The sequence below is a fragment of the Prauserella flavalba genome, from assembly GCF_003202235.1.
Taxonomy (GTDB): Bacteria; Actinomycetota; Actinomycetes; order Mycobacteriales; family Pseudonocardiaceae; genus Prauserella_A; species Prauserella_A flavalba.
Map to the genome: position 1 here is coordinate 1 of NZ_MASU01000021.1, position 84527 is coordinate 84527.

Sequence of the window (84527 nt, forward strand, 5' to 3'; positions counted from 1 at the left end):
TAGTACTGCAACGGCAGTTGGCGGTGTTGTGGTAGATCATCCCGGTGGTGGTCGATGTGGTGATGGATCAGCTGGACCGGGTGCACGAGCGGATCGCGGGCCGGTTCGGACGGTCTGAACCGCGGAATCGGGCTAGGGAGTACGTATCGGGCCTGGTCGCAGGGTTGGAGCGGAAGAACGGCTGGACGCTGGCCGAGCAGGCCGGGGAGGTGTCCCCGGATGGGATGCAGCGGCTGCTGCGCTGGGCGGACTGGGACATCGACGGGGTCCGGGACGACGTTCGCGACTATGTCATCGAGCACCTCGGCGAGCCCGGTGGCGTGCTGATCGTGGACGACACCGGGTTCCTGAAGAAGGGCACGCGCTCGGCCGGGGTGCAGCGGCAGTACTCGGGAACAGCCGGTCGGATCGAGAACTGCCAGATCGGCACGTTTCTTGCCTATGCCTCGTCTCGTGGGCATGCGCTGATCGACCGGGAGCTGTATCTGCCCGAGCCGTGGATCGCCGACCAGGACCGGTGCCGGCGGGCAGCGATCCCGGAGGGCACCGAGTTCGAGACCAAGCCGCGTCAAGCCATGGCGATGCTGGCGCGGGCGTTCGCCGCGAAGGTGCCGTTCGCGTGGATCACTGCTGATGAGGCGTATGGGCAGGTCAAGTACCTGCGGTTGTGGCTGGAAGCCCACGATGCCGCGCACGTGCTGGCCACCAAGGTCAACGACACCCTGGTCACCACCGGCGGTGGCGAGGCCCGAGCCGATGAGCTGATCGCGGAGTTGCCCGCTCGGGCGTGGCGGCGGTTGTCGGTCGGGGCCGGGGCACACGGGCCACGAGAGTATGACTGGGCGCGGGTGCCGATCCGGATCGGCTGGCAGGCCGGGCGCGGGCACTGGCTGCTCGCCCGCCGCTCGCTCTCGGACCCGACCGAGATCGCCTACTACGTCTGCTACGGACCCCGCCGCTCCACCCTGCTGGATCTGGCCTGGATCGCCGGAGCTCGCTGGCGGATCGAGGAGTGCTTCCAGCAAGCCAAGAACGAAGCTGGACTCGATCAATATCAGGTCCGGTCCTGGCGAGCGTGGTATGCCCACATCACCCTGTCGATGCTCGCCCACGCCTGGCTCGCCGTCTCCCGATCCCTCGCCACAAAAGGGGAGCTGACGTCGCTGAGCCGGGCATGATCGGGTTCACGCTACCGGAGATCCGGCGCCTGCTCACCAAGTTGGTCTTGCGTGTCACCGACACCGCTCACCACGTCTGGGCCTGGTCCCGCTGGCGCCGCCGACGACAACACCAAGCCCGGCTCAGCCACTACAAACGCCGCGGCCACCCACTCACCTAACTGCCGTTGCAGTACTAGTCGATCGGGTCGCGGGCGATCGGGCAGGTCATGCAGTGCCCGCCTTCCCTACCCCGGCCGAGCTCGGCGCCGACGATCGTGATCACTTCGATCCCGGCCTTGCGCAAGGCTGCGTTGGTGAGGGTGTTGCGGTAGGACACGATCGTCACCGACGCGAAGACGGCGAGCACGCTCCCGAAGCCGAGGATCGTCGCACGGCCCACGTCCTCACGGCGGCGGGCGTGCCGGGAGTAAACGCTCGCCCCCTCGACCCCCAGGAACACGAAAACGGTCACCAGCATCGTGCCGCGCACCTGTTCGAACAACGTTCCCACGTAGTCCGCACCTCGGAAGCTCTCCGCGAACACCTGTGGGTCCAAGACGAACAGCGCCAGCAGCACGAAAACGATGATGGGGATGACCTTGTCGACCGTGACGACGCGGTTGATCGCCGTCGCCTCTTTGATGCCGCGCCGCACCAGCAGGAAGAACAGCCACAGCCCCACCGACGAGCACGCAACCGCCAACAGCGTGTCCCCCGCCCCCAGAGCCGGAATCCACTGGCCGAGCGTCGACATGATCAGCACCCAGTAGGTGACATTGCCGACGCAGGCACTCGCCCAGTATCCGGCCGCGGAGAAAAACCCGGTGCACTCCCCGAAACCGGCCTTCGCGTAGGCATAGAAACCGGCATCGAGGTTCGGTTTGCGAATCGCCAGGCGCTGGAATACCAAGGCGAGCATCAACATGCCCGCACCGGCGACCACCCAGGCGATGAGTGCGCCCAGGACTCCGGTCTCCTGCGCGAATCGTCTCGGCAGGGAGAACACAGCCGCGCCCACCAACAGCCTCCACGCCGAAGGGAGCCGTAGCCCAATCATCGGACTCACCGGCAAGCATCGCCAACAACCAGACAGCTAAACAATGCGCGGAGGGGGCCATGCCAATCGGAACCATTAGTCGGATCAGGTGAACCGGAAAGGCCGGAAAGGATTGCCGGACACCGCTTCGTGATCCGGAATTTGTACAGACATATGCAGCGCCGACCGGGAATTGCCAAGGACCAAGCCTGGTAAACGGTTTCGCGCACCCGCGGGACCGTGAGACAGTAGGTTGGTGACGCTCCACACCGATATTCCGACACGTGACCAGCTCGAGCGGCTGATCGCGGCGCGGGATCAGGCCAGCGTCTCGGTGTACCTTCCGACGAGCTCGCTCACCCAGCAAGCGCAGGCGGGCCGGATCGAGCTGAAGAACCTGGCCGCCGAGGCCGCACGGCAGCTCGAGGAGGCGGGGACGGACCGCGGTGCCGCCGCCGATGTCCGCGAGGCCCTCGACGATCTCGTCGAGGACGACGACTTCTGGGCCGAGCAGGCGCGCAGTCTGGCGGTGTTCGCTTCACCCGGCAGCATAAAGATGTACCGGTTGCCGAACCGATTGACGAGCTCCGTGGAGGTCAGCGACCGCTTCTTCGTGAAACCGCTGCTGCGAGCCGTCACCTTTCCACAGGCCGCGTTCGTCCTCGCGCTCGCGGCAGGATCGGTGCGCCTGGTCGAGGTCACGCGCGATGGACCGCCCTTCACCATCGACGTTCCAGGCCTGCCCACGGATGCGGCGAGCGCCGTGGGCAAAGCGTCCATCACTGACCGGTCCCCGATCCGTCGCCTCCAGGGCTCGGAAGGCCACAAGGTCAGGCTGCGCCAGTACGCGCGCAAGGTCGACCAGGCTTTGCGTGGCGTGCTCACCGGCCTCGAGCTACCGCTGATCCTCGCCGCCGCCGAACCCCTGAACGCGATCTACCGCTCGCTGAACAGCTACCCACATCTGGCCGACGCGGGGATCACCGGCAGCCCGGAGGGGAGCACCGATGCCGAGCTCGCGGCCGCGGCGCGGACGGTCCTCGACGAGATTTACGCGCAGGAACTCGCGCAGGTTCGCGACCACTTCGAGCTGCGCTTCAAGCACGGCCGGGCGGCCACGGACCTCGCGACCGTCGCGCGCGCCGCGACCTACGGCATCGTCGACACACTGGTCGCCGACATCGACGTGAAGATGCCCGGATACCTCCACGAAGAGTCCGGCGCCGTGACACTCGCCGAGGAGGATGACGCCTCCAACTACGGCGTCGTCGACGAGATCGCCAGGCGCGTGCTGCTGGCCGGCGGCCGCGTGCTGGCCGTACGCGCCGATGACGTGCCCGAGGGAGGGCCGGTCGCGGCAGTGTTCCGGTATGCGTTCTGAGCCGGCTCAGCGGGTCGCGGAGCGCCTCTGGGGACCGCGCTGATGCGGGTGGTCTGAGTGTCGAGCGCGGTGCTGATCGTCGTCGGTCTCGTGGGCCTTCTGGGCGGCGCCGAGCTGGTGGTCCGGGGCGGTACCGGTTTGGCGTTGCGACTGGGAGTCACGCCGATCGTCGTCGGCGTCACCGTCGTCTCGCTCGGCACGAGCATGCCGGAACTGGCCATCGGCGTCGACGCCGCGCGGCAGGGCAACGCCGGTCTGGCGGTCGGCAACATCGTGGGCACGAACCTCGTGAATCTGCTGCTGATTCTCGGCCTGAGCGCGTTGATCAGTCCGATCGCGTTCGAGAAGCGGACGTTGCGGCTCGATCTTCCGCTGATGACAGCGGCCTCGTTGTTGCTACTGGTCATCGCGCTCGACGGCACGCTGGGCATGCTGGACGGCGTGGTCCTGGTGCTCTTCGGAATCGGCTACACCCTGGCCATCCTCCGTACCAGTCGTCAGCCGGCCGGCAGCGGGCAAGCGGAGGACGCCGCAGCGTCCGTCCCGGAGGATGCCGGTCCCGGGAAAGCGCCACTGTGGCGGAACGTGGTGAACCTGGTCGTGGGAATCGCGGTCATCGTGGTCGGCGCCTCGCTGCTCGTGGACGGCGCGGTGGACGCCGCCAGGGCTCTCGGAGTGAGCGACGCGGTCATCGGGTTGACGATCATCGCCATCGGTACGTCTGCTCCCGAGCTGGTGACCACGGTCCTCTCGACGCTCAGGGGGAATCGGGACATCGCCCTGGGCAACCTGCTCGGATCGAGCGTCTACAACATCGCGATCATTCTCGGGATCACGATCCTGGCGGCGCCGGATGTCGTCCCCGTACCCGACGAGGTGCTCGAAGGCGACCTCCTGCTGATGGCCGCGGCGGCGCTGGCCTGTGTGCCGGTGTTCGTGTCGGGCAGCCGTATCAACCGCATCGAGGGAGGCGTCTTCGTCGCCACGTACGGCGGCTACCTGGCGTGGTTGCTCGCGACCCAGGGCTGATCGCGGCCTCGATCGGCCCGCCGAGCTGACTTGTCCAGCCGGGGTCAGGGTCGGGTCGTTGACGGCCGTGTCGGCGACCCGTTTCCAAGGACGTTCGGTTCGACCTGGGAGGAAACAGCCGGGATCGTCTCGTCCCTAATGCAGTCGAAGATCACCTCCCGCGTGTGGGCGCAGGTGCTGACGAACTGCCGTCGTTACGCCGATCGGCTCGGGGCGGCAGGCGCACGAGTCCGCTCCGGACCCGACGGGGACGAACCACATCCCGGCGCTCGCGCGCACGGCCGAGGCCGGCGAGGGGCCGCTGGGCGCGGGCTGGTCAGCGAACGGTCGTCGGGTTTCAGCTGAGCCGTGGACTCGGCCAGCTGCAGGTAGTAGGCCCAGCGGCCCTCGACGCCCGCGAGCTGGCTACGCAGCGTGTCGATCTCCTGCTCAGTCGCGAACCGCGCCTTCGGTCGGGTTCTGGCGCTGTCGAGCGCGACCTCGGCGAGTTGCTCAAGCATGGCGGCACCGACCCTCGTACGGCGTCGCCGAGGTCACCGGGCCATCGACGTCCTCTCCCCTGATGGCCTGAGTCAGCGCCCTGACCAGGCAGGTACGCGCCCCTCCGTTCACGACTCCGGAGCGCAGCGTCGGGAGCTCGGTCGTGCAGGTCCAGGCAATGCCGGACGCGTCATCCACCGCTCCGACCGGCACAGATGCCATGAGGTGACCCCCTGTACAGCGGCCAGGAGGCTTGGGCTACTCTATTCCCCAGCAAGTCCGAGTGGCGGAATGGCAGACGCGCTAGCTTGAGGTGCTAGTGCCCTTAACGGGCGTGGGGGTTCAAGTCCCCCCTCGGACACAGTTTCGTGGCATCCGTGCTACATCTGACGTACTGGTGCTTCAACACACTCCAACACCCTGAACTGGCACCATGTCGGTCCAGGCGCCACCCCCAAGGGGTAGTGGGCATGACCGGCGGTGTCATCGACCCGGTCGCTTTCCCTGCCAGCCGGGTCCAGGACGGACGGGCCGCGACGGCCGCCAACCAGCCACTGCCGCTGCCTGTGGTGCCCACCGGGCGTGCCGGGACGGCGGTGTACGGGCTGGCGGCCGTGGACGGGTCGCCGACCGTGCGGTGTTCGACGCGCTGCGCTGGGTGGCCGGGACGCCCTTGGGCATCAGCTTCACGCACGGCGTTCTCGTCGTCAGCTCCGATCCCCGTGGCGGGTTCGGCATGACCCGCCAGGGGCATCTCCGGCTGCCCGCGCCGATACGGCAGCATTGCGGCCTCGGCGCCGGCGACCCGGGTACTCCTGGCCGCCTACCGCGATCGCGGCATCCTGCTGGTACACCCACCGACGGTGCTCGACAAGTTGTTTGCCGAAATCCACGCCTCACCGCTGGCCGGTGATCTGGCATGACCGCCGAGCATCACGGGGCGCCGGTGGATCGGGCGGCCGATCTTGAGGCCGCCAGGCTCTTGCTGGCTCGGATGGGCGTCAGCGGGTCTGTCAGAGAAAATCTGACACTCGCAAGCAGAGGCCGTCTGAAGGGGATGGTTCCCGGTGAGGTGGCCGTCAGCGGTCGATGATCTGGGAGATGAGGATGTCTCTGGTGTGAGTGAGGTGGCTCTCGACCGCGGCGGAGGCACGGGTTTCGTCGCGCTGGAGAACGGCATCGTGGATCTCCCGATGTGCTGCGAGGACCTCGGTGAGGGGACGCGTTCTGGTGGTGGAGAGCCGCCGGACGTGTGCCTGGCCCCGCGCGCGGCTGACGGCCTCAGCGACCTGTGCGTTACCCGCGGCGCGGAGTATCGCGTCGTGGAACGTCGTGTCGTGTTGCTGGAATGCCATCTCGTCGCCCGCGACGCACGCCGCCTCCATGGCGGTGAACGCCTCCCGCATCCGGTCGAGTTGCTCGCTGTTGTCCGACGACGCGGCAAACGCCGCGGACGGGACCTCGAGTAACAGGCGCAGCCCGAAGAGGTCGCGGACATCGGTGACGGACGGCTCGAGGATGCGGACGCCCTTGCTTCGTTCGAAGGAGACGACGCCCTCGGAGGCGAATCGGAGGAGGGCCTCGCGTACCGGTGTGCGGGACACGCCGAGCTGGCGAGATATCTCGACGACCGAGTGGAGGGTGCCGGCCTCGAGTTCGCCTCGGAGCATGGCCTCTCTCAGCTCGGCGTAGACGCGCTCGGTGAGTGAGACGTCATCGGCGATCGATCTCAAGTGCAGCCCTTCGCGAACCGGTAGCGGACGGGGAGAAGCCTAACCGCAGTCGTTGTCACAGGAAGTCCAGGTCCGCGCCTTGGCTGGCCGGCAGGACGGTCTGCGCGTACAGCCGTCGCCACCCCCGGGCCGGTGGCTCGGCCCTGGAGTACCTGGTGAGCCGCTCCTCGAGAGTGGCCTGGTCGATCAGCAGGTCGACCCGGCGCGCGGGGACGTCGAGGCGAATGAGATCGCCGTTCTCGACGGCGGCCAGCGGGCCACCGACCGCGGCCTCGGGGTCGCAGTGGAGGACCACGGTTCCGTAGGAAGTCCCGCTCATCCGCGCGTCCGAGATCCGGACCATGTCGCGTACGCCCTGCCTGGCGAGCTTCGCCGGGATCGGCAGGGCGCCACTCTCTGGGAAGCCCGCGGCGACGGGACCCGAATAACGCAGCACCAGAACGTGTTCCTCGGTGATCTCGTTGTCGGGATCGTCGAGGACGGCCGCGATGTCCTGGCTCGCATCGACCACGAAAGCGGGGCCGGTGTGCCGCAGCAGGTGCGGGCTCGCGGCCGAGGTCTTGATGATGGCCCCGTTGGGGGCGAGCGATCCCGTGAGGACGGCCAACGCCCCGGGCCGGCTCAGGGGCCGTTCGAGTGTCGTGATCGCCGTCTGCCACTCCTGGTGCTCGGGCACGTCCGCGAGCAACTCGCCGAGAGCCGTTCCAGTCGCTCCGGTGGTTGTGAGGTCCAGATGAGGGGCCAGCTGCTTGAGCACGGCCGGGATCCCTCCGGAACGGTGCAGATCTTCCATGTAGAGCCGACCGGAGGGTTTGAGGTCGACGATGAGTGGAACGTGGGCCGCGACCGTGTCGAACTCGTCGAGGGCGAGGTCGACTCCGGCACGGCGGGCGACCGCGAGGAGGTGCACGAGGGCGTTGGTGGAACCTCCCAGCGCCGCGAGGACCTTGATCGCGTTCTCGAACGCAGGACGCGTCAGTATCTCGCGCGGTAGCCCGCGGCCTTCGCGGGCCATCTCCACGATCCGTCTCCCGGTGAGCGCGCCGTGCCGAAGCCGCGCACCGCTGCTGGCCGGCGGTGTCGCGCCGCCCGGCAACATCATGCCCAGCACTTCGGTGAGTGACGCCATCGTGGACGCCGTACCCATGACGGCACAGGTGCCCGCTGTCGTCACCAGCTCGCCCCGTGCTTCGGTGATCTCCGTCTCGTCGAGCACTCCGCCACGGTGGTCGCCCCACAGGCGACGGCAGTCGGTGCAGGCGCCCAGACGCTGGCCGCGCCAACTGCCGGTCAGCATCGGACCCACCACCTCGAGCAGCACCGGCTTGTCGGCCGAGGCGGCCGCCATGAGCTGCGCGGGCACGGTCTTGTCGCATCCGCCGAGCAGAACGGCGCCGTCCATGGGCAGGGCCTGGATCATCTCCTCGGTGTCCATCGCCATGAGGTTGCGGTACAGCATGCTCGTCGGCGACGTCAGGATCTCCCCGAGCGAGATCGTGGGGAACTCCATGGGGAGGCCGCCGGCTTCGAGGACGCCGCGCCGCACCGCCTCGAGCAGACCCGGCATGTCGCGGTGACAGGTGTTGTAGTCGGACCTGGTGACGGCGATCCCGATGATGGGCCGGTCGAGGTCGACGTCGTCGTAACCGGCGGAGGCGAGGAACGCGCGGCGCAGGTACCGGCTGAAGCCCTCGTCGCCGTAGCTGGTGCGCGACCGGTCGATCGCCGATCCGGCAGAACTCGGGCTCATCAGCGGTTCTCCTTTGGCGCGGCGGGCAGCGTGGGGTCGGTGATCGCGGAATAGGAACCCGGCCGGCGTGCGCCGAAGATGCTCACCTCGTACTCCCCTGGGGTGAACACGAGATTCTTGGTGCGGGCTCGTTCGAGCTGGACCTCGGCGATGAACGTGCCCACCTCGTCACCCGCGTCGAGAACGATGTCGGCGTCGGGGCCGACGATCTGGCTCCGGCCCAGAAAGCGCAGGCCCGCTTCCTCGTCCGGCCGGTCCGCGATCGCGAGGAAGACCCTGTTCTCCCAGGCCCGCACACGCGTGGCGAGCTCGGCCAACAGCGTCGCGGACGCCGGCCACGCTGTCGGCATGACGATGATGTCCGCGCCTGCGAGTGCGAGCTCGCGGGCAGACTCCGGGAATCGCAGATCGAAGCAGATCATCATGCCGACCCGGCCGAATGGCGTGTCGAACACCCGGGGGGCGCCGTCGCTGCCCGGTGCGACGAATCGATCCGCTCCCATGAACGGAATGTGCTGCTTGCGGTAGTGGTGACGTGCTCCGTTGGGGGCGAACGCCAGGGCCGTGTTGTAGACCTGCCCGTCAGCCCCGCGCTCCAGGAGACCGAGCACGGCGTGGACCCCGGTCTCGCTCACGGCGTGACGGAGGGGGCGCAGCGCCGGGTCGTCGAGAGGCAGGGCGGCCCGCCGCACGGCGTCCTCGTCGTCGAACACGTAACCGTGCAGGTAGCACTCGGGGAAGATGAGCAGGTCGACCCCCTGCTCCCCCGCGCTGACGATCTCGGCGAGCGCCGAGTCGATGTTGGCGGCGACATCGCCGAGTACGCTGCCGCGCTGTACCAGCCCAACGCGCGAGGTCCCCGGCGAGGTCGGTCCGGGAGCAGGCATACCGGTCAGGGTTGAGGAGAACACGTCGATGATCCTGACATGCTGCATGCAGCATGTCAAAGCTTGACGTGCTGCATGCAGCATGTCAGAGTCCGCTCGCTCGTTGAACCTCGCGCGACGGCGCGCGACCGGGTCCGCAGCCCAACGGGCCGGAGAGAAGGGTGTGACAGAGTTGACCACCACAGAACGAACCGACGAGCAGCGTCGCGAGCTCTCGAAAAGAATCTTCCGCAGAATCGTGCCGCTGCTGTGCGTGGTGTATGTGATCAGCTTCCTGGACCGGACGAACATCGGCTTCGCGAAGGACCGCCTCGAAGTCGATCTCGGGATCTCCGCCGCGGCATACGGACTGGGCGCCGGTCTGTTCTTCCTGACCTACGCCTTGTTCGAGGTACCGAGCAACCTGCTGATGCGCAAGGTCGGCGCCAAATGGTGGATCGCCCGAATCATGATCACGTGGGGCCTGCTCTCCAGCGCTACCGCGTTCGTGCAGGGCGAGATCTCGTTCTACGTCCTCCGGTTGCTGCTCGGCGCGGCAGAGGCCGGGCTTTTTCCCGGCGTGATCTTGTACTTCACGTACTGGTTCACCCGTGCCGAACGAGCCAAGGCCAACGGGTACTTCCTGCTCGGCGCCTCGATCGCCAACATCGTCGGCTCCCCGCTCGCCGGCGTGCTGCTGAGCCTCGACGGGCTCGGCGGCCTGCACGGCTGGCAATGGCTGTTCATCGTCGAAGGCATTCCCGCGGTCGTGCTCGCCTTCGTCGTACTCCGGGCATTGCCGAACTCCCCGCACAGCGCATCGTGGGTCACCGAGGAGGAAGCGCGCGATCTCCAGGCTCGGCTGGACGCCGAGGCCGACGTCGCACAAGACCGGAAGGGTCATAACCCCGTCATGCGGATCCTGCGGGACGGGCAGATCCTCCTCGCGATCGCGGTCTACTTCTGCCACCAGGTGGCGATCTACGCCGTGGCCTACTTCCTGCCCAGCATCATCGGCAGTGCCCAGTCACTGAGTCCGATTCAGACGGGTTTGCTCAGCATGCTTCCCTGGCTCGCCTCCGGCATCGGGGCACTGTTGCTGCCACGGCTGGCCACGACCGCGTCCCGTGCTCGGCTGCTCATCGCGTCGGCCTTGATCGTCATGGCGGCGGGTTTCGTCCTCGGACTCGTCACCGGCCCGGTGTTCGGTCTCATCGGCATGTGCATCTCCGGATTCGCCTTCTGGTGCGTCAACTCCACGATCTTCACCTTCCCCGCCTCCCGGCTCACCGGTGCGGCCCTCGCGGGCGGTCTCGCGTTCGTCAACTCCTGTGGCATTCTCGGCGGCTTCGTGGGTCCCTACCTCATGGGACTCATCGAGAACGCCACCGGCAACCCCTCCTCAGGCCTCTGGGCCGTCGCCGCGCTGCTCCTGATCGGGGCCGGGCTGACCATGCTGCTCCGGCAAGGACACGAACGTCCCAAGGCCGAAACTTTGGGCCACAAAACCAATCCAGCGTTGGACTACAACCAGTCCGGCGGGTGAACTGCGTGGCTCAGCCATCCGACATGCTGCCGCATGGCTGACCCTCGCACCCACATCTCGCAGGAGACTTCGACTTTTCGCCTTGCCCCGCGGTCACCGCACCAGACCAACGTTCGGGAGGCCAGAGGATGATGTCGTTCGCGCAGTTGCGCTGTTTCGTCGCCGTCGCCGAGGAGTTGCATTTCGGCCGCGCCGCCCAGCGGCTGCAGATGACACAACCTCCGTTGAGCCGTCAGATCGGGCTGCTCGAGCAGGAACTGGGAGTTTCGTTGGTTGACCGGTCCCGCCGATCGATCCGGCTGACCAGGGCAGGAGCCGCGTTCCTGGACGAAGCCCGGCAGTTGCTCCGCGGTGCCGAGCGCGCCGCGGAGACCGCCCGGTTGATGTCCACCGGCCAGATCGGCCGGCTGGCAATCGGGTTCACCGCAGCCAGCGCCTACCGGAACCTGGGTCGTGTCCTACGGCAGTTTCAGCGACGACTGCCAGAGATCGAGATCTCGCTGACGGAGATGGTCAGCGGTGCCCAGCTGGACGCTGTCTCGAACGGGACCCTGGACTTCGCCATGATCCGCCCGCCGGTCCGGCGCGATGACATTGAGTCACGGATCCTCCACAGTGAAGCACTGGTCGCCGCCGTGCCCTGCGGTGACGCTCTCGCTCAGGCCAGCGAATCGCTGACACCCGCCGACCTCGACGGCCGGGATCTGATCATGTACCGGCCACCCGAGGCGAGGTACTTCCACGACCTACTCACCCGGATTTTTCATGATGCCGAGGTTTTTCCTCGTTTTCCCCACTACCTCGCACAGATCCACTCCATGCTGGCCCTCGTCAACGCCGACCTCGGGGTTGCGCTCGTGCCGGAAGCCGCCGCGCAGCTGCGGTATCCCGGTGTCGAGTTCCGCGCGATCCGCCTCCCCGATTGGGGGCGAGTCGAGCTGGCGATCGCTTGGCGACGAGACAACGAGAACCCCGCTCTCACTGCGGCGTTGAGCGCGCTGGTCCCTGATTGAAAATAGCCGGTACGCCATGGCGACTCGCTATTCCGTAATTTACAAGCGATACCTGAAATTTCAGGAAATCGTACGTTTGAGCCACTGAAAACCTCGGTTCCGCTCACCCGGACCGTCCGGAAACCACACGTCGGATGCGTCCGATCCATTCTTTGTATCGGTACATCCGAAAGTTGTGTTGGACTTGTTTTGGTCGCTTCCCTAACGTCGACTCGACACGTCCACAAATCCCCCGCCCTCACGGCACAAGGAGTTCAGCGCCGATGCCCGTGTTCACCCCGACCGAACTGGCCGAGCGACTCGGCTCTGGGTTGCTGTCGTTCCCGGTCACCCATTTCACGCAGGATCTCGCCTTCGACGAGCCTGCTTATCGGGACAACATCGTACGACTCGGCAAGTACGACGTCGCAGGCCTGTTCGCCGCAGGCGGGACGGGCGAGTTCTTCTCGCTGACGCCGGCCGAGATCGGCGCTGTCGTCCGGGCGGCTGTAGAGAGCGCCACTCCGGAAACCCCCATCGTGGCCCCGGCGGGCTACGGCACGGCGCAGGCGGTTTCCCTGGCCCGCGACGCCGAGGCCAATGGCGCGGACGGGCTGCTACTGTTCCCGCCCTACCTCACGGAGTCCTCTCAGGAAGGTCTGGCCGAGCACGTCCGCGCGGTTTGCGGTGCCACCTCGCTCGGTGTCGTCATTTACAGTCGGGCCAATGCTGTCTTCGAGCCGGAGACCGTGGCCGCTCTCGCAGCCGACTGTCCGAACTTGATCGGCGTCAAGGACGGCGTGGGGAACGTGGAGACGCTGACCCGCATCCACGCACTCCTCGGAGACCGGTTGGTCTACATTGGCGGGCTGCCGACGGCTGAGACGTTCGCGCTGCCGTACCTGGAGCTGGGCGTCACCACGTACAGTTCAGCCATCTTCAACTTTCTGCCCGAGTTCGCGCTCGACTTCTACGCCGCGGCACGGCGCGGCGACAAAGCCCGGGTCCGTCGATTGCTCGCTGAGGTCGTGCTGCCCTACACAGCGATCCGTGACCGCCGCGCCGGTTACGCGGTGAGCATCGTCAAGGCAGGCATGGACGTCACCGGATTCCCGGCAGGACTTGTCCGGTCGCCGTTGACCGACCTGGACACCGACGAGCGCGCGCGGCTAGCCGCGATTGTCACGCGGGCCGAGGCCGCGCTCGGGGACACCTCCACTTTGAACACGCCTTAGGCAGCCTGCTCCCGGCTGTAACCCTTCCATCGTTGTGAGGACCAATGACACCGCAATCACGGCTATCGGCAGTGCCGCGCGAGTACTCCGTTGCACCAGCCCGCCCAGCAGGGTGCTCCCTGGCTGCCGACGACCAGCGTCGCCGGCAGCCGATGCCCTTCCACCGGCGGCGGCGCCCGCAAGCGCAGGGTCGTGATGGAGGGCTGCCGCGGTGACCACCTCTGAAATCAGTTCGGACGACGTGCGCCGGTCGGCGCCCGAGGCCATGCTCGTCGGTCAGAAGCCCCGAAGGCGGCGCCTTGGCCGCGAATCGGTTGCGGCTGGGGCGAAGGCGGTCGCCGGCCTCATCGGGATCTTCGCTCTGTGGCAGGTTCTCGTCGTAGTTCTGGATCCACCGGAGTTCCTTCTCGTCGGGCCGATTTCTGCGTTCGCCGAGTTGCTCGAGCGGCCGGGGTACTTCGCGAGCAACACCTTCATCACGTTGCAGGAAGCGCTCGCCGGCTTCGCGCTCGGGACCGCACTGGGAGTCTTGTGCGGCGCGGCGTTGCATTACTCGACGACTGTGCGAAGTTTTCTCTACCCCGCGCTCATCGCGATCGACACAATCCCGAAGGTGGCGCTCGCGCCGCTGTTCATCGTGTGGTTCGGGTTCGGCTTCGAATCGAAGGCCTTCGTGGCCATGGCCATCGCGTTCTTCCCGCTGGTGATCAACACCTACGACGGCCTGAGGTCCGTGCCTCACGAGCTCCAGGAGCTCGCCCGCATCAACAAGGCATCGCGGTGGAAGAAGATGACGAAGATCGAGTTCATCTATGCGATCCCGGCGATCTTCTCCGGAGCGAAGATCTCGATCTCGCTGGCTGTGGGCGGCGCCGTAGTCGGCGAGTTCATCGCCGGCTCACAGGGGCTCGGTTACGTGATCCTGCTCGCCAACAGCCAGGTGGACCTGCCGTCGATGTTCGCGGCCTTCATCGTCCTCGCGGTCATCGCGCTGGCGTTGTTCTTCATCGTCGATCGCGCGGGACGCAAGCTCTTCCCGTGGAAGAACCACTCGAGGTGACCGCGCGGGATGGAGGCACGGATGCGGGACTCACGCCGTTGGATCGCTGTGGCAACGGGCGTGGCGCTGCTCATGGCCCTCGCCGCCTGCGGAAGCAAGAGTGGGAGGGACTCGATGACCCTCATGCTCGACGTCGGATATCTCCCGAAGCACGCACTGTTCGTCTCGGCCGTCGAGCGGGGCTTCTTCGAGGCGGAAGGCATCGACCTCACGGTGATGCCGGGTTCGGGATCGACCAACACGGTCACCTCCGTCGATGCCGGCAAGGTGGACGCCGGGTGGGCGGATTTCGGGGCGACGATCATCAGCCAGGGCCAGGGTGCCGACGTCAAACAGGTCAACCTGCTGCAGGCCAGGTCCGCCTACGCGGTGGTGGCCCTCGCCGACACCGGCATCTCCAGCTGGAAGGACCTGCGGGGTAAGACAGTCGCGACCGAAGGAGCCGGCGCGATGACCGCGATGTGGCCGTTCGCGATGAGCAAACTGGGGTTCAAGGAGGGCGACGTCAACGTCGTTCACGCCTCGAGCGGATCGAAGATCCCCGGGCTGCTGGCCGGACAGTGGGACGCGAACCTTGCTCTGTACGTGTCCGACCAACCGGCCATCGACGCGCTCGACCGGCAAGCCGTGGTCCTGAAGTGGTCCGAGCTGGGCATCGATCTCTATGGCAACGGGATCGTCGTCTCCAACGAGAAACTCAGGGCCGATCCCGCCCAGGTGAAGAGGTTCAACCGCGCGATGCAGAAGGGTTACCTCTGGGCGTGCGGGCATCCCGCCGAGGCCGCACACGACTTCCAGAAGGAAGTCTCGGGCTTCAAGGACAGGACCATCATCCTCGCGATCAACGAGCAGTGCTCCCTCACCTGGGGCGAGGGCGCCTCGGCGAGCAAGTTCGGGGTCATGGACGACGCCGGTGCCCAGGAGATGCTCGACGTCGCCCACCAGTTCCTCGGCCTGAGCCCCGACAGCGACCTCACCACAGCCAGCGTGTACAGCAACGACTACCTCGAACCGTTGCAGCGCGACGAGACCATCCAAACACCGTGACAGCCGCGACGGAGAGTCACATGAACAACGAGTACGCCATCTCGGTCAACAACGTGGGCAAGACCTACCGGTCCAAGGACGGCCACGACAACACGGTGCTCAAGAATCTGGACTTCCATGTGAAGCCCGGTGAGTTCGTCTCGATCGTCGGGCAGTCCGGAAGCGGGAAGACGACGCTGCTCAAGACGATCTCCGGCCTGCAGGAGCTCACGGAGGGCGAGATCCGGGTCAAGGGCAGGCTGATCAGCGAGGGGCTCGAAGACATCGCGATGGTGTTCCAAGCTCCGGTGCTCCTACCGTGGCGAAACAACATCGACAACGTGCTCCTGCCCCTCGAGTTCCGCGGGACACGGACCGACGAGTCACGCCGCTACGCCCAGGAACTCCTGGAGATGGTCGGACTGGGCGGCAAGGCCACGCGCTATTCCTACGAGCTCAGCGGCGGAATGCAGCAGCGAGTCGCCATCTGTCGCGCGCTGGTCTCCCACCCCGAACTGCTGCTCATGGACGAACCTTTCGGCGCGCTCGACGCGATGACCCGCGACTCGATGAACTTCGAGATCCAACGGATCTGGCAGAGCACGGGCTGCAGCGTCCTCTTCGTCACGCACAGCATTCCCGAGGCAGTCTGGCTCGGTGACCGGGTGGTCGTTGTGGGCGACCGCCCCGGCCGGATCGTCGCCGACATCTCGATCGACTTTCCGCGGCCCCGGAACAAGGAGCACAGGTTCTCCGCGGCCTTCTCCGACTACGTGACGGAGATCGAATCCCATATCGGTGTCACGGCCGGGATCAGCTGACCGACGCCGCCTCGCACCAGTCGAATATCGACAGCGACACAAGAGGAGTACGAATGCTGAGCCTCACCGCGGATGCCTCACAGGTCGAGCAGATCTACGGACTCGACGCGCGCAAGAGCCTGCTGTTCTCCGCGATCCGTCTCGACTCCTACCCGCTGGTCGCGCCGCTGATCGCGCGGACTGACGCGGGCCGGTATCTGCTCGTGCGCCAGCAGGAGCAAGGTAACGCCCTGTCGGCCGGAGTCCCGAAAGCGCAGATCAAGTTCTACGCCCCATGGGTCACGATCGACCCTCGCATCGTCGCCGATACCTCCGCCTCGGCGTCCCTGGCGACCCTGGTAGAGGATCTCGCCGACGGCGCGCCGGTCCGTCTTGCGGCCGACGTCGTCTACAGCCACTACCGCACTCTGGCCGGTTCCGTAGACCTCGTCGTTGACGGCCAGGACCCAACCCCGGTCACCGCCTACGAGATCGACGTCGAGACGGTCCTCACGCGATTCGCCGGGTGGCGGCAGGAAGGTGTCCGCACCGCACGGCGGCTGATCGAGGACGTTGAGCACCTCTCGGGCCTGTCGGAAGAGTTCTCCGCTGACCAGGACAGCCGGTTCGAGGCCCTCCGAGCTCTCATCGACGACCGCTCGCTCGACGCCCTGCTCATCACCGCACCACCAAACTTCACCGAGGTGACCGGGTTCGCCCAGCCGAACGGCGCGGCCGCCCTGTGGCTGCCCGACATGAACAGGCTCATCGTGCTCGCACCCGAGGGCACATCCGGCGTTCACGGGTCGCCCATCGACCAGTTCCCATCCGTCGGCGCGGCTGTCCGGACGCTGGCCCGTGGAGCACGGACCGGCGTCGAGGACGAGTGGATCACCGTTGGTCTGGCCCGCGAGCTCGAGGACGAGCACGCGGAGCTCGTCCCTGTCTCCACGGACCTCGCCCATTGGCGGGATGTCCGCGACCACGAGGACCTCGCGTTCCAGGTCATCGCCGCACGCGCGAGCGTATTCGCGATCGAGGAGGCCCTGGCCTGGGCGGAAGAGGGCCTCGACGCCGGCCGCTCGTTCTCCGAACTCGACATCAACGCCGTGTACCTCGACAAGCTCACCGAGTTCCGCACCGCCGACGAGATCCCGTTCGACATCGAGCCGTACTTCACAAACCTGCACTCGTCCAACCGGATGCTCTTCCCAGGCCCACCAGTGGACTTCCCCATCAACGCCGACACGACCTGCATCCAGCTCGACGCCGGTGTTCGCGTGGTCATCGACGGGGTCACCGTCGCCACCTCGGACATGGCCCGAACGCTCCCCCGCACCGCGGCGGCGAAGGAGGCGTACAACTTCTTCTTCGAGGTGGTCCGGCAGGGGATCATCGGCCAGCTCAGGCCCGGCGTGGTGTGTGAGGACGTGCACGAGGGAACCCTGCGTTACCTCGCGCCTCACCTCGATCGGATGGTCGAGATCGGAATGCTCGGAACGGACGTCGATTTCAACACCGAGTACCGCAAACGGAACGTCGGGCACCTCATGGGGAAGCAGGAATCGTTCGCGAACGAGCTCAGGCCCGGCTACAAGCACGTCCTCGAGGTCGGTTCCTACGGTGCTGCCGAGATCCCGTGGCGCTACGAGAACGCCGCGATCGGCACCGAAGACCTCTGGTACGTCGGACGAGACCGAACCTACATCGTGAGCAAGCGATGACGCCCGCCTCCATGACCACCGCGTTGGAGCGTCTCGAGTCACTGCGCCTCGAACTACCCGTACTAGGAGCACCTCGCTACGCGTATGAGGCCAGCGTGCGCTGGGGCAACCTGCTGTTCGTATCCGGCCAGATCTCGAGGACCGCGGCAGGTGAGGTCCTAACGGGTCGGCTGGGAGACAACATCGACACGACCGCCGGGGCGTCGGCGGCCCGGGTTTCCGCGCTCAACCTGCTGGCACGCCTCCACGACGCGGTCGGCCTCGACAAGATCGAACGGATTCTCAAAATCACCACGTGGGTCACGAGTACGCACGACTTCGTCGATCAGCCGACCGTGGCGGACGGCGCGTCACGGCTGCTGCCCGACGTTCTCGGCGACGCGGGTCGGCACGCCCGAACCGCTCTACCCGCACACGTGCTCCCTGCGGGTGCGCTCGTGGAGATCGAAGCCACGGTCGCCGTACGCGACTAGCATCGCGTGCGCGATGCGAGCTCGCTCGCCCTCGTGCTCAGAACGGCCCTCCGCCCTGCACACGCCAGGCGATCGCGGCATCGCACTGCCGCCCGCGCCATCCTCCGAGCCATGCTGTGGCGTGTGGGCGGCCCGGTCTCCGGAACTGCTCGAGAAGTCAGCGAAACCCGCCCTTGACGACAATCAGCCTCCGACCTAACTTGAGATCTCAGATGACTTGAGATCTCAAGGAGCGATATGCCGGCGTGGAGCTGCGACACCCTGGTGGCCTTGCCTTCCACCGAAGGCGAGCCGGTGCTGCTGGGCAAGAACAGCGACCGTCCGGTTTTCGACGCCCAGCCGCTCCGTTTCTTTCCTCGCCGCAGCGCCAGCGGGGCCGGCCGGCTGCCCTTGGCCTACGTCGAGCTGCCGGAGGCGGCGGAGTCGTTCGCCCACCTCGGCGGGTCGCCGTACTGGTGCTGGGGCCACGAGATCGGCCTGTCCGAGCGGGGCGTCGCGATCGGCAACGAGGCACTGTTCACCCGGGACGTGGCCGCGAACATCGCAGCCACGAACCGCGGCGAGGTCCTCCCCCGGGGGATTCTCGGCATGGAACTGGTGCGACTGGGGCTGGAACGCGGGCGGAGCGCCGAGGACGCCGTGGAGGTCATGGCGGAACTGGTGCAGCGGTATGGCCAGTGGGGCTCGGGTGTGCCCGGCAGAGCCCCTGTGGAGGGCGCCTACGACAACTCCTACCTGGTGGCCGATTCACGGGAAGCGTGGGTGCTGGAGACCTCGGGCCGCCGGTGGGCGGCCAAGCGGATCGACCGGGGCACGTACGCGATCTCCAACCAGCCGACCATCCGTCGTTCCTGGGACGCCGGCAGTCCCGACCTGCTGGCACACGCCGTCCGGTCCGGATGGTGGCCGGAGCAGCGGGGCGAGCTCGACTTCGCCAGGGCCTACACCGACCCGGCCGTGCCGTTGCAGGCGTCGCATCTGCGCCTGAGCCGCTCGCGGCAGCTGCTGGCCGAGGCCACGGACCTCGGCGGCGTGGACGTGCCTGGCATCAAGCGGATCCTGCGCGACCACTACGAGGACACGTTCCTCAACGGTCCGTACTTCACCGCGGCACTGCCGGATTTCCTGTCGCTGTGCATGCACTCACATCCCGCGGGCTTCACCTGGGGCAACACCGCGAGCTCGAGCGTGTGCGTGCTGCCGCGCGAGGGCGAGGGCCTGCCGCACCTGTGGTGGACGCCGCTGACCCCGTGCACGGGCGTGTACTTGCCGGTCTTCGTCGCAGCGGGAACGGTGCCCGAGGATTTCACGAGAGCGGGCGCCACCGCGGCACGGGCCAGGCCGGAGGACGCCGCGCCCGACAGCTTCAGCAGTGACTCCTACTGGTGGCGGTTCCATCAGCTGTTGGAGGCGGTCAAGGGCGACGCACTGGGCTGGGACTTCGACGACCGCCGTCCGATCGTGCGCGCCGCATTCGATCCGCTGGAAGCCCGTTGGGCGGCCCGGCTGCCCGAGGTCGAGAAGCAGGCGCTCGAACTCATCGGGCAGGGCGCGGGCACCCGGGCGGCCGCGGAGCTCGCACGATTCACCGACGACTGCGCACGCGAGGCGACGGCCGTGCTCACGGAACTGCTCGACGGATTCGGCATACCCACAGGGGAAGGACGAGCATGACGGAACGGCAGGAAGCGCCGCAAATCGCACACGTGCGCAGCAACGGACAGGTCACCCTGCCCGTGCACGTCCGGCGCGCCGCCGAGCTGCGGGAGGGCGATGTCGTCGAGGTGGTGCTGCAACCCGACGGGGCCATCCTGCTCCGACCGGTCGACGTGCTCGACCGGGTGCATGCCGACGCGCTGTACCAGGCCGGACCACCGGACCTGCCCTCGCTGGCGGACGTCAGCCCCGAGCAGCGGGCGAGCGAACTGGTCCGGCGGCGGCAGCTTCCGCCCCGCACGGGTCGTCGTCTCGAGGAGTTGCTGCGGCGCTACCTGCGTGGCGCGCTGAGCCACAAGGCACTGGTCACCGAGGCGTTGGTGCTGGGCCTGCCCGCGGCGTCGATCGCCAACCTGCTCGCCGAACCCGGAACGCCGGATCAGGGCCGGATCACGGCCGGTCCCCCGCGCTCACGTGCGTTGCCAGGCACCGCGACGGCGAGCGGAGACGCCCGCGTCGTACGGATCGCCCAGGCGTTCCACTCTCTGCTCTACCTCCCGCTCTACGTCGCGCACGACGCCGGCTTCTTCGCCGAGGAGGGGCTCACCGTCGAGATCAGCACCGCCGGTGGCGGCGCCGAAGCCTGGTCGACCGTGGAGAGCGGACATGCCGACTACGCCGTGCACGACCCGGTGTTCGTGATGCGGGCCGTGGAACAGGGAGTCGAGGACGCGGTGGTAGTCGGCTCGGTGTGCAACGGCCAAGCGATCGTCGCGCTCGCGAAGGATCCGCGGATCGAGGCCACCGACGACCCGCACACGTTCATCACCGAGACCGTCGCCGGGCGCACCATTTCCACGCAGCCACAACCGGACTCGCAGTGGGCGCTGTTGCGTTTCCTCAAGTTCCTCTGCGAGAGCGGTGGTGCCGCGGACTACCGCAACCTCCAGGTCCCCATCGGCACGGAACCGAGAGCGGTCTTCGACGGCACGGCCGATCTCTGCCTCGCCTTCTCACCACAGGCAGAGTCGGCGATCTCGGAGGGATTGCACGAAGTCTTCGACTTCTCGCGCTTCTTCGGCCCGTACCTGCTGTCCGCGCTCAGCAGTCTCCGCTCGACGGTGCACGAGGACCCCGCCGTCCACCACGCCGTGCTCCGGGCACTCGAACGTGCTTGTCAGTACGCGCACGCGTTCCCCGAGCAGGCCCTCGACATCGCCCGGCACGAGTTTCCCGACGTCGATCCGGGCGTCGTGAAGGCAGCCACATACCGCTGCCTGCGCCACAACTTCCTGCCCGAACACGTCGCCGTCGACGCCGAGGCATGGAAGGAGAACGGGGTCATCAACCGCTTCGTCGGGACGATCCAGCAGTACCGAGAGATGGCCGAGCTCGTCGACAACGAAGCCGGCCTGCACGCCTACCGCACGCTGGGCAACCTGCGTCTCACCTGGGACACGCCGAGGCCGATCACCAGGGTCGTGAACCCGGCAGGACGTCCGGACAAGCCGCCCACTATCCGCTGAACCTCCGCCAACCGCAGAACGGATGGTCTGACACATGTCGCTGCGCGAGAAGTTCCGAGGGCCGACCACCTCCATCGACGAACAGATCGAGAGCTACGCGATCGACCGCGTACCGGCCTCGAAGAGATGGCCCATCCCCGCGATCAGCCTCGTGCTGCTGGGCAACGCCACCGCGATGTTCTTCTTCTCCTTCGGCGCGCAGCAGACCTTCCTGGTCGGCTGGCCGTGGCTGCTCGCGCCGATCGGTTACTTCTTCCTCGGGGCCATCGGCATCGGCATGCTCACGATGCGCATGGCCAGCAGGGAAGGTCTTTCGCAGAACCTGCTGAGCAGGGGACTCGGCTTCGGTAGCCGAGGCGCGGCCGTCACCTCCTTCATCTACGCGATCAACTACATCTACTACTTCCTGTTCGAGGGCACCATCGTCTCCCACGCGATCTCCTACCAGTTCGGTATCGAGGTCGGCTCGGCAGGCGGCATCGCCATCTTCGCCCTGGTCGGCCTCGCCACCCTGGCCCTCGTCTGGCGTGGCATGCACGCCATGTCGTTCCTGCAGGCCTGGGGCTTTCCCTTGTTCCTGATCCTGCTCGCCTACGCACTGTGGCGACTGGGCACCGCGCACGAGCCGGTCGGCCCCTCGGGGTGGCACGCGACCGGTGAGGTCGGTTGGGCCGCGATGTGGAGCGCGTTCAGCTTCGCCAACGGCCAGATGATCTTTCAGGGGTTGATGGCCACCGACTACGGCCGCTTCGCCGCCCAGCGGATCCGCTACCGGGGCACGGCCGCGATCATGCTCGGCGAGCTGATCCCCATGTTCGCGGTGATCTTCCTGGGCGTGTTCCTCGGCGCGAGCCTGCTCACCGAGCTCGGCCCGGGCGGACAGTCCCAGGCACAGGATCCGGGATTCATGTTCGTGCACACCATGGGCTTCGCCGGGGTGCTCTTCGTACTCGTCACCCAGATCCGGATCAACGTCATGAACCTCTACTCCGGATCCGTCGCGCTGGCCAGTGGGTTCGACGTCGCCGCACACTTCCGGCCTGGGCGTCCGTGGTGGATGTTCCTCGTCTGGTTCGTCGGCGTCATCTTCTACGCTGTCAACGTCATCGACAGCCTGGGCACGTTCCTCGCGATCACCGGCGTGCTCACCAACACCTGGGTGCTGATCATCCTCGCCGACTACTTCATCTGCCGCCGCCTGCTGGGACTGGCAAGGCGCGAACAGATCGAGTTCCGCGAGCACGAGGTCAGGGCATGGAACCCGTGCGGACTGACCTCTCTCGGCGTCGCGGTGCTGGTGGGCGCGCTCGGTATCGTCGGGATCTACCCGATCTACTACGCCTCGTTCGCCGCGATGCTGCTCGGGCCGGTACTCCACGTCGCCATTACCGTCGCCACCCGCGGTCGGTTCTACCGAGTACCCACCAAAAAGGACAGCAGCCAGGAGGCCGCCGACACCCCCGTTATCGAACGATGACCTCAACGCGTCAGCGCCTCACCGCGGAGGCTCGGGCGATCTCCGCGATCTGCCGCTGGCCGCTCGAACCACACGTTGGCCATCGTCCGCAGCCGACGGCATCTGGACGAAGGACCTCGCGCGCGCCCACCGGCTAGCCGGGAGGCTGGAGGCCGGGACGGTGTGGGTCAACACCTACCGCGCAATGTCGCCCATGTCGCCCCGCTCCGGCTAGTACACCCGCTTCAAGAGCGTCCGGATCAACACCGGCGAAGAACCGGCGGGCGACCCCTTCGTCCTGCGCTCCTGACCACCTGCAGTTCCGCCGCGGCCATGGCCACCCTCGGCATGGTCGACCCGGCAACTGGCCAGACTGGCCTGCTCCCCGAGTTGTGTGCATCCGGACGCGGCATTGCGGGGATACCCGCGGCCCGCGCCACCGGGTGGCGGGGTGACTGCGACCCGGTGCCAGGTGGACCAGCCTAGGAGGAGACCACCTTGAACCGCGCGACGCCGTCGCGAAGTACCGTCGTGTCACCGACCTGGGCAGTGAACGCCGTCGTGTGCTCGGCAGGACCCGCTGAGAGGTCGAGTGTGTCGCCGGGCAGGACGGGGGCGGTGAATCGAGCTTCGAGCTCGACGAGATCGCATGGATGGGCCTGCGCTGCCTCCGCAACCGATTTCGCCGCGATGCCCAGAGTGCAGAGGCCGTGCAGGATCGGCCGGGGGAAGCCGTTGGCAGCGGAAACCTCGGGGTCGATGTGAATCGGGTGGCGGTCGCCAGTCAGCCGGTACAACGCGGCCAGGTTCACGGGGGTGGGATACTGCGCCTCCCAGGCTGGCTGGAAGGTCCGGCCGCGTGAGCCGGGGCCGCGCCGGCCGCCCCACCCGCCGAGTCCGGGAAGGAAGATCGAGTAGGTCGCCGTCCAGTCCGCACATTCCGCGACGACGTCGACGAGCGCGCCCTTACCCTTGTCCCACACTGCGGTGACCGCTCCGGACACCCGGACGGTGCCGGACGGCCGCAACGGGCCGCGAACCTCCAGCCGTTGTGCGGCGTGGAGCGACCGCGCCGGGTCGTACGCGCCGAGCGCACCGGTCGCTTCCACGGTCCACAACCCGAGCGTGAGGGCGAAGGCCGGCAGAACCCTCAGATCTCGCTCGTACACGAGATCGAGTTCGTCCTCGCGGGCGCCGACCGCCAGCGCGTACAGAATCGCGTCGCGTTCGGTGTAGGAGAGCTCCCGCTCGCCGAGACTCGTCCCCGCGAGATCCTGCACCCTGATGGTCGTGCTGCTCATCGAAACGCTCCCCTTCTGCTGATCGCCTGGCGACGTTCGTCCGAATCCAGCAACTCCAACCGCACGCGCTCCCAGCGCCCGGTGTCCCAGACCGCGTCGTCGAGTTCGGCCAGTAGTGCCTTGGTCTGTCGGAACGCCGGGCCGGGCACCGGCAACTTCTCCGCGACGGCATGGGCGCGCGCGACCGCCTGCCCGCTGGCCACCACTTCCGACGCCAGGCCGTCATCGGCGTCGAGCCGCTGGCCGAGTAGCACCAGGCGGGTCACGATGTCGCGGGGCAGTGTGCGATGCAGCCGGGCAATGGTCTCCGGCCGGTAGAGCAGTCCCAGGTCCACCGCGGGCACCCGGAACCACGCGCCCGCCCCCGCGATGCGGAGATCACAGGCCAGTGCGAGCTCCACGGCGGCGCCGAGGCACGGGCCCTCGATGGCGGCCACCACCGGCACGGGCACGGCGCGCACCGCCTCGATCGTCGCCGCCAGCTCCTCGTCGAACGCGAGGTCGGCGCGCGTCCCGGTCAGCTCACGGAGGTCAGCGCCCGCGCTGAACACGTCGCCGTCGCCGCTGAGCACGACTGCGGTCGTCTCGCCGGGCAATGTGGCGAGGTCCGCACGCAAGAGAGCGAGCACCCGGCGGGACATGGCATTCCGCCGTTCCGGCGCGTCGATGCGTACGTCGTGGACGCTCACCGGACCGCCGCCGACTGTGAGTCCCAGCGCCGCAGCACCGGGTCGCGGTCGAACTCGACGGCGGACTCCAGCTCCTCGGCCACGTCGAGCAGTAGACCTTCGCGGTCGTGGCCGCCGACGAGCTGGGCGGCCACCGGCAGTCCTTCCACGGTTCCACACGGAATCGTGACCGCGGGGGTGCCCGCGACATTGAAGGGCACTGCGAAGGGGAACGCGCCCCACAGTGCGCCGACCGGCTCGCCGGCGATCTCGCGCGGCCGTTGCCGCAAGGGGAACGGCGGGACGGCGGTCGCGGGGGTCAGCACGAGATCCACCTCGTCGAACAATGCCGCGACCCGGGCCCGGTACTCCGGCAGAGCCCGCCGAGCGGAGGTGACCGTCGCGGGGTCGAGTTCGGCCGCCGCTCGCAGGGTCGCGCGCTGGTATTCGGTGATGCGTTCGGACTCGGCGAGCAGGTGGCCGCGTTCCGCGCGCTCGTCGGCCAGCACGAGGGGCCCGAAGACGTCCTGCCACCCGGCGACGGGCAGGTCGCGCTCCTCGACGAGATGCCCTTGTGCCTCCAGGACCTGCGCGACCCGCGCCACCGCCGCGGCCACGCCAGGGTCGACGGGGCGGTGCTCGGGATTGGCGCACCAGGCGATGCGCAGCGGCCGCGGAACCATGCCGCGCGGATACCGCCGGCCCGCCAGCACTTCGAGGATGACCCGCGCGTCGTCCACCCGCCAGGCGAGCGGCCCCGGGCTGACGAAGTCCGTCATGGCGCGGAAACCGCCTTCATCCCGGCATCGGCCGAGCGTCGGCTTGACGCCCACGAGCCCGCAGAACGCAGCGGGGATGCGAATCGACCCACCACCGTCGGACCCCACGGCAGCAACGGCGAGACCGGCCGCGACCGAGGCCGCCGCACCCCCGCTGGAACCGCCGGGCGTCCGGGCCGGATCCCACGGGTTCGCGGTGTCGTCACCGAGCAGGTTGTCGGTCGTCGCCGACTGCCCGAACTCGGCGGTGTTCGTCTTCCCGGTGAACACCGAGCCCGCGGCGCGCAGCCGCCTCACCACCCCCGAATCGCCGGGCGCGATCTGTCCACGATGGACGAGTGAGCCCAGGGTGGTCTCGACGCCCTTGACGTGGAACGCGTCCTTGACCGACAGGGGAACACCGAGCAACGGCGCGCTCTCTCCGCGCCGGTACGCCGCCGTCGCCTCGGCCGCCTGCTCCCGAGCCTGCTCGGTCACCACGGTGACGTAGGCGTGCAGCGTGCCGTCGAACTCCTCGATGCGGGCCAGCACGTCTTCCAGCAGTTCCACCGGACTCAGCGTGCCCGCCCGGAACTCGGCGGTGAGCTGCCGGATCGGCCGGTACACCGGTTCAGGCATGGGGCGCCACTCCCCCGCTGATCCCGTAGACCTCGCCGGTGATGTAGCCGGCGTGCGGACCGACGAGGAACGCCACCAGCGCGGCCACGTCGTCCGGCACGCCGACCCGGCCGACAAGCGATCGTTGCTGGGCGTAGCCGTCGAAGAACTCGTCCGGGTAGATGCGGCGCAGGAAGTCGTTGTAGATCAGGCCAGGCGCCACCGCGTTCACCCGGATTCCGTGCGGGCCGTTCTCGGCAGCGGCGACTCTCGTGAGCGCGAGTACGCCGGCCTTCGCGGCGGCGTAGGCGGCGCCGTGATCGGTGCTGGTCTCCCAGGCCGCGATCGAGCTGATGTTCACGATCGAGCCACGGCCACGCTCGATCATGTGCGGCAACGCGAACCGCATCGCGTGGAACGTCCCGGTGAGGTCGACATCGAGACAACGCCGCCAGGTCTCGACCGACATCTTCGCGACGGGTTCGATCTTGCTCCAGCCGGCGTTGTTCACCAGCACGTCGATGCGGCCACGGTGCTCCACGACCTCCTCCATCACCTCCTCGACAGCGGCCGGGTAGGTGACGTCCAACGGCAGCGACAGGAACGGACGGCCGTGTTCCTCGGCCAGCCGCGCCGCGAGTTCCTTGCTCCGCCGTTCGTGTGCGTCAGTGATCACGACGTCGAAGCCGTCGGCGGCGAGCCTGTGGGCAACGGCCGACCCGATCCCGGCCCCGGCCGCCGCGGTGACCACGGCAACGTCCCCCGTCATGCGGTCACCGCCGGAATGATCCGCTGCGCCAGTTGTTCCATCCGGCGGCGCCGCCCTCCGGAGAGCAGGGCGAAGGTGATCCGATCGAGGTCCAGCGAGGCCAGTTCGCGCAACCGCTCCACACAGTGCTGTTCGTCTCCCACCAGGGCGACCGATCGCACGAACTCGTCGCTCACGAGGTCCTTGTGGCCGGCGTGCAGAGAAAGGTGGTCGACGAGGTGATAGTTGTCGTTGGCGGCGGTGAACTCGGGCCGGAACCGTTCCCAGGCCGGTGGCATGTTCTTCCAGACGGCGAAGGTCGCTGCCTGGCTCGTCGCCCACGCGCGCACGTCGGCCAGGGCCTTCTCCTCATCCTCGTCGACGCTCATGGTCACGATCAGATCGATCAGCAGCTCGCTGCGATCGCGCCCCGCCTTCTCCAGACCCTCATAGATGTAGTCCAGCTGCCACCGGCAGAACTCGGGGTCAGCGGCGCCCATGAGGATCGCGCCGTCGCAGCGTTCTCCGGCCAGGCGCAGCATGCCGGGCTGCGACACCGCGAGGTAGATGGGAATCTGCCGACGAGCCGTCGCGAGCCGCACCTCGGTGCCGTACAACTCCTGTTCCTCCCCGCTGAACAGGGCTCGGAACTCGCCTATTCCGGCGCGGAGATCACCCAGTTTGGACGGTTCTCGGCCGACCGCGTGCACCGCCGACCAGCCGGCGCCAAGGCCGAGCATCGCGTGCCCGCCGGACAGCTCGTCGAGCGCCGCCGTGGCGCTCGCCGTCACGGTCGGATGGCGGGTCACCAGGTTGGTGACCGCGGCACCGATGTGCAGCCGCTCGGTCCCGAGCGCGGCCAGGTACATCGCGGCATAGACATCCTTCATGCCGAGATGGAAGTCGATGAACCACATCGCGTCGAATCCGTGTGACTCGGCTTCCTTGGCCAGGTCGGTGATTCCGCTCAGCGGTTCGCGTGGGCTCACTCCCATGGACAGGCCCCAGCGGTTCATGGTCATCGCGTGCTCTCCAGGGCTTGGCGGAGGGTCTTGGTGACGGCCTCCGGTTGGTCGACGTTCATCAGGTGTCCGGCGTCCGGGATCTCCGCGTACTCGGCGTGCGGCAGCGAGCCGAGGATGATGTCCGCCGCCTTGCGCGGGCAGAACATGTCGTGCTCGGCGCCGATCACGGTGACAGCGCAACGAATTCCGGCCAGCGCGGGAGTCAGCGGCCGCTCGTACAGCTGTGCCATGGCGCGGGCGGCGTTCACGTAGCCCAGGCCGGAACCGATGGCCTCGAGCCGCCACTTCGTCAGCTGTCCGACATCCGTTCGCGCGTTGCGGAGGGCCGCGGTGGTGTCGGAGTGCATCGCCTCCGCGACGCGGTCCCCCTGCCGGACGCGCTCGATCCGTTCCTGGTAAAAGCCGACCGCCGCGCGGCCGACGACCGTGGAGGTGCCCAGCACCACCGCTGCACGCACAAGGTCCGGTCGCCGGGCGGCCGCGCCGAGCACCACGGTGCCACCCAGCGAGAAGCCGATGCAGATCGCCGGGCCGCTCACCGCCTCGAGAAAGCCGATCAAGTCGTCCCGCAGCTGCTCCGGGGAGCCGTCGGCCGCTCCCAGCGAGGTGCCGCCGTGGCCGCGGAGGTCGTAGGCGTAGGTGCGGTAGTCGGTGAGCGCGTCCTGCTGCGTGCGCCAGCTCGTGTGGTCCTCGGCGAGGCCATGCACGAACACGACCGCCGGGCCCGCACCCTCCGCACGGAAGGCGACGTCGATATCGCCCACCCGCTGTGTCATCGGCACTCCTTCGCCAATCGGTTACGCAGTTCCACCTTGCGGATCTTGCCTGCGGCGGTCTGCGGCATCTCGTCCACGAACCACAGCCGTTCCGGCCAATGCCGCCGCGGCACGTTCCGCTCGGCCAGCCACCGACACAGCCCGTCGAGATCGGGCCTCGCCTCATCGGGTTGCACGACCGCGCAGATGCGCTCGCCGAGCCGCTCGTCCGGCACCCCGATCACGGCGACGCGGCGCACGGCCGGATGCGCGGACAGCGCGTTTTCCAGCGGCAGCGGAGAGATGTTGATGCCGCCGCGAATGATGAGGTCCTTCAGCCGGCCCGTGATGCGGACATAGCCGTCCGGATCGAGCACCGCGAGATCGCCGGTGCGGAAGAATCCTTCGGGCGTCAGCGAATCCCGGTAGAGCTCGGGCTGGCCGAGGTAGTCGACGAAGACACCCGGGCCCCGCATGACCAGCTCGCCCTCTCCCCCGGGCGGACCGAGCGTGCGCAGGTCGAGGCCGGGCAACCCGGTGCCCGCGGTCTCGCGCACCCGCCGCAGAGGATCGCCGGGAACGCATGTGGTGACTCCGCCTTCGGTCATGCCCCACAACACGCTGACGAACGTGCCGGGCGCCTCCCGCGCGGCCTGGTCCACGAGCGCGGGCGGCACCGGCGCCCCACCACACAGGAAGGTGCGCAAACCACCGAGCTTCTCCATGCCCGGCTGATCGAGGAGATCCTTGAGAAACGGGGTGGCCGCCGCGGTGAAACCACATCGGTGCTCGCGGATCAGCGACACCGCGAGAGCGGGTTCCCAGCGTTCCTGCAACACCAGCTCCGCGCCAGTGAACAACGACAGGCGGCCACCGTGCCACGCCCCGACGCTGTGTCCCAACGGGGAAGCCATGAAGATCGGCCGCTGCGTGTCGATGCCGAACCGCTGCACGAACCCGGCATTGACCGCGCCGAGGGTCGACTCGGTATGTGCCACCGCCTTCGGCATGCCCGTGGTGCTCGACGTGAACATGAGGTGCGCGAAAGTGGTCGGCGCGCGCTCCCCACTGTCAGCGCGATACCAGGTACGTTCGCCGTCGTCGACCAGCCCCACCGTGACCGGCCGCCCGCTCGCCCTCGCCGCGGCGACGGCGGCCTCGCCCGCGGTTCCGGCACCGTGACGAGCGGCGACGAGCGCTCGCGCGCCGATGAGGTCGCAGATGTAGGTGACGGTCTCGGCCGGCGTGATCGTCGGGAGCGTCGCCGGGACGGCCCCGAGCCGGAGGCAACCGAGGAACACGACCTGCCAGCCGACGCGGTTCGGCAGGCACTGCAGCACCACGTCTCCCGCGGCGACGCCGTGACCGGCCAGCTCGGCGGCGACCCGGCCGGCCTCCTCCCACAAGGCCTGACGAGTGAGGGCCAACCCACGATCATCCCGAACGGCCGGTGCATCCGGCGCGGCAGAGACGAGCCGACGGAACCGGTCTACCAGGGGTTCAATCATGATCGGCGCTCCTCGCTCCGCGGGGCCAGTGCACCTCATGGTGAGCAGGGCCGACAGCCAAGTCAAGAGAGTGACATCGCTTTTTTTCGATATGTGCGTCGCTTTCAGTCCGAAGGAGCAGTAACATGAAGCAACGACGGGCAAGAGCCGAGGGAGGCGTTCGTGGCTGCAGTTCCGACCACGCCGAAAGGCAAGCAGACACGACAAGACATCCTTGGCGCGGCGCGTCGGGTGTTCGCGCGCGACGGCTACGTCGCGGCCACGATGAGCAGCGTCGCCACCGAAGCCGGACTGTCACTCGGCGGCCTGTACCGGTACTTCTCCAATAAGGAAGACGTGTTCGAGTCGCTCATCGGAGACATCCACGAGGAGCTGTACCGGGCCAGCGGCGCAGAGCACGACTTCGCCGAGAATCCGTACGATGCGCTGCTCGACGCCAACCGCGGGTACCTCGACCACTACTACAGCAACCGGGACGTCATGCGCGCGCTCATCGAAGCGGCCAATGTGGACGCACGCTTTCGCGATTTCTGGTTCAAGATGCGGGACCGGCACATCGACCGGTTCGTGGAGGCTCTGCGCGAGCAGCACGGGATCGAGAAGATCGACGGCCTGCCCGCCCGGCTCGCCGCCGAGGCCGCCGCATGCATGGTGGAGCAGTCCGCCTACGTCTGGTACGCCCACGAGGAGCTGCGCACGGAGACGGTCCCGGTCGAGGACGCCGCGCGACTGGTGACGCACGCCTGGCACAACATGTTCTTTCGCGGCTGACCACGGTTCCGACCGTGACCCAGAGTGGCGGCCGCTCACCCTAGAAACAAAAGCGACACCACCTTTGCGAAAAAGCGATGTCACCCTCTTGACATCGGTGACACAAGACACAATCATTGAGTCGCACGCGGCGTGACCTGCCGCTTTCACCGCGCAGAGCGTTCGCCCGGCCGCGCATGCCTGAGCGAACCCCATATCGGCGGACCTCGCCGGTCCTCCCGGCGCCGCCACTCATCAGTCACGAGGTGCCTCATGGCTACGCAGGATGACGCCCTGACCACTACGCGGAACCCCTCCCCCACGCGCTCCGGTGACCGTTCCCGGAAGGCCTTGATCGGCGCCTGGCTCGGGTTCTTCGTCGACCTGTTCGACATCTACCTGCCGATCATCGCGCTCGCCCCAGCGATCGCCTACTTCATCTCCCCAGGGCTCGGCACGGCCGGAGTCGGCATCGTGAGCGGCTGCATCTTCGCGGCCACACTGGTCGGCCGGCCGATCGGCGCGGCCATCTTCGGCCGGATCGCCGACACCGTGGGCCGCCGACGGGCCACGATCGTGGCGATGACCGGCGCCGGCGTGGTCACGCTCGCCATCGCGGTACTGCCCGGCTACCACCAGCTCGGCATCCTCAGCGTCGTGCTCTTCATTCTGCTGCGGCTGCTGGCCGGCGTCTTCCTCGGCGGCGAGTACACCGGAGCGAACCCGCTGGCGATGGAAGCCGCACCGCGCGAGAAACGTGGCCTGTACAGCGGAATCATCAACACCGGGTTCCCGCTCGCCTACGCCGCCGTCTCGATCATCACCCTGGTGCTGTTGCTGATCATGCCCTCACAGGGCGTGGACAGTGCGTACGCGCAGTGGGGCTGGCGGATCCCGTTCGTGATCGGCGCCGTGCTGTCCTTCGTACTGGTGCTGTACTACCGGAAAACGGTTGAAGAGTCGGCCGTGTTCACCAAGGCGACCCGCACGGGCTCCCCGCTCAAACAGCTGTTCACCGGAACCAACGCCGTGAGTTTCTTCCAGGTTTTCGTGCTCATGACCGGCTTCTGGCTCTCACTCCAGCCGATCGCCGCCTCGCTGCCCCTGCTGCTCGGCAAGAACGGCCTCGGCATGTCCAGCCGGTCGGTCACACTCGTGCTGGTGGTGGCCTACCTCCTACTGGCGGTGGTGGACATCGCCGCAGCTGTGCTGAGCCAGCGGATCGGCCGACGGCGATTCCTCGTCCTGGCGAGCGCCGCGATGGCCACGGTCGCGACCGTCGTGTATCTCGCATTGGTGCGATACGGCGCCACCAACTCGGTCCTCGCCGTCATCGCGACGATAGCCCTCGTACTCCTCGTCGTGAGCCCGTGGGCAGTCCTGCCCGCCTACATCAACGAGCGATTCCCCACCTCCGTGCGAGCCTCCGGCTACGGACTCGCCTACAGCCTCGCGGTGGTCCTGCCGTCGTTCTACGCCTTCTACCAAGCGGGCCTCGGCACGATCATGCCGTTCAACTACACCGGAGCGGTCCTGTTGTTCCTCGGCGCCGTACTGGTTCTCGCTGCGGCACTCTGGGGCCCCGAAACCAGGGACGTCGACCTCCACACCGGACAATGAGCCGTCGGCGGGAAATCTGCCGTTGCGGCCTGACCGGGAGGTCGGTCATCAAGAGTCCACTGAGGTCGCCAGCGAAGGTGGAAGCCATCGACGACATCGGTTCCGCCTTCGCCGGCGCGGCGACCTTCCGTCTCGTTAGGACTGACAAGTCCCAGCGATCGCGAGGAACTGCGCGCGGTGATCGCGCAGCAGAGGATGTCGCCATGAGCGGAGAACGAGCGGAGAGCACCCACGCGGCGGCGCCGCTGGCACCCCGCTTATTCTCCTCCGATGCCGGTCGTCCTTGCGCAGGACCGGTTGACTGCCGTTTCTGCAGTGTGGCCTGCAGCAGGATCGCGTTGTCGCCTGGCGGACGGCCGTTGGGGGAGTCGTGCGGGAGTGCCCAGGCGCGCGTGCCGAGTTCGTCGCGGTGGTGAGTGCCGGGAAGACGTGGCGGCCGATCACGACATCGTCGAAGCCGGTTACCGAAACGTCACCCGGGACGGAAAGGTCCGTTGACGCAGCTTGGAGATGGCGCCGATGCCGGCGCACCGCCTCGCGCTGGCGGCACCATTGGGCGCTACCGGAACCATCGACGTTCGGCAGGCCTCGCTGACCACGGCCGGATACGAACCCGATGTCCTGCTGGAGTGCTCCGGCATGCCCAAAGCACTGACACTGCGGCTGGCGCACGTGCAGAACTTCGAGATCGAACTCACCGGCACGTTCCGATACGCCAACACCTGGCCGACGGCCATCGCGCTCTCCGCTTCCGGCGCGGTCGACCTCGACCGACTGGTCACCCACCGGTTCGGCCTCGCCGACGTCGAACAAGCGCTCACCGTTTCCACCCGTGACAAGACGGCGGTCAAGGCCGTGGTGTATCCGCAGGAGCAGAGGCCAACCTGGTGGCGACGAGTTGAAGCTGGTCACATGGTGATGGAGAAATGGCCCTCGTCGTCCGGAGGACCCGTGGGCACCGCCTCGACGTTCTCGCGGCTTCTCACGACGGTGCGCGCTGGAATCGAAGAACATCGGAACGTCCACTACGGCAGCGATGCCACGCATCGACACGTCGGTCCACCCCAGCACCGGATGCGAACGCACGGTACCGCTCCGCGGATCGACCCATCCCCCGGCGCACACGCCCGCGGCGAGCAGGTCGGCGCCGATCCCGTCACACGCGGCGAGCAGAAGGTCCGACGCCTCTTTGACCACCTCGTCCGGATCGCGCCGAGACACGTTGAGCATGTCCGCGGCTTCCTGCGTGGTCAGCACGGCGTTGCGCGGCACGATGTTGATGGCCTGGCCCTGTGCCATCGCGGCCACCACCTGCTGCAACACCTCGTACACCTCATGCGGCAGAGGCACACGGGTACCGTCCGGGCCCACCAGCTCCGCAGTGTCCTGCTCGTGCGGCTCCGACCGGTCGTGCCGACGGCCAGGCTGCTCCACATGGAGTGCCTGCAGAAGTGGCTCGAGCTCGGCGGGCCCGGCCGGGAACACCGTGTGCTGCTCAATCGCGGCAGTCATCAGACCCCTCCCTGATCGCTGTGCCACCTTTAACGACCTCCAATGACCGGTCTAAACGAAAAAAACGAAACCCTCTAGTGTGGCCTGCCCCGGATCACCCTTGCGCCAAGACGGCAACCCTTCAACCGACCGCCTATCATTCGAATAGGTGTTCGAATTGTGTCAGCTTCCCCCTGGCATGGGCACGTCTCGGCGTTCTGCGGGAAGGGAGCGAGTGACGTGGCGTTCACCAGCGGTCACGGGTCCAGCTGGACCGCGCTGGAGGGCAGGCTGTCGGGCCGGGTGCTGACCTCGGCTGATGGGCATGACAGTCCGACGTCGCGGCAGTCCCGGGACGGCTACGTGCCCCCAGATGATCTCCTTGGCCCGCGCCGGGGCCCGGACGATCCCTCCGACGTCGCGCGGGTGCCGTATGCGGAGCTGCACGTGCATTCGAACGTCTCCTTCCTGGACGGTGCCAGCCACCCGGAGGAGCTGGTGGAGGAGGCCGCCCGGCTGGGTTTGGATGCGTTGGCGATCACCGATCACGACGGTCTTTACGGTGCGGTGCGGGCCGCGAACGCGGGGCGGGAGCTGGGGGTGCGGATCGTCTACGGCGCCGAGCTCAACCTCGACCGCCCCGGTGAGCGTTCCGGGCCGACCGACCCCGGCGGCGAGCACCTGCTCGTGCTCGCCCGCGGCGCCGAGGGGTATGCGCGGTTGTGCCGGGTGATCTCCTCGGCGCACCTGCGCGGCGGGGAGAAGGGCCGCCCGGTCTACGACCTGGACGAGGTGGTGGGCGAGCTCGCCGGGCACGTCCTGGTACTGACCGGCTGCCGCCACGGCGCCGTGCGCCGCGCGCTCGGCGAACAGGCCGAGCACCCCGAGCCCGCCCGCACCGCACTGGAGCGGCTGGTAGCCCAGTTCGGCGCCGAGCACGTCGCGGTCGAGCTCACCACCCACGCCGGGCCGCTGGACTCCACCCGCAACGATGTCCTGCACGGATTGGCTGGCGAACTGCGCCTGCCGGTCGTGGCGACCACCGCGGCGCACTACCACCATCCCCGCCGGGTGTATCTGGCGCAGGCGATGTCGGCGGTGCGGGCCCGGCGGTCGCTGGCCGAGATGGAGGGCTACCAGCACGCCGCCGGCGTGGCCCACCTCAAATCCGGCACCGAGATGCGGTACTGGTTCGACCGATGGCCCGGCACCGTGCAGAACGCCGCCCTGCTCGGCGTCGAGCTCGCCCTGGACCTCGACCTGATCGCCCCGGACCTGCTGCCCTTCCCCGTACCCGACGGGCACACGGAGGCCAGCTGGTTGCGCGAGCTCACGCTGCGGGGCGCGGCCGAGCGCTACGGCCCACCAGAATCCGCACGGCAGGCGTACCGGCAGCTGGAGCACGAGCTGGCGGTGATCGAGCAGCTCGGGTTCCCGGGCTATTTCCTGATCGTGTGGGAGATCGCCGACTTCTGCCGCCGCCACAGCATCCTCGTGCAGGGCCGAGGGTCGGCCGCGAACTCCGCGGTCTGTTACGCGCTCGGGATCACCAACTGCGACCCCGTCCAGTGGGGGCTGCTGTTCGAGCGATTCCTGTCGCCGGAGCGGGACGGCTACCCCGACATCGACCTGGACATCGAGTCCGACACCCGCGAACAGGTCATCCAGCACGTCTACCAGCGCTACGGGCGCCGCCACGCCGCCCAGGTGGCCAACGTGATCACCTACCGGGCCCGCTCCGCGGTGCGTGACGCCGCCCGCGCCCTGGGCTACTCGATCGGGCAGATCGACGCCTGGTCCAAGACCGTCGACCCCTGGTCCACCGTGGCCGGCGCGGCCGCCGAACCCGACCCGGAGCACGACATCCCCCGGGACGTGCTCGGTCTTGCCGCGGCTTTCGAGGGCGCGCCCCGCCACCTCGGGATCCACTCTGGCGGGATGGTGATCTGCGACCGCCCGGTCAGCGAGGTGTGCCCGGTCGAGCACGCCCGGATGGAGAACCGGACCGTGCTGCAGTGGGACAAGGACGACTGCGCCGACGCCGGCCTGGTCAAGATCGACCTCCTCGGCCTGGGCATGCTCTCGGCCATCCACTACGCGATCGAGGGCATCGCGGTCGACATCGCGAAACTGCCCCTCGACGATCCCCGGGTCTACGACATGCTCTGCGAGGCCGACAGTGTCGGGGTGTTCCAGGTCGAGTCGCGGGCGCAGATGGCCACCCTGCCCCGCCTGAAGCCGCGGGACATGTGGGATCTGGCGGTGGAGGTGGCGTTGATCCGGCCCGGCCCTATCCAGGGCGGCGCCGTGCACCCCTACCTGCGCCGCCGCGACGGTGAACCCTGGCAGCACCTGCACCCCGCGATGGCCGGCGCCCTGGACCGCACCTACGGGGTGATCCTGTTCCAGGAACAGGTCATGCAGCTCGCGATCGACGTCGCCGGATTCACCGCGGCCGAGGCCGACTCCCTGCGCCGGGCGATGGGCTCCAAACGGAGCCACCGCAAAATGGAGCGCCTCCGGCAGCGCTTCCTCGAGGGCGCGGCCGCCAACGGCCTGGTCGGCGCGGACGCCGAGCGGCTGTTCGCGCAGATGGCCGCCTTCTCCGACTACGGCTTCCCCATGTCCCACGCGCTGTCGTTCGCGCACCTGGTGTTCGTGTCCGCCTGGCTGAAGCGCTACCACCCGGCCGCGTTCTGCGCCGCACTACTACGGGCGCAGCCGATGGGCTTCTACTCCCCGCAGTCCCTGGTCGCCGACGCCCGCCGCCACGGCGTCCGCGTCCACGGCGTCGACCTCAACGCCAGCCTGGTCCACGCCACCCTCGAACCCGACCCCGACTCCACCGGCGGGCACGCCGTCCGGCTCGGCCTCGGCTCGGTACGCACCCTCGGCGACGAGCCCGCCGCACTAATCGTCGACGACCGCCACCGCGGCGGCCCCTACGGCAGCGTCGCCGACCTCGGCCACCGCGTGAACCTGACCCGCCCGCAGATGGAAGCCCTCGCCACCGCCGGCGCCTACCGCGGCCTCGAAACCTCGCGTACCGCGGCGCTGTGGTCGGCAGGCGAAGCCGCCCGTCACCGACCGGGCATGCTCCCCGGCACCAGCACCACCACCGTCCCACCACAATCGCTACCCGGAATGAACGCCTGGGAGCTGATGGCCGCCGACATCTGGGCCACCGGCATCACCCCCAACCGGCACCCCGTCGAGATGCTGCGCGCCCAACTCGACCAGCTCGGCGCCCTGCCCACCGGGACGCTGCGGCAGGTGCCGTCCGGGACACGAATTCAGGTCGGCGGCGCCGTCACCCACCGGCAATCCCCGCACACCGCCGGCGGGGTCACCTTCCTCAACCTCGAAGACGAAACCGGCATGGTCAACGTCGTCGTCTCCCAAGGCTTGCGCCGCAAATACCGGCACGCCGTGCGCGCCGCTCCCGCGCTACTCGTGCGCGGCGTCCTCGAAACCGGCAACGGCGCCATCAACCTCGTCGCCGACCAACTCACCCCGCTCGACATGCGCCAACTCGCCACACCCTCACGCGACTTCCACTGACAGCGAACTAGTTGCTAGTTCGCGCAACCCATTCGTGAGCTGCGTTCCATCGCTTTGGCCAGCACCGGGTAGAGCCGGGCGAAGACGGGGTGGCGGATCGGCCGGCCGCTCATGGTGGTCACCATCGCACCGGGAGTTCGACCAGTCCACCGGTCAGCACGTCGTGGCGCATACGCAACTCCTCAACATCGACGGCCAAGCGCAGTCCCGGGAACCGGGTGGCCAGCTGAGTGAAGACCGCGTGGAGTTCCAGGCGGGCCAGCGGGGCGCCGATGCAGTACCGCGCACCGCGCCCGAAGCTCAGGTGCGCCCCGGCCGCGCGGGTGATGTCGACGCGATCAGGGTCCGGGAACACCGCGGGATCGTGGTTCGCCGCTCCGTTGTCGAGCAGGACGAGGTCACCAGCGCGGACGGTGTGGCCGTCGATGTCGAGGTCGGTGCGGGCGTAGCGCGGGATGCCGCCACCGCCTTTGCCCGGTGCTCGCAGCATTTCCTCGACGGCGTTGGTCACCAGTCCTGGGTCGGCCACCAGTTTCCGCCACTGCTCTGGGTTGGCGAGCAGGTGCAGGGCGCCGAGGCCGATCTGGACCACGGTGGTCTCGTGCCCGGCGAACAGCAGCGCCATGGACAGCATGGCGGCCTCGTCGTCGGAGACGCCGTCGGTCGCGCACAGCCGGGAGATCACGTCGTCGCCGGGCTCGTTGCGTTTGCGGGCGACCAGTTCCCGGCCGTAGCCGAACAACTCGCCGAGGCCGCGCTCGGAGCGGGCGCGGTCGTGGATGTTGGCGGCATCGGCGGTCCAGGCGCGGAACTGGTCACGGTCTTCGTAGGGCACGCCGAGCAGTTCGCAGATCACCAGGATGGGCAGCGGGACCGCCAGTGCGGCGTGCAGGTCCGCCGGTGGTCCCTGCTCGGCCAGCCCGTCGAGCAGCCGGGTGGTCAGCTCCTCCACTCTGGGCCGCAAGCCGCGCAGGTGCTTGGGCGAGAAGTGTGGCTGCAGCAGGGCGCGCATCCGGGCGTGGTCGGCGTGCTCGGTGTCGAAGTTGCCCTGGGGTCCGCCGAACAGCGCCGACTTCCCGGTCCGGGCCGCGGTGTCCGGGGCGCGGTGGGCGCGGCCGAGGCGGTCGTCGTCGAGCAGGGCCCGGACCTGGGCGTGGCCGGTGACCAGCCAGGCCTCGTCCCCCACCGCGGTGCGCACCCGGTGGATCGCGCCCTGCGCACACAGTTCGCGCAGCCGCGGTGCACTGGCCAGGGGTCCCGTCTGCTCGAACGGTAACTCGGCGAGAACGTCCATCGCACACCTCCATGATGTTCATATGTATTGTACAAGGTAACTTAAACAAGCTGCGCGTCTAAGCTGCTGTGAACAAGAGGAGGGAAAGATGGCCACCGACTCCCCGGCCGTGAAGCGCCTCCCGCGGGCGCAGCGGCGCGAACAGCTCCTCGACGCCGCCACCCGTGCCTTCGCCCGCAGCGGCTACGCCGCGACCGGCCTGGACGACGTCGCCGCGGAAGCGGGCGTGACCCACGTGATCCTCTACCGGCACTTCGCGTCGAAAGCCGAGCTGTACTTGGCAGTTCTCGACCGTGCTTGCGCCCGGCTCAGCCAGGACGTCGGCCCCAGCACCGGCGAGTTCGACGACAACGCCATCCCCGCACTGCTGCGCGCCGCCGCAGCCGACCCGGAGGCCTTCCGGCTGCTGTTCCGCCACGCCGCCCGCGAACCGGAGTTCCGCGACGTGGTCGACAGCGTCCGCTCGGCGTCGGCGGAGATCGCCCACCGCCACCTCCGCGAGGCGATCCCCGCCGGCCCGTGGCAGCAGTGGGCCACCCAGCTGGTCCCGGCGCTGACCCTTGAAGCCGCCATCGCCTGGCTCGACGCAGGCCAGCCCGACGACCCCGTCCACGCGGCCCAGCGCATCAGCCAGGCCATCGAGGGTGTGATCCAGGCGGCCAGCGGCTGACTTCCGTTGCGTCAGCGTTCCTGCGCGATCAGCGGCAGCGCGGGCACCCCGACCTTCGGGCCCAGGACGTCGGGGCCCTCACGATGCTCGGCGCGGGCAGCCAGGACTTTCTGCTCGACCTCATCGCAGGTCCTGGTGGGCATCGTGTGCGGCCGCGACGAGCGCGTGACCAGACCGGCTTCGCCCTCGACCGCATAACGGTCGATCCAGGTCTTCACACACTGACGAGAAACGCCCATCGCGGCGGCGATGTGGGCCTGTGGCCAGCCTGCTTCGTGGCGTTGAACGATCAGTCGACGACCATGCACGGCCAGCCGGGCACTACCGTGGGACACGAGAACCTCCGGGTCGGAGTGGGCCTTAGACAAGCCACATCCCATCCGGAGGTTCTCGCCCGTTCAACCAGGCTCGCCGCTACCAACGTCCTGGCCGGGTACAGCTAGATGCCTATTCTCGCCGCATCATCGGCTGATCCCTGGGCGAGCAGCAGACAACGGGACTCGTCACCGACGCACTCGGCATGGCAATGCTCCGCAGAAACCCCAAGCCCGAATCAACGATTCTGCATTCCGATCACGGCACGCAATTTACATCGTGGGCTTTCGGGAAACGGTTGCGCGACGCCGGGTTGCTCGGCTCGATGGGTACGGTCGGTGACCGCTATGACAATTCAATGAATGGAGTCGTTCTGGGGAACTATGCAACTCGAACTACTCGACACACGATCATGGGAAACACGGGGCCAGCTTGCCAATGCGATCTTCGAGTGGGTAGAATGCTGGTATAATCCCCGGCAGCGCCATTCCAGTATTGGAATGCTCAGCCCCATCGACTATGAGACACATTTATGCCCGCCCCCGCAGGGCACCTGACCCCACACCCAACGTGCCCGCCAAACGGGGGCATCGACAGCCCGGGGCGCTGCGCGGTGAGGGTCGGGTCGTGGTCGAGAACGGCCATCAGGACTTGTCGTTCGTCGAGTTTGGGGTCGGCCAAGGCCCAGGTGACCGGCAGCCCTGCCGGGGTGCAGACCAGGTGCAGGCGCGGCCCCAGAAGAACCGGGAGTGCGACGGGCAGTAGCTGTAGCCCGCCCAGCCGGCGAGGTTCGAGCGTTTGGCGCCTCCGCCGGGAGCGGGCGCATTCGATCGGGGTGGAGTCGACGGCCCTTACGGATCTGCTGCTAGCACTGGCAACCGGACGGTTTTCGACGTGGCAGCGCACCTGGCCTCCCCATCCTGTGTCAGCGGACCGAGGGATTGTCAGCGGCGTCCCACTCTGCCCGCACACTGGCCGTGTCCTGCCCCGGAACCGGCGGATTGCTCGGCGTGCCCGGCCTGCTGCGGGAGAATCGCGGCGCGGGCATGGCCTGGCGACCGTTGCCCGGATCGGACACCGTGCTCCGGGCGACGAGTTGTGGGTGTGCCGCAGCCTCATCGAGGTCCAGGACCGGCGAGACGCAGGCGTCTGTGTCGGCGAAGGCCTCGGCCCACTCGTCCCGGGTCCGCGCCAGAAACGCCTCCGCGAGCACTGTGCGCAAGCGCGGCCAGCCGGAGCGGTCGAGCTGGTCCGGCAGTGCCGAAGAGTCCAGGCCGAGGACCATGAGCAACTGTGCGTAGAAGGCGGGCTCGACCGCACCGACCGCCACGTAGCGACCGTCCCTGCACTCGTAGGTGTCGTAGAACGGTGCGCCCGTGTCGACGACGTTCGTGCCCCTCTCCAGAGACCATAACCCCGCCTCGTGAAGACCCCAGACCATCTGCATCAGCAGACTGCTGCCGTCGACGATCGCGGCATCCACGACCTGCCCCTTCCCGGATCGCCCGCGTTCCAGCAGGGCCGCCAGGACTCCGAGAGCGAGGAACATCGAGCCGCCGCCGAGGTCACCGACCAGGTTGAGTGGTGGCACCGGTGGGCCCCCGGCCCGGCCGATCGCGTGCAGAACGCCCGAAACGGCGAGGTAGTTGATGTCGTGGCCCGCCCGCTCGGCCAGCGGCCCGTCCTGCCCCCAGCCGGTCACGCTCGCGTAGATCAGGCGCGGATTCAGAGCCAGGCAGTCCTCGGGGCCGAACCCGAGCCGGGCCATGACACCGGGACGGAATCCCTCGATGAGCACGTCGGCACGCCGGACGAGAGCATCCACCAGCTCACGCCCTTCGGCTGACTTGAGGTCCGCGGTGACCGACCGCCGACCGCGTAGCACGAAATCCTGCTCCGGAGGCAAGAGCACTGTCGCGTCACCACCCGGGCGCTCCACGCGGACAACATCGGCGCCGAGATCGGCGAGGAGCATCGCCGCATGCGGGCCCGGCCCCATGCCCGCAAGCTCGACGACTCGCACGCCACACAGAGGTCCACCCATCGTCACGCCCCACGCACGGCCGCGTCGCGCGCATAACGCACACCTTCGCGCACCTCGACCGGGACGACCGGGATCGCGCCCTCGACGACCTGCGCTCGAAGCACGTGTTTCCGGATCTTGCCCGACGGTGTCAGCGGGAACTGATCCACCGCCGCCCACAACACGGGAACCTTGGCGTAGGCCAAGCGATCGGCGCAGTACTCATAGAGCTCCTCCACCGGCAGCCGTCCCCCGTCCCTCACCCTGACCACGGCGGCAACGATCTCCCCCAACTTCTCGTCGGGGACGCCGATGACCGCGACATCGGCCACCGCAGGATGAGTGAACACGAGCTCCTCGATCTCCCGCGCGTAGAGGTTCTCCCCACCTCTGATGATCATGTCCTTGAGCCGGCCGGTGATCCGGACGAAACCACGTTCGTCCATTGTGGCCAGATCACCAGTACGCAGCCAACCGTCTTCGGTGACTGTTGCCCGCGTGGCCTCCGGATTGCGGTAGTAGCCGTTCATGACCGAGTAGGCACGGATCCAGATCTCACCGGGATTGCCGCATGGCAGGAACTCGTGCGTGTGTGGATCGACGATGGCGAGCTCGACATTCGCCTGCGGCTGACCGATCGTCTCCGACTGGTCCTGAGGGGAATCCGTGAGGTGGGTCTGCAGGACGATGGGCCCCTCCGTCATGCCGTACACGATCGAGAACCCGCAGTCGAAGGCGTTCTTGACCCGCTCGACGAGTTCCACCGGCACGGTGGCGGCACCGGAGATGACCGCACGGAGGGTTCCGAGGTCACGGTTGCCGAAGTCGGGATCCTCCAGCATCGCGATCAGCATGGTGGGAACGGCGAGAGTAAGGGTGCACTGCTCTTCTTCAATGGTCTGGAGGACCTGTGCGGGATCGAAGCGGTTCAGGATCACGACCGTGCCGCGGTGCGACAGCGGTCCGATCGTCGCGGTGATACAACCCGCGATGTGGGAGAGCGGCAGCATGTTGGCCCACACACCGCCATCCGCGAACCCCGCCCGGCGGGCGCAGTAGAACGACGTGTTGACGACCGCGAGGTGATGGAGCTCCGCGCCTTTCGGGAACCCGGTGGTTCCAGATGTGTACTGGATCTGCACGGTCGACGTCGGATCGAGCCGTGGCAAAGCCACCGCCGGCGGCTCCTTCCCGAGCAGATCGGGCCCCAGAAGATCGAGCACCTCACGAAGCTCGGGCAGGTTCGGTCGTAGCTCCGCGATGACTTCGGCCCTGGAGAAGCCCCGGCCGGTGTCGTCGTGGACGATCCCCGCCGCGTTCGACTGCCCCAGGATGTAGGCGAGCTCCGAGGTCCGATACGCCGGGTCAACGGCCACGAGCACCACCCCGGCCAGAGCCGCTCCCAACTGGGTGATGATCCACTCCGGCGAGTTGCTTCCCCACACGGCGACACGCTCACCGGTGTCGAAGCGCTCGAGGAGGTTGCCTGCTACCCGTTCGGCGGCCGTGAGCAGCTCGGCGTACGTCCACCGGCGCCGGGTCTCGAGGGGCGCGCTCCCGTCGACAAGGGCAACGCGATCGGGCACCTCGGCGGCGACCCGACGCAGCAGCTCTCCCACCGTGGTGGTCAACAGAGGCTCTTCGTCACTGGTCCAGTGGGAGAGCCGCGAGCTCCCCGACGATGTCGCTGGCAACATTGCCGACTCCATTCCTGATGTCGTTCTCGGCCCCTGCGAAAGCCACACCTCTCAACCAGGCATGGCGGGCGCGAGGACCGCTGAGGCACGTCCCTTCAGCACGACCGTCTCGCCTTTGGCCGCGACGACGGTGAGCCTGGCGACCTCACGGCCGTCGTCGCCGGACGCCACGTCGGCGATCTCCCCTGTCAACGTGATCGTGTCGCCGACCAGTACGGGCGCCACGAAGCGGACCTCGAAGTCGGCGAGCCGCTCGACACCGCACCAGTCGGCGATCCACGCGGCGACGATGCCCGCCGTCATCTGCCCCATCGCGATGGGGGCGTCGAAGCCCGCGCGCCTGGCCAGCTCCGTGTCGTAGTGGAGGGGGTTGAAGTCCCCGCACGCCCCGGCGAACCGTAGAACGTCGGCCTGTGTGAGGGGTCCCAGGATCCGCTCGGGCAACTTCTGTCCCGTTTCCACGACGAACGATCCGCTCACGTGCTCGGCCTCTCGATCACGACATCTTCCTCCGTCGCGACGATCTGCCCGGTCGCGTCGACGAAGTCGGTCTCCAACGTCAGCACCCGCAAATCGCCGCCCGACCCCGGCTTCCGCTCGTCCTTCACCACGCGTCGTGTTCCGACGATCATGTCGCCGACGACCATCGGGCGCCGGTAGGTCCAGCGGACGGAGCCCACCACCACGCGCCCGATGTCGAGTCCGAGCTGAGCGACCCACTCACGCTGGTCGCGATAGTGGAGGCTCACGACGACGTACGTCGGGGTTGCGACGACGTCGGCGTGCCCCCTGGCCACGGCGACCTCCCGATCGGTGTAGACGGGATCCTCGGCGAAGGTCGCCCGCGCGAACTCCCGCACCTTGCCCCGCTCCACCTCGAACGACACGACATCGACAACGCGTTCCAGAACGACTCCTTGAATTTGGTCTGACCATGATTTTGGACACAGCTGTCCCAGGTCAGACGAGCTGAATCCGCTGACCAGCGCCCCTGCGCCCGAGCCTGGCTCAGTCGGCAGGGACGTCGATCTCGACCCGGTCCTCGACGAGCTTGACGGCCGAGGCGTACGCGTGCACGTGCTTGCTCATGCGACGAGCGGCGGCAGCCTCGTCCTGGTCCCTGATCGCCTGGGTGACCGCCTCGTGCGCGCGGGCCGTCGCCTTGCGGACGTTCTCGTCGACGAAGCTGCGGTTCTCGGTCGACAGGTAGATCGCCTTCGACAGCGCCGACATCAGGCCGACGAGTAGCTCGTTGTGGCTGGCCTCGGCAACCCCGACGTGCCAGTCGACGTTGGCCTGCAAGAAGTCCGCCAGCGAGCCGGCCGACCGCGCCATGGCGGCGTTCGCCGCGTCGATGCGCTCGAGATCGGCATCCGTGCGCCGCCTCGCCGCCAACTGCGCGAGCATGGGCTCGATCGTCTCGCGTGTCTCGAGCAGCGTTTCCATGCGAATCCGACGGCCCTTGATGAACATGCTGACCGTGCTGGCGACCGACTCCTCACCCGGCAGGCGGACGAACGCACCGCCGGCCCGTCCGGTCTTGAGCCTGACGAATCCCTGTGCCTCGAGGATGCGCAGCGCCTCGCGCACCGTCGTGCGGCTCATCTGCGCCTGCGTGACCAGGTCCCGCTCCGGTGGCAGGGCCGTGTCCTCGGGGAAGTCACCGGAGAGGATGCGCTCGCGCAGCGTGTCCGCCAGCACGTCCGAGGCCTTCGGAACCTCGATATGGGGCAGCTGCACGAACGTCCGGACCGTGGTGGCCTGCTGGTCTGTGTCACGTTCCATGGACATCTGTTTCTTCCCTCTCCCCTAGACCACGCGACCAGACGGCGCTGTCAACGTCAACATGGTGACACTCGACTCTGTCTTGCTACCGGCGCAGTCAGCGCATGATCCTGATCCGCCGTGGTCATGGGGAGGAGCCGGGGCAGTCGCGTTCTGGTCCGGCTGCGAGCCTCCGTCGAGCGACTCGGCCGCGAGCAGTGCCGCACCGTAGGCACCGGTGATCTGGGGGTTCTCCGGAATCAGAAGTTCCTCACCCAACGCCTCTGACAAGGAGTGGACCACCGCCGCGTTTCGTGCGACGCCACCGGTCAGGGCGACCGGCGAGGCCTTGCCGACCTGACCGATCAGCCCGAGGGTGCGAGCGGCGGCCGCATGGTGGACCGAGGCCGCGATATCGGCGGGATCATGTCCCTTGGCGAGCAGAGCGATCACCTCCGTGACCGCGAAGGTTGCGCACAGGCTGCTGATCTCGAGATCCGCCTTCCCCCTGCTCGCGAACTCGCCGAGGGACTCGATGTCGGTTTCGAGCGCGTGGGCGAGGCCCTCGTAGAAGCGACCGGTACCGCTTGCGCACCGATCGTTCATCGCGAAGCGTTCGACCCGCCCTGCCTCGTCGACCTGGATCGCTTTGGTGTCCTGGCCGCCGATGTCCACCACGAGCCGCACCCCCGGGAACAGCGCCGCGACGCCCCGGGCGTGCGCACTGATCTCGGTGAAGACGAAGTCGGCGCCGCCCGGAACGAGTCGTCGCCCGTAGCCGGTGGCGGCGACGGCCCGCACCAGGTCGCGCTCGATCCCGGCTTCGCCGAAGGCCTCGTCGATGGCGCGCTGAAGCCCCTTCCGGCTGACCGTGCCGGTCTCGACGACCGCGGTCGCGACGATCTCGCGCCGCTCGTCGATCACCACGCACTCAGCCGACGTAGACCCCAGGTCCATGCCCACGACGTAGGCGCTCATCAGCACTCCTTCTCCGCTACCTACCCTGACCGCATCCGCCGGGACGCACCGTCCCGGCCGGGTCAGTTTCGCGCCCGCTTGGCATCGATCGTCTCCAGCAACGCGGCGAGGCGCGTCTCCAGGATTTCATCCTTGTAGAAGGCCGCGTCGGCGATGTCGCCTTCGAAGAAGGCCGTCGGAATCCCGAGCTGGTTCTCGGCGACGCGGGCGAGCAGGTGCTGGTGGTTGGTGTAAGCCCGGCAGGTACGCGACGCGTGGAAGATGACCCCGTCGATCCCGTAGTCGTCACAGTCCTTGGTCATCGCCTGCTTCAGCGTCTTGAATCCCTGACTGTTGGAACACAGCAGGTAATGCTGCGCCAGTCCCCGCAACGGGTTCTCCGGATCGATCAGCTGAGGTTCCTGCCAGAAGTTCTGGTGGGTGTAGCGCCCGCAGATCACGGCAGCATCGGCGTCGGCGAACTTCCTGGCAAGCCAGCCGAGCTTGTTCCAGTTCATGATCCCGTCAAAGTACAGGCGGTACCGTTCGTCGGCCACGCCGGCGACACCGCTGGCGAGCCGGTCGGCGACCTCGTCCTTGACGCCCTGGAAGTAGTCGATGAGGCGCTGCTCGGCAGGCATGAAGTTGATGTGCGCGATGCTCGCGACCCAGTCCCAGTACGTCGCGGGGGCTGGCTTGGCCATGCAGAGCGCCATGGCTTCCCGGCGCAGCTGCGAGGCGGCCTTGATGTAGCTCATGATCTCGCCGAGCTTGTCGTGGTCGAAGGGCCGCCCGGTCTGAACCTCGAGGAACTCGATCAGTTTCTCGAGCTGGTCCACCACATAGTCGGTGGCTGTCTCCCACTCCTCGCCGACGAGGTAGCCCGCATCCGGTTTGCTGCCGAACATGTACGGCAGCGAGAGCGTGAAGATCGGGACCTTCTTGCCGAGGATCCGGTAGGACATCTGGTCCCACTGCTGCCCGGTGCTACAGCCCTGGTAGCCGTTGACGAAGAAGTCGGGCTCCGGGAGACGGCTCGCGAGCTCCCGTTGGTCCACCGTGTCGACGATGCCCGTCTCGCTCTCGCCGAAATCATTGGTGAGGACCGCACACCCCAGGTGCGTGCGCGAGTAGGAGCACAGCTCGTTCACGTAGCCGTACTCCTCCCCCGCGAGCTGTGCCGGGCCCTCGAGGTGCTGAGCCGCCAGCCGAGCGGAGAAGGCCTCGCCGTGGCACCACGAGATTCCGGCCGCTTGGAACAGCGGGTTGAGCGCGTGGCCGTTGTACCAGACGACCTGGGCGCCACGCTCCCGCGCGGTGAACAGCTCGTCCCAGTACGCGCCGACCAGTTCGCCGCCGCGGCCCGTCATCCTGAGCCGGTTGGACTTGTCTTCGAGCAGACTCGCCATCGTGTTCCCTTCCGTGCGGGGTCGCACCCGCGTCAGGCAGTCGGCACCCGCGTGAGCGTCCTGCTGCGCTTGGCCTGTTCGAACATCGCCTCGATCCGCGTGCGCATGGTCTCGAGCGGCATCCCCTCGTGCTCGGTTTCCAGGAGCAGGTGGGGGATCCCCTTCGCTTCGAGCGCCTTGCGGAGTTCGGGGAGGTAGAGCATGTGCGGTTCGCAGTACTTGACGAGCAGCGAGATCACCACTTCGGCGCCGCTGGAATGCACTGCGTTCAGAAGGTAGGTGTCCCAGTCGACATCGGACTGGGCACGAGTGGGACAGGGGATGTTGACGTTGCGGTCGAGGTACTGGCCCACGAGAGCGTCGACGGGCGAGCCGGACTCGTCCGCGTCCGTCGAGATGTAGCGGGCGCCGTGGAAGAGGTCGTCGTCCACCACGATGCCGCCGCTTTCCTCGATCACCTCCAGCAGCTCCGGCTTGGGCGCATGACAGAAGTGCCCGGAGAGGTGGACCCGGACACGGTCGTCACGCGGCGCGGCCGAGGACTGCGCGACCAACTCCTCCAGAAGCGCGTTATGTTCCTCGCGCTGCATGACCATGCTCGACTTCACCATGGTCTGCAGCTCGCCCGAGGTGAACCGCGAGTCTCCAGAGCGTCGCTGCTCGTACAGAGCGCGCAGCAGCCTGCGACCACGGTTGTAGGTCTTGATGCTCTCGCGGAGCCGCTCGTCGGTGATCTGGACGCCGGCGAAGGACGACAGCTCGTCGACGAAGTCGGTCATCGTGAGCCGGGCCTGGTCGGTCGTCCACGGGTCGTTCATCGAGGAGATGAGCTGACCGAAGTAGAACCGCCGGCCGGCGGTGAGCTCGCGGATCACGTCGGCGGCGCCGATGAGCTGGATGCAGTGGTCGGCCATGAAGAAGCCGTCGTAGGCGTCGAGGCGGCCCGTGGCGGCCTGGTCGGCGAGGTTGCGGGAGTAGCCACAGTTGAACTCGCTCAGGAGGTTGTTGCCCAGCGTGATCGGATTGCGGTCCTCTTGCACGATCACGGGCAACAGGCCTGCCGCGTGGGCGATCTCAGCCGGGAAGTTCATGGGGAACGCGGCGATCGCGCGCCCTCCGGTCCTCGCCTTCCACTGCTCGACGTAGCCGGTCGGGTCCTCCGCGGCCCTCGACATGGCCGCCAGTGGACTCACCGCTGTGTGCTCCATGGCGAAGCCTTCCTTCCTCAAATCCGTCCGACACGCGAACGAATTATGGTCTGATCATAAATCTGTTGGTAATTCTCTGCAAGGGTCCAACCAAATACGCTCACTCGTGTGTGTCCAGGGAGCTCAACCCGCGTTCGAGCGACTCGCGGTGCGCCGGGGCCGCGACGGCGATCAGCCTCCGGGCGCGTTCGGCGACCGTGCACCCGGTGAGCAGCGCGATGCCGTGCTCGGTGACGACGGCATCGACGTCGACTCGCGCCGTGGAGACGACCCCACCGTGGAGCGCTGGCACGATCGTGGACTGCCCCTTCACCTCCGACCTCAACGCGATGATCGAACGCGCGCCGGTCAGGGACGCGGCCCTGCTGAAATCCACCTGTCCGCCGACGGCGCCGATGTGCACGCCCCGCGACAGCTCCGCGCCGACCTGGCCCAGCAGGTCGACCTCGATCGCGGAGTTGATCGACACGAGCGACCTCAACCGCGAGAGCACGGCGGGCGCGTGCGTGTAGCTGGCCGGCCGGAACTCGGCGGGCATCTCTGGGATCCGGTCGTAGAGCGACGCCGATCCGAGTGCCGCCCCCGTGACGACGAGACCCGGGTCGATCTCCTTACGTGCGCCGGTGAGGACGCCCTTCTCGATCAGGGTCAGCACGCCGTCGGTGATCAAGCCCGTGTGCATGCCGAGGTCGCGGTGCCCCGACAGCGATTCCAGGACGGCGTTGGGCAGGGTCCCGACGCCGATCTGGAGCGTGTCGCCGTCCTCGACGAGCGAGGCGACGTACGACGCGATGCGCCGGTCCGCGTCGTCGGGCGGCCGGGCGATCGACTCCCGCAACGGCCGGCAGGTCTCGATGACGGCGGAGAACCGGCTCAGAGGAAGGCGAACGCCCCCCACGGTCGGCGGCATGCGGTGGTTGATCTCGGCGACGAGCCTGGTCGTGTGAGGGATCGCGTCGGCGGCGTAGTCGACGCCGATGCCCAGCCCGACCTTGCCGTCGGGCCCCGGCGGTGAGACCTGGACGAGCCCCAGGTCGGTCGGCAGCTGGCCGCGCTCGAACATGCGCGGGATCGACGAGTAGTGACAGGGCACCACCTCGAGCAACCCGTGCTTCGACAGCCCGCGCAGCTGTCCGAGCCCGCCGTAGGACAGGACGGTGAGGCCGTCCGGGAGGTCACCGGCGAGCCGCTCGTTCCAGGTCAGTCCGCTGAAGGCGCGGATCGGGCCGATCGAGTCGACCTGATCGAGGAGTGTGTCGACCAGCGGCTCGGGCTCGGCACCCGCCTGACTCCACCACAGGCCGCCGCCGGGCCGCAGCAGCCTGGTGAAGTCGATCTGGCCGGCGAGGGACATCGTCATACCCGCTGCACCAGCGTGGCGGTGCCGAGGCCGCCGCCGCAGCACATCGTGACGAGACCGGTCTCCACGTCGCGGCGCTCCATCTCCGCCAGGAGGGTGGCGAAGAGCCGCGCGCCGGTCGCGCCGACCGGGTGGCCGAGCGCGATCGCGCCACCGTTGACGTTCACCTTGTCGAGATCGGCCTTGAGCTCCTGCTCCCAGGCGAGCACGACGGACGAGAACGCTTCGTTGACCTCGATGAGGTCGATGTCGTCGATCGTCATCCCGTTGCGCTCGAGCAACTTCCGGGTCGCGGGAATCGGTCCGGTCAGCATGATCGCCGGGTCGACACCGACGGTGGTCTGGTCCAGGATCCGCGCGCGCCTGGGCAGACCGAAGCGGTCCACGGCCGAGTCCGAAGCCAGGACCAGCCCCGCGGCCCCGTCGGTCATCGGGGACGCGCTGCCCGCGGTGATCCTGCCCGGGTGCGGGCCGTCTTCGGGGCGGAAGACCGGCTTGAGGCGGGCGAGGGACTCCACCGACGAGTCGGCCCTGATGCCCTGGTCGCTGGTTCGCACGGCCCCGTCGAGCTCGAAGGGGATGATCTCCCGTTCGAAGCGACCTGCGGACACGGCGTCGGCCGCGAGCCGGTGCGATCGCACGGCGAACTCGTCCATCGCCTCGCGGGTCAGTCCCCACTGCTCGGCGATCCGCTCCGCGGCCTCCCCCATCGACGGGAAGTCCCACACCTCGAGCAACTCGGCCGGCCATGCCGGGCCGTAGAGCTTCTCGATCTCGCCGACCGCCGCCATCGGGATGTGGCCCATGTGCTCGACTCCGCCCGCGATCACGACATCGTGCGTGCCTGACGAGACGCAGGCCGCCGCCATCGCGACGGCGCTCTGGGCCGAGCCGCAGCGCCGGTCGAGCTGCGCGGCCGGGACCATCGGCGAGTAGCCGGCGGTCAGCCAGGCGTTGCGCCCCACGTTGCGCGACTGCTCACCGAACGGGGCCGTGTTGCCGATGAGCACGTCCTCGACGTCGGTGTGGGCGAGACCGGTCCCGGCCAACAGCGCCTGGTAGACCGTCGCGAGCATGGTGTTCGGGTGCACCTCGCGGTACCACCCCTTCTCGCGGTGGCCGCGGCCCATCGGGGTGCGGAGCGCCTCGACGATCCACGCGTCGCGGCCGGTTCCTGCGAACGCCATCAGATCACCGTCCCTCCATCGACCGGCAGGATCTGCCCGGTGATGTACGAGGCGGCGTCCGAGGCGAAGAACACGAACGTCGCCGAGACCTCCTCGGGCTCCGCCCACCGGCCGAGGGGGATGCGCGCGAGGGTCAGCTCCGCGAGCTTCTCGTTACCGCGGATGTTGGCGGTCATGTTCGTGGCGGCCAGCGGTGCGACCGCGTTGACCGTGATGTTCCTCTTCGCCAGCTCCCTGGCCAGTGACTTGGTGAGCCCGACGACCCCGGCCTTCGCCGCGCCGTAGTTGGCCTGGCCGATCGTCCCGACCAGGCCGGCCGCGGACGTCACGTTGATGACCCGGCCCGTGCCGTCCTGAGGCAGGTACGGCAGCACAGCGTGCGTCACGGTGAAGGTGCCGCCCACGTGCACGTTCAGCACGTCGTTGAACTGTTCGGCGGTCATCTTGTCGAACATCGCGGGGGAGATCGCGCCCGCGTTGTTGACGACGATGTGGACGGTGCCGTCACCCAGCGCGGCAGCGTTTTCCGCGGCAGCGGCAGCGGCCCCGGCGTCGCGGACGTCGACCGCGGCCGAGCGCGCCGTGCCGCCCGCCGCCGTGATCTCGTCGGCGACCGCCTGCGCGGCGTCCTTGTCGAGATCTGCGACCAGCACTGCCGCTCCGGAAGCCGCGTAGGCCTTCGCGACAGCGGCGCCGATGCCGTTGCCCGCGCCCGTGACGAGGGCGGTGCGGCCGGCGAGGGAGAAGAGAGACATCAGTAGCTCCTGGGAAGTCCGAGAACGTGCTCGCCGAGGAAGTTCAGGACCATCTCCTGGCTGATCGGCGCGATGCGGGTGAGGCGGGCCTCGCGGAAGTAGCGGGAGACGTGGTACTCCTCCGAGTACCCCATGCCGCCGTGGGTCTGCAACGCGCGGTCGGCGGCCGCGAAGCCGGCGTCGGCGCAGAGGTACTTGGCGGTGTTCGCCTCACGACCGCAGGGCTGACCGCTGTCGTAGAGCCAGGTCGCCTTCCGCAGCACGAGTTCCGCGGCGTCGAGCCGGGCGAGCGCATCGGCGAGCGGGAACTGGATGCCCTGGTTCATGCCGATCCGCCGGCCGAACACCTCGCGCTCGTTGCCGTATCGGACGGCGCGGCTCAGTGCCGCGCGGCCGATGCCCAGTGCCTCGGCGGCGACCAGACAGCGCTCCGGGTTGAGGCCGTCGAGGATGTACTTGAACCCCCGTCCCTCCTCGCCGACCCGGTGCTCCTCGGGGATGCGAAGATCGTCGATGAACAGCTCGTTGGACGTGACCGCGTTGCGGCCCATCTTCCTGATCGGACGGATGTCGACGTGCGCGCGGTCGAGGTCGGTGAAGAAGAGCGTCAGGCCGTCGGTCTTCCTGCTGACGTCCTCCGCCTTGGAGGTACGCGTGAGCAGGAGGATCTTGTCCGACTCCATCGCCTTGGAGATCCACACCTTGCGGCCGTTGACGACGTAGTCGGTGCCGTCCCGCCTGGCGAACGTGGTGATCTTCGTGGTGTCCAGCCCGGCGCCCGGTTCGGTCACACCGAAGCAGACGTGCAGGTCTCCCTTCACCAGCCGGGGAAGGTTCTCCTGCTTCAGCTCGTCCGAGCCGTGCATGATCACCGGGTGCATGCCGAAGATGGACATGTGCATGGAGCTCGCGCCGTTCATGCCCGCGCCCGAGGCGGCCACCTCCTCGAGGAGTATCGATGCCTCGGTGATGCCGAAACCACTGCCGCCGTACTCCTCGGGGGTGGTGATGCCGAGCCAGCCGCCGTCCGCGAACGCCTGGTAGAACTCGGTCGGGAACTCGTGGTTGGCGTCCTTCTCCAGCCAGTACTGGTCATCGAACTTGGCTGCCAGGTCGGCCGCTGCCGTGCGGATCAGTTGCTGGTCCTCGGTGAGTTCGAAGTTCACCTGGAACCCCCTTCGAGTCTGATGAGTTGTGGCGGGCCGCCGGGAGGAACAGGAGTCACGCCTTCGGAGCCGTCGGTGCGAGCGAGCCGCCCATGATGGAGTCGCGCAGCGCGAACTTCTGGATCTTCCCGGCCGCTGTGGTCGGGTACGCGTCGACGAAGAACCAGACCGACGGGGCCTTGAAGCGGGCGATCTTGTTCCGGCAGTACTGCTGCAGATCCGAGGGCGTGACCGTGGACGAGGGAACGGTTCGGACGACCGCTGCGACAACCTCGCCCAGCTCGTCGTCAGGAATCCCGAGCACGACGGCTTCCGCCACGTCGGGGTGCTCGAAGAGCACGTCCTCGACCTCACGCGGGGAGATGTTCTCCCCGCCGCGGATGATCATGTCCTTCAGCCGGCCGGTGATCCGGAGGTACCCGCGTTCGTCCATCGACCCGAGATCGCCGGTGTGCAGCCAGCCCTCCTCGTCGAGCGTGAGACGGGTCGTCTCCGGGTCGTCGAGGTAACCGATCATCATCTGGTGGCCGCGGCCGCAGATCTCGCCCTCGACGCCGAGCGGGACGATGCTCCCGTCGACGGGGTCCGCGATCTTGATCTCGACCTGCTTCACGGGCCGTCCGATGGTCTCGGACTGGTCCTCGGGGGTGTCGTCGACACGCGTCGTGGTGACGACACCGGAAACCTCCGTCTGCCCGTAGATGTTGGTGAAGCTGCAGCCGAACGCCGCCTTCGTCCGGCGGATGAGCTCGGCCGGAACCGGCGCGGCGCCGGACACGAGCGTGTGCACGCTCGACATGTCCCGCTCGGCGAAGCGGGGGTGGTCGAGCAGCCTGATCAGCATCGTCGGCACGAAGAGACCCATGTTCACCCGCTCGCTCTCCATGAGCTCCAGCACGAGACCGGGTTCGAACTCGGGTGCGACGACGTGGGTGCCCTGGCGCGCGACGATGCCGAGGCAGGCCGTCACGCAGCCGCCGACGTGGAAGAGCGGCATCGCATTGAGCCACACGTCACCGAGTTCCATCCCGCACTGGGTGAGGACGAGGTTCGGCGTGTTGCAGATGCCACGGTGGTGGAGGAGCACTCCCTTGGGGAACCCGGTCGTCCCGCCCGTGTACTGGATCTGCGCCGGGGACGCGGCGTCGACCACGGGTAGCTCGACGTCCGGGCGACCGGCCGCGAGGAAGTCCTCCCACTCGCTGAAGCGCAGGATCGTCCGCACCGACGGAATGTCCTTGGCCAGCCGCGTGACCGTGGCGAGGAGGTCGTGACCCCGGTACTCGTCAGCCAGGAAGACCCCCGCCGCCGCGGACTTGCGGAGGACGTACTCGATCTCGCGTTCCTGGTACGCCGGGTTGGCGGTGGCGAGGACGAGCCCCGCGAGGCCCGCGCCCAGCTGCAGAACCACCCACCGCGCCGAGTTCGGCGCGAGGATGAGGATCCGCTCCCCCGGCTCGAACCGATCGAGCAGGGTGCGCGCCACCGATCGGGCCTCCTCGAGCAGCTCGGCGTACGTCCACCGGCGCCGCGCCGCGGGGTCGCGCAGGCCATCGACCAGCGCGACGCGGTCCGGCGCCTGTGCGGCCGCGCGCTCGAGCAGCTTGCCCACCGTGAGGTCGTTCTCGATCTGGTAGGACCTGTCGGCAGGCCAGTACGACGTCGTCAACGGAAGCGCCCGCGTCTTCTCCATGATCATGTCCGTTTCTCCGACTGACTCGGCTGACGAGGCGTCAGGCCATGGTCAGGCCACCACTGACCGACAGCGTCTGTCCGGTGATGAACCCGGCCCCGTCGCTGGCGAAGAACCGGACGGCGGCGGCGATGTCGGCCGGCTCGCCCAGACGGCGCATCGGGACCGCGCGGACCATGGCCTGCATCGTCGCCTCGGCCTTCTCTTGCTTCTCCAGGACGCTCTCCATCGCCGGGGTCCGCGTGGGCCCGGGGCAGACCGTGTTCGCGGTGACGCCGGCACGCGCGGACTCGCGCGCGATGGTCTTGGTGAACGCGATGATGCCGCCCTTCGCACCGGAGTAGACGGCCTCCATCGAGGACCCCACCCGGCCCGCGTCGGAGCCGATGTTGATGATGCGACCGGCCTTGCGCTCGAGCATTCCCGGCAGCACCTGCCGGACGAACCGGAGCGCGGCCTTGAAGTTGACGTCGATGATCCGGTCCCAGAAAGTCTCCTCGGTGTCCACGAAGAGCAGGTGCTCATCGAAGCCCGCGTTGTTGACCAGGACGTGGATCGGTCCGACGGTCGTTGTGATCTCGTCCACGACGGCCGCGACACGGGCGCTGCCGGTCACGTCGACCCGATGCGGCGACGCGGCCAGTCCGCGGTCCTGGAGGGCCTTGGCCACTTCGCTCGCCGTCGCCTCGTCACGGTCGACGATGGCGACGTGGAAGCCGTCCTCGGCCAGCGCCTCGGAGATCCCGCGGCCGATGCCCTGACCGCCACCGGTGACGATCGCAACTCGCTTGTCGGTACCCACTGTCTTCACTCCTTGTTGATTTCGCGGGGCGCTAGCCCAGGTCGACCTTCGTCGCTCCCCCATCGACAGACAGGGTTTCGCCGGTGATCCATGCCGCGTGGTCCGAGAGCAGGAAGCAGACCGCGGGTGCGACATCCTCCGGGGTCCCGAAACGGCGCATCGGGTAGCGCGTGAGCAACTCGTCCTCGTGTCCACTGGTTCTCGCCTCCGAGAACCGGGTCTTGATGATCGCCGGAGCGACCGCGTTGACGCGCACACGTGGTGCGAGCTCGAAAGCGAGCTGCATGGTCATGTGCCCGATCGCCGCCTTGGACATGGCGTAGACACCGAGGTTCTCGGCGGTGTGCCTTGCGGCCACGGACGTCACGTTGACCACGGCGCCGCCGGCCTCGGCCAGCCCGTTGCGGCAGGCGCTCTGGATCATCGACAGGCAGCCGACCACGTTGATCTCGAAGGTCTTGAGCACCACCGGCGCGGAGGCATCGACCAGCGGGCCGTAGAACGGGCTCGCACCGACGTTGTTGACCAGGAAGTCCAGCGTTCCGAAGCGCTCGCGGACCTTCGACGTCACCGCGTCCGCCGCCTCGGCGTCTCGCACGTCGGCCTGGACCAGCAGCAGACGGTCACTTCCGAGCTCCCGTTCGGCCTCCGCGAGCGACTCGGTCTTGCGCGCCGTGATGGCGACGTTGGCACCGCGGCCGTGAAGCTCTCGCGCGATCTCGAACCCGATCCCCCGAGTCCCGCCGGTGACGATGGCCGTGCGTCCGTCGAACTGTGTCTGGTTCATGGGCGCTCCTGTGTCTTGCGGGACACCCGCACGCGGTCGCGACGACGACTCGCTTCGCAATTTTCGGTCATCGTCGCTCCAACGTCCGTCGTGATTGATCGAGAAGCGGCGCGATGAGATCCCCGACCGTCTCAAAGCCCTCGGGCGTGTTGCCTTCCAGGAAACGCCGGTGGATGCGACCGCGGAGGACCGCGAGCTTGAGATAGCCGAAGGCGGCGTACCACGAGAGCCCAGCGGGTTCGGTGCCGGTGCGCGTCGCATAGCGTTCGCTCAGCTCGCCGAACTCCGGGAAGCCGAGGGCCGGGTCGATGCCCTTCCGCATCCCGTCACCGCCGGGGTTGTCGACTCCCTCCCAGTAGCACTGGAGGAGCCCGAGGTCGGTGAGCGGGTCGCCGAGGGTGGCCATCTCCCAGTCGAGGACGGCGACGATGCGCCCGTCCCCGGACACCAGCACGTTGTCGAGACGGTAGTCGCCGTGCACGATCGCGGAGCCCTGACTCTCCGGCATCCCGGTGCGCAGACGCTCCACCAGCGTCTCGACACCGGCGAAGCCGGCGAGCACGTCCTCGGCCTGACCGGTCCAGCGGGCGACCTGCCGCTGGAGGAATCCGGCCGGACGACCGAAGTGACCGAGTCCGACAGCCTCGGGATCGACGCCGTGCAGAGCGGCGAGCACGTCCACCAGCTCAAACGACACGTCGTGAGCGCGTTCGGCCCCCAGCAGCGCGGTCTGCGCCGTGGTGCGGAAGACCGTGCCCTCGACGAAGGCCGACAGGTGGAACGCGGCGCCGATGACCGACGGATCCTCGCAGTAGTGCAGCACCTCCGGCACGGGAACATCACTGGCCGCCAGTGCGCCCATGACGCGGTACTCGCGGCCCATGTCGTGGGAGGCGGACGGCCGCTCCCCCAGCGGCGGCCGCCGCAGGACCCACCGCCCGGCGCCAGCCCCCAGCTCGAACGTCAGGTTGGAGTGCCCTCCGGCGAGCAGCATCGCGGTGAGCTCGCCCGACACAAGCCCCGGGACGGTTCTGTCGAGATAGGACCGCAGCGCACGAAGGTCGAGCCCGGGAGGCGACTCATCGTGTCCGGACGCGCCCTGTGGTGGCGCCGTTGCCATTGTGTCGTTCATCGTCCATCCGTTCACTGAAACCGCGGCGGCCGCTTCTCGAGGAACGCCCGCATGCCCTCGCGTGCGTCCGGCCCGTCGAAGAGCGCCTCGACACGCGACACCTCGCCCGCCAGGCCCTCGGCGAGCGGGACCTCGAAGCTGGCGTCGACCAGCTGGATCACGTCCGTCAGCGCGGGAATCGACAGCCCTGCCATACGCGTCGCGAGGCTGACGGCCTGTGCCTCGGCCTGGCCCGTCTCCGCGACGCGGTCGACCAGTCCCAGCTCGAGGGCTTCGTCCGCGTCGAGGAGCCGGGCGGTCAGCATCAGCTCGAGAGCGCGCCCGCGCCCGACGTACTTCGGGAGACGCTGGGTGGCGCCCGCACTCGGGATCAGACCGATCTTGGCTTCGGGAAGCCCCAGCTTGCCACCCCGAGCGGCAACGCGAAGATCGCACGCCAGCGCGAGTTCCAAGCCGCCGCCGAGCGCGCTTCCCTCGATCGCCGCGATCGTCGGCCGGTCGAGTGCCGCGACGCGCTCGACGGTCGAGCGAAGCCTCCGTCCGTACGCCATGAAGCCGTCGCGGTCCACGTCGACCATCGTCTTGATGTCCGCACCGGCCGCGAAGAAACCGTCCACACCGGACGCGATCACGATGACGCGGGCACCGTCCTTCTCCGCGACGTCGAGCGCCTCGTCCAGGCCGTCGAGCAGCTGAGGCGCGAGCGCGTTGACGGGAGGGTTCTCCATCCGGATGACGAAGACGCCGTCCCCGCCTGCGGATGCGCTCACCGCCGTGGATGTGACCTCCGGGCTCACCATGACCCTCCCGTCACAGGTACTGCGCGAAGTCGGGCTTGCGCTTCTCGGAGAAGGCGCGGGCCCCTTCCATCGCCTCGTCGGAGTTCGCGAACGTGTCGAGCCCCACCTCCGACAGCAGTGCGATGCCGGCCTGGTGCTCGGTGTCGGCGTTGAAGGCCTTCTTGAGGAAGCGGAGTGCGGTCGGGCTGTAGTCGGCCATCGTGTTCACCCACTCCTTGGCGGCGGGGATGAGCTCCTCCTTGGGCACGACCTTGTTCACCAGACCCCAGTTCAGCGCGTCCTGGGCGGTGTACTTGTCCAGCAGGAACCAGATCTCGCGGGCGCGCTTCTCGCCGACGACCCGGGCGAGATACGACGCGCCGAAGCCACCGTCGAACGAGCCCACGCGCGGGCCGCTCTGGGCGAAGGTGGCGTGCTCGGCCGCGATCGACAGGTCGCAGATGACGTGCAGGACGTGCCCACCGCCGATCGCGATGCCGTTCACCGCGGCGATCACCGGCACCGGGACATCGCGGATCAGTCGCTGCAGGTACGTGCCTTCGAACAGACCGTTGGACGTCGGGCCGTAGTCGCCGGTCTCCGCCCGCTGCTTCACATCGCCACCCACGCAGAAGGCGCGGTCGCCTGCGCCGGTCAGGACGATCCCACGCACCGACTTGTCCGCCCAAGCCCGCTTGAAGGCGTGGATGAGCTCCTCCGTCGTCTTGGCGCGGAAGGCGTTCATCCTGTCCGGCCGGTTGATCGTGAGGACAGCGGCCGGGCCGTCGACTTCGTAGGAGATGTCCTCGTAGTCCATGTTCGCTACTACCTTTCTAATGGTCGAATGGTATGAGCATATATACCGCTAGGGGGCGAGACAAGAGGTTCCGCAGCCCTTCGGCGACCGCTGACGCGTGTCTCATCGCAGGACCACCGGCTTCACGTGGAGGGCAGCCGCGACGGCAACGTCTCCGCGACACAGCAGTGCCCAGGTCGCCGCATCCGCGTACGCGGCACGCAGAGCGGGGAGGTCCTCCCACCACAGTTCGTCGACGGCGTCGTACGCCGGGCGTGCCGTGCCGACCGGCCAGCCGGTGACGGTGTTCTGGACGTACCGGCACAATCCCGGAACGCGCTTCAGCTCTGTCGGCGAACCGAACCAGGCTTCCTGGAACTGCCGCGACGCGGTACGGGCCCGCCTCCTCGCCAGCAGGACGGTCTTCACCCGGCCCTCCGACCGAGTCAGGACCGCGGTCTCCTCCACGCGCAGGTAGTCGTGGCGAGTGACGTCCATGAAGGTGGGCTCGTCGCGCCGGGCTCCCTCGAGGTAGGCCGGGTCGGCGTGCAGTCCACCGGTGCCGTCTTCGGGGCCCGCATCGTCGAGCCAGGCTTCACTGATCCCATCCAGCACCGGCGGCTCCACGGGCGAGAAGGGCCAGGGCTGCACGTGGTTCTGCACGTAATGGCGCAGGCCCGGAATGCGGAGCGCGAGCGGGCCGTGCACCGTGCGCCAATGAGCCGAGAACGCCGCCTGGGACAAGCCCGGGCGGCGCACGATCAGCGCGAACAGCTTGCGCCCGCTGGGAGTTCTTGCTTCAACCATCGATTTCCCTTCCGCGCAAGCCGCGACGGTGCTATCCCCTGCTCGGACCGCTGAGGCGAAAGTTCGGGTCGTGCTTGCGGATCTCGCGGCGGGCGATGGACATCTTGTGGACCTCGTCAGGTCCGTCGGCGAGGCGAAGGGTCCGCATCTTGGCGTACATGTAGGCCAGCGGAGTGAACTGCGTGACGCCGGCAGCTCCGTGCACCTGGACGGCGCGGTCGACGACCTCGAAGCAGATCTCCGGAATCGCCACCTTGATCCCGCCAATCTCGGTCGCCGCCTCCTTGTTCCCGACCGTGTCCATGAGATGCGCGGCATGCAGGACGTACTGGCGCGCCATGTCGATGTTGATCCGGGACTCGGCGATCCACTGCTGGATCGTCCCCTTGTGAGCGAGCGTGGAGCCGAACGTGCGGCGCCGCAGGGAGCGGGTGATCATGAGCTCCAGCGCACGCTCCGCCACCCCGATCGCACGCATGCAGTGGTGGATCCTGCCCGGGCCGAGCCGGGCCTGGGCGATGGCGAAACCTCCGCCCTCCTCGCCGAGCAGGTTGTCGACCGGCACCCGGACCTCGCGGAAGATCACCTCGGGATGACCGCCGCGCTCCTGGTATCCGAAGACCGTCGGCAGCGCGCCGAACTCGATCCCGGGCGTGTCCAAGGGCACGGCGAGCATGGAATGCTGCCGGTGCCGCGGAGCGTCCGGGTTGCTCCGCCCCATCACCACCAGGAGCTTGCACCGCTGGGCCTTGGCACCCGAGCTGAACCACTTCCGACCGTCGAGAACGTAGTGGTCCCCGTCCCGGGTGATTCGAAGATCGATGTTGGTCGCGTCCGACGACGCGGCGTCGGGCTCGGACATCGAGTAGGCACTGCGGATCTCACCGCTGAGCAGCGGCCCGAGCCAGCGGCCCTTGACCGCCGGGGTGGCGTACTGGTTGAGGATCTCGATGTTGCCCGAGTCCGGTGGCTGGCAGTTGAACACCTCGGAGGCGAACCACACTTTGCCGAGCTGCTCCGAGATCGGCGCGTAGTCGACGTTCGACAGACGCGTGCCCGGCTGGCCGGGCTCGAGCTCGGGCAGGAAGAGGTTCCACAGCCCTTCGGCGGCGGCCTTCGCCTTCAACTCGTCGACGACGGGCGGATGACCGAACGGCCCGACCTCCTCGAGCTCTTCGTAGTAGCGACCTTCACTCGGATAGATGTGCTGGTCCATGAAGCGCTGGGCGGACTCGAGGACCCGCCGGCCCTCGGCACTGAATTCGTAAGGCATCGAGCATCCTTGCCGTCGATCTGCTGTTGAGCTGGGCGTTGCGGGTCTCGAGCGTCCCGGCGTGCCGCCTGCCGGGGCATCGGTCACCACCGCGAAGAGCGACCTCAGACTAGGCCGGTTTGGTTGACTGAGCAATATGCTCAGACCAAACTACAAGCGCGCATCGAAACCAACTGGCCATTGCCATTGCGAGTTCGGTCTGACCATACTGAGGCGCTTCCTTCGGGAGGGAACGCCGACACGAGAGGCGGGCGATCAACCGTGACGTACGAATGGCAGCCGACGGCTGACTACCTGGAGCACTCCAACGTCGCCCGGCTGATGCAGCGACTCGACGTGAAGACGGCCGACGACCTCCGCGCGGTGTCGGTCGAGGACATCGGGAAGTTCTGGCAGACCGTGGTCGACGACCTGGCGATCCCCTTCCACACGCCGTACACGCAGGTCCTCGACCTCTCGGGCGGCGTCGAGTGGCCCGAGTGGTTCGTCGGCGGCGGCGTGAACGCCGCCGAGGCCTGCCTGTCGCGTTGGGCGGCGGAAGACCCGAGCGCGCTCGCTGTCGTACACGAGAATGAGGACGGAGAGGTCACCACCCTCACCTTCGCCGAGCTCGACGAGGCCGCCTCGAGGCTGCGAGCCGCGCTGCGCGAGCTCGGCGTCGGCAAGGGCGACGCCGTGGCGGTCTACCTGCCCATGATCGCCGAGGCCGTCGTCGCGACCTATGCGGTGGCCGGCATCGGAGCGATCCTCGTCCCACTCTTCTCCGGCTTCTCGCCCTCGGCGATCGCGGCACGCCTCCGCGACGCGGGCGCCGTCGCGGTCGTGACCGCCGACGGCACCCGCCGGCGCCGACGGCCGGTCCCGATGCTCCAGCAGCTGCGGGCGGCCCGGGAGCAGTGCCCGACGGTCCGTACGACCGTGGTCGTGCACAACCTGGACGAGCCGCTCGACCTGACCGAGGGCGAGGTCAGCTGGGCCCGTCTTCTCGAGAACGACCCCGACCCGGTGGTCGAGCCGACCGCGGCATCGGACGTACTCCTGCTCGCCTACACCTCGGGCACCACCGGAAAGCCGAAAGGCGCGGTGCACACCCATGCCGGCTTCGTGCTCAAAACCGCGTCCGAGCTCGCCTACGGCTTCGAGGTCACCCGCGGCCGAACCCTCGCCTGGATCACCGACATGGGCTGGATCATGGGCCCGCTGTCGATTTTCGGAACGCACTCCAACGGAGGCACTCTTCTCCTCTACGAAGGCTCGCCCGACATTCCGGACACGGCCAGACTGTGGAACCTGGTCGAGAAGCACCGCATCTCGACACTCGGCCTGAGCCCGACCCTCACTCGCACACTGCGGGCGGCGTCCACGGCGAGGCCGAACCAGGACCTCTCGACCCTGCGCGTCATCGGATCGACGGGCGAGCCGTGGGATCCGGAGTCCTACGAGTGGCTCGCCCGCGGCGTGCTGCGCGAGCGGGTTCCGATTATCAACTTCTCCGGAGGCACCGAGGTCGGCGGGTCCTTCCTGTGTCCCTATCCGGTCGAGCCCATCAGGAGCTGCTCCCTGGGCGGCCCGGCACTGGGGATGGACGTCGACGTGGTCGACGACCACGGCACGAGCCTGCGGGGCGCCATCGGCGAGCTCGTGTGCCGCCAGCCGTGGCCGTCGATGACTCGCGGTGTGTGGCAGGACCCGGACCGCTACCACGAGGCCTACTGGTCGACGTTCCCCGGGATCTGGCGCCACGGCGACTTCGCCAGGGCCGACGAAGACGGCTGGTACATCCTCGGGCGGTCGGACGACGTCATGAACGTTGCGGGCAAGCGCGTCGCGCCCGCCGAGATCGAGTCGGTCGTCGCCGCCGATCCCGATGTCGCGGAGTCCGCGGTCGTCGGCGTGCCCAACCCGCAGAAGGGCGAGGCCATCTGGGTCTTCTACGTCGCCCGCGCAGCGGCCGCGAGCTCCGACGACGACATCGCACGGCGCGTGCGCACCTCCGTCGCGGAAGAGGTCGGGAAACCGTTCGCGCCGAGCCGCGTCGTCCGCGTCGAGCAGCTGCCGAAGACCCGCTCCGCCAAAATCCTTCGCCGCGCGATCCGTGCGGCCGTCCTCGACAGCGATCCCGGCGACCTGTCGGGTGCGGAGAACCCCTCGGCAGTGGATCAGATCCGCCTGCAGCTGCACCGCGAGCGCTGAGCTCCCCCGGCGAAACGACAGAGGAGCAGAACATGCCCCAGTACGACAACACCATCGAAGGCGAGACCCGGCGCGTCCACATCCGTGAGGTCGGGCCGAGGGACGGGTTCCAGAACGAGCCCGAGACCATCCCGACCTCTGACAAGATCCGATTGATCAACGCGCTCGGCCGGGCCGGTCTCAAACGCATCGAGGTCGCGAGCTTCGTGCGCCCCGACGTACTCCCCCAGCTCGCGGATGGAGTCGAGGTGCTCCGCGGCATCGATCTGCCCGACGACGTGGCACGCCAGGTGCTGATCCCGAACAGCCGAGGGCTGGACAACGCCCTGCGCCAGCGGGAGTACTTCGACGAGGCGACCCTGTTCGTGAGCGCGAGTCAGACCCACAACAGGAAGAACATCAACCGCACCGTCGAGGAGACGATGGGGGAGGTGCGGAGGATGGGCAAACGCGTCGTCGACGAAGGGCTGCGTTTCTGCGCGGTCGTCGCCACCTCCTTCGGCTGTCCCTACGAGGGCAGGGTTCCGCCGGAGCGAGTCCTCGATCTCGCCGAGCAGTTCGCCGAGGCGGGTGCCATGGAGATCGGCTTCGGGGACACCACCGGCATGTGTAACCCGGCGTACGCGAGCAGGTTCTTCGCCGCGGCCATCGAACGCCTGCCGGGCATCGAGGTCACCGCGCACTTCCACAACACCCGTGGACAGGGCCTAGCCAACGCGTACGCCGCCTTCGAGGCCGGCTGTCACAGCTTCGAGTCGAGCTTCGGCGAGCTGGGCGGCTGTCCGGTGCCCAAGGGCTCGACCGGGAACATCGCGACCGAGGACCTGGCGAGCATGTTCCACGAGATGGGGGTCGACACCGGCCTCGACCTCGGCCGGGTCATCGAGGCCGCCCTCGACGCACAGGCCACCCTGGGCCGCAAGCTCTCCAGCCACTCGATCGTCGCCGGCCCCGTCGCGTGGTCACCGCGTGACCGGGGCCGCAGCCTCCCCTGCTGAGTCAAGAGGACCGCACAATGCCCGTCCAGTACCAGGTTGACGACCACGGTGTCGCCTACCTCCATCTCGACTCCCCCGAAACCCGGAACGCACTGAGCAACAAGCTGCTCGACGAGCTGCTCGAAGCCCTTGACCGGGCGAAGTCCGATTCCGCCGTCCGAGTCGTCGTCCTCGGCACCACACACGACAAGGTCTTCTCCGCGGGCGGCGATCTCAAGGCCCTCTCCGACGCCGAGCCGGCCATCACGAAGTACGCGGGCCTCGACCGCTTCCCCCGGTTGTTCCTCGCCCTGCAACAGCTCGGCAAGCCGACGATCTGTGCCGCGTCCGGCGACGTGCTCGCCGGTGCCTTCGGCCTCGCACTCGCCTGCGACCTCATCCTCGCGCGGAAGGGAATCCGCTTCGGCTGTCCGGAGATCAACGTCGGCGTCTTCCCCTTCATGATCTCGGCGCTCATCTATCGCAGCGTTCCCCGCGCCAAGGCCAACGAGCTCATGCTTCTCGGGGACCTCATCGGTGCCGACGAGGCCCTCGCACTGCAGATCGTCAACGCCGTTGTGCCCTCCGGCGAGTTCGACGACACCGTCCGATCCTGGGCCCACAGACTCGCCACCAAGTCACCCCTGCTGACGAGACTCGGCAAGGACGCGATCGCGACGACCCGCGACATGAGTCTCCCCGACGCGCTGAGCGTCCTCCAGGCGCAGCTCGCGCTCGCCCTCACCACCGACGACATCGTCGAGGGAGTCACCGCTTTCCGCCAACGCAGAGATCCGCACTGGTCGGGCCGCTGAGGCCGGACAGCGTGCGGTCCCCTCACCACACAAGACAGGAGTCCATTCACACACGAGATCTGGCAACCGTAGTTCTCGACATCGCCCCAACCACAGCTGCCTTCACCAGCCGTGCCGATCATGATCGCCGGCCGGTTCGTGCTCAATGAGGAGACACCATGGCATCCACCCCGACGTCGCATTCCGCGACAACCCCCGTGCGCGCCGCCATCGCGAGTTTCGTCGGCGGCATGCTCGAATACTACGACTTCTTCGTCTACGGCACGGCCGCCGCGCTCGTGCTCAACAAACTGTTCTTCACCGGTCTTTCGCCGGCACTCGGCACCGTGGCCGCGTTCGCGACGTTCGCGGTGGGCTATGTCGTGCGGCCGTTGGGCGGCATCGTCTTCGGCCACGTGGCCGACCGCATCGGCCGCAAGCGAAGCCTGGTCGCGACGCTGCTGGTGATGGGGGTGTCGACGGTCCTGATCGGCGTGCTCCCGACGTACTCCGCGATCGGTGCCGCGGCGCCGATGCTCCTCCTCGCGCTGCGGCTCGTTCAGGGTTTCGGGCTTGGCGGCGAACTCGGCGTGGCCTCGGTGTTCGCCGTCGAACACGCGCCGCCAGGGCGACGCGGATTCTTCGGCGCCTTCGCCTACTCGGGACCGTTCGCGGGGCTCGTGCTGTCCACCGGTGTGTTCGGGCTCCTTTCGCTGATGCCCGCCGAATCCTTCGCCAGTTGGGGCTGGCGTATCCCGTTCCTGTTCAGCATCGTGGTGGTCGCGGTGGCTCTGGTCGTGCGGCTCGGAGTCCCCGAACCCGAGGTCTTCCGCAAGACTGACGACGCGGGCGCGAAACCACGGGTGCCGGTGGTGGAAGCGCTGCGTGGGCACAGCAAGGACGTCATCGCGGTCGCACTGATCTCCGCCGCGCCGAACACGATCTTCTACATCGTGACGGTTTTCTCGTTGTCGTATGCCACGACCGCACACGGCGTGCCACAGACGACCATGCTCGGCGTCGTCACGCTCGCCGCTGTGTTCCTCTTCACGGCGACTCCGCTCTGGGGCGGGCTTTCCGACCGCATCGGCCGCAAGAAGCCGATCATCTACGGAACCATTGCCGAAGGCATCCTGCTGTTCGTGTTCTTCCTGGGTCTCGAGACCTCCAACACGCTGGTGATCTTCGGGGTCAGTGTGCTCGTGCTCGGGCTGGGACACGCCGTGGTCAACGGAGTGGTCCCCGCCTTCTTCTGCGAGCTGTTCCCGACGCACATCCGTGCCAGCGCGGTGTCACTGGGTCAGCAGCTCGGGGGCGTCTTCGGTGGTTTCGCCCCGTTGGTGGCCGCCAGCCTCATCGGTGCGAACTGGGGTGGCTGGCTGCCCCTCGCCGGCTACGGCGTGGTGCTGTGCGCGCTGGGCGTGTCCGCGACCTTTGTCGCGCTGCGCCGATGGGACCGCTCGGTCGTCGCCGCACCTACCGTGACGGCGGTTCAGGGCTAGCCCGTGTTCACCTGTCTGCCGGCCGCGGGCCGGCGGCCGGCAGACAGCCGAGCCTGATCGGGCAGATCTGGAGCAAGATGAGCCGGTGACTGGAAATACTGACGACACCGTGTGGGAATCCCAGGGTGAGTGGGACGACATCCGGTACGAGACCACCGAGGACGGCATCGCGAAGATCACGATCAATCGGCCGGAGGTCCACAACGCCTTCCGTCCGCAGACACTGGTCGAGGTCTCGTCGGCGCTGACCACAGCTCGCGAGGACGAGTCGATCGGGGTGATCGTCCTGACCGGCGCGGGAGAGAAGGCGTTTTGCTCAGGTGGTGACCAGCGTGTGCGCGGCGACAGCGGCTACCAAACCGATGCGTCAGCGACCGGAAGGTTCCACGTCACCGACCTCCACGTCGCGATGCGCCGCTGCCCGAAACCGATCATCGCGATGGTGGCCGGCTGGGCGATCGGTGGCGGTCACGTACTGCACCTCGTCTGCGACCTGACCATCGCGGCCGACAACGCCGTGTTCGGACAGGTCGGCCCCAAGGTCGGTTCGTTCGACGGCGGCTACGGCGCCAGCATCCTCTCCGACCTCGTCGGCCCGAAGAAGGCCAAGGAGGTCTGGATGCTGTGCCGTCGGTACGACGCCCGGACGGCGCTCGAGATGGGCCTCGTGAACACTGTCGTACCGCTGGCGGAACTCGAGGCGGAGACGATCACGTGGGCGCGGGAGATCCTCGCGCTCTCGCCCTGGGCGGTGAGACTGTCCAAATTGAGCTTCCACGCGCACGAGGATGGCTACGCCGGAATCCAGGCCCTCGCCCACGACGCGAACCTGCTCTTCTACGGTCAACCAGAAGCCCAGGAGGGCCGGGAGGCGTTCAAGGCGAAGCGCGAACCAGACTTCACGCGGTTTCCGCGCCGCGCTTGAGCCGATTCTCTGGATTTGACAGCACCACAACGGAAACGGACGGATCATCAGAAATGACAAGGCCAGCATCGGAGACCGGCGGATCAGCCCCGCGTACTCCCGATCAGCAACCCGATTTCCAGCTCCGGGGAGCACGGGTTCTGATCGCGGGCGGCACCTCGGGAGTCGGACTCGCGACTTCCCGGGCCTTCGCCCGGGCCGGAGCCGCCCACGTGGTTGTCGGCGGGCGCAATCCGGAACGAGGTGAAGCCGCCGCGAAGGCCGTCGCCGCCGAGGCGACCGCGACGAGCACGTTCGTCGCCGCGGACGTGAACACGGTCGACGGTGCCACCGGGCTCGTCGCGTCTGCCACCGAGCAGATGGGCGGGCTCGACATCGTGGTGAACTCCACGGTCGCCCCCTACATGCCGGTTCCGCTCCACAGCATGCCGATCGAGGATCTCCACGCGGTTCTCTCCCAGCAGGCGCTGGGAACCATGCTGGTCTGCCGGGCGGCGATCGATGTCATGCGTCCCGAACAGAGCGGCGCCATCGTGAACATCGCCTCCGACGCGCAGCGCGTACCCACACCCGGGGAGACGGGAATCGGCGCTGCCATGGCGGCGATCGTCACCTTTTCGCAAACGCTCGCACTCGAAGCGAAGCGGTATGGCGTCAGGGTCAACGTCCTGACACCGTCGATGATCGTGGACACCGGCTCCCACGAGCGCGCTCTGGCCACCGAGTTCAGCAAGAAGATCTTCGACCGAATCGCCGCGCAGGCCCATCTCGGCCTGACCGAACCCGAGGACCTGTCGAACGCGATCCTCTTCCTCGCCTCCCCGCTCGCGCGCCGGATCACCGGCCAGGTGATCAGCGTGAACGGCGGCATCTCGATCGCGAGCTGACGCGATGCGGGCCATCCAGTACCTCGGTGCCGGCCAGGTCTCCCGAACTGACGTGCCGATGCCTACCGCAACGCCGGGCCGGGTCCTCCTTCGCGTCGCCGCGGCGGGCATCTGCCACACCGACGTTCACTTCCGTGCGAGCCCGCACCCGGCCATTCCCCCAGGCACCGTCCTCGGGCACGAGATCGCCGGCACGATCGTCGAACGGGGAGACGGGGTCACGTCGTTCGCCGTGGGTGACCAGGTGATCGTCCACCCGGTGTGGTCGTGCGGAACCTGCCGGCAGTGCGTCGCCGGAGTCACGAACGCGTGCCTGAGCACCGCGGGACGGCTGAGCCAGCCACCGGTTCCCGGTGTCTCGGTCGACGGCGGCCTCGCGGAGTTCGTCGCGGTCCCGGCCACGGCGTTGGTGGCCGCGGACGCACTTGACCCGGCGTTCGCGGCCACGCTGACGGATGCGGGTCTGGTGCCGTATCACTCGATCAACGCCGTAGGCGACCTCCTGCGCCCGGGATCGTGCGCGGTCGTCATCGGGATCGGCGGCCTGGGCCAGTTCGCGGTCGAGATCCTCAGAGCGTCCACGGTGGCGAAAGTCATTGCCCTGGACGTGAGGCAGCAGGCCCTCGACGAAGTGCGCGCCAAGGTCGACCACACATTCGTGTCAACCGATGACGACATCGCGGAGAAGGTGCTGCGCGCCGCCGGCGGACACGGTGCCGACCTCGTGCTCGACCTCGTCGGGACCACGACGACACTCGCGCTGGCAGGCGCCGTCGTCGCGCCGTACGGCACGATCCGCGTTCCCGGCCAGGGCGACGGAACGCTCCAATTCGAAACCGCCCGAACATCGACGACCCTCCCGCGAGGCGCGACCATCAGCCGCCCGTACAGCGGCACCCGGCAGGATCTCGTTGACCTCGTAGCCCTCGCCCGCACCGGATGCCTCACCACCAGGATCACGCACTACGGCTTCGAGAACGCCCTCACCGCGTTCGACGATCTGGAGAACGGCCGGCTCGTCGGCCGGGCAGTCGTCATCATGGACTGATGCCCTCCACGCCGCTGACGTAGCAGCGGCGCGCGCCCTGCGCGCATAAGACCGCCGTCGAGGGGCGGTGGACCCGACCGCACCGGTCGATCAACGTCGCACCCGGCGACATCGCATCCAACCGGGCGGCCACCCGAGCCACCACCGCACGAGTCGCGGACGGTCCGGGTCTAGCTCGGCCCAGCGGTGGGGAACCGCTGGGTCCACCGCCGGACCGCGTCCGCGGTCGCGCCATGCGCCTCGAGCCAGCCGTGGACTCCTGCGGGGGATGCCGTCCACAGGTCGAGGACGGTTTCGATGGCCTCGGGTGGCGCGCCGTAGGCGCTGCCGGCCACACCATTCTGGTCGCGGCTGTGTACGTGGTTGGTGCGGCGCAGCCGCGCGATGATCGCGTCGAGGTTGTGCTGGGTCAGCATGTAGTCGGCCACGATCTCGTCTCTGGACACGCCCGCGCACGCGAGCAGGAGCGCCACGGCCACGCCCGTGCGGTCCTTGCCCGCCGCGCAGTGGATGAGCAGCGGCCCGGGCGCGGTGGCGGCCAGCGTCACCACGCTGGCCAGCTGCGGCGCGGCCTGCTGGACGAACACCCGGTAGATCGCCCCGAGGTCGTCGCGCGGTAGCGCGCTGAGCTGGGCGTCGTCGAGGAACGGCAGAGCGTGCACGGTGGTCCCGGCGACGGCCAGCGGGTGCGGTGCGTCGAGTTCGCCGGGCGCACGCAGGTCCAGCACGGTGCGCGCCGGCCACGACGGCAACGCCCGCGGCGGCAGGTCCCCCGCCAGCGGAGCGGCGCTGCGGTACAGCACCCCGGCGGCGGTGCGCCTGCCCGGACCCGCGGGGAGGCCGCCGAGGTCGCGGACGTTCGGGAGCACATTGTCGTCACAGGTCAGGGTCATACGAGCCTCTTCCTCAGATGTGCGCTGGCCCGGTCAAGCACGACGACGACAACGAGCACGACGAGCACGATGGTCAGCACACTGCCGTATTCGAACAGGCGCAGCTTCTGGTTGAGTTCCATCCCGATCGGACTCGGAGAGTACGACCCACGACGTTGGGAACAGCCCCGCGGGCGCGGGGACGACGCCCCCGAGGGCTGGCACTACGTGAACGCCATGGGAACAGCCCCGCGGGCGCGGGGACGACCCTGCCAAGGCCACCATCCCGCCCGAGCTGGAGGGAACAGCCCCGCGGGCGCGGGGACGACCTCGGGCCGCCGTTGGTCGCAACGTTCCAGGCGGGATCAGCCCCGCGGGCGCGGGGACGACGACGACAAATCAATCGGGCTGCCCACCAAGGCGGGATCAGCCCCGCGGGCGCGGGGACGACCAGAGGTCGCGCGGATCGAAGTCCGGCGGCTCGGGATCAGCCCCGCGGGCGCGGGGACGACCCCGCCTACGTGCTCATCCTGGTCGGGCTCCGGGGATCAGCCCCGCGGGCGCGGGGACGACGTGGAGATCGACCCGTCGGTTCCTTCGGTGTTGGGATCAGCCCCGCGGGCGCGGGGACGACTCCCACGCCCACTGGCCGTCGGCCTGTGTGGCGGGATCAGCCCCGCGGGCGCGGGGACGACCCCTTGCCCACAGCATCACCGTCCGCTGCGCTGGGATCAGCCCCGCGGGCGCGGGGACGACGAGGGCGGTGTTCTGCCCACTGGGTATGGGTCGGGATCAGCCCCGCGGGCGCGGGGACGACCATGCTGACGGCTGCTGATCGTCTTCGCGAGCGGGATCAGCCCCGCGGGCGCGGGGACGACGCTGAACGCGTCCTGCTCGTCGCCTGTCACGCGGGATCAGCCCCGCGGGCGCGGGGACGACACATCGTCGCTGATGGCGCTGGTGGCACTTTCGGGATCAGCCCCGCGGGCGCGGGGACGACCCCGCGGATCTGGTGGTGTTGGAGGGTCCGTCGGGATCAGCCCCGCGGGCGCGGGGACGACGAGAACTGGGTGGTACGGAACCCTGCTCCGGAGGGATCAGCCCCGCGGGCGCGGGGACGACCACGGCTGGAACTACGGCGGCCAGGCGAAGACGGGATCAGCCCCGCGGGCGCGGGGACGACACCCGCGAGTTCGTGCTCGACCTCGGCCGGATGGGATCAGCCCCGCGGGCGCGGGGACGACACTTGTTGACGTGCGGTTTTACGACGGTCGGTTGCGGTTTTCGTTCACTTCTGGCGGTTGCGGCGGCGTCGACTTGCTGTGCTCCATCCGGTTCTCGGCTGTCGGGTGGGTTTGGTGGGGCGGAGCATGAGTCGGATTCCTTCGAAGTCGATGGGCACCCAGTCGTGGGCGTGAACTTCGAAGGCGAGGCCTTGCTCGTTGTTGGCGGAGTACACCATGATCGCCCGCCCGGTCTTGACCATCTCGGTAACTCGTTGCCAAGCAAGCGTACGCACTCGTTTGTTGATCTTTCCAACGAACACGCCGGGCGATATTTCCAGGAGCCAGCGGGTGAGGTGACCGCGAAGTCCGACGGGACATGCGGCGACGACGATGACGGTCATGGACCCGCCCCATCATCGTCGAAGTCGTCGAACTCCCCGTAATCGCCGTACGAGGTACCCGCCGCGACGGTCCGTCCATTGGTGTCCCAGAGCATGACGACGTCCGGGTTCTCGAAGGCTTCGGGGCCGTATTCGACCGCTTCAGCTTCGTCTGGGTCTGCGAGCAGGGTCTTGATGTCACGGACACAGGTTTCCAGGAACGCTCCATCCTTCATCCGGTCGCGAACCTCGCGCCGGGTTACCGCGCCGATGTCGCCGGCGTCACGGGCGGCGATGTCGAAGGCAATGGGGATGGTGATCTCCGTTTTGTACAGGTCGGCGACGTCGTAAACAAAGGAGCGGATGTGCCCGGTGTGGATGAATCCAAGCCCAGGTGCCAGACCGAGCGCGACGATAACTGCGTGGACGACACCGTAGAGACTGGTGTTGGCCGCGGACAGGGCTTGGTTGACCGGGGTGCCGTCGTCGAAGTCGGCGGTGTTGTAGTCGCGGCCTTCCCATGGCACCCCGGTTCGGCTGGAGTGCGCGCGGTAGATTCCCCGCACTCGAGCGCCTTCGCGGCCGCGCAATTGTTGCATGGTGAGGCGGCTGGTGTCCTCGTCCGGGAATCGCATCGCGTACATTCGGCGTGCGACGCGCAGCCGTGAGGTCTGGTTGGACACGAGCGCGGCTTGCCGTTCGAGTAGACGTGACGAGTGGGTGAGGGTGCGGCCGTGGGCGTAGTAGCGGACGCCGTGTTCGCCAACCCAGACCGCGGTTGAGCCGCTCTCGGCAAGTAGCACCATGGCCTGCTGGCTGATCGTCGTGCCTGGGCCGAGGAGCAACGCTCCGAGCGTTGCTGCGGGGATGTGAACTGTGCCGCGAGTGTCCTGGGCGGTGATCGCATTCGCGTCCCGGTTCACGACGCAGTGCTCGAGGTAGAGAAAAGTGAGCCGATCTTGTGCGCGGGTCAGGTGTGAGACCGGGACAGGTCGGGCGCCGGGGATGTCGGACATGCCGTCAACCGAGCGGCGCGAGGGTCAGCAGACCGCAGCCGTAGCCTTTCCCCGACCCGATGCCGTGGGTGAGGCTGCGGCGAAACGTTGCTGCGTCCGTGATTTCGAGACGTCCCTCGAACACTGCTGTGGCGAGGGTGACTGTGCGGCCTTGCCGGGGAAAGCGCCAGACCCGCCGACCGTGGACAGCGACGTCTGGCTCCTTGTCGGCGCCGTCCAGGGTGATGGCGGGAATGCCAAAGCCGTTCCGTTCGGTGCGGCGTAGCAACCACTCGGTCTGCTGTTCGACGGTGACATGGCCGAACCGTTGTGAGCGGGTGGATTCCTCGAATTTTGGCCGACTTGACACGGGGTTGGCGGCAAGCCGGAACGCCCACTGGCTGCCGGCATCCAGACGGTTGAGCAGCGGGGTGTAATCGCGGGTCTCCCAGCCTTGAGTGGCGGGCCAGCCTGCGGTTTCGACCAGGTGCGTCAGATCGGGTCGGTGAGGGCTGACCACGTACAGCAGCGCCTGGCTACCGCGTTGGTCGATGCGCCACAGGATCCGGCCGTACTCGGTCGGTTCTCGCTGGTTGGCCGGAAACCCATGGAGAACCGCACCGTGGACCCGGTGCGGTGAGGCGAGAAGTGTCCGAGCGCCCCGGCGGGCGGTGTTGATCTCGAATCGGGTCAGGTACATCAGTTCAGCCCTTCCAACAAGACCATGGGGTCGTGCGGGTCCGGCGGGTTGCGCACCCCGTTGTGGAGCGTGTTGGGGATGGTGACGGGATAGCGGATGACGCTGCGCCAGCCGTACTGGCGGTGACGCTGGTCAAACGAGATGGGGTCGTCTCGCACGACGTCGCTACCCGGCGTTTCGAGCGGACAATCCCTGGTGACCTCGAGTGTCGCGTTCGGCTTTCCGTGGCGTTCCTGCACCCGTCTCGACGCTAGCCATTCCGCTGCGGCGAGGACTTCACCGACATCGCCATCACGCAGGCCGTGGTCGAGTTTTCCCGCGGGGGGACAGGATTTGCGACCGAGGAACAGCGGATAGACGGGGCGGCGCAACGCTGCTCGTAGGCCCTCGAGCAGCGCGAGGTCTCCTTCTACGGCGACGGCAAACACCGCGTCGGCAAGGTAGAACCGCTGCGACAGGGGCATCGACTCGGCACCGTCACGAGTACGTGCGGTCTGAAAGTCCCGTTCCACCTTGCCTGGCTGGTCGATGCGCACACCGATGCGGAGTTCGAGCAGGTCCTCCAGGGGATCGGTCCTGCGGCGCCCGGTGGCGGAGGCGAGCAAGCCGATGACACCGCTACGACTGGGCATCCGATCGGTGTTGCGACGCGTGAAACGGCTGCCGGTTCCCCACGACTGCAGCGGACCGGCGAGCCGCAGCAGTAGTGCGGTCACGCCGTCGCCGCCAAACGGCCGGCCACCAACTCGCCCAGTGCTCGCACAGTGGCGCCGATGGTGGAGCGTTCCGCGATCTCGCTCAGCGGATCGACTCGGTCGCCGCCTCCGAACGCCCACGCGGTCACCGGCCGCTCGTCGAATGCCTCGTGTTGTTCGGTGGCGTGCGTGGCCAGCCGTTGGATAGCCGTTGCGATTCGGCCCGCCTTTTCCTCAGCGGTGATAGCGTCTTCGTAAGCGCCGACCAGATTGATCGGCTGGGTCTCGCGGACGATCACCAGCACGGCATCCGGTAGGGTGCGGTTGGCGAAGGTGTTCTGCTTGCCGGTCGGCATGCTGGTGATGAAAGCCCGCGTGAAAGCTTCGACTGCGCGCCGGGTGACGTCCGTGTTGCCAAGATTCTCCTCGAGCTGGTCGACGTCGACGGTGGCATAGCGGTACAGCGTGGACGAGTTGAACTCCACGGCGCCGATCATGCCGGCACCGGCGTCCTCCTCCTCATCAGCCTTCTTGTGGTCGTCTACCGCTGTGAAGTAGTCGAACTCGGTGGCCACCTCGTGCACGCTCAGCGCGTGCGCGACCTGCGCCGCAGCCTCGACGTTCAGGTCGGTCTGGTCCGCGACCATCCGCCCGAACAGCGACACGTCGACAGAGTTCTCCTGATCGGCGCGCGTCTTCGCCTCCTTCGAAGCGATCTTCACCGCGCCGCCGTCGGCCTCGCGCGCCGCGTTGATCGCCAGCTCGGCCAGGCCGGCCACTTGACGATTGCTGAGGAACAGCAGAAACCCTGACTCCTGCGGAGCGTCCTTCTTCCTTGCGGCCGTCAGTTTGACACCGGCGGCGGCCAGCACAGCGGTGGAGAGTTCCTCCGCCCGATCGGCGAAGGACGGGTCCTGCTTGGCGATCTCATCGGCAACCAGCTCCACCACACGCTTGGTGCGTACACCGAGTTCGTTCCGGTCCAGCAGGTCGGCAAAGGCGTCCCGGGTCGCCCGCTTCCAGGCTTGGCTCGAGACACGGGCCCGGCGTGCGCCACCATAGGTAGCGGTTTTCGGGCTGCCTGTGTCATCGCGGTTGATGTTGCTCGGCGGAACGGTTTGCAGGACATGGATGTCCACGATGGTCCTCGGCATGTGCTTACCTTTCAGACGTCGGTGTTCTGGTTGGCCGGGAAATGGAAGTCCCGGCCCCACCGGAGCTTCACCGATGCGGTGCGATCGGGGTACTGCCAATGCAGCAGGTCAACGGCGAGCCGGCCGTAGTCAATCGGGACTCCGTTGGCGCGTAGCAGCTGCACGATTCCGCGGAGGTGATGAGACAGCTCGGCGAGGCTGTCCGCGGTGCCCAATGCGGCGAACCGGTGTGCTACCGAGTGCTCGACGTACTTGGTCACGTCCTTCTCGGTGATCAGCATGCGGATCGACCGGCCGAGTCGCTCTCCTCGCTTGTGCATCGGCTGGCTCTGGGACTGTTGGTGTGCCGCGTACAGTGTCATGGCCAGATGCGCGGCGGCTTCGGCGCGGGTTGGCTCATCGCTATTCGGGTCGCCGACGAATTCCTTGGCATAGGTGAAATCCAGGATGTCCAGAACACTTCCCGGAGGTCTCCCCAGACCCCGTCGGAGGCGGGCAAGTGCAGCCACACCACCCGGCCGGTTCCTCAGGTAGGCACCTTGGATATCGCTCACGCGCTTGTCAACGGTCGACTTCATCAGCTCGGTGAAGCTCACGGTTTCGGTCATCTGTCAATCCTGTCGAGTGGTGTAGCTAGGCCGCGGGCTTGTTCACTGGAGATTCTTCGGAGACACCAGCCATGGGAAGGGCCTCGCGAAGCGCGGTACGGAATCGGGCATCCGCGTGTGCGGTTGTATAGACGCGCTTGTTGTGCACACGTCCGACCCAGCTGGCCGGTGACGCGGCCCGGACCAGGTCCTGCCCTAGCCGGCCCACGGTCTCCCTGGCTGTTCGGTGCCAGCTGATCTGGCGTTCGGTCGGATCGGAGTCGGGGCCAAGCGCGCTCAGCCACTCGCGGAAAAGCGGATCCAGTGCGGCGTAGGCATCCTCGGCCGCCCTCGCCCTGGGTCCGGCCGGGTCGCCGCCGGCGGCGACCGTCAGGTCAGCGGCCAGGAAGCCCAGCGCCTTCGCGGCGTTCTCGGATGCCTCGACGCAACTCTCCGCCACGCCCTTCAATGGCTCGGCGTCGCGCGCGGCCAGGACCGCCTGGATGGACAGCGCGTCATCGATGACTTCGTCGATGACGGACTCGTTCGATCCGTAGGTGATACCGAGTGTCCTCACGCGAATGGGGTAGGTGCGATCGAGGATTTCCTCCGTGGCCAGATACCCAAGCCATTCGGTCACCGTCGCCGTCAGGCGGCGTGCGGCCTCGGCGCCCTGACCGCGGGCGTAGTCGGGTAGCATCGATGCCAGCCCGCGCCAGATCGCCCTTTCCTCATTGTGCTTCAGCGGCATGTAGACAGTCGTCTTGAACTTCTTCGACTGCGGGTCGCTGTAACGCCACGCGGAGTGGGTCTCGGTGGTGTGCATGTTCTGTGGCGCGAGCTTGTCGCCATTGCAGATCAGCACACTGATGACGGTCCCGTTCTGCGGGTTCAACCGAATCCGACGGCTCTGCCACGTGAACAGGGCCACCGGCCCGGCCGGTTTCAGGAACTCGGGATCTTGTTCGCCTGGACCGAGCGGCGGCCTTTCCCAGCTTGGTACGTCCACCACGCTGGTATGGTTGCTGATCTCGTGCGGGATCAGGTTGAGCAGCAACGTGTCTCTGAGCGTGCGTCCCTCTGGCAGCAGCCCACCGAGCTGGCCACACCAGGACACACCGATCGGGTAGCCCCTTCCTCCCTTCACACGGTCGTCACCGACGGCGCCGGACTTGATTCCGGAAGGGTCGAACGCCTGGCAATGCACCAACCATCGCGCGGCCTCGGCGTAGCTCAGCGACAGATCCTTGGCAAGCCGCGTCGTGAAGAACGAACGCCCGTTGGGCACGTCCGCGACCAGCTTGCTCAGATCCGACCACTCGCCCTTGGCAGTGCGTAGGCCGGCGACCTGCATGAACGGCGTAGTCTCATGGAAGAGCTCGAACCGATCCCGGTTCCGGTTGAGATAGCCCTCGATGGTGTCCATCGGCAACGATTCCGCTTCCCAGAGCGCCTCCCAGTACTCCACTGTCGATGGGCCGCGCAACGCGCCATGCAGAACGGCAAGGAGGACGCGGGTCAGGGCGAACACCTGCGTCGGAACGTCGCCAACAAGCCCGGCCAGCTGGCTCGATCGCCGTAATACGTCCACAAGCGACAGTTCGGAGGTTTCGCCGTTCTGGTCGCGCGCGAGAAGCCATGGCTGCTCGATCAAGTTGAAACTTGGCAGCTCCGAGGTGCTTGTGTCAGATTCGATCATGAACCAGTCCTCGCCGGAGGTCGTAGGTGAGACGGTAGTCGTTCAGCTTCGCCTGCCGGTGCTGGTCAAGAACCAGAACGAGCTGCCCGGTGAGCTGAGGGGTCTTGTCGAAGCTGGTGAATCTGCTGGCTTCGAGTTCGCGAATGACGTCGTCGATCACGCCACTGTGGCTCAGTGCGTAGGGGAGCCGGAGGCTGCAGGCCGCGACGACGCGCGCCAGCCGGTAAGGCACAGGCCCGTCGAGAGGGAGTTGCGCTCCACCATGCCTCACCCAGTCAGGCACGAGCAGGCCGCCGTCGACGTCGCGTTGCACGATGAGAACCTCAAGCGATTCCTCGCCATCGCGTACCTGAGCCAGGCCTTGCGGGCTGTCGTCGTCCACGTCGCCGACTCCGGCCCGGACCCAGCCGCACAGATCGTCAGCGGCATCGGACTCACCGAGGAGGAAGTCGCCAGCGGCACGTCGACGTTGCTGAGCGCGATCAGCCGCAATGCGCTCGGCCACGGCCAGCTTCGGTTGCCAAGACTTCGGCCCGACGGGTGTGTGGCCATAAGCGGCGTGCACCAGCGGTGCGATGTCATGCGGCACAGACAATGTATCGCGGCCGTGAAGGATCGCCGCGGCACGCAGAAGCGGATACTCGCCGTAAACCTTGCGAGATTCCGGCACGGCCACGACCGGACCTGTATTCCAGTCGAGCACACCGACGAGCGCACAACGTGGCTGCCGCACCGGTGTGGGACGGGCACGTCGATGGCGGTGCAACCGACCTAGCCGCTGGAGGACGAGATCGGCCGGCGCCAGGTCGGTCACCATGAGGTCGAAATCGATGTCGAGGGACTGTTCAACGACCTGTGATGCAACGACGATGTGTATGTCGGGCCGTTCGCATTCGCCAAGCGGTGACCCGAACCTCCGCAACAGATCCCGGTCCTTCTCGGCTCTGTCGCAGGCGAGAAATCGGGCGTGGTTTATGGTCACAGCGTCCACGCCGAACGTCGCCGACAGGTGCTCCGCGGTCTCCTGCACGCGAGTTACCGTGTTCCGAATGACGACGGCGCACCCACCTTCGGAGAGGTGCCTGCTGAGGTACTCGGTCAGCATGTCGAGGTCGTCCCCAATTCTGTCCAACTGCACCGAGCTGGCCGGCTCGGGCAGCGGCAGAACGACAGATTGAAGACCAGTACCCGAGACTTGCGGGTAGCCGTCGGCGAGCGCGCCGGGGGTTTCCCGCCCGCGGCCCGTGTCGTAGGCCTGCAGCAACTCGCTCCGGCGATCCGGCGGAAGCGTCGCCGACAGGAGAACGACCGGAACGCGGTACGCACCAAGCCAGTGCAGGACGCGATGCAGATACTGTGACATGTAGACGTCGTAGGCGTGCACCTCGTCGATGATCACGACTTTGCCTGCCAGCGCGAGGTGCCGCAGCATCAAGTGCCTGCTTTTCAGCCCAGCGAACAACACCTGGTCGATCGTGCCGACCACGAACGCCGCGAGCACCGACTTCTTCCGGCCGGAGAACCACGCGTGGACAATCGCTGCCTCGTCGTCACCGACACAGCCGTACCGTCCTCTGTGCACCATGCCGGCGAACTCGTCGTTGAGATGCGCCTTGCCGTGGGCGAGCCGTAACGAGACCGCCCTGCCGTCCGAACTCCCGGGGAGTCTGTCGAGCCATCGGCGCACCCGGGAGAACATGGCGTCAGTGGTCGCCTGCGTGGGTAGCGCGATGAACACCCCGTCCGCGCCGCTGCGTCCGGCCAGCGCCTCAGCAGCCAGTAGGGCGGCCTCGGTCTTGCCGGACCCCATCGGTGCCTCGATTACGAGCATTCCTGGCTCGCCCTGCGCCACGGCGGCGTTGACCGCGGCTCGCTGAATCGGGTTCAGCGAAGCGTCAGGATAGCCGAACCTGTCCTGGAACAACTGGTCCCGATCGTCCGGTATCGGTTGAGCGGACCATTGCGCCGGTAGCGCCAAGCTCGACCATCCGTACTCCAACCGTTCCCGCGTTCTGTCATCATCCGGTTTCTCGGGCTCCCTGGAAAGGGCTTCGACCGGACGAAGCGGAAACAACTCGTCGTTCGAGGCGATCCAGTCGGCAATGATCACGATCGCTGTGAGTAACGCCTGGCTCGGCAGACTCAACCGCACATTTCGATAACGCGCGAGTACCTCGCGGCCCCCGATCCGGTCAGTGGCGCGGTCAAGCAGGAACCAGCGCAGTCGATGCCATACGCCCGTCCCTGCCAGGTCCGCTCGATCCCTGGCCAGGCTGAGCTGCGCACGTTCCGGCGGAACACCGTGATGGCTACCGACTACGGAGGCCAGCTGCGCAGCCATGCTTTTCCGGCGAGCAAACCCCAGGTCGTCGACCATCCAGTCCCGTACCGCCAGGTGTCCGATAATCGCATGGCCGACTTCGCGACGTTTGGGGTCGCTCGCGAGCGCAGGCTTGTAATCGAGACCGTATCGATCCATGTATCCGGCAAGGTCGTTGACCTGTACGCTGAATGCCGGAGAAACCTTACCGACATCGTGGACGCCGGCAAGCCAACTCGTCAGGACACGAACGCCGGCGATTCCATCCGGTAGCTCAGACGAAATTCGAGCGATTATCTGCGGTGAGACCCATGATTGAATGAGCTTCTCGGCGACCGCCATCGCGTCGTCCAGGTGCTGGTACAGCGGGTTCCATGCGACGCAACGACCAGTATCGTCGCGCGCGGCTTTACCCCAGGCCGACAACCAGGCACGGTCATCCACTGTGCACTCCCCAGCATCCGAATGTCTACACATCGCTTGGGAGTTCACGGCCGTTACCGGGGATGCTGCGTTGCCCGGGGTGCACGAGCTGCGTGCATGCTCACGGTGTACGTGCGCGAGCCGTAACGCCTGGCACGGGCGGTCGATACCAGGCGAGTCGCGGCTGGCGTGGCGGTGGCGGTGGCCGTGCATCGGCCCGTCGCAACGGGGCCGGACTCCGGGAGGTATTCAGATCGATACGGGGCCTGCGGCCAAAGTGAATGAAAATCGCACCCATCCGCTGTAACATCGCAGGTCAGCAAGTGTCGTCCCCGCACCCGCGGGGCTGTTCCCGCCTGATCAGTCACGGGAAGACTCCTCGGTAAGTCGTCCCCGCACCCGCGGGGCTGTTCCCCCATCGCACCGGAGATCGGACAGGAGCGAGAAGTCGTCCCCGCACCCGCGGGGCTGTTCCCGTCGTCACCACTTGGGCCAGGCTCATCGTCGAGTCGTCCCCGCACCCGCGGGGCTGTTCCCTCGCCGACCTCCTCCGTGAGAATGGCAAGCCAGTCGTCCCCGCACCCGCGGGGCTGTTCCCTCCGGCACGCGGTCCTCGTCGACCGTGCCGAGGTCGTCCCCGCACCCGCGGGGCTGTTCCGCCCTCCAAGAGCTCGGCGTCAATGCCGAGCGCGTCGTCCCCGCACCCGCGGGGCTGTTCCCGGTCACAGGACCCGCGGTCAAACCGAGGATCGGTCGTCCCCGCACCCGCGGGGCTGTTCCCCGGCACGGCACGTTCCGCACACCTGGGTGGAAGTCGTCCCCGCACCCGCGGGGCTGTTCCCTTCGGCGACGACAACTCGTCCGGGTTCATGTTGTCGTCCCCGCACCCGCGGGGCTGTTCCCCCGGGGGTTCAGGCGGTCACGCAGGTCAACGGGTCGTCCCCGCACCCGCGGGGCTGTTCCCGAAGGAGCTCCTCATCGACCTCGGCTGGACACGTCGTCCCCGCACCCGCGGGGCTGTTCCCGCAACTCCGCCGAGCAAGTCGACTGCCCCGCCGTCGTCCCCGCACCCGCGGGGCTGTTCCCTGCCCACCCGGCAGCGTGCTGCGTAACACTGGGTCGTCCCCGCACCCGCGGGGCTGTTCCCGGTCCCCAGATCAAACCCAGGGACAACAGGCCGTCGTCCCCGCACCCGCGGGGCTGTTCCCCTGACCGTCGACCAGCGGGCCCGTGTTGCGGTAGTCGTCCCCGCACCCGCGGGGCTGTTCCCGGCGCCTCAAACTCCTCAGTGACTGAGTACGTGTCGTCCCCGCACCCGCGGGGCTGTTCCCGGGGCGGCGGCCTCCAGCGCGTGCTGGTAGACGTCGTCCCCGCACCCGCGGGGCTGTTCCCTCCCCAACCCGACCATGACGATTCTTCGCGAAGTCGTCCCCGCACCCGCGGGGCTGTTCCCTTCGTCAGCAGGAACGACCCCAGGGCGCCGACGTCGTCCCCGCACCCGCGGGGCTGTTCCCTGAGCCCACGACCTGCGGCCCGAGAAGAACTCGTCGTCCCCGCACCCGCGGGGCTGTTCCCGTGACGTTGTCGCGGCGCATCATTCGGGCCGTGTCGTCCCCGCACCCGCGGGGCTGTTCCCAGCCAAGCTCGACAGGGAGACGGAAGAGATCAGTCGTCCCCGCACCCGCGGGGCTGTTCCCTTCTCCGCTGCTTCGAAGACCGGTGAGTCGGGGTCGTCCCCGCACCCGCGGGGCTGTTCCCGCAACAAGGCTCTTGACGAGGCCGATCGTCTTGTCGTCCCCGCACCCGCGGGGCTGTTCCGTTTTCCCATGCAACGCCACATCAACGAACCATGTCGTCCCCGCACCCGCGGGGCTGTTCCCTCCGTGGACTTCGGCATCCACTTCGACAGCTGGTCGTCCCCGCACCCGCGGGGCTGTTCCGTCCAGTCGATCCGTCCCCGCGCGACCCCGTCGGTCGTCCCCGCACCCGCGGGGCTGTTCCCATCCCGGTCAGCGAAAGACCCGCCGCTAGGCCGTCGTCCCCGCACCCGCGGGGCTGTTCCCAGGTGCGATCCGGCGACGAACTCCGCGGTGAAGTCGTCCCCGCACCCGCGGGGCTGTTCCCGCCCGTGTCGATCGACGCTGACACCATCTGGTGTCGTCCCCGCACCCGCGGGGCTGTTCCCTCGCCAGCGGCCACCCGCTTGGCCAGCTCGTCGTCGTCCCCGCACCCGCGGGGCTGTTCCCGAAAAGCACTGCGATCAGGGCCACGTAGGAAAGTCGTCCCCGCACCCGCGGGGCTGTTCCCACCCGCAGCGACCGGCCCGTGGGTGACACGTAGTCGTCCCCGCACCCGCGGGGCTGTTCCCGCGCCGAGGATCTTCGACGCCCGCGCACCGGGGTCGTCCCCGCACCCGCGGGGCTGTTCCCTCGGGGTCTTCGAGGTCGAACAGCGAAAGGCCGTCGTCCCCGCACCCGCGGGGCTGTTCCCTCGGGGTCTTCGAGGTCGAACAGCGAAAGGCCGTCGTCCCCGCACCCGCGGGGCTGTTCCCACCACCACGACGGCGAGGGCGGTACGACGGACGTCGTCCCCGCACCCGCGGGGCTGTTCCCACCGTGCACGTCATCGGTCTTCTCCCCCCTCGGTCGTCCCCGCACCCGCGGGGCTGTTCCCGAGAACTACACGATCCTCTGTACCGCCCTGGCGTCGTCCCCGCACCCGCGGGGCTGTTCCCACTGGCACGCCGCTTGTCTTGTCGACCATCTCGTCGTCCCCGCACCCGCGGGGCTGTTCCCTCTTGGCGTGGACTCGGATGGACGACGAATACGTCGTCCCCGCACCCGCGGGGCTGTTCCCGCCCAAAGCATCACTGTTCGGCGGTCGGTTTGGTCGTCCCCGCACCCGCGGGGCTGTTCCCTCGATCGTGTCGCCGGCCTGTCGGCGTGCCAGGTCGTCCCCGCACCCGCGGGGCTGTTCCCAGCTGGGCGGCGTCCTCGGCCAGGTCAGCCCGGTCGTCCCCGCACCCGCGGGGCTGTTCCCGGACGTTCGAGAAGGACGGCCAGCGCCGATCGGTCGTCCCCGCACCCGCGGGGCTGTTCCCTGAACTGCTAGTGCTCGGATTAGCTACGCCTAGTCGTCCCCGCACCCGCGGGGCTGTTCCCGGTGGGTGTGACCTCACCCAGTGTGGTTTTCAGTCGTCCCCGCACCCGCGGGGCTGTTCCCACGCGCAGCTTGTACCGGGGCAGCGCAGCCCTGTCGTCCCCGCACCCGCGGGGCTGTTCCCGACCAGCTGACTGAGGCGCAGGTGGAGTTGCAGTCGTCCCCGCACCCGCGGGGCTGTTCCCATATCCGGCCACCCGTCCGGCAGATTCGGGTGGTCGTCCCCGCGCCCGCGGGGCTGTTCCCATCGTGACCACCGCGCCGACAGTGCGCGAGTCTGGTTCTGAGGTCGCCGCTTAACTGGAGTGGTACCGCGGAAAAGGCGTGTCGCCAAGGGGCCTCACACAACGTGGCTGGTCTGTTCCGTTCTTGAGAATGTGGTGGG

72 protein-coding genes, 1 tRNA gene, 1 pseudogene and 2 CRISPR repeat arrays are annotated in these 84527 nt (G+C 67.9%); of the genes and pseudogenes, 29 read left to right on the forward strand and 45 right to left on the reverse strand.

Annotated features, from left to right (window positions below; genetic code table 11):
• Window positions 1-44: 44 nt before the first annotated feature.
• Window positions 45-1178 carry an IS701 family transposase gene (locus tag BA062_RS35815; RefSeq protein WP_110337431.1) on the forward strand — a complete coding sequence of 378 codons (1134 nt, stop codon included), beginning with the start codon at window positions 45-47 and terminating at the stop codon, window positions 1176-1178.
• 175 nt (window positions 1179-1353) lie between these two features.
• Here the strand turns inward: BA062_RS35815 and BA062_RS35820 are convergent, their stop codons facing one another.
• Window positions 1354-2178: an amino acid permease gene (locus BA062_RS35820; protein ID WP_342768978.1), complete on the reverse strand. Its 825-nt coding sequence runs from the start codon at window positions 2176-2178 to the stop codon at window positions 1354-1356.
• A gap of 274 nt (window positions 2179-2452) precedes the next feature.
• On the opposite strand from BA062_RS35820, the gene BA062_RS35825 reads away from it, so the two are divergent.
• Both BA062_RS35825 and BA062_RS35830 read left to right on the forward strand, forming a co-directional pair.
• Window positions 2453-3577 carry a baeRF11 domain-containing protein gene (locus BA062_RS35825; RefSeq protein ID WP_245960177.1) on the forward strand — a complete coding sequence of 375 codons (1125 nt, stop codon included), beginning with the start codon at window positions 2453-2455 and terminating at the stop codon, window positions 3575-3577.
• 57 nt (window positions 3578-3634) lie between these two features.
• Window positions 3635-4606 carry a calcium/sodium antiporter gene (locus BA062_RS35830; RefSeq protein WP_110343595.1) on the forward strand — a complete coding sequence of 324 codons (972 nt, stop codon included), beginning with the start codon at window positions 3635-3637 and terminating at the stop codon, window positions 4604-4606.
• A 194-nt stretch (window positions 4607-4800) separates the two neighbouring features.
• Here BA062_RS35830 and BA062_RS39610 read toward each other — a convergent pair whose 3' ends face one another.
• Window positions 4801-5106 carry a hypothetical protein gene (locus BA062_RS39610; protein ID WP_146240129.1) on the reverse strand — a complete coding sequence of 102 codons (306 nt, stop codon included), beginning with the start codon at window positions 5104-5106 and terminating at the stop codon, window positions 4801-4803.
• Between the two features lie 257 nt (window positions 5107-5363).
• Here BA062_RS39610 and BA062_RS35835 point away from each other — a divergent pair.
• Window positions 5364-5447 (forward strand) — tRNA-Leu (locus BA062_RS35835).
• Between the two features lie 718 nt (window positions 5448-6165).
• Here the strand turns inward: BA062_RS35835 and BA062_RS35845 are convergent.
• From BA062_RS35845 to BA062_RS35855, 3 genes are read right to left on the reverse strand one after another with little or no spacing between them, the layout of a single operon-like run.
• A complete protein-coding gene (locus tag BA062_RS35845) occupies window positions 6166-6819 on the reverse strand; it encodes a GntR family transcriptional regulator (RefSeq protein ID WP_110343596.1) in 654 nt (217 codons plus the stop codon).
• A gap of 55 nt (window positions 6820-6874) precedes the next feature.
• Window positions 6875-8569: a dihydroxy-acid dehydratase gene (locus BA062_RS35850; protein ID WP_110343597.1), complete on the reverse strand. Its 1695-nt coding sequence runs from the start codon at window positions 8567-8569 to the stop codon at window positions 6875-6877.
• Entirely contained in the window at window positions 8569-9456 is an 888-nt protein-coding gene (locus BA062_RS35855) for a carbon-nitrogen hydrolase family protein (RefSeq protein ID WP_110343598.1), read from the reverse strand. The genes BA062_RS35850 and BA062_RS35855 overlap by 1 nt, the downstream gene beginning before the upstream one ends.
• 163 nt (window positions 9457-9619) lie before the next feature.
• On the opposite strand from BA062_RS35855, the gene BA062_RS35860 reads away from it, so the two are divergent.
• The 12 genes from BA062_RS35860 (at window position 9620) to BA062_RS41480 (ending at window position 23164) form a co-directional block, all read left to right on the forward strand.
• Window positions 9620-10981, forward strand: coding sequence for an MFS transporter (locus BA062_RS35860; RefSeq protein ID WP_210407102.1), 1362 nt, complete (start codon window positions 9620-9622; stop codon window positions 10979-10981).
• Window positions 10982-11109: 128 nt separating this feature from the next.
• Window positions 11110-11994 carry a LysR family transcriptional regulator gene (locus tag BA062_RS35865; protein WP_110343600.1) on the forward strand — a complete coding sequence of 295 codons (885 nt, stop codon included), beginning with the start codon at window positions 11110-11112 and terminating at the stop codon, window positions 11992-11994.
• 263 nt (window positions 11995-12257) lie between these two features.
• Window positions 12258-13208: a 5-dehydro-4-deoxyglucarate dehydratase gene (gene kdgD / locus BA062_RS35870; protein ID WP_110343601.1), complete on the forward strand. Its 951-nt coding sequence runs from the start codon at window positions 12258-12260 to the stop codon at window positions 13206-13208.
• A 241-nt stretch (window positions 13209-13449) separates the two neighbouring features.
• The gene (locus BA062_RS35875) at window positions 13450-14268 is read left to right on the forward strand and encodes an ABC transporter permease (RefSeq protein ID WP_245960178.1); all 819 of its coding nucleotides are present in this window, start codon (window positions 13450-13452) and stop codon (window positions 14266-14268) included.
• A gap of 114 nt (window positions 14269-14382) precedes the next feature.
• A complete protein-coding gene (locus BA062_RS35880) occupies window positions 14383-15315 on the forward strand; it encodes an ABC transporter substrate-binding protein (protein WP_245960179.1) in 933 nt (310 codons plus the stop codon).
• Window positions 15316-15335: 20 nt separating this feature from the next.
• The gene (locus BA062_RS35885) at window positions 15336-16115 is read left to right on the forward strand and encodes an ABC transporter ATP-binding protein (protein ID WP_110343603.1); all 780 of its coding nucleotides are present in this window, start codon (window positions 15336-15338) and stop codon (window positions 16113-16115) included.
• A 53-nt stretch (window positions 16116-16168) separates the two neighbouring features.
• Window positions 16169-17818, forward strand: a complete 1650-nt coding sequence (locus BA062_RS35890) for a M24 family metallopeptidase (RefSeq protein WP_110343604.1) — start codon at window positions 16169-16171, stop codon at window positions 17816-17818.
• 11 nt (window positions 17819-17829) lie between these two features.
• Entirely contained in the window at window positions 17830-18291 is a 462-nt protein-coding gene (locus BA062_RS35895; RefSeq protein ID WP_110343653.1) for a RidA family protein, read from the forward strand.
• 270 nt (window positions 18292-18561) lie between these two features.
• Window positions 18562-19965 carry a C69 family dipeptidase gene (locus BA062_RS35900; RefSeq protein WP_168214190.1) on the forward strand — a complete coding sequence of 468 codons (1404 nt, stop codon included), beginning with the start codon at window positions 18562-18564 and terminating at the stop codon, window positions 19963-19965.
• On the forward strand, window positions 19962-21473 hold the full coding sequence (locus BA062_RS35905) for an ABC transporter substrate-binding protein (RefSeq protein ID WP_110343606.1): 1512 nt from the start codon (window positions 19962-19964) through the stop codon (window positions 21471-21473). The genes BA062_RS35900 and BA062_RS35905 overlap by 4 nt, the downstream gene beginning before the upstream one ends.
• Before the next feature lie 34 nt (window positions 21474-21507).
• The gene (locus BA062_RS35910; protein ID WP_110343607.1) at window positions 21508-22950 is read left to right on the forward strand and encodes a purine-cytosine permease family protein; all 1443 of its coding nucleotides are present in this window, start codon (window positions 21508-21510) and stop codon (window positions 22948-22950) included.
• Window positions 22951-23050: 100 nt separating this feature from the next.
• Window positions 23051-23164 (forward strand): aldehyde dehydrogenase family protein, encoded by a 114-nt coding sequence (locus tag BA062_RS41480; RefSeq protein ID WP_391540845.1) that lies wholly within the window; start codon window positions 23051-23053, stop codon window positions 23162-23164.
• Window positions 23165-23411: 247 nt separating this feature from the next.
• Here BA062_RS41480 and BA062_RS35920 read toward each other — a convergent pair whose 3' ends face one another.
• Genes BA062_RS35920 through BA062_RS35950 form a run of 7 tightly spaced genes read right to left on the reverse strand, consistent with a single transcriptional unit; the run spans window position 23412 to window position 30454 of the window.
• The gene (locus BA062_RS35920; protein WP_245960180.1) at window positions 23412-24209 is read right to left on the reverse strand and encodes a MaoC/PaaZ C-terminal domain-containing protein; all 798 of its coding nucleotides are present in this window, start codon (window positions 24207-24209) and stop codon (window positions 23412-23414) included.
• A gap of 17 nt (window positions 24210-24226) precedes the next feature.
• On the reverse strand, window positions 24227-24919 hold the full coding sequence (locus BA062_RS35925; RefSeq protein ID WP_146240130.1) for an enoyl-CoA hydratase/isomerase family protein: 693 nt from the start codon (window positions 24917-24919) through the stop codon (window positions 24227-24229).
• Complete coding sequence (locus tag BA062_RS35930) at window positions 24916-26295, reverse strand: amidase (RefSeq protein WP_110343610.1); 1380 nt, start codon at window positions 26293-26295, stop codon at window positions 24916-24918. The genes BA062_RS35925 and BA062_RS35930 overlap by 4 nt, the downstream gene beginning before the upstream one ends.
• Window positions 26288-27043, reverse strand: coding sequence for an SDR family NAD(P)-dependent oxidoreductase (locus BA062_RS35935; RefSeq protein WP_110343611.1), 756 nt, complete (start codon window positions 27041-27043; stop codon window positions 26288-26290). Before BA062_RS35935 ends, BA062_RS35930 begins: the two co-directional genes overlap by 8 nt.
• Window positions 27040-28044 carry an LLM class flavin-dependent oxidoreductase gene (locus tag BA062_RS35940; RefSeq protein ID WP_110343612.1) on the reverse strand — a complete coding sequence of 335 codons (1005 nt, stop codon included), beginning with the start codon at window positions 28042-28044 and terminating at the stop codon, window positions 27040-27042. The genes BA062_RS35935 and BA062_RS35940 overlap by 4 nt, the downstream gene beginning before the upstream one ends.
• Entirely contained in the window at window positions 28041-28823 is a 783-nt protein-coding gene (locus BA062_RS35945; protein WP_110343613.1) for an alpha/beta fold hydrolase, read from the reverse strand. The genes BA062_RS35940 and BA062_RS35945 overlap by 4 nt, the downstream gene beginning before the upstream one ends.
• The gene (locus BA062_RS35950; protein WP_146240131.1) at window positions 28820-30454 is read right to left on the reverse strand and encodes an AMP-binding protein; all 1635 of its coding nucleotides are present in this window, start codon (window positions 30452-30454) and stop codon (window positions 28820-28822) included. The genes BA062_RS35945 and BA062_RS35950 overlap by 4 nt, the downstream gene beginning before the upstream one ends.
• Window positions 30455-30472: 18 nt before the next feature.
• On the opposite strand from BA062_RS35950, the gene BA062_RS35955 reads away from it, so the two are divergent.
• The 4 genes from BA062_RS35955 (at window position 30473) to BA062_RS35970 (ending at window position 37732) form a co-directional block, all read left to right on the forward strand.
• Complete coding sequence (locus BA062_RS35955) at window positions 30473-31081, forward strand: TetR/AcrR family transcriptional regulator (RefSeq protein WP_110343615.1); 609 nt, start codon at window positions 30473-30475, stop codon at window positions 31079-31081.
• A 252-nt stretch (window positions 31082-31333) separates the two neighbouring features.
• The gene (locus BA062_RS35960; RefSeq protein WP_110343616.1) at window positions 31334-32680 is read left to right on the forward strand and encodes an MFS transporter; all 1347 of its coding nucleotides are present in this window, start codon (window positions 31334-31336) and stop codon (window positions 32678-32680) included.
• 519 nt (window positions 32681-33199) lie between these two features.
• Entirely contained in the window at window positions 33200-34207 is a 1008-nt protein-coding gene (locus BA062_RS40835; RefSeq protein ID WP_245960181.1) for an MDR/zinc-dependent alcohol dehydrogenase-like family protein, read from the forward strand.
• 204 nt (window positions 34208-34411) lie between these two features.
• The gene (locus BA062_RS35970) at window positions 34412-37732 is read left to right on the forward strand and encodes an error-prone DNA polymerase (protein ID WP_110343617.1); all 3321 of its coding nucleotides are present in this window, start codon (window positions 34412-34414) and stop codon (window positions 37730-37732) included.
• A 118-nt stretch (window positions 37733-37850) separates the two neighbouring features.
• On the opposite strand, the gene BA062_RS35975 is transcribed toward BA062_RS35970, so the two are convergent.
• Window positions 37851-39026, reverse strand: a complete 1176-nt coding sequence (locus BA062_RS35975) for a cytochrome P450 (protein ID WP_110343618.1) — start codon at window positions 39024-39026, stop codon at window positions 37851-37853.
• An 88-nt stretch (window positions 39027-39114) separates the two neighbouring features.
• On the opposite strand from BA062_RS35975, the gene BA062_RS35980 reads away from it, so the two are divergent.
• A complete protein-coding gene (locus BA062_RS35980) occupies window positions 39115-39696 on the forward strand; it encodes a TetR/AcrR family transcriptional regulator (RefSeq protein WP_110343619.1) in 582 nt (193 codons plus the stop codon).
• An 11-nt stretch (window positions 39697-39707) separates the two neighbouring features.
• Here the strand turns inward: BA062_RS35980 and BA062_RS35985 are convergent, their stop codons facing one another.
• Window positions 39708-40076, reverse strand: a complete 369-nt coding sequence (locus tag BA062_RS35985; protein WP_245960182.1) for a helix-turn-helix domain-containing protein — start codon at window positions 40074-40076, stop codon at window positions 39708-39710.
• Window positions 40077-40373: 297 nt separating this feature from the next.
• Between BA062_RS35985 and BA062_RS41485 the strand changes: the two genes are divergently transcribed.
• Window positions 40374-40568, forward strand: a complete 195-nt coding sequence (locus BA062_RS41485; RefSeq protein WP_110343620.1) for an IS3 family transposase — start codon at window positions 40374-40376, stop codon at window positions 40566-40568.
• A gap of 67 nt (window positions 40569-40635) precedes the next feature.
• On the opposite strand, the pseudogene BA062_RS40840 reads toward BA062_RS41485, so the two are convergent.
• The 21 genes and pseudogenes from BA062_RS40840 to BA062_RS36095 form a co-directional block, all read right to left on the reverse strand.
• Window positions 40636-40866 (reverse strand): annotated as a pseudogene (locus BA062_RS40840) (IS982 family transposase); the annotation flags it as partial.
• Between the two features lie 70 nt (window positions 40867-40936).
• Window positions 40937-42055, reverse strand: coding sequence for a CaiB/BaiF CoA transferase family protein (locus BA062_RS36000; protein ID WP_110343654.1), 1119 nt, complete (start codon window positions 42053-42055; stop codon window positions 40937-40939).
• 2 nt (window positions 42056-42057) lie between these two features.
• The gene (locus BA062_RS36005; protein ID WP_245960183.1) at window positions 42058-43665 is read right to left on the reverse strand and encodes an AMP-binding protein; all 1608 of its coding nucleotides are present in this window, start codon (window positions 43663-43665) and stop codon (window positions 42058-42060) included.
• 117 nt (window positions 43666-43782) lie between these two features.
• Complete coding sequence (locus BA062_RS36010) at window positions 43783-44211, reverse strand: MaoC family dehydratase (RefSeq protein ID WP_110343622.1); 429 nt, start codon at window positions 44209-44211, stop codon at window positions 43783-43785.
• Window positions 44208-44618, reverse strand: a complete 411-nt coding sequence (locus BA062_RS36015; protein ID WP_245960184.1) for an FAS1-like dehydratase domain-containing protein — start codon at window positions 44616-44618, stop codon at window positions 44208-44210. The genes BA062_RS36010 and BA062_RS36015 overlap by 4 nt, the downstream gene beginning before the upstream one ends.
• Window positions 44619-44739: 121 nt before the next feature.
• Window positions 44740-45516 (reverse strand): FadR/GntR family transcriptional regulator, encoded by a 777-nt coding sequence (locus BA062_RS36020; RefSeq protein WP_110343655.1) that lies wholly within the window; start codon window positions 45514-45516, stop codon window positions 44740-44742.
• Window positions 45517-45540: 24 nt separating this feature from the next.
• Window positions 45541-46473 (reverse strand): acyl-CoA dehydratase activase, encoded by a 933-nt coding sequence (locus tag BA062_RS36025; RefSeq protein ID WP_110343624.1) that lies wholly within the window; start codon window positions 46471-46473, stop codon window positions 45541-45543.
• A 62-nt stretch (window positions 46474-46535) separates the two neighbouring features.
• Entirely contained in the window at window positions 46536-47861 is a 1326-nt protein-coding gene (locus tag BA062_RS36030) for a 2-hydroxyacyl-CoA dehydratase subunit D (RefSeq protein ID WP_110343625.1), read from the reverse strand.
• A 32-nt stretch (window positions 47862-47893) separates the two neighbouring features.
• On the reverse strand, window positions 47894-49069 hold the full coding sequence (locus tag BA062_RS36035; protein ID WP_110343626.1) for a 2-hydroxyacyl-CoA dehydratase subunit D: 1176 nt from the start codon (window positions 49067-49069) through the stop codon (window positions 47894-47896).
• A 100-nt stretch (window positions 49070-49169) separates the two neighbouring features.
• Complete coding sequence (locus BA062_RS36040) at window positions 49170-50429, reverse strand: acetyl-CoA hydrolase/transferase family protein (protein ID WP_245960185.1); 1260 nt, start codon at window positions 50427-50429, stop codon at window positions 49170-49172.
• Window positions 50426-51616: a thiolase family protein gene (locus BA062_RS36045; RefSeq protein WP_110343627.1), complete on the reverse strand. Its 1191-nt coding sequence runs from the start codon at window positions 51614-51616 to the stop codon at window positions 50426-50428. The genes BA062_RS36040 and BA062_RS36045 overlap by 4 nt, the downstream gene beginning before the upstream one ends.
• The gene (locus BA062_RS36050; protein ID WP_110343628.1) at window positions 51616-52371 is read right to left on the reverse strand and encodes an SDR family oxidoreductase; all 756 of its coding nucleotides are present in this window, start codon (window positions 52369-52371) and stop codon (window positions 51616-51618) included. The genes BA062_RS36045 and BA062_RS36050 overlap by 1 nt, the downstream gene beginning before the upstream one ends.
• Window positions 52371-53537: an acyl-CoA dehydrogenase family protein gene (locus BA062_RS36055; protein WP_110343629.1), complete on the reverse strand. Its 1167-nt coding sequence runs from the start codon at window positions 53535-53537 to the stop codon at window positions 52371-52373. Before BA062_RS36055 ends, BA062_RS36050 begins: the two co-directional genes overlap by 1 nt.
• Window positions 53538-53592: 55 nt before the next feature.
• A complete protein-coding gene (locus BA062_RS36060) occupies window positions 53593-55230 on the reverse strand; it encodes an AMP-binding protein (RefSeq protein ID WP_110343657.1) in 1638 nt (545 codons plus the stop codon).
• A gap of 40 nt (window positions 55231-55270) precedes the next feature.
• Window positions 55271-56032 carry an SDR family NAD(P)-dependent oxidoreductase gene (locus BA062_RS36065; protein ID WP_245960186.1) on the reverse strand — a complete coding sequence of 254 codons (762 nt, stop codon included), beginning with the start codon at window positions 56030-56032 and terminating at the stop codon, window positions 55271-55273.
• A gap of 31 nt (window positions 56033-56063) precedes the next feature.
• The gene (locus BA062_RS36070; RefSeq protein WP_110343631.1) at window positions 56064-56819 is read right to left on the reverse strand and encodes an SDR family oxidoreductase; all 756 of its coding nucleotides are present in this window, start codon (window positions 56817-56819) and stop codon (window positions 56064-56066) included.
• Between the two features lie 67 nt (window positions 56820-56886).
• Window positions 56887-57951, reverse strand: a complete 1065-nt coding sequence (locus BA062_RS36075; RefSeq protein WP_110343632.1) for a phosphotransferase family protein — start codon at window positions 57949-57951, stop codon at window positions 56887-56889.
• An 11-nt stretch (window positions 57952-57962) separates the two neighbouring features.
• Complete coding sequence (locus BA062_RS36080) at window positions 57963-58721, reverse strand: enoyl-CoA hydratase/isomerase family protein (RefSeq protein WP_245960187.1); 759 nt, start codon at window positions 58719-58721, stop codon at window positions 57963-57965.
• Window positions 58722-58761: 40 nt separating this feature from the next.
• Complete coding sequence (locus BA062_RS36085; RefSeq protein WP_110343634.1) at window positions 58762-59547, reverse strand: enoyl-CoA hydratase-related protein; 786 nt, start codon at window positions 59545-59547, stop codon at window positions 58762-58764.
• Between the two features lie 102 nt (window positions 59548-59649).
• The gene (locus tag BA062_RS36090; protein ID WP_110343635.1) at window positions 59650-60333 is read right to left on the reverse strand and encodes an EthD domain-containing protein; all 684 of its coding nucleotides are present in this window, start codon (window positions 60331-60333) and stop codon (window positions 59650-59652) included.
• A gap of 31 nt (window positions 60334-60364) precedes the next feature.
• Complete coding sequence (locus BA062_RS36095; protein WP_110343636.1) at window positions 60365-61606, reverse strand: acyl-CoA dehydrogenase family protein; 1242 nt, start codon at window positions 61604-61606, stop codon at window positions 60365-60367.
• Window positions 61607-61867: 261 nt separating this feature from the next.
• Here BA062_RS36095 and BA062_RS36100 point away from each other — a divergent pair, with 261 nt between their 5' ends.
• From BA062_RS36100 to BA062_RS36130, 7 genes are all read left to right on the forward strand, one after another.
• On the forward strand, window positions 61868-63799 hold the full coding sequence (locus BA062_RS36100) for an AMP-binding protein (RefSeq protein WP_245960188.1): 1932 nt from the start codon (window positions 61868-61870) through the stop codon (window positions 63797-63799).
• Window positions 63800-63831: 32 nt separating this feature from the next.
• A complete protein-coding gene (locus BA062_RS36105; RefSeq protein ID WP_110343637.1) occupies window positions 63832-64797 on the forward strand; it encodes a hydroxymethylglutaryl-CoA lyase in 966 nt (321 codons plus the stop codon).
• A gap of 17 nt (window positions 64798-64814) precedes the next feature.
• Entirely contained in the window at window positions 64815-65591 is a 777-nt protein-coding gene (locus BA062_RS36110) for an enoyl-CoA hydratase/isomerase family protein (protein ID WP_110343638.1), read from the forward strand.
• 158 nt (window positions 65592-65749) lie between these two features.
• Window positions 65750-67072, forward strand: coding sequence for an MFS transporter (locus BA062_RS36115; protein ID WP_110343639.1), 1323 nt, complete (start codon window positions 65750-65752; stop codon window positions 67070-67072).
• 85 nt (window positions 67073-67157) lie between these two features.
• On the forward strand, window positions 67158-67997 hold the full coding sequence (gene menB, locus BA062_RS36120) for a 1,4-dihydroxy-2-naphthoyl-CoA synthase (protein ID WP_168214191.1): 840 nt from the start codon (window positions 67158-67160) through the stop codon (window positions 67995-67997).
• Entirely contained in the window at window positions 67994-68884 is an 891-nt protein-coding gene (locus tag BA062_RS36125) for an SDR family NAD(P)-dependent oxidoreductase (RefSeq protein WP_210407104.1), read from the forward strand. Before menB ends, BA062_RS36125 begins: the two co-directional genes overlap by 4 nt.
• Before the next feature lie 58 nt (window positions 68885-68942).
• Window positions 68943-69932: an alcohol dehydrogenase catalytic domain-containing protein gene (locus tag BA062_RS36130; RefSeq protein WP_210407105.1), complete on the forward strand. Its 990-nt coding sequence runs from the start codon at window positions 68943-68945 to the stop codon at window positions 69930-69932.
• Window positions 69933-70102: 170 nt separating this feature from the next.
• On the opposite strand, the gene BA062_RS36135 is transcribed toward BA062_RS36130, so the two are convergent.
• The 10 genes from BA062_RS36135 to cas3 form a co-directional block, all read right to left on the reverse strand.
• On the reverse strand, window positions 70103-70825 hold the full coding sequence (locus BA062_RS36135) for a tyrosine-protein phosphatase (RefSeq protein WP_110343643.1): 723 nt from the start codon (window positions 70823-70825) through the stop codon (window positions 70103-70105).
• Window positions 70822-70947 (reverse strand): hypothetical protein, encoded by a 126-nt coding sequence (locus tag BA062_RS41120; RefSeq protein WP_281271679.1) that lies wholly within the window; start codon window positions 70945-70947, stop codon window positions 70822-70824. Before BA062_RS41120 ends, BA062_RS36135 begins: the two co-directional genes overlap by 4 nt.
• A gap of 35 nt (window positions 70948-70982) precedes the next feature.
• Window positions 70983-72048: direct repeats of the CRISPR family, unit length 29 nt; unit sequence GGGATCAGCCCCGCGGGCGCGGGGACGAC.
• Between the two features lie 44 nt (window positions 72049-72092).
• A complete protein-coding gene (gene cas2e, locus BA062_RS36145; protein ID WP_110343644.1) occupies window positions 72093-72431 on the reverse strand; it encodes a type I-E CRISPR-associated endoribonuclease Cas2e in 339 nt (112 codons plus the stop codon).
• Window positions 72428-73426: a type I-E CRISPR-associated endonuclease Cas1e gene (gene cas1e, locus BA062_RS36150; RefSeq protein ID WP_110343645.1), complete on the reverse strand. Its 999-nt coding sequence runs from the start codon at window positions 73424-73426 to the stop codon at window positions 72428-72430. The genes cas2e and cas1e overlap by 4 nt, the downstream gene beginning before the upstream one ends.
• Before the next feature lie 4 nt (window positions 73427-73430).
• A complete protein-coding gene (gene cas6e, locus BA062_RS36155; protein WP_110343646.1) occupies window positions 73431-74105 on the reverse strand; it encodes a type I-E CRISPR-associated protein Cas6/Cse3/CasE in 675 nt (224 codons plus the stop codon).
• Window positions 74105-74821 (reverse strand): type I-E CRISPR-associated protein Cas5/CasD, encoded by a 717-nt coding sequence (gene cas5e, locus BA062_RS36160; RefSeq protein WP_110343647.1) that lies wholly within the window; start codon window positions 74819-74821, stop codon window positions 74105-74107. Before cas5e ends, cas6e begins: the two co-directional genes overlap by 1 nt.
• Window positions 74818-75954, reverse strand: coding sequence for a type I-E CRISPR-associated protein Cas7/Cse4/CasC (cas7e, locus tag BA062_RS36165; RefSeq protein ID WP_110343648.1), 1137 nt, complete (start codon window positions 75952-75954; stop codon window positions 74818-74820). The genes cas5e and cas7e overlap by 4 nt, the downstream gene beginning before the upstream one ends.
• An 11-nt stretch (window positions 75955-75965) precedes the next feature.
• Window positions 75966-76562: a type I-E CRISPR-associated protein Cse2/CasB gene (casB, locus tag BA062_RS36170; RefSeq protein ID WP_110343649.1), complete on the reverse strand. Its 597-nt coding sequence runs from the start codon at window positions 76560-76562 to the stop codon at window positions 75966-75968.
• 25 nt (window positions 76563-76587) lie between these two features.
• Entirely contained in the window at window positions 76588-78240 is a 1653-nt protein-coding gene (gene casA / locus BA062_RS36175) for a type I-E CRISPR-associated protein Cse1/CasA (RefSeq protein WP_110343650.1), read from the reverse strand.
• Window positions 78227-81004: a CRISPR-associated helicase Cas3' gene (cas3, locus tag BA062_RS36180; RefSeq protein ID WP_245960189.1), complete on the reverse strand. Its 2778-nt coding sequence runs from the start codon at window positions 81002-81004 to the stop codon at window positions 78227-78229. The genes casA and cas3 overlap by 14 nt, the downstream gene beginning before the upstream one ends.
• A gap of 304 nt (window positions 81005-81308) precedes the next feature.
• A CRISPR array of direct repeats spans window positions 81309-84388; the repeat unit is 29 nt; unit sequence GTCGTCCCCGCACCCGCGGGGCTGTTCCC.
• The last annotated feature ends 139 nt before the right edge of the window (window positions 84389-84527 follow it).

What these genes read in the sequence shown, in the direction of transcription:
- BA062_RS36105 (WP_110343637.1), top strand. Translation starts at nt 63,832, where the DNA reads ATGCCCCAGTACGACAACACCATCGAAGGCGAGACCCGGCGCGTCCAC.
- BA062_RS35890 (WP_110343604.1), top strand. Translation starts at nt 16,169, where the DNA reads ATGCTGAGCCTCACCGCGGATGCCTCACAGGTCGAGCAGATCTACGGA.
- BA062_RS35940 (WP_110343612.1), bottom strand. Translation starts at nt 28,044, where the DNA reads ATGACCATGAACCGCTGGGGCCTGTCCATGGGAGTGAGCCCACGCGAA.
- cas6e (WP_110343646.1), bottom strand. Translation starts at nt 74,105, where the DNA reads ATGTACCTGACCCGATTCGAGATCAACACCGCCCGCCGGGGCGCTCGG.
- BA062_RS35905 (WP_110343606.1), top strand. Translation starts at nt 19,962, where the DNA reads ATGACGGAACGGCAGGAAGCGCCGCAAATCGCACACGTGCGCAGCAAC.
- BA062_RS35850 (WP_110343597.1), bottom strand. Translation starts at nt 8,569, where the DNA reads ATGAGCCCGAGTTCTGCCGGATCGGCGATCGACCGGTCGCGCACCAGC.
- BA062_RS35960 (WP_110343616.1), top strand. Translation starts at nt 31,334, where the DNA reads ATGGCTACGCAGGATGACGCCCTGACCACTACGCGGAACCCCTCCCCC.
- BA062_RS36035 (WP_110343626.1), bottom strand. Translation starts at nt 49,069, where the DNA reads ATGGAGCACACAGCGGTGAGTCCACTGGCGGCCATGTCGAGGGCCGCG.
- cas1e (WP_110343645.1), bottom strand. Translation starts at nt 73,426, where the DNA reads ATGTCCGACATCCCCGGCGCCCGACCTGTCCCGGTCTCACACCTGACC.
- BA062_RS36045 (WP_110343627.1), bottom strand. Translation starts at nt 51,616, where the DNA reads ATGGCGTTCGCAGGAACCGGCCGCGACGCGTGGATCGTCGAGGCGCTC.
- BA062_RS36025 (WP_110343624.1), bottom strand. Translation starts at nt 46,473, where the DNA reads ATGAGCGCCTACGTCGTGGGCATGGACCTGGGGTCTACGTCGGCTGAG.
- BA062_RS36000 (WP_110343654.1), bottom strand. Translation starts at nt 42,055, where the DNA reads ATGGGTGGACCTCTGTGTGGCGTGCGAGTCGTCGAGCTTGCGGGCATG.
- BA062_RS35880 (WP_245960179.1), top strand. Translation starts at nt 14,383, where the DNA reads ATGACCCTCATGCTCGACGTCGGATATCTCCCGAAGCACGCACTGTTC.
- BA062_RS36075 (WP_110343632.1), bottom strand. Translation starts at nt 57,951, where the DNA reads ATGAACGACACAATGGCAACGGCGCCACCACAGGGCGCGTCCGGACAC.
- BA062_RS35975 (WP_110343618.1), bottom strand. Translation starts at nt 39,026, where the DNA reads ATGGACGTTCTCGCCGAGTTACCGTTCGAGCAGACGGGACCCCTGGCC.
- BA062_RS35985 (WP_245960182.1), bottom strand. Translation starts at nt 40,076, where the DNA reads ATGGGATGTGGCTTGTCTAAGGCCCACTCCGACCCGGAGGTTCTCGTG.
- BA062_RS40835 (WP_245960181.1), top strand. Translation starts at nt 33,200, where the DNA reads ATGCCGGCGCACCGCCTCGCGCTGGCGGCACCATTGGGCGCTACCGGA.
- BA062_RS36030 (WP_110343625.1), bottom strand. Translation starts at nt 47,861, where the DNA reads ATGGCGAGTCTGCTCGAAGACAAGTCCAACCGGCTCAGGATGACGGGC.
- BA062_RS39610 (WP_146240129.1), bottom strand. Translation starts at nt 5,106, where the DNA reads ATGCTTGAGCAACTCGCCGAGGTCGCGCTCGACAGCGCCAGAACCCGA.
- BA062_RS35885 (WP_110343603.1), top strand. Translation starts at nt 15,336, where the DNA reads ATGAACAACGAGTACGCCATCTCGGTCAACAACGTGGGCAAGACCTAC.
- kdgD (WP_110343601.1), top strand. Translation starts at nt 12,258, where the DNA reads ATGCCCGTGTTCACCCCGACCGAACTGGCCGAGCGACTCGGCTCTGGG.
- BA062_RS35935 (WP_110343611.1), bottom strand. Translation starts at nt 27,043, where the DNA reads ATGACGGGGGACGTTGCCGTGGTCACCGCGGCGGCCGGGGCCGGGATC.
- BA062_RS36135 (WP_110343643.1), bottom strand. Translation starts at nt 70,825, where the DNA reads ATGACCCTGACCTGTGACGACAATGTGCTCCCGAACGTCCGCGACCTC.
- BA062_RS35930 (WP_110343610.1), bottom strand. Translation starts at nt 26,295, where the DNA reads ATGCCTGAACCGGTGTACCGGCCGATCCGGCAGCTCACCGCCGAGTTC.
- BA062_RS35855 (WP_110343598.1), bottom strand. Translation starts at nt 9,456, where the DNA reads ATGCCTGCTCCCGGACCGACCTCGCCGGGGACCTCGCGCGTTGGGCTG.
- BA062_RS36130 (WP_210407105.1), top strand. Translation starts at nt 68,943, where the DNA reads ATGCCTACCGCAACGCCGGGCCGGGTCCTCCTTCGCGTCGCCGCGGCG.
- BA062_RS41485 (WP_110343620.1), top strand. Translation starts at nt 40,374, where the DNA reads ATGGAGTCGTTCTGGGGAACTATGCAACTCGAACTACTCGACACACGA.
- BA062_RS36020 (WP_110343655.1), bottom strand. Translation starts at nt 45,516, where the DNA reads ATGGAACGTGACACAGACCAGCAGGCCACCACGGTCCGGACGTTCGTG.
- BA062_RS35945 (WP_110343613.1), bottom strand. Translation starts at nt 28,823, where the DNA reads ATGACACAGCGGGTGGGCGATATCGACGTCGCCTTCCGTGCGGAGGGT.
- BA062_RS35910 (WP_110343607.1), top strand. Translation starts at nt 21,508, where the DNA reads ATGTCGCTGCGCGAGAAGTTCCGAGGGCCGACCACCTCCATCGACGAA.
- BA062_RS36050 (WP_110343628.1), bottom strand. Translation starts at nt 52,371, where the DNA reads ATGTCTCTCTTCTCCCTCGCCGGCCGCACCGCCCTCGTCACGGGCGCG.
- cas7e (WP_110343648.1), bottom strand. Translation starts at nt 75,954, where the DNA reads ATGCCGAGGACCATCGTGGACATCCATGTCCTGCAAACCGTTCCGCCG.
- BA062_RS36040 (WP_245960185.1), bottom strand. Translation starts at nt 50,429, where the DNA reads ATGACGATGTCCCTCGCCGGCCAGATCGACTTCACCAGGCTGCTGCGG.
- casB (WP_110343649.1), bottom strand. Translation starts at nt 76,562, where the DNA reads ATGACCGAAACCGTGAGCTTCACCGAGCTGATGAAGTCGACCGTTGAC.
- BA062_RS36110 (WP_110343638.1), top strand. Translation starts at nt 64,815, where the DNA reads ATGCCCGTCCAGTACCAGGTTGACGACCACGGTGTCGCCTACCTCCAT.
- casA (WP_110343650.1), bottom strand. Translation starts at nt 78,240, where the DNA reads ATGATCGAATCTGACACAAGCACCTCGGAGCTGCCAAGTTTCAACTTG.
- BA062_RS36085 (WP_110343634.1), bottom strand. Translation starts at nt 59,547, where the DNA reads ATGGACTACGAGGACATCTCCTACGAAGTCGACGGCCCGGCCGCTGTC.
- BA062_RS35865 (WP_110343600.1), top strand. Translation starts at nt 11,110, where the DNA reads ATGATGTCGTTCGCGCAGTTGCGCTGTTTCGTCGCCGTCGCCGAGGAG.
- BA062_RS41120 (WP_281271679.1), bottom strand. Translation starts at nt 70,947, where the DNA reads ATGGAACTCAACCAGAAGCTGCGCCTGTTCGAATACGGCAGTGTGCTG.
- BA062_RS36060 (WP_110343657.1), bottom strand. Translation starts at nt 55,230, where the DNA reads ATGGAGAAGACGCGGGCGCTTCCGTTGACGACGTCGTACTGGCCTGCC.
- BA062_RS36070 (WP_110343631.1), bottom strand. Translation starts at nt 56,819, where the DNA reads ATGAACCAGACACAGTTCGACGGACGCACGGCCATCGTCACCGGCGGG.
- BA062_RS35980 (WP_110343619.1), top strand. Translation starts at nt 39,115, where the DNA reads ATGGCCACCGACTCCCCGGCCGTGAAGCGCCTCCCGCGGGCGCAGCGG.
- BA062_RS36095 (WP_110343636.1), bottom strand. Translation starts at nt 61,606, where the DNA reads ATGCCTTACGAATTCAGTGCCGAGGGCCGGCGGGTCCTCGAGTCCGCC.
- BA062_RS35895 (WP_110343653.1), top strand. Translation starts at nt 17,830, where the DNA reads ATGACCACCGCGTTGGAGCGTCTCGAGTCACTGCGCCTCGAACTACCC.
- cas2e (WP_110343644.1), bottom strand. Translation starts at nt 72,431, where the DNA reads ATGACCGTCATCGTCGTCGCCGCATGTCCCGTCGGACTTCGCGGTCAC.
- BA062_RS36115 (WP_110343639.1), top strand. Translation starts at nt 65,750, where the DNA reads ATGGCATCCACCCCGACGTCGCATTCCGCGACAACCCCCGTGCGCGCC.
- BA062_RS36090 (WP_110343635.1), bottom strand. Translation starts at nt 60,333, where the DNA reads ATGGTTGAAGCAAGAACTCCCAGCGGGCGCAAGCTGTTCGCGCTGATC.